This is a genomic window from Halomonas daqiaonensis (assembly GCF_900109725.1).
Taxonomy (GTDB): domain Bacteria; phylum Pseudomonadota; class Gammaproteobacteria; order Pseudomonadales; family Halomonadaceae; genus Halomonas; species Halomonas daqiaonensis.
On sequence record NZ_FOBC01000009.1, the window covers coordinates 1 to 115,343 of the forward strand.

Consider the following 115,343-nt stretch of genomic DNA (forward strand, 5'->3'; position numbering starts at 1 on the left):
GGCTATGTTGGTATCTGTTGTTGGCGTGCTTTAAAAATACTGTATAAACTACTGTATATCCAGTTTTCCTCTGGGGCACGCCATGAATCAATCAGACCTCAAAGCCCTCGAACAGACACTGACTCGCCTCCCTGACCATCTCAAGAAATACCTGGCAGATCAGATTCTTGGGCAAATAAGCTCCCAAGCGAACACCTTGCTCGACACCGCGAGACCTCACCTTCCCTGCCCACACTGTGGCGCTGAATACCCTGCAAAGTGGGGGCGCAGCGGTGGCCTGCAGCGGTATCGCTGCCGGAATCCCGATTGTCGCAAGACCTTCAATGCCCTCACAGGTACGCCCCTGGCCAAACTGCAGCACCGCGACAAGTGGTTTGATTACCTGCGCTGCATGCGAGACAGTCTGACGTTACGTGTCTCGGCGGCCCGAGTGGGCATCGATTTGAAGACGGCCTTCCGCTGGCGACATCGCTTCCTGAAAACGAGCGCTCAAGACAACGCCAACCCACTATCCGGCATCATCGAGGTAGACGAAACCTTCTTCCTGGAGTCCTGCAAAGGAAAGCGTAATCTCACGCACCGCAAACCTCGAAGGCGCGGCGGGCAAGGCGATATGAAGAAAAAAGGGCAAAAGATTCAGGTTCTTATTGCGCGAGACCGTAACGGAAAGATCAGTGACTTGGTCGATCCGGCGCTCAAGAAATCCACTGTTCATGAATTCTTGGCACCGATCATCGATCGTGACTCGATTTTATGTTCGGACGGGCACAGCTGGTATAAAACCTTCTCTGCCGACCATGGCATTGCTCATCATCGACTGATCACACTCGACAATCAGCGAGTGCTTGGCAAGGAATACCACATTCAGAACGTAAACAGCTATATGAGCCGTTTGAAGGGCTGGATGACGCGCTTTCATGGGGTGGGGACCGAGTACTTACCCAATTACCTGGCATGGCGACGGTTGTTTGAAACCGCGAAGCCAGCAGAGGAAGCGTGGTTTCGCAAGGCGATAGGCGCAGACCAACAACAGATACCAACATAGCCATGTATCGACAGTTTTCGATAACCGGGAGACATCGCATGCCCAACGTCACACCGCAGTACCTGGAGCGCCGTCCCAACCTCCCGCTGACCGAGGCCTGGGCGGCCATCGAGGCTGACAACCTGACCGAGATCCCGCTGCTCGGTCACGTCTCGGCGGGAATGCCCATCGAGGCCTGCCCCGAAATAGGCAGCATCCAGGTACCCACGTGCATGGTCCGTCGCAACACCTACGCCCTGCGAGTACGCGGCGACTCCATGATCGATTGCAACATCTTCGACGGGGATGTGATCATCATCGAGCGTCGCGAAAGTGCCGAGAACGGCGAGACCGCCGTGGTGATGATCAACGACCAGGAGGTCACCCTGAAGAAGCTCTACATCGAGAAGTCGGGTGTGCGCCTGCAGCCAGCCAACGAGCGCATGGCCCCCATCTACCTGCGCAACGACGATATCCAGGTGATCGGCCTAGTGATGGGCGTGGTGCGCCAGACGGAGCTGGCCGCCTGATGCGCTTTGCCGCCCCCGACGTCCCTGCGGGACGCTGGCAGGAGAGCGAACTGGAAGTGGAGAAGAGCCGCTTCATCACCTGGCTCTGCCATGCACCGGACTCGGCGGCCTTCGAGGCGATGCTGGCCGAGGCGCGCCGCATCCACCCCAATGCCAGCCACCACTGCAGTGCCTTCATCGCCGGCCCGCCCGGCGAGCAGGTCGCCATCGGCTTCTCCGACGACGGCGAGCCCGGCGGCACCGCCGGGCGCCCCATGTTCCAGGTGCTCGAGGGGGCCGGCCTCGGCCAGGTGGGCTGCGTGGTCACGCGCTACTTCGGCGGCACCAAGCTCGGCACCGGCGGCCTGGCGCGCGCCTACTCTCGCGCCGTGACCGAGGGCCTGGAGGCCCTACCGCGCCGCACCGTGGTCGAGCGCGCCCCGCTACACCTGCGGGTCGACTTCGCCGGCGAAGCCGAGGCCCGCGCCTGGCTGGCCGAACAGAAGATCCCGATCGAGCAGGCCGACTACGGCGCCGACGGCGTGCGGCTAAAGGTGGGCTGGCCAAGTGACACCCCCGCCGACCTGACCACCCTCGAGACACGCCTGCGGGGCCGGCTGACAATGCTGGACGATTAACCCTTCTCCATGGCGAGCGGCGCCCGGAGGCGCCTCACCCCAGATACTTGATCATCACCCCGGCGGCCACCGCCGAGCCGATCACCCCGGCCACGTTGGGCCCCATGGCGTGCATCAGCAGGAAGTTGTGGGGGTTGGACTCCAGCCCCACCTTGTTGGCCACTCGCGCTGCCATGGGCACTGCCGAGACCCCGGCGGCACCGATCAACGGATTGATCGGCATCTTGCTCATCAGGTTCATCAGCTTGGCCATCAACACCCCCGCAGCGGTGCCGATCCCGAAGGCGACGATGCCCAGGCCGAGAATCCCCAGGGTCTCCATGGCCAGGAAACTGTCGGCCATCAGCTTTGAGCCCACCGAGAGGCCCAGGAAGATGGTCACGATGTTGATCAGCGAATTCTGGGCGGTGTCGGAAAGCCGCTCCACCACCCCGCACTCACGCATCAGGTTGCCGAAGCAGAACATCCCCAGCAACGGCGCGGCGTCCGGCAGGAAGAAGGCCACCAGCAGCAGGATCGCGACCGGAAAGACGACCTTCTCGAGCTTCGACACCGGGCGCAACTGGGTCATGGTGATCTCGCGTTCCCGCTTCGAGGTCAGCAGCTTCATGATCGGCGGCTGGATCAGCGGGACCAGCGCCATGTAGGCATAGGCGGCCACGGCGATGGCGCCCAGCAGCTCAGGGGCCAGCACGCTCGACACATAGATCGAGGTGGGGCCGTCGGCACCGCCGATGATGCCGATGGCGGCGGCCTGGTTGAGCGAGAAATCCATCACACCCAGCGCCGAGAGGCCTACCGCGCCGAACAGGGTGGCAAAGATGCCGAACTGCGCCGCCGCCCCCAGGAAGAGGGTACGCGGGTTGGCCAGCAGCGGGCCGAAGTCGGTCATCGCCCCCACGCCCATGAAGATCACCAGCGGGGCGATGCCCGAGGCGATGGCCACCTTGTAGAAGCTGTAGAGCATGCCGTCGCCGTAGCCGACGCCGACCGCCACATCGCGGGCGGCACGCAGCGCCTCCGGTGCGACACCGTCCTTGACCAGGCCCTTGAGGGTCTCGCGCCACGCCTCGGCACCGGCCAGCGGGTCCAGGCTCGTACCCAGGGCGGTGGCGAGTTGCTGGAGCACGGCAGGCCTGGCCACCTCGATGGCCTGTTCCAGCGCCGACAGCGCCAGACCCGCCTCGGGGATGTTGGCCAGGATGCCACCGAAGCCGATCGGCACCAGCAGCAACGGCTCGAACTTCTTGCGGATTGCCAGGTAGAGCAGCACCAGCCCCACCAGGATCATCGCCGCCTGGCCCACATTCAGGTTGTAGAGCCCCGAGCCGTGCCAGAGTGTCAGTAGTTTCTCCATGAGGGGGCCCTTAGAGCTCGATCAGGACGTCACCGACGGCGACGCTGTCGCCCTCGCTGACCTTGACGGCGGAGACGCTGCCGGCGCTGCTGGCGCGTACCTCGGTCTCCATCTTCATGGCCTCGAGAATGATCACGACATCCCCAGACTCGACGCTATCGCCTTCACGCACATTGACCTTGAAGATATTGCCGGCCAGCGGCGCGGTGATCGCCTCGCCGGACGATTCGGCGGGCTCGCTCGCGTCGGACGCTTTCTTGGCGTCAGTGGTCTTCTGCTCCTGGACATCGCCGATATCGCCGCCTTCGGCAATCTCGACCACGTACTGCTTGCCGTTGACCTTGACGGTATAGGTCTCGGGGCCGCCCGGTGCCGTGTCCTGGGTCGCCGGGGCCTTGGCCTCGGCTCCTTTATTCTGGGCCCCACCCTTCTGTGAAGAAGCCGACAGGTTGGCGCTGGCACCGGGGGTCTCATTCCCGAGAGCCTGGGGCGCGGGCTCGAAGGCATCGGGATTGTCGCGGTTCTTGAGGAACTTCAAGCCGATCTGCGGGAAGAGCGCATAGGTCAGGACGTCATCGATCTCGCGCTCGCCCTCAGCCAGGCGAATATCCTCGGCCTTGGCCTTCTCCTTGAGTTCCTTGGTGAGCCGGTCCATCTCGGGACTGAGGTTATCGGCCGGGCGGCAGGTGATCGGCTCGCCACCCTCCAGCACGCGGGCCTGAAGTTCCTCGTTGAACGGTGCCGGCGCGGCGCCGTATTCGCCCTTGAGCAGCGCCTGAACCTCCTTGGAGATGGACTTGTAGCGCTCGCCCATCATCACGTTCATCACCGCCTGGGTGCCGACGATCTGCGAGGTGGGGGTGACCAGCGGGATGAAGCCCAGGTCCTCGCGCACGCGCGGGATCTCCTTGAGCACGTCGTCAAGCTTGTCGCCGGCGCCCTGCTCCTTGAGCTGGCCTTCCATGTTGGTGAGCATGCCGCCCGGCACCTGGGCGATCAGGATGCGCGAGTCGATGCCCTTGAGCGAGCCTTCGAAGGCGGCGTACTTCTTGCGCACCTCGCGGAAGTAGGCGGCGATCTCCTCGAGCAGCTCGAGGTCCAGGCCGGTGTCGCGCTCGGTGCCCGTCAGGATGGCCACCACCGACTCGGTGGGGCTGTGCCCATAAGTCATGGACATCGAGGAGATGGCGGTATCGACGTTGTCGATGCCGGCCTCGGCGGCCTTGAGGGCGGTGGCGGTGGACATGCCGGTGGTGGCATGGCACTGCATGTGGATGGGGATATCCACAGCAGCCTTGAGCTTGGTGACCAGCTCGTAGGCGTCGTAGGGCTTGAGCAGGCCGGCCATGTCCTTGATGGCCAGGGAGTCGGCACCCATCGAGGCGATGGTCTTGCCCAGCTCGACCCAGCCGTCCAGGGTATGCACCGGGCTCACGGTATAGGAGAGCGTGCCCTGGGCATGGCCCTCTACCTTGCGCACCGCCTGGATGGCGCGCTCGAGGTTGCGCGGATCGTTCATCGCATCGAAGACCCGAAAGACATCGACGCCGTTGGTCCTGGCCCGCTCGACGAACTTATCCACCACGTCATCGGCGTAGTGACGGTAACCGAGCAGGTTCTGGCCGCGCAGCAGCATCTGCTGGGGCGTATTGGGCATGGCCGCCTTCAACGCCCGTATCCGCTCCCACGGGTCCTCGCCGAGATAGCGGATACAGGCGTCGAAGGTGGCCCCGCCCCAGGACTCCAGCGACCAGAAGCCGACGCGGTCGAGCTTCTCGGCAATAGGCAGCATGTCATCGAGGCGCATGCGGGTGGCGAACAGCGACTGGTGGGCATCGCGCAGGACGACATCGGTGATGCCAAGCGGGCGTGTCTTGTCAGTCATGGTCGTGACCTTGTCGTTATGAATGGAAGGGAGGGGGAAGCGAGAACGGTTGCCTCAGCGGCGGTGGCGACGGCGATAGCGGTGCACCGCGGCGCTGATGGCGACCATGACGTAATCGTCCTGACTCGCCGGAGCGCCGCCTCGCCCGCGTGCCGGCACCGGGGGCGCGACGGGCTCGGGGAAAAAACGACCGATGACCTTGGACATCAGGGTGGTGACGATCACCAGCACGGTAAGAAAAACAAAGACAAAGCCCATGCCCACGCCCATCAGGGCTAGGCCCTCGTTGAGCAGCTGCGTATCCTGCATGCGAATTCTCCTGCTTCTTGCGCATAACTGGCCTCGATATCACGAGGAAAACCCGGCTTGCGCATTTTTTAGGATGCTATAACCTGCCACGTTCTCGACAGTTTGCAATGGCGTCATGGTGGAAGTCAGCGTTGTTAATTTACTACATGGCGGGCGAACCGGCCTAGCGCCCATGGAAGGGGTCATCGACGCGGTGACCCGTGACCTCCTGACCCGCACTCCCGGTTTCGACTGGGCGGTGACCGAGTTCGTGCGCGTGGTGGACGCCCGCCTGCCGCCCCGCGTCTTCCTCCGGCACTGCCCGGAACTGGCCCGCCCGGGCGTCACCACACCGAGCGGCGTCCCCGTGCAGCTGCAATTACTGGGCTCCGATCCCGATACCCTCGCGGCCAATGCCCGCCAGGCCCTGCGTCTTGGTGCCACCGGCCTGGATCTCAATTTCGGCTGTCCGGCCAAACTGGTCAACCGACACGATGGCGGCGCTTCGCTGCTGCGCGATCCGCGAAGAGTCCACGCCGCCGTGTCGGCAGTCTCCCGGGCCGTGGGCGACACGATCCCGGTGACGGCCAAGATCCGACTGGGCTTCTCCGATCGCCGCCTGGCCCTGGCCTGCGCCTTGGCCACCCAGGATGCCGGCGCACGGCAGCTGGTGGTCCATGGCCGCACCCGCGACGAAGGCTACCGCCCACCTGCCCACTGGGAGTGGATCGGTCGCATCCACCAGCGCCTCTCCATTCCGGTGGTCGCCAATGGCGACATCTGGACCCTGGAGGACTACTGGAAGGCCCGCACACTCTCCGGGTGTCGCGACGTGATGCTCGGCCGCGGCGCCTTGGCGGACCCCTGGCTGGCCTCGCGCATCCGCCACTGGCAGGCGACGGGTGAACGCTTGACCGAGACGCCCTGGCGGGTCCGGGCAGGGATCCTTGCCGACTTTGCTGCGTTGCAGCGTACCACACTTCCGGAACGTGTCGTCACTGCCCTGATGAAGCAGTGGCTCAACCACATGCGCCAGCGTGACGAAGAGGCAGCCCGTCGCTTCCAGGCCGTGAAGCGACTGCGCGACCTGGACGCCCTGCTGGCGGGCCTCGCGCCCTCCGCCATCTCCCCCGGCACCGGCCAGCAGGCCGAAACGGCCTGACAACGAATCATCGCCAGGAGAACGTCACGCACAAAAAAGAGGCGCGCGTCGCATCGCGACGGCGCCTCAAACGATCGCAGGGCCGGCACGCGAGGAACGCCGACCCGGCTAGCAGAACGCTGGCCCCGACACACCGGTAAAAAGCTCGGCACAGCGGGCCTGGAAAACAGAAGACCCGCCCTCGCAGTGAGGACGGGTCGATATCTGGCGCGCCCGGGAGGATTCGAACCTCCGACCACCTGATTCGTAGTCAGGTACTCTATCCAGCTGAGCTACGGGCGCGTAAGACAACAAACAGGATCATTGTCGGGATGAACTGGACGGCATGCCGCCGATCACATCCACTGTGAAGATGGCGCGCCCGGGAGGATTCGAACCTCCGACCACCTGATTCGTAGTCAGGTACTCTATCCAGCTGAGCTACGGGCGCTTGACCTTCGCGTGACGACAATGGCGGAGAGGGAGGGATTCGAACCCTCGAAGAGGCTATAAACCCCTTACTCCCTTAGCAGGGGAGCGCCTTCAGCCACTCGGCCACCTCTCCCTCATCGACACGGTGCGCATCCTACCGTTTTAGAAGGCCATTGTCCAGCGACCCCGGTCGAATTTTCGCCATGACCCCGTGATGGCTCTCCGCGTCGATCGCCCGCGCACTAGTCATCGCTCTCGAGACCGGAGTCGGCCTTCTCGCGCTGTATGCGCTGGTAGATCTCCTCGCGATGCACGGCGACATCCTTGGGGGCATTGACGCCGATGCGGACCTGATTGCCCTTGACGCCAAGGACGGTCACGGTGATGTCATCACCGATCATCAGGGTTTCGCCGACACGGCGGGTCAGGATGAGCATGACTGATCTCCTTCTCAGACTTATGGCTACGGGATGCTCGCCGGCAGGAACGACGAAGTTGCATTGTGCGACAACTCGTCGTCCCTGACCAATGGCACCGACCCATGACACGCCCGCACCCCGCTGAAAGGACGTCCTGTAGTACGGGTGTCGCGGACTTCCCTACAAGCGTAGAAGGTGTCGTCGACCCGAGGGAGTCTTATTCGGCCTCGATATCGCTCTTGTCGAGGCCGAAGGCCTTGTGCAGCGACTTGACCGCCAGCTCCATGTGCTTCTCGTCGATGACAACCGAGATCTTGATCTCGGAGGTGGAGACCATGCGGATATTGATGTTCTCGTCGGCCAGTACCCGGAAGAACTTGGCAGCAACACCGGCATGGGAACGCATACCCACCCCCACCAGCGAAACCTTGGCGATGTTGTCGTCACCGCGCAGATCACCGCCACCCAGGTCGGGGATGACCTGATCCTTGAGGATCTTCATGGTCTGCTTGTAATCGCCCTTGGCCACGGTAAAGGTGAAATCCGTGTAGTCCCCCGCCGGCGCCACGTTCTGGACGATCATGTCGATCTCGATGTTGGCATCGGCGATCGGCCCCAGGATACGTGATGCCACACCCGGTACGTCGGGCGTATTGAGCAGGGTCAGCTTGGCTTCGTTGGCGGTGAAGGCGATACCGGAAATCAGCGGTTCTTCCATGGAATCCTCGTCTTGGTCGGAGTCTGCAACGATCAGGGTGCCGGGGCCATCCTCGAAGCTGGACAGCACGCGCAGCGGGACATTGTACTTGCCGGCGAATTCGACGGCGCGGATCTGCAGGACCTTGGAGCCCAGACTCGCCAGTTCCAGCATCTCCTCGACGGTGATTGTATCGAGGCGCTGGGCCTTGGAGACGACCCGCGGGTCGGTGGTATAGACACCATCGACGTCGGTATAGATCTGACACTCGTCCGCCTTCAGCGCCGCCGCCAGCGCCACACCGGTGGTATCCGAGCCGCCGCGGCCGAGGGTTGTGATATTGCCCTCCTCGTCGACGCCCTGGAAGCCGGCAACCACGACCACCTGACCGTCATCGAGGTCCTCGCGCATCTCATCGGTCTCGATGCGCTGGATGCGCGCCTTGGTATGGGCACTGTCGGTATGGATTCCCACCTGTGAGCCGGTATAGGAGGTCGCCGGCACACCGATCTTCTGCAATGCCATGGCCAGCAGCGAGATGGTGACCTGCTCGCCGGTGGAGACCAGCATGTCCATCTCGCGTGGCGTCGGCTCGTCGTTGATCTCGTTGGCCATGCCGATCAGGCGGTTGGTCTCGCCGCTCATGGCGGAAACCACGACGACGATCTGGTGACCGTTGTCGCGAAAACCCTTGACCTTCTCGGCCACGGCCTTGATGCGCTCGACAGAGCCCACCGAGGTACCGCCGAATTTCTGTACGTATAGTGCCATCTGCCGATTTTCCTCGTGATTCGAGTGCGTTTAACGCTCGGATGAGTGATTCATTTACTGGAGCCGATCCTCGACCCATGCCGGGACGCTTTCCAGCGCGCCGGGCAACGCCTTGACGTCGCTGCCGCCGGCCTGGGCCATGTCGGCCCGGCCGCCGCCCTTGCCGCCGACCTGGGCCGCTACATGGTTGACCAGCTCACCGGCCTTGACCCGGCCGGTAAGATCATCGGTGACGCCAGCGATCAGGCTGACCTTGCCGGCGTCTGCATCGTCCACGCCCAGCACCACGATGCCGGATCCCAACTTGTTCTTGAGCTGGTCGAGCACCCCACGCAGCTCCTTGCCGGTTACGCCCTCGAGGCGCTTGGCCAGCACCTTGACGCCCTTGACCTCACGGGCCTCATCGATCATCTCGCTGCCGGCGGCGCTGGCCAGCTTGGCCTTGAGGCGCTCGAGCTCCTTCTCCAGGGTGCGGTTGCGCTCGAGCAGCGATTCGACCCGTTCCTCGGCCTGCTCCGGCTTGGCCTTGAGGCGTTCGCCGATGCGATGGAGGCGAGCTTCCTGCTCGCGGAACCAGTCCAGGGCCCCCTCACCGGTGATTGCCTCGATACGGCGCACGCCGGAGGCGACGCCCGCTTCGCTGACGATATGAAAGCAGCCGATGTCGCCGCTTCGCGCCACATGGGTTCCGCCGCACAGCTCGATGGAGAAGTCGTCGGCGCCGATGGTCAGTACGCGGACATTATCGGCGTACTTGGCCTCGAACAGCGCCGCGGCGCCCTTGGCCTTGGCCTCGTCGAGGCTCATCTGCTCGATATGTGTCGGCGCGTTGGCCAGGATCTGCTCGTTGACCAGGCGCTCCACCTCGTCCAGTTGCTCCGAGGTCATGGGCTCGAAGTGGCTGAAGTCGAAGCGCAGCCGCTCGGGGGTGACCAGCGAGCCCTTCTGCGCCACGTGGTCCCCCAGGACCATTCGCAACGCCTTGTGCATCAGGTGCGTCGCTGAATGGTTGCGCACCGTTGCCGCACGCAGGCGGGCGTCGACCCGCGGCTGCACCTCGGCGCCCACCGCCAGCGTTCCCTCGAGCAGCACGCCATGGTGCAGGTGGTGACCGCCCTGCTTCTGGGTGTCGGTGACCAGGAAGCGGCCTCCCTCCAGCTCCAGGTAACCGGTATCGCCCACCTGACCACCGGACTCGCCATAGAAGGGCGTGCGGTCCAGCACCACGACGCCGCGCTGCTCCGGTTCGAGCCGCGCCAAGGGATTGCCTTCCTGATCGACCAGAGCGGTGACGGTGGCGCGATCCTCCAGCAGGTCATGACCGGTGAAAGCGGTCTCGCCCTCGAGGTCCAGGGCGGCGGCGTAGTCGGCGCCGAACTGACTGGCCGCGCGGGCGCGTTCGCGCTGGGCCTCGAGCTCGCGCTCGAAACCGGCCTCGTCGAGGCTCACGCCGCGCTCGCGGCAGACGTCGGCGGTCAGATCGAAGGGGAAGCCGTAGGTATCATAGAGCTTGAAGACCGTCTCGCCGGGCAGAGTGTCGCCCTCAAGGCCGCCCAGGGCCTCTTCGAGCAGGCCCATGCCGTGCTCCAGGGTACGGGCGAACTGCTCTTCTTCCTTGAGCAGGACGCGCTCGATCTGGTGGCGTGCCTCGCGCAGCTCGGGAAACGCCTCGCCCATCTCCACATCCAGTGCTTCCACCAACTGGTGGAAGAAGTTGCCGCGCGCGCCAAGCTTGTGGCCATGGCGGATGGCGCGACGGATGATCCGGCGCAGCACATAGCCGCGCCCCTCGTTGGAGGGCAGCACGCCGTCGGCTATTAGGAAGGCGCAGGAACGGATATGGTCGGCGATTACTCGCAGCGATGGGGTAGACGTGTCGGCATGGCCGGTGGCGTGGGCCGCGGCCTCGAGCAGGTTCTGGAAGAGATCGATCTCGTAGTTGGAGTGCACGCCTTGCATCACCGCGGCGATGCGCTCCAGGCCCATGCCGGTATCGATGGAGGGCTTGGGCAGGGGATTGAGGGTGCCGGCCGCATCGCGGTCGAACTGCATGAACACCAGGTTCCAGATCTCGATGTAGCGGTCGCCGTCCTCTTCCGGGCTGCCGGGCGGGCCGCCCCATACCTCGGGACCATGGTCGAAGAAGATCTCGGAGCTCGGCCCGCAGGGGCCGGTATCGCCCATCTGCCAGAAGTTGTCCTCGTCCAGCTTCGAGAAGCGCTCGGGGTCGATGCCCATCTCCTCCTTCCAGATCCCCTCGGCCTCATCGTCGCTGACGTGCACCGTGACCCACAGCTGTTCCTTCGGCAGGCCTAGCGTCTCGGTGAGAAAGGTCCAGGCGAAGCGGATGGCTTCCCGCTTGAAGTAGTCGCCGAAGCTGAAGTTGCCCAGCATCTCGAAGAAGGTGTGGTGGCGAGCGGTATAACCGACGTTGTCCAGGTCATTGTGCTTGCCGCCGGCGCGCACGCAGCGCTGGGAGGAGGTGGCACGCACATAGGGGCGCGGGTCGCGGCCCAGAAAGACGTCCTTGAACGGCACCATGCCGGCATTGGTGAACAGCAGGGTCGGGTCATTGCCCGGCACCAGGGAGCTGGAGGGCACGACGGTATGGCCATGCTCCTCGAAATAACTCAGGAAGGCCTGTCTGATATCTGCGCTTTTCATGGGGTATCCGTGGCGATGGGCGAGGTGGCCGTCCGCAACGAGACCACCCGGGGCTTTCGCAAAACCGCCATTATAGCGCAGTTGGCAATGGACTAAAGGGGCGCCAGCTAGCACAGGCGCTCATAGCGAGGGGCGCCGGGGACAGGTCGAAGAGGAGGACCTTTGCCAGGGGTGAGGAGCACCGCTCCGAACGGGCTGGCCATGGATGGCCAGCACCGGTCCTGCAAGCGGAGCGGTACGCGAGAGCGAAGCAGGGCATCGGTAGCGTCCAGGGAAGGGTTCACAGCGCCTCCTCGATGGTCCGATACTTCGGGAGCCTGTCGCCGGATCAGCCCCGAGTGACAGTACGAAACGTCAAACATCATCCCACGCATGTTCTAGGGCATGGCGCACCTGGTCGAACTCGAAGCCGCGTTGGGCGAGGAAACGCTCGCGGCGGGCGCGCTCGCGAGGGGTGTCACCGGGCCCCGTGAAGCGCCGCGAAAGCGCCGCGGCGGCGAGGGCGAACCAGTCGACCTCGCCAGCCTGCTCGGCTTCATTGAAGGCGTGATGGATTTCCTCCCGGCCGAGACCGCGCCGTTCCAGCTCCACCCTGATCTTCAGTGGCCCCTGGCCGCGCAGGATGCGTGAACGCAGGAAACTCTCGGCGAAGCGGGCGTCAGACTGCAGCCCCTGCTCGGCCAGGTCGTCAAGACACTCGGCGATGCCGTCGGGTGCGTGACCCTTGGCCGCCAGGCGCTCGGCCAGTTCCTGGCGCGAATGCTCCCGGCGAGCCAGCAGACGGATGGCATCGTCCCGCGGCGACGCTTCGCCGCCGGAAGGTCGCCCGAGCATGACTTACAGCTGGTCGTCGTCGCGGCCGGCCTCGGCAGTGACCGCCTCGTCGACGGCCTCCTCCTTCTTGGGCTCCACCGGCGCGAGCAGCTGGCCGCGGATCTGGCTCTCGATCTCCTCCATCACCGCCGGGTTGTCCTCGAGGAACTGGGCGGCATTGGCCTTGCCCTGGCCGATCTTGTTGCCCTGATAGCTGTACCAGGCGCCCGCCTTGTCGACCAGCTTGCACTGCACACCCAGGTCGACCACCTCTCCGGCATGGTAGATCCCCTTGCCGTAGAGGATCTGGAACTCCGCCTGGCGAAACGGCGGCGCGACCTTGTTCTTGACCACCTTGACCCGAGTCTCGTTGCCGGTGACCTCGTCACCCTGCTTGACCGAGCCGGTACGACGGATGTCCAGGCGCACGCTGGAGTAGAACTTGAGCGCGTTGCCGCCGGTGGTGGTCTCGGGGCTGCCGAACATCACGCCGATCTTCATGCGGATCTGGTTGATGAAGACCACCATGCAGTTGGCGTTCTTGATGTTGCCGGTGATCTTGCGCAGCGCCTGGGACATCAGGCGCGCCTGCAGGCCGACGTGGGAGTCGCCCATCTCGCCCTCGATCTCGGCCCGCGGGGTCAGCGCCGCCACCGAGTCGATGATGATCACGTCGACGCCACCGGAACGCACCAGCATGTCGCAGATTTCGAGGGCCTGCTCGCCGGTGTCCGGCTGGGAAACCAGCAGGTCATCGAGATTGACGCCAAGCTTCTCGGCGTAGCTCGGGTCCAGGGCATGCTCGGCATCGATGAAGGCGCAGGTCTTTCCCTGCTTCTGGGCCTGGGCGATCACCGACAGGGTCAGGGTGGTCTTGCCCGAGGATTCGGGCCCGAAGATCTCGACCACCCGACCCAGCGGCAAGCCGCCGATGCCCAGGGCGATGTCCAGGCCCAGCGAACCGGTGGAGACGGAGGGCATCACCACGCGCGGGGCATCACCCAGGCGCATCACGGTGCCCTTGCCGAACTGGCGATCGATCTGGGAAAGCGCGGCTTCCAGCGCCTTGCTGCGGTTTTCGTCCTGAGCCATGGGGAACTCCTGAGAGATAGCGAATGAAGATGACGATGGCCGGTAACCACTGTATGACTGAACAGTAGTATGGCGAAAAAAACCCGGCGCGACCAGCTCTGCGATCGCGCCAATGCGACCCGAGAGGGATCAGTCTGGATCCAGCCGCCGCACCAGGCCGATCAGCGCCTCGCGCACCGCCTGCTCGCGAACGGCCTTACGGTCGCCGCCGAAATGGTGGCACTCCGACTCGGCTCGCTCGGCATCGCCCCAGGCTAGCCAGACGGTGCCCACGGGCTTGTCGGCACTACCGCCGCCAGGGCCGGCCACACCGCTTATCGCCACGCCGAGCTCGGCGCCACTGTCGCGGCAGGCGCCGACCACCATCGCCTCGACGACCTCGCGGCTCACCGCCCCCTGCTCGGCTAGCAGCGCCTGCGGCACGCCCAGCAGGCGGGTCTTGGCACCATTGGCATAGGTCACGTAGCCGGTCTCGAACCAGTCGGAACTGCCGGCCACGGCGGTGATGGCGCTGGCCACCCCGCCCCCGGTACAGGACTCCGCCGCGGTAACCGTGATGCCCTGCTCACGGCAGCGATGTCCCAGCCGCTCGGTCAGGGCCTCGAGGTCGAGATCGGCCAGGCGGGACACATGGGTGGGCATGGCATGACTCCTGAGAATTCGAACCGGCCGAGCCAACGTCGACCGCGCGTGAACGGTGACTTTTCCGTACAATAACGGCTTTGTCAGCGACATGCATGGCGCATTCGACGCCAACCATCCGTCATCCGCCAGAGCAGGAACCCGATGTCACAGGCCAGCGCCCAGCATACTCCGATGATGAGCCAGTACCTGAAGATCAAGCGCGAGCATCCCGACGTGCTGCTCTTCTATCGCATGGGCGATTTCTACGAGCTGTTCTATGACGATGCCCGGCGTGCCGCCGCCCTGCTCGACATCACCCTGACCCAGCGCGGCCAGTCCGCGGGCCAGCCGATTCCCATGGCCGGCGTGCCCTATCACAGCGCCGAGGGGTACCTGGCCCGCCTGGTGGCCGCCGGCGAGTCGGTGGCGATCTGCGAGCAGATCGGCGACCCGGCCACCAGCAAGGGACCGGTGGAGCGCCGCGTGGTGCGCATCGTCACCCCCGGCACCCTCTACGACGAGGCGCTACTGGATGCCCGCCGCGACAACCTGCTGGTCGCCGCGGCCCCCCTCGGCGAGCGCTGGGGGCTGGCCTGGCTGGAACTCTCCAGCGGTCGCTTCAACGTGCTGGAGGTCGAGGGCGAGAGCGAGATGCTCGCCGAACTACAGCGTCTCGATCCCGCCGAGCTGCTGGTGGCCGAGAGCCTGGCACTGCCTGCCGCCCTGGAGGGGCGTCGCGGCCTGCGTCGCCAGAGCGACTGGCTGTTCGACCTCGAGAGTGCGAGGCGCACCCTGTGCGACCAGTTCCAGGTTCAGGACCTGCGCGGCTTCGGCTGCGCCCACCTGGAGGCCGCCATCACTGCCGCCGGCGTACTGGTCGACTATGCCCGGGACACCCAGCGCACGGCCCTGCCCCACGTCACCGCCATCGGCGTGGAGAGCCGCGACGATGCCGTGGTGATCGATGCCGCCAGCCGTCGCAACCTGGAGATTGACGTGAACCTCGGCGGCAGCACCGACAACACCCTGGCCAGCGTGCTCGACACCACCGCCACCGCCATGGGCTCGCGGCTGCTCAAGCGCTGGCTCAATCGTCCGCTGCGCGACCGCGCTCAGGTCGAAGGCCGCCAGGCGGCGGTGGCGCTGCTCCTCGACGACGAGGGCTTCATCCCGCTGCGCGAGTCGCTCAAGGCGATCGGCGACGTGGAACGCATCCTGGCCCGGGTGGCCCTGTACAGTGCGCGGCCACGCGACCTGGCCCGGCTGCGCGACGCCCTGGTCGCCCTGCCCGAGCTCGAGGCCGAGCTCGAAGCCTACGGCGAGGGCAGCACGCTGGACGAGCTCCGGCGCCATATCCATCCCTTCCCGACACTCGCCGACACCCTGACCCGCGCCCTGGTGGAGAACCCACCGGTGGTGATCCGCGAGGGCGGGGTGATCGCCGAGGGCTTCGACGCCGAGCTCGACGAGCACCGCGGGCTCGCCGAGCACGCCGGCGACTACCTGATTCGCCTGGAGACCCGGGAGCGCGAGCGCACCGGGCTGCCCGGCCTCAAGGTCGGCTACAACCGAGTCCACGGCTACTACATCGAGATTCCTCGAGCCCAGGCCCGGGACGCTCCCGCTGACTATATCCGTCGCCAGACCCTGAAGAACGCCGAGCGCTTCATCATTCCTGAACTCAAGGAGTTCGAGGACAAGGCCCTTTCGGCGAAGTCCCGCGCCCTGGCCCGCGAGAAGCTGCTCTACGATGGCCTGCTCGACACCCTGAACGCCCAGCTCGCCGCGCTGCAGGGCACCGGGCGGGCGCTGGCGGCACTCGACGTACTGTGCGCCTTCGCCGAGCGTGCCCGGGCCCTGGACTTCGTGCGTCCGGCGCTGCCCGAGTCGCCGGGCATCGACATCCGCGGCGGCCGCCACCCGGTGGTCGAACAGGTCAGCGAGACGCCCTTCGTGCCCAACGACCTGGTACTGGACGACGCGCGCCGCATGCTGGTCATCACCGGCCCCAACATGGGCGGCAAGTCCACCTACATGCGCCAGGCGGCGCTTATCGTGCTGCTCGCCCATACCGGTAGTTTCGTGCCGGCGGATGCGGCCGTCATCGGGCCGGTGGATCGCATCTTCACGCGTATCGGCTCCTCGGACGACCTGGCCGGCGGGCGTTCCACCTTCATGGTGGAGATGACCGAGACCGCCAGCATCCTGCACAACGCCACCGACGAAAGCCTGGTGCTGATGGACGAGATCGGCCGCGGCACCAGCACCTTCGATGGCCTCTCGCTGGCCTGGGCCAGCGCCGAGCACCTGACCCGCACCCGCGCCTTCACGCTGTTCGCCACCCACTACTTCGAGATGACGGCGCTGGCCGAGCAGGCCGAGGGGGCAGCCAACGTGCACCTGACGGCTGCGGAGCATCGCGACGGGATCGTCTTCATGCACCGCGTGGAGGACGGCCCGGCCAGCCAGAGCTATGGACTGCAGGTCGCCCAACTCGCCGGCGTTCCCCAGGGCGTGATTGCCCGTGCCAAGGAGAAGCTCGCCACCCTGGAGCAGCAGGAGATCGACCAGGGCAGCCGGCTGCCGGGCGGCACGGCGGACGACGAACAGCGCTCGGCGACTCCCCGGCAGGCCGACCTCTTCGCCAGCACGCCCCATCCGCTGGTCGAGCAGCTGGGCGGCCTGGATCCCGATGAGCTATCGCCCCGTCAGGCCCTGGAACTGCTCTACCGCTGGAAGGAAGCCCTGTGAATGGCCGACAATGGCGCCGAGATCCGCTTGCGAGGCTACCCTCGCCACGACTAGAATGGCCCGATCAAATTTTTGGCATTATAAGAAAATGCTTTCTTATAACTGCATTTGAATCATCGACTAGCGGCCGCGCCCTGCCACGGCCAGAGAATGGGAGACTGGCATGACATTCGTCGTCACCGAGAACTGCATCAAATGCAAGTACACCGACTGTGTCGAGGTCTGCCCGGTGGACTGCTTCTACGAAGGCCCCAACTTCCTGGTGATCCACCCCGACGAATGCATCGACTGCGCCCTGTGCGAGCCGGAGTGCCCCGCCGAGGCGATCTTCTCGGAGGATGAGATACCCGCGGGGCAGGAGCAGTTTCTCGAGATCAATGCCGAGTTGGCCGAAGAATGGCCCAATATCAGCGAGAAGCAGGATCCGCCTGAAGATGCCGAGGAGTGGGACGGCAAGCCGGGCAAGCTTGAACTGCTCGAACGCTGAGCGCTGCCACAGCCAAAGACGACGCCGCCGGATGTCTTGTGACATCCGGCGGCGTCGTCTCTGCCCTGAGCGAAGAAGGAGAACACTCGGCAAAAGAGGCGACCCGCAGGCCGCCGGCTCCCAGCCAATCCTCGAGCGGCTCCTTCCACCCGACTCCCGTGATGTCGTCCCTGCCCGGGAGCGGCCTCCTGCCGCACCGAGCGCATCACTTCACGCATCCCGTTGCATCCTGCCGGAAGAGCATCCTTGCTCATCCACATCCCGAAACCAGTGTGACCATGGCCGAATTGCAGTACAACCCCGCCCAAGATGCCTCGAGCAAGGTCCCAGCGGCCATCTTATGCTCGAAACAGTAAACAAAGTCTCTTTAAAATCATATAGATAAAAAAGGCCGACCCGTGAAGGGTCGGCCCTGTCCGACGCTGTCATGGTGGATCTCTCCACCATCTTGTAGGCGATCTCCTACAAAAGATCACGCACAAGGCAACACCGTTCGCTTACTGACCCTTGATCACGGCGCGTCCCGGATAGGCCACCTGCCCCTCCAGCGCTTGCTCGATCACCAGCAGGCGGTTGTACTTGGCAACGCGGTCCGAGCGGCTCAATGAGCCGGTCTTGATCTGGCCGGCGCAGGTGCCCACGGCGAGGTCGGCGATCGTGGTGTCCTCGGTCTCACCAGAGCGATGGGAAATCACCGCGGTGAAGCCGGCATCCTGGGCCATGCGAATCGCCTCCAGGGTCTCGGAAAGCGAGCCAATCTGGTTGAACTTGATCAGGATGGAGTTGCCGATCTGCTCGTCGATGCCGCGCTTGAGAATCTTCGTGTTGGTGACGAAAAGGTCATCGCCGACCAGCTGAACCTTGTCGCCCAGCCGTTCGGTCAGCGCCTTCCAGCCGTCCCAGTCGGACTCGTCCATGCCGTCCTCGATGGAGACGATGGGGAACTGGTCGCACAGCTCGGCCAGGTAGTCGACGAAGCCGGCGGCGTCGAACGCCTTGCCCTCACCGGAGAGGTCATACTGGCCATTGCGGTAGAACTCGGAGGAGGCGCAGTCGAGTGCCAGGGTCACGTCGTCGCCCAGCCGGTAGCCGGCGTCTGCCACGGCCTGCTGGATCACCGCCAGGGCCTCGGCATTGGAGTCGAGGTTCGGCGCGAAGCCGCCCTCGTCGCCCACCGAGGTAGACATGCCCTTGGCGGCGAGCACCTTCTTCAGGGCATGGAAGATCTCGGCGCCCATGCGCAGGGCCTCACGGAAGGTCGGTGCCCCCACCGGCTGGATCATGAACTCCTGGATGTCGACGTTGTTGTCGGCATGCTCGCCGCCGTTGAGGATGTTCATCATCGGCACCGGCATCAGGTACTTCCCCGGCTGGCCGTAGAGCTCGGCGATATGGGCGTAGAGCGGCATGCCCTTGGCGTTGGCCGCGGCCTTGGCTGCCGCCAGCGACACCGCCAGGATGGCGTTGGCGCCAAGCGATGCCTTGTTGTCGGTACCGTCCAGCACCAGCATGGCGTCGTCCAGCCCACGCTGATCGCGGGCATCCATGCCCACCAGGCGATCACGGATGGTCGTATTGACGGCCTCAACGGCCTTCAGTACGCCCTTGCCCAGATAGCGCGCCTTGTCGCCGTCACGCAGCTCGAGCGCCTCACGAGAGCCGGTGGAAGCCCCACTGGGCGCACAGGCCACGCCCACGGCTCCACTTTCCAGACGTACCTCGGCCTGCACGGTGGGATTGCCGCGTGAATCGAGCACCTCGAGGGCGTGAATGTCGACGATCTTGGTCATCTTGTGAGTCCTTGTCGTGTCAGCGTTGAGAAAATCAGGAAATCTCGAGCGGGGCAAGGCCCTTCACCAGCTCATCGACGGCCTTCAGCTGGGCCAGGAAGGGCTCGAGGCGGTCCAGCGGCAGCGCGCAGGGACCGTCGCACTTGGCGTTGTCGGGATCGGGATGAGCCTCCAGGAAGAGACCCGCCAGGCCGACCGCCACCCCGGCACGAGCCAGCTCGGCCACCTGCTGTCGCCGCCCACCGGCGCTGTCGGCCCGGCCACCCGGACGTTGCAGGGAGTGCGTGACATCGAAGAAGACCGGGTAGCCGGTCTGCTTCATGTCACCGAAACCGAGCATGTCGACGACCAGGTTGTTATAGCCGAAGCTGGAGCCGCGCTCGCAAAGCAACAGCTTGTCATTGCCGGCCTCTTCGCACTTGCGAATGATGTGGCGTACCTCATGGGGCGCCAGGAACTGCGGCTTCTTGATGTTGATCACCGCCCCGGTCTCGGCCATGGCGACGACGAGGTCGGTCTGGCGCGCCAGGAAGGCCGGCAGTTGGATGATGTCGGCGACCTCGGCCGCAGGCCCGGCCTGCCAGGGCTCGTGGACGTCGGTGATGATCGGCACCCCGAAGCGCGCCTTCACCTCGGCCAGTATCTCCAGCCCCTTTTCCAGGCCAGGGCCGCGAAAGGAGTGGATGGAGCTGCGATTGGCCTTGTCGAAGCTCGCCTTGAAGACGTAGGGCATGCCGAGACGACCCGTCACCGCCGCGTAGGTCTCGGCGACCTCGAGGGCCAGCTCGCGGGACTCCAGCACGTTCATGCCGCCCAGCAGCATCAGCGGCAATGAATTGCCGGCCTTGAGGCCGGCAAAGTCGATATGACGTTCGGGGACGGACTTGGTCGTGACAGACATGGGCCTCACTCCTGGTGAGAGGACTGGGCGCGGGTGCGTGCCGCCTTGTGCTCCAGCGCTGCATTGACGAAACCGGTGAACAGCGGATGGCCGTCACGCGGCGTGGAGGTAAACTCCGGGTGGAACTGGCAGGCGACATACCAGGGGTGATCCGGTAGCTCGACCATCTCCACCAGGGAGTTGTCGACGCTCTTGCCGGAGACCACCAGGCCGGCCTGCTCGAGTTCATCGATAAACTGGTTGTTCACTTCGAAGCGGTGGCGATGCCGCTCGACGATCTCATCGCTTCCATAGGCCTTGCGCGCCCTGCTGCCGGCCTTGAGCTGGCAGACCTGGCCGCCAAGGCGCATGGTGCCACCGAGGTCCGAGGCTGCATCACGCAGTTCAACCTTGCCCTCGGGACTGAGCCACTCGGTGATCAGGCCGACCACCGGATGCAGGGTGTCGTGGGTGAATTCGGTGGAGTTGGCATCTTCCCAGCCGGCCACGTGTCGTGCGAACTCGATGACCGCCACCTGCATGCCCAGGCAAATGCCCAGGTAGGGAATGCCGTTCTCGCGGGCAAAGCGGGCCGTGGCGATCTTGCCTTCCACACCGCGCTCGCCGAAACCGCCAGGCACCAGGATGGCATCCTTGCCGGCCAGGCGCTCGGCGCCGTGGCGCTCGATATCCTCGGAGTCGATGTAGTCGACGTTGACCTTGACGCGGGTCTGGATACCGGCATGGATCAGCGCCTCGTTGAGGGACTTGTAGGCGTCGAGCAGTTCCATGTACTTGCCGACCATCGCGATGTTGATCGACTTCAGCGGATTGAGCTTGGCATCGAGCACATGAACCCACTCGCCCAGATCGGCTTCGTCGGCCTCCAGGCGCAGCTTGTCGCAGGCGATATCGGCGAGGCCTTGCTCGTGGAGCATCAACGGGATGCGGTAGATGGTATCGGCGTCCTGCAGCGGGATGACGGCACGCTCTTCCACGTTGGTGAACAGCGCGATCTTGCGCCGTTCGGTTTCTTCCAGCTCCACCTCGCTGCGGCAGATCAGGATATCGGGCTGGATGCCGATGGAGCGCAGCTCCTTGACGCTGTGCTGGGTCGGCTTGGTCTTGGTCTCGCCAGCGGTCTTGATATAAGGCACCAACGTAAGGTGCATGAAGATCGCCCGACTCGCCCCCAGTTCGCTTCTGATCTGGCGGATCGACTCCAGGAAGGGCAACGACTCGATGTCACCCACGGTACCGCCGATCTCGACCAGCGCCACGTCGAAGCCCTCGCCGCCGGCATAGACGCGGCGCTTGATCTCGTCGGTGATGTGCGGGATCACCTGCACGGTGCCACCCAGGTAGTCGCCGCGGCGCTCCTTGCGCAGCACGTGCTCGTAGACGCGACCGGTGGTGAAGTTGTTGGCCTGGGTCATCTTGGTGCGAATGAAGCGCTCGTAGTGGCCGAGGTCCAGGTCGGTCTCGGCGCCATCCTCGGTGACGAACACCTCGCCGTGCTGGAAGGGGCTCATGGTGCCCGGATCCACGTTGATGTAGGGATCGAGCTTGAGCATGGTGACCTTGAGGCCGCGCGCCTCGAGAATCGCCGCCAGCGAGGCCGACGCGATGCCCTTGCCGAGAGAGGACACAACGCCGCCGGTCACGAAGATATATCGTGTCATGGAGAACCTGTCGAAACGTGATCATGAGGCACGGCAGAAAGCCGCGCCAGGATGGGACGACAGACTAGCAGAATGCGACCAACGGCTCAATTTCAGCGCCGAGCAGGATGGCGCATCCGCTGCAGATATCCATCAAGCGGGGCCAATTTGGGTGAGCGGCGCCGGAACAGCCTCGCGTCATGCCGCTCATTGCGATAGCAATACCGGAAGGACGCCATCATGGCCACCAGCGTGCCAGTTCACCTCCCAATGGGTCGCGCGCGGGGCGCGATACCCGCTCAATGCGCGCCACCGCCGCGTCATGCTCGGTGGGGTCGTCGCGAATCAGGTCGAGCTCGCGCTGATCCTCGGGATAGCCGGCAAGCAGCAGGAAATCGTCGCTGGCCTGGATATGACAATGCCCGGTGCCCGCCGGCAGCACCAGGACATCACCGGCGCGGACGTCGACGTCCTCACCCTGCTCGCCTCCCAGGCGCAGCCGGCCCCATCCCGACAGCACGCCGAAGGCCTCGTGGGCGATGGAGTGATAGTGGTGATAGGGAAAGACGCCGCCGCGCCAACTCGAGCGCCATCCGTTGGTGGTAAAGACCCGCTCGAAGCAGTGTGCCACGGCCTCCCGGTCAAGCTGTGTATCGAGCCCTCGGGAACGAAACAACAGCGTGGCCAACCGGGTATTGGGAATGCGCCCGTCATCGGCGAACGTCATCCGCTCGGGTACGAGCGAGCCATTTTCCACCGGTTCAAGCCCCAAAGTTGCCAGCGTCGCTTCCATGATCGCCTCCTGTGAAAGTGGCTATCGGGTGAGTCGTGATGAAACCTCACGCAACGAAGAAATCACCCCGGCGTTGGACGAGGCGAAGCATGGACAGTGGCTCGCCGTCACACCCCCAGATAGTCGAGGATACCCTCACCGGCCTGCCGGCCTTCATAGATGGCGGTGACCACTAGGTCGGAGCCGCGCACCATATCGCCGCCGGCAAAGATCTTCTCGTTGGTGGTCTGGAAGGCATGGGTGCCGCCCTCTTCCGGCGCCATGACCCGGCCCCGCTCGTCGACCTCGATACCCACGGTCTCGAACCAGGGCGCCGGGTTCGGCTGGAAGCCGAAGGCCACGACGACGGCATCTGCGGGGATAATCTCCTCGGAACCGGGTACCACTTCCGGGCGCTGCCGACCGTTCTCATCCGGCTCGCCCAGGCGGGTGCGCACCACCTTGACACCCTCGACCTTGCCTTCACCGACCACCGCCACCGGCTGGCGGTTGAACAGGAACTCCACCCCCTCCTCGCGGGCGTTGGCCACCTCGCGCTTGGAGCCGGGCATATTCTCCTCGTCACGGCGGTAGGCGCAGGTCACGCTGGTGGCGCCCTGGCGGATGGCCGTGCGGTTGCAGTCCATGGCGGTATCGCCGCCGCCCAGCACCACCACGCGCTGCTCCTTCAAGGAAGTGAAATCATCAGGATCCTTCTCGAAACCCAGGCAGTGGTTGACGTTGGCGATCAGGTAGTCGAGGGCCTTGTAAACACCGGGCAGGTCTTCGCCGGGGAAGCCGCCCTCCATGTACTTGTAAGTGCCCATGCCCAGGAAGACGGCATCGTACTCCTCGAGCAGGCTGTCGAACTCGACATCCTTGCCTACCTCGATGCCGAGGCGGAACTCCATGCCCATCTCCTCGAAGACGGCACGCCGGCGTTCCATCACTGACTTGTCGAGCTTGAATTCGGGAATGCCGAAGGTCAGCAGCCCACCGATCTCCGGATACTTGTCGAATATCACCGGCTTGACGCCATTGCGGATCAGGATATCGGCGCAGCCCAGCCCCGCGGGGCCGGCGCCGATCACCGCGACCTTGCGGCCGGTCTGGGTGACACGGGAGAGATCCGGACGCCAACCCATGGCGAAGGCGGTGTCGGTGATGTACTTCTCCACCGAGCCGATGGTCACTGCCCCGAAGCCGTCGTTAAGCGTGCAATCTCCCTCACAGAGGCGGTCCTGGGGGCAGACCCGTCCGCATACCTCGGGCAGCGAATTGGTGCGGTGACACAGTTCCACTGCCTCGAGGATGTTGCCCTCACTGACCAGCTGCAGCCAGTTGGGGATGTAGTTGTGGACCGGGCACTTCCACTCGCAGTAGGGGTTGCCGCAATGCAGGCAGCGGTGTGCCTGGCTGGCCGCCTCCTGAGGCTTATAGGGCTCGTAGATCTCGGCGAACTCCCTCGCCCGGGTACGCGCCTCCTTCTTCTGCGGGTCCTGACGACCCACATCGATGAACTGGAAATCGTTGTTCAAGCGGTTAGCCATGGTCTCTGCTCCTGGTGTCTGCGTGGCGATGACGTCGTCTCGGCGGCTTATTCAGGTCGGCGCCGTGATTCAGCAAGCAGGCTACCCAGGCTCGCGGCCTTGGGCTTCACCAGCCAGAAGTGACGGACGAAGTCGCTGAAATCCTCGAGGATCTCGTGGCCCCGCGCGGAGCCGGTCTCGGCCACGTACTCCTCGATGACCTCACGCAGATGACGCCGATAGGCTTCCATGACCTCGGTGTTCACCCGGTGGATCTCCACCAGTTCATGGTTGTACTTGTCGACGAAGGTGCGGTGCTCGTCGAGCACGTAGGCGAAGCCGCCGGTCATGCCCGCACCGAAGTTGACGCCCACCTCGCCGAGTACGCAGATCATACCGCCGGTCATGTACTCGCAACAGTGGTCACCGGAGCCCTCGATCACGGCATGGGCGCCGGAGTTGCGCACGCCGAAACGCTCGCCGGCGGTTCCGGCGGCAAACAGCTTGCCGCCGGTGGCGCCATACAGGCAGGTATTGCCGATGATGGCGGTCCGATGGCTCTCGAAGGCGCTGCCGGCCGGTGGCACGATCACCACCTTGCCGCCATTCATGCTCTTGCCGACATAGTCGTTGGCATCGCCCTCCAGATAGAGGTTGAGGCCACGGGCGTTCCAGACGCCAAAGCTTTGCCCGGCCACGCCGGTGAAACGGGCGGTGACGGGCGCATCCTCGAGCCCAGCTTCGCCGTAGCGTTTGGCGATGGCCCCGGAGGTCAGCGCCCCGACGCTGCGGTCGCAGTTGGTGATGTTAAAGGCGAACTCGCCGCCGGACTTCGCCGCGATGGCACTGCGCAGCGCCTCGAGCACCTCCTGGTTCTTGGCCCCCGGGTCGTGGGGGACGTTGCGGCTGACCTCGCAGAACTGCGGTGCGTCCGCCGGCACGAAGTCGTTGCCCAGCAGACCCGACAGGTCGAGCTTGCGCTGGGAGGGGGTAACCCCCTCCAGCACCTCAAGCAGGTCGGTGCGGCCGATCAGGTCGGTGAGCTGACGCACACCCAGCAGCGCCATCAGCTCGCGCACCTCTTCGGCGATGAAGAGGAAGTAGTGCTTGACCATGTCCACGGTGCCGCGGAAATGCTCGTCGCGCAGGTACTGCATCTGGGTGGCCACGCCGGTGGCGCAGTTGTTGAGGTGGCAGATGCGCAGGTACTTGCAGCCCAGCGCCACCATCGGCGCGGTGCCGAAGCCGAAGCTCTCGGCGCCGAGGATCGCCGCCTTGACCACGTCCAGTCCGGTCTTCAGGCCGCCGTCGGTCTGCAGGCGGATCTTGTCGCGCAGGCCGTTGATGCGCAGCGCCTGATGCACCTCGGGCAGGCCCAGCTCCCAGGGACTGCCGGCGTGCTTGATGGAGGTCAGCGGGCTCGCCGCGGTTCCGCCGTCGTAGCCGGAGACGGTGATCAGGTCGGCATAGGCCTTGGCCACGCCGGTGGCGATGGTGCCGATGCCGGGCTCGGAGACCAGCTTCACCGAGACCTGGGCCTCGGGATTGACCTGCTTCAAGTCGAAGATCAGCTGGGCCAGGTCCTCGATGGAGTAGATGTCGTGGTGCGGCGGCGGCGAGATCAAGGTCACGCCGGGCACCGAGTAACGCAGCCGGGCGATCAGCTCGTTGACCTTGCCGCCGGGCAACTGGCCGCCCTCGCCGGGCTTGGCGCCCTGGGCCACCTTGATCTGCAGCACCTCGGCATTGACCAGGTAGGCCGGCGTCACGCCGAAGCGTCCGGAAGCGATCTGCTTGATCTTCGAGGAGCGGATGGTGCCGTAGCGGGACGGATCCTCGCCCCCTTCGCCGGAGTTCGAGCGACCGCCGGCCTCGTTCATGGCCTGGGCCAGGGCCTCGTGGGCCTCAGGCGACAGCGCGCCCAGCGACATGCCGGCGCTATCGAAGCGCGGCAGCAGGTCCTCGACCGCTTCGATCTCCTCCATCGGCAGCGGCTCGGCGGCAGGTTTGAGTTTCAGCAGGTCACGCAGGGTGGCCGGGGAGCGCTCATTGACCAGCCGGGCAAACTTCTTCCACTTGGCGTAGTCGCCCTGCTGGACCGCCTCCTGCAGTGCCATGACCACATCGGGGTTGTAGGCATGGTACTCATGGCCGTGGACATACTTCATCAGGCCGCCCTGGGGGACGCCCTTGCGTGGCGTCCAGGCCTCGCGTCCCAGCAGCTCCTGCTGCAGCTGCAGTTCGCTGAAGCCGGTGCCCTCGATGCGCGAGGCCATGCCGGTGAAGCACAGCTCCATCACCTCGGAATGCAGGCCCACCGCTTCGAACAGCTGGGAGCCTCGATAGGAGGCGAGCGTCGAGATGCCCATCTTGGAGAGAATCTTGAACAACCCCTTCTGCAGGCCCTTGCGGTAGTTCTCGCGGGCATCGGCCGGGTTGCCGACCAGCTCGCCGGTGTGGTGCATGTCGGCCATGACCTGATAGGCCAGCCAGGGGAAGACCGCCGTGGCACCGACGCCGAACAACACCGCCATCTGGTGGGCATCGCGGGCGTAGCCGGTTTCCACCACGATGTTACAGCGCGGGCGCAGGGCCAGGCCGCCCAGGTGGTGGTGCACCGCACCTACGGCCAGTGCCGCATGGATGGGTACCAGCCCCTTGCCGAGCTCGGCATCGCTGAGCACCAGGATCACCCTGCCGTCGTTGACCGCCTGTTCGGCCTGCCGGCACAGCTCATGAATCGCACCCTTGAGGCCGATCTCCTGGGGATCATATCCCAGCGACAGGGTATGGCTGGTAAAGGCAGGGTCCTCCTGGTTGACCAGGGCGGCGAACTTGCGGGGCGAGAGGATCGGCGTCGTCAGGATGATGCGATGAGCGTGTTCCGGGGTCGCCTTGAAGACGTTGAGCTCGGCGCCGATGCAGGTCTCCAGCGACATCACGATCGCCTCGCGCAGCGGATCGATGGCCGGGTTGGTGACCTGGGCGAATTTCTGGCGGAAGTAATCGGTGAGCAGCCGCTGCTTGCCCGAGAGCACCGCCATGGGGGTGTCGTCGCCCATGGAGCCTACCGCCTCCTGGCCGCTCTCGGCCAACGGCCTCAGCACCTGGTCGCGCTCCTCGAAGCTGACCTGGAACATCTTCTGCTGGGTGCGCAGGGCCTCGGGATCCATGTTGTGGAAGCTGGCGAGCTCGGTCAGCGCCGACTCCAGGTACTGTGCTTCCTGCTTCAGCCAGCGCTTGTAGGGAAAGGCAGACTTGAGGCGTTCGTCGATGTCCGAGGTATGCAGCACCTCGCCGGTCTCGGTGTCCACGGCCAGTATCTGGCCCGGACCGACACGTCCCTTGGCCACCACGTCCTCGGGCTTGTAGCCGTAGGTACCGATTTCCGAGGCCAGGGTAATGTAGCCGTTGCGGGTAATCACCCAGCGGGCCGGGCGCAGCCCGTTACGGTCGAGCATGCAGACGGCCTGGCGACCGTCGGTCATCACCACCCCGGCGGGGCCATCCCAAGGCTCCATGTGCATGGAGTTGTATTCGTAGAAGGCGCGCAGGTCGCCGTCCATCAGCTCCACGTTCTGCCAGGCCGGCGGCACCATCAGGCGCACCGCACGATGTAGTTCCATGCCACCGGTGAGCAGTACCTCGAGCATGTTGTCCATGCTCGAGGAGTCCGACCCGGTAGTGTTGACGATCTCGTCAAGCTCGGCGATCTCGGGCAGCCGCTCGTTGACGAAATTCTCCTTGCGCGAGTTGGCCCAGCCGCGGTTGGCCTCCACGGTATTGATCTCGCCGTTGTGGGCGAGAAGGCGAAACGGCTGGGCCAGCGGCCAGCGTGGCGCGGTGTTGGTGGAAAAGCGCTGGTGGAAGACGCAGATCGCCGTCTCCAGGCGCTCGTCTCCAAGATCGGGGTAGAAGGCCGGCAGGTCCACCGGCATCATCAGCCCCTTGTAGGAGATCACCTCGCGGGAGAGCGAGCAGACATAGAAGTCTTCGTCGTCGCGCAGCGTCTCCTCGGCGCGGCGACGCGCCATGAACAGATCCACATCGAAGTGACCGGCATCGTCGTCCCCCGGCTCGACGAACAGCTGGCGGATCCGCGGCAGGCAGTCCAGGGCCATGGGGCCGCAGACGCTGGCATCCACTGGCACGTCGCGCCAGCCGGCCACCCGCAGGCCACGGGCCTCGAGCTCGGCAACCAGGGTCTCGCGACCGCGCGCCTCGCGGGCGTCGTCGTCGGGCAGGAAAACCACGCCGACGGCGTAGTGCTCGCCCAACGCCACACCGAGAGACTCCGTGGCGACGTCGCGCATGAAGGCGTCCGGCATCTGCAGCAACAGGCCACAGCCATCGCCGGTCTTGCCGTCTGCGGCGATACCGCCACGGTGGGTCATGCAGGTCAGGGACTCGATGGCGGTCTTGAGCAGGTCGTGACTGGCCTGGCCCTCCATATGGGCGATCAGGCCGAACCCGCAGTTGTCGCGGAACTCGCCGGGCTGATGGAGACCTCTGTTCATGGGCGTGCCTCGAGTTGAAGAGTTTCTTTAGCAGTCAGGGCATGGTATTTTTACGGATTTTTCTTTTTTCATGCTCAATCCGAAACGGCCCACGACTGCTCGGCAAAAGGCCGACCAGCATAGCCAGAGCCGCACCCACCGCGCAATATCACATCCCGGGCACACCCCGAAAAACCATCGACAAATCCGCTACTTGCACCGTCAGCTAGACAAAAAAACCCACTAACTCAATGGCTTGCAAGACCCAACGGCAGCCCTTCCATGCGCCGGAAAAAATAGTAGACTTTAGTCTAAAGTCCCGCTATTTCTCCATGCCGATTGTGCATACGCCATGCAGATGCCTGCCCAGATACGACAACGCCCGCACTGGGGCGGGCGTCAGCTCGGCAGGCACGGAGGCCAGCGGAAGCGCGGGCTGGCATCAGCGGCGAGGAAAATTCTCGAGCAGGTCGATCAGGGTCTCGGTCGGCGTCGCGTCATGGATGCAGGCCTCACCCAGCGTGCGTAGCAGGATCAGGCGAAGGCGGCTGTCGAGGTTCTTCTTGTCCAGGCGCATGATGGCGAGGAAGTCGTCCACCCCCATGTCGGCCGGGGCCGTCAGGGGCAGTCCGGCAGCTTCGATGATCTCCCGGATACGCGCCACTTCCTCGGCGCCCAGCCAGCCCAGGCGGCAGGAGAGTTCTGCCGCCATCAACATGCCGGCACCCACTGCCTCACCATGCAGCCAGTTGCCGTAACCCTGGTGGGCCTCGATGGCGTGCCCGAAGGTGTGCCCCAGATTAAGCAAGGCGCGCACGCCCTGCTCGGTCTCGTCCTCGGCGACGATTTCCGCCTTGAGCGCACAGCTGCGCTCGATGGCCTGGGCCACGGCGAAGGCATCGAGGCCACGCAGCGCCTCCATCTCGGCTTCCAGCCAGGCCAGGAAGCCAGCATCGCGGATCAGGCCGTACTTGATGACCTCGGCGAGCCCCGCGGAGAGCTCCCGCGGCGGCAGCGTCGCCAGTGTGTCGGTATCGACCAGCACCGCCCGTGGCTGCCAGAAGGCGCCGATCATGTTCTTGCCGCGCGGGTGGTTCACCCCGGTCTTGCCGCCCACCGAGGAGTCGACCTGGGCGAGCAGCGTGGTCGGCACCTGCACGAAGGCCACCCCGCGCTGGTAGCAGGCCGCAGCGAAGCCAACCATGTCGCCGATCACCCCGCCGCCCAGGGCGATGAGCGTACAGCGACGATTGAAGCCGGCCGCCAGCAGGGCATCCCAGATCCGCTCGACGCTGGCCAGGGTCTTGGTGGTCTCACCGTCGGGCAGGACCAACTCGCGGACCTCGAGATCGGCGGCGAGCCCCTGCCTGAGGCGCTCTAGATACAACGGCGCTACCGTCTCGTTGGTGACCACCATGACCTGGCGCCCGGCCAGGTGCGGCGCGAGCCAGCGGGGGTCGCCGAGCAAGCCGGGGCCGATGTGGATGGGATAGCTACGCTCGCCCAGCGCCACCTCGAGGGTGCACGGAGCATTGCGAGGATCGTTCATGGCATCAGGCCTTGCATTGCAGGGGATCGACCAGGCGCGTGACGCGCCGCACGATCTCGTTGACCACGGCCCGCGGGCCACGCCGATCGGTGCGCACCACCACATCGGCGGTGGCACGATAGAGGGGGTCGCGCAGCGCGAACATCTCGCGCAGCAGCTGTTCGCGGTCGCCGCGCTGCAACAGCGGCCGGTTGCGGTCCTTGGCGGTGCGCCTGAGCTGCTGCTCCACGGTGGTGAGCAGGTAGATGACGGTACCGCTCTCGCGCAGCACCCGGCGATTCTCCTCGCGCAGCACCGCACCGCCCCCGGTGGCGATGACCACGCCTTCATGGCGGGTCAGCTCACGGATCATCTGGGTCTCGCGGTCGCGGAAGCCCGCTTCGCCCTCAACGTCGAAGATCCACGGAATGTCGGCACCACAGCGCGCCTGGATCTGGTGGTCGCTGTCGTAGAACGCGCGTGACAGTTCGGCCGCCAGAAGGCGGCCGATGGTGCTCTTGCCGGCCCCCATGGGGCCGATCAGTATCAGATTGGGAAGTGCCTGCATCAGCGAATGGCCAGGTTGTCGTCCAGTATTCGGGGCGTGATGAATACCAGCAACTCTACCTTATCATTGGTGTTCTCGGTATAGCGGAAAAGGTTCCCCAGTACCGGCAGGTCACCCAGGAAGGGGGTCTTTAGCAGGCTCTCGACTTCCTCGGTGGTGAGGATCCCGCCCAGTACCACGGTCTCGCCGTTGTCCACCAGCACCTGGGTCTCGATTTCGTTGGTATCGATGGAGGGGACACCGCCAAACAGCTCGCCCACGGTATCGTTGTTGATCACCAGGTCCATGATGATGCGGTTGTCCGGAGTGATCTGGGGGGTCACCTCCAGCGATAGCACGGCCTCCTCGAACTGGACGTTGGTGGCGCCGCTTGACGCGGACTCCTGATAGGGAATCTCGGTGCCCTGCTTAATCACCGCGGTGCGCTGGTTGGCGGTGATCACCCGCGGCTGGGAGATGGTCTGGCTACGCCCCTCGCTCTCCAGCGCACGCAGTTCCAGGTCGAGCAGGATATCCCCGGAGAGATAACCGAAGGAGAAGCCGGTTCCTGAACTACCGGTGCCCCCCATATCCACAGCCAGGCCGCCACTTGAGGTAAGCCCGTCAGACGCCCCCCCCAGCAGCAACGCATCACGACCACTATCTAGGACCCCTGTTACTGGCTCACTAGCTGATAGACCCCAGTTCACCCCCAGTTCACGGGTGGCGCTGTCCCGGGCGATGACGATACGCGCTTCGATCTGGACCTGGCGTACCGCCACATCAAGCTGATCGAGAGTCTCGATAATCTCGTCAATCTGGTCGGCGGTGTCCTGTACCAGCAGGGTGTTGGTGCGTGGGTCCACTGCGACCCGACCACGCTCGGAGAGCAGGCCGAAGCCGCCCTCGCTGCGCAGCAGGGACGCCAGGTCGCTGGCCTTGGCGTACTTGACCTGGATGAACTCCGACGTCAGCGGCGCCAGGGTCTCGAGCTGCTCGCGGGCCTCCAACTCCCGAAGCTCCATGCCGGCCAGCTCGCTGGCCGGCGCCACCACGATGACGTTGCCCTGCTGGCGACTGGCCAGGCCGTGACTCTTAAGCACCAGGTCCAGGGCCTGGTCCCAGGGCACATCCTCGAGGTTGAGGGTGACGCTGCCGGTCACGCTGTCGCTGGCCACCAGGTTGAGGCCGGTGAAGTCGGCGATGATCGCCAGCACCGACCGAACCTCGATGTCCTGAAAGTTCAGGGTGATGCGCTCACCGGTATAGGGAAACTGCTCGCGGACGCGCTCCTCCCGCTCCTCCTGAGTGACCGGCTGGGCTTCGACGATCAGTTGGCGGCCGCTCTGGGTGGAGAGCATAGCGAAGTCGCCGCTGCCCTCTATCTCCAGGGTGACGCCATCGCGCCCCACTCGGGGGGTGATACGCCGCAGCGGCGTACCGAAGTCGCTGACGTCGTAGACCTGGTCCAGGGAGGCTGGCAGCTCGACCCCGCGAAGCTCGGCGACGATGCGGTTGCGGCCACTTTCACGCACCCGGGCATCCACGCCGGTGCGATCAAAGGTCACGACCAGCCGCCCGGCCCCATCTTCGCCGCGACGAAAGTCGATGTCCTGGATGCTCGGCTCGTCGTATGTCGATGACGTGTCCCGGCTCGGGCTGGCCGAGACGGCAGTGGTGGAAGATGGTGACATCGAGGATGTCGCCGTCGGGGCGGTCGCGGCAGCCGGCTGGACAGCCCCGCCACCGATGGAGAGGTGCAGGCGATCGCCCTGTTGGCGGGTGTTGTAGGGCAGCGGCCCTTCGAGCTCGAAGACCAGGCGCGTGCGCGAGCCGGCCTCCAGGGCCGTGACCCGCTCGACCCCGCCGATGCCGAGCTCCTCGAGACGGCGCTCCAGGACGCTGTCGGTGTCCATCAGGTCGATGGTCAGCCGGGCCGGGTCGTCGAGGCGATAGCCGCGCACCTCGGGGACCGGACCACGGAAGTCGAGATCCACTTCCAGCGCCCCGTCACTGCCCTGGCGGAAATTCAGATCGGTGAGAGTGGAAGCCGCTGCGGCGGCCGTGGAGACCGCCAACAGTGCCACGAGTGCCAGACCACGAATCATCGATTGCATTGTTCCCTTTCCCCCCTGCAGACCTCTACCGCCTCCTGCTTGGCGGCATGGCATCATGTTGTCTAGTCGTCGAGTGTCAGCCGGGTGCCGCGTTCGGTCCAGCCGCCCCGCCCGGTGGGTACAATCTCCACCAGCTGTACCGAGGTGTCGGTGATGCCGATGATGCGCCCGAAATCGGACCCCATGTGGTTGCCTATGCGCAGGCGGTGCACCTTACCGTCCGGCGCCTGGATGAGGGCCGAAGGCTGCCCATCCACCGTGAGGGTGCCCACCAGCTCGAGCTGACTCAGATCATAGGCCTCCAGCGGCTCCTTTGGACGCGATTCGTCCGGCGAAAGGTCACTGTCGGCACCGCCTCCGGGGAGCTCCTCGGGCTCGGGCAGGCGCGCCTGGAAGGGGCTGCGCTCGTCGGCATAGTCGTAGCTCACCGAGGTGTATGTCGGCATGGGCGGTACCGGCTCCAGGTCCACTTGTCCGGGGTCGACCCGCATCGCCTCGAGCTCCCGCTCTAGCTCGGGCAGATTCGCATCGCTGCAGGCCCCCAAGGTGAGCAGCAGTGGCACCAGGGCGGCTCTCGTCAGCCAGTGAGTCATTGCGCGCCCTCCTCGGCATTGGCGGGCGGGCGATAGCTGTAAGTCTTGGCCAGCATCGACAGCTGCAGGCGGTTGCCGTCACCGGCGGGCTCAAGGCTGAAGTCATGTTGAGTGACGATGCGTGGCAGATCGGCGACGCCGGCGATGAAGGAGGCAATGCGGTGGTAGTCGCCCTGAACCCGAATATCGAAGGGCCGCTCGGTATAGAATTCCTGCGTAGCGGGACTGCGCAGGCGGATGAAGTCGATGGACAGCTGGTTATCGAGGGCCGTCTCGCTGATGTCATCGATCAGCGAAGGAATCTCTGGGCCACCCGGGAGCATGGCCACCAGCCCCGACAGCCGATTATCGAGCTCCTCGACCTGTTCGCGCAGCGCCGGCAGGTTGGCAGCCTGAGCCGCCTTGCTACGGTAGTCGTTCAGCAGGCGCTGCTCCTCTCGCTGGGCCTGCTCGAGCTCCTCGACCTTGGGCCCGGCCAGGTACCAGTACATGCCGGCGAGGGTCAGGCCCAGTACCAGCACGCAGCAGATCAACTGAAGCAGGAAGGGCCAGCCGCCGGACTCCTTGATGTCCAGCTCGCCCCAGTCCATGTCGCGTAGTCGACGAAGTTCCGTGGACAGATTCATGGCGCCTCCGTGCCTTCCCCATCGGGCATCTGCTGATTCACGCTAAGGTTGAAGCGACGCATCTCGTTGTCGGCAGTTTCCACCTCGGAGAGCACCGGCACGTCGAAGACCGGGGAAGCCTCCAACTGGCGCAACTGATCCGAGACGCGACTGTTATCCTCGGCCAAACCGGTGAGACGCAGTTGGCTGCCCTGGCGGTTGAGCCCCGTGTAGTAAACGCCCTCCTCCAGGGTCGCTGCCAGGGCATTGAAGACGTGAACCGTCTGCGGGCGCCCCATCTGCAGCTGCTGGAAGACATCGATCTGACGCTTCAGCGAATTGAGCTGCTCCTGATACTGACTCACTGCGCGGAGATCGCGATCCAGTTCGGCAGTTCGGGCACTGATCAGTTGGTGACGCTGTTGCTGATCGGCCAGCCGCTGTTCGTAATACCAGGTCATGCCATAACCGCCGCCGAGACCGATCAGCGCCATCAGCCCCAGCGCCAGGAAGAACTGCTTGCTGCGTCGGGCACGCTCTTCCTCCCGCCAGGGGAGCAGGTTGATCTCGATGGTCATTTGCCTACCCTCATCGCCAGGCCGCAGGCCGTGAGCATGGCCGGCGCATCACCGGCCAGGGTCGGGACGTCGATGCGGGGATTCACCTTCATGCGCCGGAAGGGATTGGCGATCACCACTTCCATGCCGCTCTCCTCGGCCAGGCGTTCCGCCAGCCCCGGCAGCACGCTGGTGCCGCCGGCCAGGATCATCCGCCGCACCTCCTGCTTGCGACCGGCGGTATAGTAGAGCTGCAGCGAGCGTCCCACCTGTTGAACCAGGGTATCCAGGAAGGGGTCGAGCACGCTGCGCTGGTAGTCATCAGGCAGGCCTCCACGCTTCTTGGCCAGGCCTGCTTCCTCGAGCGTCAGCCCGTAGCGATTGCGGATCTCGTCGGTCAACTGGCGTCCACCGAATACCGTATCGCGGCTGTAGGTGATGCGACCCTCGCGCAGCACATGGAAGGCGTTCATGGTGGCGCCGATGTCCACCAGAGCCACGCACTCCTGATCCGCCTCGGTCGGGGGCAACTGGTGGCGAAGTTCCTGGAAAGCACGCTCCATGGCGAAGGTCTCGACATCCACGGCCGCCGGGGTGAGCCCAGCCTGCAGCACGGCCTCGGTCAGCTGGTTGACATCCTGTTGGCGGCAGGCGACCAGCAGGACGTCCTGCTGGTCGCCATAGCGCGAGTTGAGGCCCAGCCGCTGAAAATCGAAGGCGACCTCGCTGAACGGAAAGGGGATATGCTTGTCAGATTCGAGCTGGATGCGTGCCTCGATCTCTTCGTCATCGAGCGAGGCGGGCAGGGTGAGGGTCTTGGTGATGGCGGCACTGGCCGGAACGGCGACCGCGGCGTTGCGCGATCCTGGCCGGGCATGATCTACGGCGCGCTTGAGAGCGTCCACCACGGCCGACATGTCGCGAATCCGTCGCTCGATCACGGCGCCTTCCCGCAGGGGCCGTACGGCGTAGCTTTCAACCTGGTAGTGACTACCAGCGCGCTTGAGCTCGATTACCTTGACGGTGGCCGAGGTGATATCGACACCGACCAGTCCCTTGCCGGATGCTCTCAGTCGCATCTTGAGTCATGCCCCTGCCTGATCCATGCGGCGTGCCGCTCATTATATTTATCCACTCCGAACCGGGGCGGAACACATGAAAAGCATCATACCCGACCCGCAATCGAAGATTACATGATATTTCTGGATCTAACACGAATGATGTTGTCGCCACTCGTCAACGCTGGTGACTACCCTCTCGGCTTCCTATAATGGCGACCGCAAGGGAAGCTCATGCCATCGTCACCACTCCGCCCCCGTTCCCAGCATGGATATCGCGTTTTCATGAAGTTACTCAGAACCCTCGTTGTCTCCGTCCTCTGGCTGCTGGTCTCGCTCTCCGCCGCCGGGATACTGGGCGTGGTGGGTGCCGCTCTCTATTTCGCCCCCGGCCTGCCCGATGTGCGTCAGTTGCAGGACTTCGAGCTGCAGACACCACTGCGCATCTTCACGCGAGAGGGCAAGCTGATCGGCGAGTTCGGCGAGGAGCGTCGCACCCCGGTGGAGTATGAGGAAATTCCCGAAGAACTCATCGGCGCCCTGCTGGCCGCCGAGGATGCCACCTTCTTTGAGCACCATGGCGTCGATCCCAAGGCCCTGGCACGCGCCGCAACAGAGCTCGTGGCAAGCGGTGGCGACATCCAGTCCGGGGGCTCGACCATCACCATGCAGGTGGCACGCAACTATCTGCTCACCCTCGACCAGACCTTCACCCGCAAGATTCGTGAGATCCTGCTGGCACTGCAGATGGAACAGATACTCTCCAAGGAGGAGATCCTCGAGCTCTACGTCAACAAGATCTATCTCGGCAACCGCGCATACGGTATCGCCGCCGCCGCGGAGGTCTACTATGACCGTCCACTGGACGAATTGACCCTCGCGGAGACGGCGATGATCGCCGGCCTGCCCAAGGCGCCCTCCGCCTTCAACCCGCTGGCTAACGCCGAACGAGCCCTGATCCGACGCAACTGGATCCTGTTCCGCATGCGCAAGCTGGGGATCATCGACCAGACGACCTACGACGACGCCGTTCAGGCGCCGGTCACCGCGCAGCGTCATTTCGTCCAGCTCGAGGTGGAGGCCGACTACGTCGCCGAGATGGCTCGACAGTTCGCCGTGGAACGCTACGGCGACCAGGCCTATACCGGCGGGTATCGTATCCATACCACCCTGGACAGCGAGCTGCAGCCGCTGGCTGGCCAGACCCTGGCTCGCGGCCTGATCGAGTATGACACCCGGCACGGCTGGCGCGGCCCCGAGCAGACCGACATCCCGCCCAGCCTGGCAGAGGCTCAAGAACGCACCGACCGCGAGGGTCTCGAGGAGGAACTCGCCGAGTCACCCGAGATCATGCAGACCGCCCGGCGTGCCGCCGAGCGCAGCCAGACCGAGGTCGAGGGAATCGAGGGCGATGTCAGCAACTGGCTTCAGGTGCTCGAGCGCACGCCCGCCTATGGCCCCTTGCAACCGGCCATCGTGGTGGAAAGCGAAGGCCGCGAGATGCGCGTACTGGCCCCCGGCGGCGAACTGCATACCCTCGACTGGAGCGGCCTGGAGTGGGCACGCCCCTATCGCAGCGCCAATAGCCGGGGTGCTGCACCGGCAGCGGCGAGCGAGATCGCCAGCCGTGGCGACCTGGTGCGCATCCTGCAGCAGGAGGACGGCAGCTGGCGCCTCTCCCAGCGCCCCGATGCCGAGGGTTCGCTGGTGGCGATGGACCCTGATACCGGGGCCATCCTGGCCCTTCAGGGCGGCTTCGACTTCGATGCCAGCAAGTTCAACCGCGCCACCCAGGCTCGCCGACAGTCCGGGTCGATCTTCAAGCCTTTCATCTACCTCGCAGCGCTGGACAGCGGCGAAATGAACCCGGCCAGTGTGGTCAACGACGCCCCGGTGGTGATACAGGACGGCAGCAACGAACTATGGCGCCCGGTGAACTCCAGCGGTGACTTTCTCGGCCCTATCCGGCTGCGGGATGCCCTGGCACGGTCACGCAACCTGGTGACCATCCGCGTGCTGCAATCCCTCGGATTGGATCGCACCATCGAGTTCCTGCAGGGCTTCGGCTTCGCCGGTGACCAGTTGCCGCACGGCCTTTCCCTGGCGCTGGGCAGCGCCAGCCTGACCCCGCTGGAAATGACCAACGCCTATGCGGTGCTGGCCAACGGCGGCTTCAAGGTCTCGCCCTGGTTCATCGAGCGAGTGACTCGTGGCGACGACACTACCGTCGTCGACGACGCCAGCCCGCGCGTCGCTTGCCGTGACTGCCGCGAGGGCCAGGAAACCGTCGAGCTCGACGGCGAGACCTACGAGGTCGCCCCCCGGGTTGCCGACCCCGCCGCCGTCTACATCCTGCGCGACATGCTGCGCGACGTGGTCGAACGCGGCACGGCACGCAAGGCCCTGGAACTGAACCGCGGCGACATCGTGGGCAAGACCGGCACCACCAACGATCAACGCGATGCCTGGTTCGCCGGCTTCAACAGTGAACTGGTAACAACCGCCTGGGTGGGCAAGGACGACAACACCCCCACCGCCGAGTACGGCGCCCAGGCCGCCTTGCCGATCTGGATGGATTTCATGGGCCAGGCCCTGGAGGGGCAGCCGGAGCGCTGGCCCGAGCGGCCGGCGGGCGTGGTCACCGAGCGGGTCGATCCCGACACCGGGCGCCTTTTGCGCGATGGCCAGGGCGGCGGCATCGAGGAGCTGTTCATGGCCGGCCACCTGCCTGGTTTCCAGCCCCGTCGAGTCGAGCGGGAGGTCGAGCGCGAAAGCGGCTCTCAGGGCACCGGCGCCTACGAGGCCATCTTCTAGGCCGACCCTGCACAGAACGGCAGGAGGCCGCCCGGCCTTCGCCCGCCGCAAACGACGCCGCCGGCCTTCTGGCCGGCGGCGTCATTGAAGACGGGGAAGATGTCGGAGCTCAGCCGCCGTAGACGTCATCCACGGTCTTCAGCGGATAGTGAGAGGGGTAGGGCTTGCGCGCCACCCCGGAATCCACCGCGGCCTGGGCCACCGCCGAGGAGATCCGCTCGAGCAGACGGATGTCCACGGGAGTGGGAATGATGTACTCCGGCCCGAAGCGCATCTCGTCCATCTCGTAGGCCTCGAGCACCTCTTTCGGCACCGGCTCACGGGCGAGATCCTTGAGGGCGTGGACGGCGGCGACCTTCATCTCCTCATTGATGCGGGTAGCACGCACGTCGAGCGCCCCGCGGAAGATGAAGGGAAAGCCCAGCACGTTGTTGACCTGATTAGGATAGTCGGAGCGGCCGGTAGCCATGATCACGTCCGGACGCGCCTCCCGGGCCAAGTCGGGGTGGATCTCGGGATCGGGATTGGTACAGGCGAAGACCACCGGGTTTGCGGCCATGCTGCGGATGTGGTCGGCGCTCATCAGTCCAGGGCCGGAGAGGCCGACGAAGGCATCGGCCCCCTCGATGGCGTCGGTCAGCGTTCGCTTGTCGGTCTCCACGGCGAACATCGCCTTGTACTGGTTCAGATCCTCGCGACCGCTGTGGATCACTCCTTTGCGGTCGAGCATAACGATATTCTCGGGACGCGCGCCGCAGGAAACCAGCAGCTTCATGCAGGCGATAGCCGCGGCACCGGCCCCCAGGCAGACGATGCGGGCACTGTCCAGCGACTTGCCGGCGATGTCCAGGGCGTTGAGCATACCCGCGGCAGTGACGATGGCCGTGCCGTGCTGATCGTCATGGAACACCGGGATGCTGCACTGCTCGATCAGCGCCTGCTCGATCTCGAAGCACTCCGGGGCCTTGATGTCCTCGAGATTGATGCCGCCCCAGGTGTCGGCAATGCGCGCCACGGTGTCGATGAAGGCCTGCGGGCTCTCGGCGTTGACCTCGATATCCACCGAATTGATACCGGCGAAGCGCTTGAACAGTACGCCCTTGCCTTCCATCACCGGCTTGCTGGCCAGCGGCCCCAGATTGCCGAGTCCCAGGATGGCGCTGCCGTCGGAGATCACTGCGACCAGATTGCCCTTGCCGGTATAGAGGTAGGCGTTCTCCGGATCACTGGCAATCTCGCGAACCGGCTCCGCCACGCCCGGGCTGTAGGCCAGGGAGAGGTCACGTGCAGTGGCGGTGGGCTTGGTGAGCTCCACCGACAGCTTCCCGGGGATGGGGTTCGCGTGATAATCCAGCGCCGCCTGCTTCTTCGCGTCAGTCATGCTGAAAGGGTCCGGTAAAACAGTGAGGGGTCGGCTAGCGTATACAAAAAGCTCATTGCTCTCAACTCGGCAGACATCCCTCCCTGTTGTACGCTTGTTTGAAGACGTTGCCGACCATTTGCCAACACTTAAGCCCTACTCCGGCCTGCCATGGCGCTTTGCTTGTCCTCGTAGCTGACCGCGCATCAACAGGGCCGCCGGCAGTAGGGCATAAAAAACCCGCCTCGGTGGGCGGGTTTCTCAATGGTGCGGTGTGCCGGCTGGCTCAGCGCTTGATGGCGGCACCGAAGCGCTTGTTGAAGCGCTCGACGCGACCACCGGTGGTCGCCTGCTTCTGCTTGCCGGTGTAGAAGGGGTGGCACTGAGAGCAGACGTCCAGGGAGAAGTCGTGATCGGCGGTGGTACCGACCTCGAAGGTGGCGCCACAGGAACAGGTCGCGTTGACCTTCTTGTAATCCGGATGGATAGCTTGTTTCATCTTGAGCCTCATGAAGCTGTATGCCGCCACCTGATCTTCTGCCAGGCACCGCATACGGGTTGTCTGTAGATGCGAACCGGTTGCCGCCACGCACTCGGAGTGTCTGCAGCGGCGAAGTATTCTAGCAGAGCCGACGCCGGAGGCCAATTGCCCGAGCCCCCCTGCCAGCCCGTGCCATGCGTACTGGGCGTTGCCGTGCCCTCTCCGCTGCGCCGGCTGTTCGACTACCGCCCCTGCCGCGAGTCGCCCTCGGGCGGCTGGCAGCCCGGCCTGCGGGTGCAGGTGCCCTTCGGTCGCCGAGAGGTCGTCGGCGTGGTGGTAGAGTGTCGCGACGCCAGCGAGCTGCCTCTTTCGAGTCTCAGGCCGGTGTCGGGCTGCCTCGACGATGCACCGCTGCCGGCCGACTGGCTTTGGCTATGCCGCTTCGCCGCCCGTTACTACCAACATGCCCTCGGCGACACCCTGCATCAGGCGATGCCGGGGCTGCTTCGCCAGGGTCGGGCGCTTGAGGCCCGCACCCGCGAGCGCTGGAGCGTGACCGCGACCGGCCGTCAGGACACCCCGCCGGGCCTAGCCCGGGCACCCCGTCAGACCGAGCTGCTGACCATGCTGCGTCAGCATCCCCACGGGCTGGTTAGCCAGGCAATCCTCGCCCAGTCGTTCAGCCGCGACCAGCTGCGCGCCCTGGCCGACAAGGGCCTGGTGGCCCGTCACGATGAACCCCTGACGGCCTCGCCGACCGCCGAAGGCGATGCCGGGCTGGCCGAACCCGCCCTGCCCCTCAACCGCGAGCAGGCGGTGGCACTAGCCGCCATCCACGAGAGGCTCGACGGCTTCCACCCCTGCCTGCTGCATGGCGTCACCGGCAGCGGCAAGACCGAGGTCTACCTGCAGCTCATCGAAGCAGTCATCGGCCGCCACCGCCAGGCGCTGGTGCTGGTCCCCGAGATCGGCCTGACGCCCCAGACCCTCGCCCGCTTCCGCCGCCGCTTCCGGGCGCCGGTGGTGGCCCTGCATTCGGGACTCACCGACCATGAGCGCCTCGATGCCTGGGAAGCCGCCGCCAGCGGCCGGGCACCCATCGTACTGGGTACCCGCTCGGCCATCTTCACTCCCCTGGCCCGCCCCGGGGTTATCATCGTCGACGAGGAGCATGACGGCTCCTACAAGCAACAGGACGGCCTGCGCTACCATGCCCGCGACCTGGCGGTGGCCCGCGCCCACCACCACCGCATCCCGCTACTGCTGGGTAGTGCCACCCCGTCGCTTGAGTCCCTGCAGCGGGCGCTGCACGGCGACTACCGCCACCTGCACCTGACCCGCCGCGCCAGCCGCCATGCTCCGGCGCGCCTCGAGCTCGTCGACCTGCGTGGCCGCCGGCGCCAGGGCGGGCTGATCCCCCCGGTGATCGAGACGGTCCGCGAGACCCTGGCCGCCGGCCATCAGGTGCTGGTCTTCATTAACCGCCGCGGCTTCGCCCCTACCCTGGCCTGCCACGCCTGCGGCTGGATGGCCGAGTGCGACCACTGTGACGCGCGCATGACCCTGCACCGGCAGCCGCCGCTGCTGGCCTGCCACCATTGCGATCGTCGCCGCGCCCTCCCCGACACCTGTCCCGAGTGCGCCAGCGTCGACCTGCGCCCTTTGGGCAGCGGCACCGAGCGCACCGAAGAAACCCTGGCGTCGCTGTTCCCCGAGGTGCCGGTGCACCGCATCGACCGTGACAGCACCCGTCGTCGCGACGCCCTCGAGCAGATGCTGGCCGAGGTACGCCGCGGCGAACCCTGTCTGCTGGTGGGGACCCAGATGCTGGCCAAGGGCCACCACCTGCCCCATGTCACCCTGGTGGTAGTGGTCAATGCCGATGCCGGGCTCTATGCCAGCGATTTCCGGGCGCTGGAGCACAGCGCCCAACTGCTCGAGCAGGTGGCGGGACGCGCCGGCCGGGCCGCTCACCCCGGCCGGGTACTGGTCCAGACCCTGCACACCGACGACCCCCACCTGCGCCTGCTGGCCGAGCGGGGCTACGACGCCCTCGCCAGCCAGCTACTCGAGGAGCGCCAGGCCGCCCGGCTGCCACCCTTCCGCTTCCTCGCCCTGCTGCGCCTGGAGGCGCCCCGCGAGCCGGCCGTGGTCGCCCTGGGCGGCCTGGCCGCCGAGGCACTGCGCCAGCGGATCGGCGAGCGCGGCCTCGCGGTCGACTGCCTGGGGCCGGTGCCGGCCCCCATGGAACGCCGCCAGAACCGCTATCACCTGCAGCTGATGCTGGCCGCCGACCGCCGCAGCCAGTTACACGAGGCCGGCGCCTGGCTGGTCGCCTGGCTCGAGGGCCGCCCTGAGGCGCGACGGGTGCGTTGGTCACTGGACATCGACCCGCAGACCCTGGCCTGACCACACACCTTTAAAGCCCGGCGCCGATTGCCGATAATGGCACCCCAGACTCGCCCGGCGGTCGCCTCGCACCGCCCACGCCACAGGACACCGGACACATCCATGAAAGAGACCATCATCGCGCTGCTCGAGGGCGCCCTGGACAACCTCCGGCAGCAGGGCGTGCTGCCCGCCGATATCGCGCCGACGATCAAGGTCGACCCGACACGCGACAAGGCCCACGGCGACTACGCCACCAACCTGGCGCTGATGCTGGCCAAACCCGCCGGCCGCAAGCCTCGCGAGCTGGCGGAGGTGCTGGTCGCCGCCCTGCCGGCGAGCGATGCGGTACAGAAGGTGGAAATCGCCGGCCCCGGCTTCGTCAACTTCTTCGCCGCGACCGACGCCGCTGCCCAGGTGGTGCGCCAGGTGCTCGAGGCCGGGGATGCGTATGGCCGCAACCTCACCGGCCGGGGCCGCCAGGTTCAGGTGGAGTTCGTCTCCGCCAACCCCACCGGGCCACTGCATGTCGGCCATGGCCGCGGCGCGGCAATCGGCGACTGCATCTGCCGTCTGCTCGAGGCCACCGGTCATGAAGTGACCCGTGAGTTCTACTACAACGACGCCGGCGTCCAGATCAGCAACCTGGCGCGCTCGGTGCAGGCACGGGTCAAGGGCATCGACCCCGGAGACCCGGGCTGGCCGGAGGACGGCTACCGCGGCGGCTACATCATCGACGTGGCCAACGCCTACCTAGCCGGCGAGACGGTGCATGCCGATGACCGTCACGTCACGGCGGCAGTCGACCCGGACAACCTCGACGCCATCCGCGACTTCGCTGTGGCCTACCTGCGCCGCGAGCAGGACCTCGACCTCAAGGCCTTCGGCGTGTCGTTCGACGTCTATTTCCTGGAGTCCTCCCTCTACGAGCAGGGCAAGGTCGAGGCCACCGCTGCGCGGCTGGTCGAGAAGGGCCATACCTTCGAACAGGACGGCGCCCTGTGGCTGCGCACCACCAACTTCGGCGACGACAAGGACCGGGTGATGCGCAAGTCCGACGGCCACTACACCTACTTCCTGCCCGACGTCGCCTACCACCTGGACAAGTGGCAGCGCGGCTTCGAGACGGTGATCAACGAGCAGGGGGCCGACCACCATTCCACCGTGACCCGGGTGCGCGCCGGCCTGCAGGCGCTAGAGGCCGGCATCCCCAAGGGCTGGCCCGATTACGTGCTGCACCAGATGGTGATGGTCACCCGCTCCGGGGTCGAGGTGAAGCTCTCCAAGCGCGCCGGCAGCTACGTCACCGTGCGTGATCTGATCGACGAGGTGGGCCGCGACGCTACCCGCTTCTTCCTCGCCGCTCGGAGAGCGGACTCCCAGCTCACCTTCGATATCGACCTGGCCCGCTCCCAGTCCAACGACAACCCGGTCTACTACGTCCAGTATGCCCACGCCCGGGTATGCAGCATGCTACGCAAAGCCGACGCCGAAGACAGGCCCTTCGACCACGCCCTGGCCGTGGAGCAGCTCGCCCTGCTGGAAACCGACCAGGAAAAGGCACTGCTCAACCGCCTGGCCCGCTATCCCGAGGTGGTCCAGCACGCCGCCGCCGCCCATGAGCCACAGCAGATCGCCCAGTACCTGCTCGATCTCGCCGCCGACTTCCACACCTGCTACAACGCGGTGAAGGTGATGGTCGACGACGACGCACTTCGGAACGTCCGGCTGGCGCTGGGCCTGGCCACTCGCCAGGTGCTGCGCAACGGCCTCGAGTTGATGGGTGTCGGCGCGCCCGAGGAGATGTAAACCATGGCCAGCAGCAGCAAACCGGCCCCCCGCAAGCGTGGCGCCACCAGCAGCCCACGGCGTCGCACCGCCCCGCCTCCGCGCCGTGGCATTCCGGGCTGGCTATGGGGCCTGGTCGGCCTGGTGGCAGGCTTCCTGCTGGCCCAGCACCAGCAGGGCATCGCCCCCTGGCAGGAGGGCAGCGACTCGCCACTGGCCACGGTGCTGACCAAGCCCGGAGACCGTCAGGAATCCCGGGAAGGCGAACCGACCGCCGCCCCCGAGGAACCACCGATGCCGACCTTCGAATTCTATACCCTGCTCCCGGAGTCCGAAGTGATCGCCCCGGGGGGCAAGGTGCCCGCCTCCACGGCCACCCCGCCGGAGCGCCCCGAGACGCCTGAAGCGACAACCAGCGACGACCCCATCGCCCAGGTGATCGCCGCCAACCTCGACGACGACGCCGCGACTCGGGACAACCGCCCGGACGCGCAGGCGACGGACGAGCCGAAGGCCGATGCCCGCTTCATGCTGCAGGCCGCCTCCTTCCGCGAGTCTGGCGATGCCAGCAAGCTGGCGGGCCGGTTGCGTGACTTCGGCCTGCTCGCCAAGATCAGCGAGGTCAAGGCAGGGGGCGGCGACACCTGGCACCGGGTCCAGGTCGGCCCCTACAGCGACCGACGGGAGCTCAACCGTGCCCAGGACCTGATGGTCACCCAAGGCATCGAGCCGCTGCTGATCCAGTTGCAGAACTGATCTAACCGGGCGAGGAAGCCGCGACCAAGGTTGAATTCCTCGTCCTCCGCCCGCACTACACTCCTTAATTACCCACGGCGCCCGGCCCGCTCGCGGCGCCGCCAGTCATCGGGAGCCCTCCGCTCCCCCAAGGAGTCCCCTCCATGACCACGATCGTTTCCGTGCGCCGCGGCGACCAGGTGGCGCTGGCCGGTGACGGCCAGGTCTCGCTGGGCAACACCGTGATGAAGGGCAACGCCAGCAAGGTACGCCGCCTCTATCGTGGCGAGGTCCTGGCCGGCTTCGCCGGCGGCACCGCCGATGCCTTCACCCTCTTCGAACGCTTCGAGGCACAACTGGAGAAGTATCAGGGCAACCTGGTCAAGGCCGCCGTAGAGCTGGCCAAGGACTGGCGCACCGACCGCGCCCTGCGTCGTCTCGAGGCACTGCTCGCCGTGGCCAACAAGGACGCCTCGTTGATCATCACCGGCAACGGCGACGTGGTAGAGCCCGAGGGCGGCATCATCGCCATCGGCTCCGGTGGCAACTACGCCCTGGCCGCCGCCCGCGCCCTGCTCGAGAACACCGACCTCGGGGCCCGCGAGATCACCGAGAAGTCCCTGACCATCGCCGGTGACATCTGCGTGTTCACCAACCATAACGTCACCCTGGAAGAGCTCTGATCATGACCCGGATGACCCCCCGCGAGATCGTCCATGCCCTGGACCAGTACATCGTCGGCCAGCAGGACGCCAAGCGCGCCGTGGCCGTCGCCCTGCGCAACCGCTGGCGTCGCATGCAGCTCGACGGCGAACTGCGCCAGGAGGTGACGCCCAAGAACATCCTGATGATCGGCCCCACCGGCGTGGGCAAGACCGAGATCGCGCGCCGCCTGGCCAAGCTGGCCGGCGCACCCTTCATCAAGGTCGAGGCCACCAAGTTTACCGAAGTGGGCTATGTGGGCCGCGACGTCGAGTCGATCATCCGCGACCTGACCGAGGCCGCCATCAAGCTGGTGCGTGAGCAGGCCAAGGAAGAGGTGAGCCACCGCGCCGAGGACGCCGCCGAGGAACGCATCCTCGACGCCCTGCTGCCACCGCCGCGCGGCCAGGAGGACGAACCTCGCCAGGACAGCTCGACCCGCCAGATCTTCCGCAAGAAGCTGCGCGAGGGACAGCTCGACGACAAGGAGATCGACATCGAGATCTCCCAACAAGGCCCCAACGTCGACATCATGTCCCCGCCGGGCATGGAGGAGATGACCAGTCAGTTGCAGAACCTGTTTGCCGGTATGGGCAAGCAGAAGACCGAGACGCGCCGAGTGGCGGTGAAGGACGCCTTCGCCCTGCTGCGCGACGAGGAGGCAAGCAAGCTGGTCAACGAGGAGGACATCAAGAGCCGCGCCATCGAGGCAGTGGAACAGAATGGCATCGTCTTCCTCGACGAGATCGACAAGGTCTGCAAGGGCAGCGGCCAGTCCAGTGGAGGCGAGGTCTCCCGCGAGGGCGTGCAGCGCGATCTGCTGCCGCTGATCGAGGGCTCCACGGTCTCCACCAAGTACGGCATGGTGCGCAGCGACCACATCCTGTTCATCGCCTCCGGCGCCTTCCACCTGTCGCGCCCTTCGGACCTGATTCCCGAGCTGCAAGGCCGCCTGCCGATCCGCGTCGAGCTCAACGCCCTGACGCCGGAGGACTTCAAGCGCATCCTCACCGAACCCTCCGCCGCACTGACCAAGCAGTACCAGGCGCTGCTCGCCACCGAGGGGCTCGAGATTGGCTTCACCGAGGATGGCATCGCACGTATCGCCGAGATCGCCTGGAAGGTCAACGAAGGCACCGAGAATATCGGCGCCCGCCGCCTGCACACCGTGATGGAGCGCCTGCTCGAGGAGGCCTCTTACCTGGGAGGCGACTTCGGCGGCCCGCTGTCGATCGATGCCGCCTACGTCGACTCCCAGCTCGGCGAGCTGGCGATGGACGAGGACCTGTCGCGGTATATTCTCTAGGAGCCGGCCCATGACAGCCCCGATCCCCACCAAGGTGCATTACCACAAGAAGGACCGTGAGCTCGAGCTCACCTACGAGGGCGGCGAGAGCTACCGACTCCCTGTGGAGTACCTGCGGGTCTTCTCGCCCTCCGCCGAGGTGCGCGGCCATGGCCCCGATACCGCCACCCTGCAGGTGGGCAAGAAGCACGTCGGCCTGAAGGACATCACCCAGGCCGGTCGCTATGCCCTCAAGCTGCACTTCGACGATGGCCACGACAGCGGGCTCTTCAGTTGGGACTACCTCTACGACCTTATCCAGAGGCGCGAGGTCAACTGGGACGATTATATGCGCCGTTTGGAAGAGGCCGGCGCCTCCCGAGAACCCCTGGGCATAGAAATCAAGCAGCTGTAGGGCGGCGTCAAGACAATCGCTATCGGGGGAGGCTACAATGGCGGCCATTCAGAGGCCGCCAGGCCTCCCCCCATCGCAGCGATTCGGGAGCCCCACGGCATGAGCGCCAGTGACAAGCACACCACCCACTTCGGCTATCAGGAAGTCCCGGTCGAGGAGAAGGCATCTCGCGTGGCCCATGTCTTCGACTCGGTGGCGGCGCGCTACGACCTGATGAACGACCTGATGTCGATGGGCATCCATCGCCTGTGGAAACGCCTGGCCATTGAACGCTCCGGCGTGCGCCCGGGCCACAGCGTGCTCGACATCGCCGGTGGCACCGGCGACCTGACGGGAAAGTTCTCGCGCATGGTGGGCCCCCGCGGGCGTGTGGTGCTGGCCGACATCAACGAATCCATGTTGCGGGTCGGCCGCGACAAGCTGCTCGACAGCGGCATCGGCGGCAACGTCGAGTATGTCCAGGCCAACGCCGAGTGTCTGCCCTTTCCCGACAACAGCTTCGATTGCATCACCATCGCCTTCGGCCTGCGCAACGTCACCGACAAGGATGCCGCGCTGCGCTCCATGGCCCGGGTGCTCAAGCCGGGCGGCCGCCTGCTGGTGCTGGAGTTCTCCACGCCGGGCAACCCGCTGTTCTCCAAGGCCTACGACGAGTACTCCTTCCGCCTGCTGCCGAAGATCGGCGAACTGGTGGCGGGCGACGCCGACAGCTACCGCTATCTGGCCGAATCGATCCGCATGCACCCCGACCAGGAGACCCTCAAGGCGATGATGGAGGCCGCCGGACTGGAACGCGTCGAGTACACCAACCTGACCGGGGGCATCGTCGCCCTGCACCGGGGCATCAAGCTGTGAGGGCATGATGGAGCTGTCTTCCACCCTGCTGCTGGCCGGCCTGGAGCGCACCCTGAACGCCCTGCTCGCCAGAGATCCGGCGGCGCCGTCGCGCCTTGCCCGGCTGGCCGGCCAGCGCATCCTGTTGCGTCTGGAGCAGCCCGCCCTGGCGCTGGCCATCCACTTCCATCCGGCCGGCCTCGACCTGCTGCGTACCGACGACACTGCCGAGGAAGGCTTCGACGCGGTGGTCGAGGTGGACGCCGAGACGCTCGGCGAACTGCTGGGTGGGGCCTCGGTCGAGCGCCTGATGTTCCAGGGCAAGCTCGCCGTGCGGGGGCGCACCCACCTGTTGGAAGCAACCCGCGACCTGCTGCTCGACCTCGACCTGGACTGGGAGGCGGAACTCGCCCGTTGGCTCGGTGACATTCCGGCCCATAGCCTGGCCGAAGGACTGCGCAGCCTCTCCCGCTGGGGCCTTCGCACCCGCCAGGAGTTCTGCGCCGACGTGAGCGAATATGTCTTCGAGGAGGCACGGCTGCTGCCGGGGCGTCATCAGCTCGAAACGTTACGCGACCAGATGACCGAGATGGAGATCGCCACTGACCGACTCGAGGCGCGCCTGGCCAGGCTGCGACGCCGCCTGTCCGAGCCAGGGATGCCCCCATGATCCTGCGGCTCACGCGCATCGTCTGGGTGGTCACCCGCTACCGGCTCGACACTCTGCTGCCGCTGGAGCGGATGCCCTGGTGGCTGCGCGGACTGTTCATGCTCTCCCCGCTGCGCCTGGTGCCGATCGGCGAACGCCCTCGAGGCCTGCGCCTGCGCTTGGCGCTGGAATCGCTGGGGCCGATCTTTGTCAAGTTCGGTCAGATGCTCTCGACCCGCCGCGACCTGCTGCCCGAGGACATCGCCGACGAGCTGCAGCGACTGCAGGATCAGGTGCCGCCCTTTCCCGGCCACCAGGCCATGGCCCTGGTGGAGGAGGAACTGGCGATGTCGCTGGAAGATGCCTTCGCCAGCTTCGAGCCCGACCCCCTGGCCTCGGCCTCCGTCGCCCAGGTGCATGCCGCCCGTCTCCACGGCGGCGAGACAGTGGTGGTCAAGATCATCCGCCCCGGGATCGAGCGGGTGATGCGCCAGGACATGGCACTGATGTATCGCTTCGCCAGCGTGCTGGCCCGGGTTCCCGAGGCTCGCCGGCTGCGTCCGGTGGAGGTCGTCCGCGACTACGAGGCGACGCTGTTCGATGAGCTCGACCTGACCAAGGAGGCCGCCAACACTTCCCAGCTCAAGCGCAATTTCAAGGGCTCGCCGTTGCTCTACGTGCCGGCCATCCACTGGGGGCTGACCCGCCGTCGGGTGATGGTGCAGGAGCGCATCTACGGGGTGCCGGTTGCCGACACCGCGGCTCTTCTCGCCCAGGGCACCAACCTCAAGAAGCTGGCCGAGCGTGGCGTGGAGATCTTCTTCACCCAGGTGTTCCGCGACAACTTCTTCCACGCCGACATGCATCCCGGCAATATCTTCGTCTCCTTCGAACATCCCCACGACCCGCAGTACATCGCCATCGACTGCGGCATCGTCGGCAGCCTGACCCGCGAGGACCAGGATTACCTGGCGCGCAACCTGCTGGCCTTCTTCCACCAGGACTACTACGAGGTGGCGGCGCTGCACATCGAATCGGGATGGGTGGGCGAGGATACCCGGGCAAACGAGTTCGCCGCAGCAATCCGCACCGTATGCGAGCCAATCCTCGAGAAGCCGCTCAAGGACATCTCCTTCGGCCAGGTCCTATTGGGTCTGTTCCAGACCGCTCGACGCTTCAACATGGAGGTGCAGCCACAGCTAGTGCTGCTGCAGAAGACGCTGCTCAACATCGAGGGGCTGGGCCGCCAGCTCTACCCGGACCTGGATCTGTGGAGCACCGCCAAGCCCTTCCTTGAGCGCTGGATGAAGGAGCGCGCCGGCATCGGCGGTCTCTGGGAATCGCTCAAACGCCAGGCACCGGAACTCTCTCGCCAGCTGCCCGAGCTGCCGGTGCTCGCTCACCAGGTCCTGAACCGTGCTGAGCTTGAGCACCGCCAGCGGCGCCATCAGGCTGATGCCATGGGCAACATCTCACGACAGCTGAACCAGCGGGGCAGGAGCCAACGACGGCTGCGACTGGGGCTGCTGCTGCTGGTTGCAGCACTCGCCTGGCAGCCCGTGACCGAGTGGGCCGCAGGTCAGCCCTGGCCGGCCCTGGCCGCCGCCGCCCTCGGCGCGCTGCTGCTGGCATGGCACTGATAGTGCGCCCCGCCCTTCCATCCACTGCAACGGAGCCTTCACCCATGAGCGATATCCTCGACCGCCTTCACCTTGTGCTCGAAGAACGCCGCCGGGCGGAGCCACAGGATTCCTATGTGGCGGCCTTGCATCACAAAGGACTGAACAAGATACTCGAGAAGGTCGGCGAGGAAGCCACCGAGACCCTGCTGGCCGCCAAGGACGCCGAGCAGGGCGACGAGCCGGCACGCCAAGCGTTGATCGCCGAAACGGCCGACCTGTGGTTTCATAGCCTGGTAATGCTCTCGCACCTGGGCCTCGACCACCGCATGGTCCTGGATGAGCTGGCCCGCCGCTTCGGCGTCTCCGGACACGACGAAAAGGCCGCACGGCAACCATAGCGTCAACTGGCCCTTCCGGGTCCTCCCGGAGCCCCAACCTGAGGAAGCAACTATGTTAGGTGGTATCAGTATCTGGCAGCTGCTGATCGTTCTCGGCATCATCATCCTGATCTTCGGTACCAAGAAGCTGCGCAACGTCGGCGGTGACCTGGGCGGCGCCGTGAAGGGCTTCAAGAAAGCCATGCACGAAGATGAGAAGGAAAAGGACGAGGCCGAGAAGACGGACGACCCTCACGCCCGCGTCAGCCATGACGAGGAGCTCAACACCTACGACGTCAAGGCCGAACAGAAGGCCCAGGACCAGGAAGAGCGCCAGGAAGAGCGCAAGTAACCCGCCATGTTCGATATGGGTTTTCTCGAACTGATGCTCATCGGCGTGGTGGGCCTGCTGGTGCTGGGCCCCGAGCGCCTGCCCAAGGCGGCGCGCACCCTGGGACTATGGATCGGCAAGATCAAGCGCACGGTGTCCGGCATGCAGCGCGAGATCAGCGCCCAGCTCGAGGCGGAGGAGCTGCGCCAGAAGCTCAACGATCAGCAGAAGAAGCTCGACGAGGGCGTCCAGCAGGTCAAGCGCGGCGTGGAGAGCATCGCAGAGGAGGACAGCGACAAGCGCTCGTCGTCCTCGGCGGATGACGATCCCGGTGAGAAGCCGCCGGCCGCCCCACCCGAGAAGCGGCTCGACGACGCCCTCGCCAGGGCTCGTACGGGCTCCGAGGGGGATGATCGCCAACGCCCCACCGATGCCTCCACCGCCGACAAGGATTCTGCCCCCCGATGAGCGACACCGGTGATTCCCAGGAGCAGAACCAGGCCCCGCTGATCGAGCACCTCATCGAGCTGCGCTCGCGACTGATGCGCGCGGTGATCGCGATCCTAGTGATCTTCCTGGGCCTCTATGCCTTCGCCAACGACATCTACTCCTTCGTCGCCCAGCCGCTGATGGCGCTGCTGCCGGAAGGCTCACAGATGATCGCCACCGAGGTGGCCTCGCCCTTCCTCGCGCCCTTCAAGCTGACCCTGGTGGTGGCGGTGTTCGCCGCCATTCCCTATGTGCTGCACCAGGCCTGGGCCTTCGTGGCCCCGGGGCTCTACGACAACGAGAAGGCGCTAGCGCTGCCGATCCTGGCCTCCAGCGTGGCGCTATTCTATGGCGGCGCCGCCTTCGCCTACTATGTGGTCTTCCCGCTGCTGTTCCAGTTCTTTACCCAGACCGGGCCTGAGGACGTCGCGGTAATGACCGACATCAACCAGTACCTGAACTTCGTCCTCAAGCTGTTCTTTGCCTTCGGGGTGGCCTTCGAGATCCCCATCGCCACCTTCCTGCTGATCCTCTCGGGTGCCACCACGGTGGAGAGCCTGTCGAAGAAGCGTCCCTATGTGGTGCTGGGCTGCTTCGTCATCGGCATGTTGCTCACCCCGCCGGACGTCGTCTCCCAGAGCCTGCTGGCGGTACCCATGTACCTGCTCTACGAGGTCGGCCTGCTGTTCGGTCGCCTGGTCCGCCGCAAGCGTGAGCAGGATGAGCAGGACGAGGAATAGCGGCCAAGCAGCCAGCAGAATGAGACCCGCATCAGCACGAGCAAGCTCCCGAGGTCATTGCCTCGGGGGCTTGCTCGTAGCTCGGCGCTTATAGCTTATAAATCCATCAGCTCATCGACACGGTCTACCAGCTTGAAGATGCCGGTGGCAGCCTCGCTGATGCGGGTGGCCAGCATGTAGGCCGGAGTGGTCACCACGCGGTTCTCGAAATCCACCACGATATCCTCGACGCCGCAACTGCGGTGCAGGCCACCCATGGCACTGATCAAACCGGTGACACCCGGGTCATATCCCACGGTCACGGCGATGCCAGGAGGGAGCAGGCGCGGCACCAGCACCGGGCTGATGCACATCAGGCCGATCGGCTTGCGCGCCTCATGGAAGCCGGACAGCGCCTCGGTAAGCGCGTCGAGCACCCGCATGCCATCTCCCGCTTCGGCAAAGTTCGAGAGGTTCTTGGCGACACCGAAGCCGCCGGGGAGGATGACCGCATCGAAGTCGTCGGCATCGAGCTCGTCGAGGGACGAGATCTCGCCGCGAGCCAGGCGCGCCGACTCGGTCAGCACGTTGCGACGCTCACCCTCGACCACTACGCCGCGACGATGATCGACGACATGATGCTGCTCGATGTCAGGGGCGAAGCAGCGATAACCCAGACCCAGTTGGTCGAGGCGCAGCAGGGTCAGGGTGGTCTCGTAGATATCGGCTCCGTCCTGCACCCCGCACCCCGAGAGGATGACCGCCACCTGTTTGCTCATGCCTTTCTCCTTGAAGGTAAGCGCCTGCCGAAGCCAGGCCCTGAAATCCGCGAGCCTTAACTTTAGAGAGTCGGCCCGGGTGCGACAAGGCGCAGCTTTCGACGTCGGGCGACACTGATATACTCGAAGCACTCGAGCTTCGCTGTCATCAATCTGTCACCCTGCATCGCCACACTGTCGGGACGGCGATCCTGACCCCCATATCCGGAGAGACGCCTTGAGTTTCATGACCACACGCCAGTTTCCCACCTCACGCCTGCGCCGCATGCGCCGCGACGATTTCTCGCGCCGACTGATGCGCGAGCACACCCTGACCGCTGCCGACCTGATCTGGCCGGTATTCGTGCTCGAGGGCGAGGAGCAGCGCGAGGCGGTGCCCTCCATGCCGGGCGTGGAGCGGCTATCGATCGACCTGTTGATCGAGGAAGCCCGCGAGGCCTTTGCGCTCGGCATCCCGGCCATCGCCCTCTTTCCGGTAGTAGGCACGGCGCTAAAGAGCGAACTGGCCGAAGAGGCCTACAACGCCTCCGGCCTCGTCCAGCGCAGCGTGCGCGCCCTCAAGGAGGCGATACCCGGGCTTGGCATCATCACCGACGTGGCACTGGATCCCTACACCAGCCACGGCCAGGACGGCATCCTCGACGAAGCGGGCTACGTCCACAATGACCGTACCGTGGAGACCCTCCTCAAGCAGGCCCTCTCCCACGCCGAGGCCGGCGCCGATGTGGTGGCTCCCTCGGACATGATGGACGGGCGCATCGGCTCGATCCGCCAGGTGCTGGAGCAGGAGCGGCTGGTCAATACGCGGATCATGGCCTACAGCGCCAAGTACGCCTCGCGCTACTACGGCCCCTTCCGCGACGCTGTGGGCTCCGCCGGCAACCTGGGCAAGGCCGACAAGACCACCTACCAGATGGATCCGGGCAACGGCGACGAGGCGCTCCACGAGGTGGCCCTGGACCTGGCCGAGGGTGCCGACATGGTGATGATCAAGCCCGGCATGCCCTATCTGGACGTGGTCCGCCGAGTGAAGGATGAGCTCAAGGTGCCCACCTTCGCCTACCAGGTGAGCGGCGAGTACGCCATGCACATGGCCGCCTTCGAGAACGGCTGGCTGGAGGCGGACGCAGTCATCCTCGAGTCACTGCTGTGCTTCAAGCGCGCCGGCGCCGACGGTGTGCTGACCTATTTCGCCAAGCGGGCGGCCAAACTGCTCGCGACGACATAGCCGCCGGGAGGGACAGCACCTTCCGCCCGACGACAGGGAAATGCCATGGAAGAGACACGCGGTCCCGACCGGCAGGCCGACTTGCCAACGCCTTCGCGGGGCGGCGAGCCACCCGAGCCCCCCGCCCCGCGGCTGAACCAGACCCGTACCGGGATCAAGCCCAAGGCGCTGCCGGACCCGGAGGCGGATTTAGCCGACCCCGGGCTCTATTTCAATCGCGAGCTATCCCACTTGCAGTTCAACGTCCGGGTGCTGGAACAGGCCCTGGACGAGGCCCATCCGCTGCTCAACCGACTGATGTTCTTGTTGATATTCTCGTCCAACATGGACGAGTTCTTCGAGATCCGCGTGGCCGGCCTCAAGAACCAGCTCCTGCTCGGCGACGACTCCACCGGCGCCGATGGTCGCTCGCCTCGCTCGGTCCTAGCCGAGATCGCTCAGATTGCCCACGCCCAGGTGGCGCGCCAGTACCAGATCCTCAACGAGGTGCTGATCCCCGCCCTGGAGGCCCAGCGGCTGCGCTTCCGCCGCCGCGGAGACTGGTCCAAGGCCCAGGCCGCCTGGGTGCGCGACTACTTCGAGACCGAGATCATGCCGGTGATCAGTCCCATCGGCCTGGACCCTTCGCACCCCTTCCCGCGCCTGGTCAACAAGAGCCTCAACTTCATCGTCCAGCTGGAGGGCAAGGATGCCTTCGGCCGCGAGGGGGGACTGGCCATCCTGCCGGCACCGCGCTCGCTGCCTAGAGTGATCGCTCTGCCCGAAGCGCTCTGTGAGGCGGGCTTCAGCGAGTACATCTTCCTCTCCTCGATGATCCATGCCCATGCCGAGGAGGTCTTTCCCGGCATGGCAGTGCTCGGCTGCTACCAGTTCCGGTTGACTCGTAACGCCGACCTTTCCGTGGATCCCGAGGAGGTCTCCGACCTCGCCTCGGCGCTACGCGGCGAGCTGCTGTCGCGACGCTACGGCAGCGGGGTCCGGCTGGAGGTGGCCGACAACTGTCCCGACGAGCTGGCCGAGTTCCTGCTCAGGCAGTTCCAGCTCGAAGAGGCGGACCTCTTTCGGGTCAACGGTCCGGTGAACCTGACTCGCATGATGTCGGTCCTCGGCGACGTGGAGCGTCCCGAACTGCTCTACCGCTCCTTCATTCCCGGCCTGCCCAAAGTTCTACGCAAGGCCGACAGCGTGCTGGCCGCGATCGCCGATGGCGATATCCTGCTCCACCACCCCTTCCAGTCCTTCTCCCCGGTGGAGGAAATGCTCGGGGAAGCCGCCCGTGACCCGGACGTGCTGGCCATCAAGCAGACTCTCTACCGTACAGGCGCCGATTCGCCCATCGTCAACGCCCTGGTCGAGGCGGCCGGCAACGGCAAGGAGGTCACGGTGGTGATCGAGCTGCGGGCACGCTTCGACGAGGCCGACAACCTGGCCTTGGCCTCGCGCCTGCAGGAAGCCGGAGCCATCGTCATCTACGGGGTGATGGCCTACAAGACCCACGCCAAGATGATGCACATCGTGCGTCGCGAACGGGGCAAGCTGCGCCACTATGCCCACTTGGGCACCGGCAACTACCACTCGCGGACCGCCAAGCTGTACACCGACTACAGCCTGCTCACCGCCGACCCGGTGCTGTGCGCCGACGTTCACAAGGTCTTCCAGCAGCTCTCGGGCATGGGCCGGGCCCGGCATATCGAGCAGCTGCTGCACGCCCCCTTCACCCTCCACGAGCAGATGGTGGCCAGGATCGACCGGGAGACTGAACATGCATGCAAGGGCAAGCACGCCCACCTGATCATCAAGTGCAATTCGCTGACCGAACCGAAGCTGATCCAGGCGCTCTATCGAGCCTCACGGGCCGGAGTGGAGTGCGACCTGATCATCCGCGGCATGTGTTGTCTGCGGCCGGGCATTCCCGGCATCTCGGAGAACATCCGGGTACGCTCGATCATCGGTCGTTTCCTGGAACACGCCCGGGTATTCCATTTCCACAACGACGGCAAGCCGGAGACCTGGGGCTCCAGTGCCGACTTCATGGCACGCAACATGTTCCATCGGGTGGAGACCTGCTTCCCGCTGCTGGACAGGAAGCTGGCCGCCCGGGTCCGCAAGGACCTCGAGACCTATCTGGTGGACAACTGCCAGAGTTGGCTACTGCGCAGCGACGGCCTATACGTCAAGCAGCAGCCCGGCGGCGCAGCCCCGATCAGCGCCCAGGAGACCCTGCTCTTCGCCTATGCCGCCAGGGCGTGACTCAGCCCTTGCGGAATGCATCGAGGTCGTGGGGGTCAAGCCCTTGCACGCGCTCGGGAAGGCCGCGCTCGCGCCGGGCGGCACGTACCACCTCACGCTCGGCAAGCAGTTCAGCATCATCATCCAGGGTGCGGCCGTTGAGCTCGGCGAGCTGGGCCATGCCCTGGTGGTAAAAGGCAAGCACCGCCAGCGCCGTATCGTTGCCCTCGGCCATACCCCGGCGCAGCGCCGGCAGGTAGCCGCTGACCCGCGACAGATGGTGCTTGAGCTGCCAGACATAGCGCACTTCGGCCATCCAGGGACGCTCGCGCAGCACCGCGAAGACCAGGCTGGTCGCGACCAACCCCAGCAGCACGCCCAACACGTTGAGCCAGAAGCCGCCATCAAAGGCGGCCTGCAGCAGTTGGACGAACACCAGACCGAAGACGATCAGTTGGCCGGCCATGGCCAGGCTGATGAAGCGGCCCTTGCGGCGATAGGTTTCGGGGTCGTGGTCTTCGAACTTGAAGGGCATGTGGCCTCCGGGCGGCGAGTCGGGAATCGATGGCATTATCCCGACATCCTCACCCGGGGTATAGCGTGGACAACCTGCTCCAAGGCTAGCGTTGCACCAGGTTAGAGGCGCCGGGGACAGGGAGGAGAGGGGGTCCTACGCCAAGGATGGCGTCGGTAGCGTATACGGATGTATTCACAGCGCCCCCTCGGAAGCCTGTCGCCGGATCAGCCTCGAGCTTCAACGTAGGCGCTCTGCGGCGCCAAGCAGCAGATGCTCGGTGGTCTCCCAGCCGATGCAGGCGTCGGTGACCGAGACGCCATGGCGCAGCCGGCCCGGCGCCAGCGGCTGCTTGCCCTCGTGGAGATGGCTCTCCAGCATCAGCCCCACCAGCGCCGTCTCGCCGTCCAGCCGTTGGGCCAGCACATCGAGCAGCACCTCGCTCTGGCGACGGTGATCCTTGCGGGCATTGGCGTGGCTGCAGTCGACCATCAGCCGCGGCGACAACCCGGCCTCTTCCAGGGCGTGACGCGCCGCCTGGACGTGGGAGCGCTGGTAGTTCGGCTCGCCATGTCCACCGCGCAGCACCAACTGGGTATGGCGATTGCCATCGGTCTCCGCCACTACAGGGCGCCCCTCGAGATCAAGGCCGAAGTGGCGATGGGGATACGCCGCGGCGCGCATGGCGTCGAGCGCCACACCGATGTCGCCACCGGTGGCGTTCTTGAAGCCCACTGACGCATCGAGGCCGCTGGCCAGCTCGCGGTGCAGCTGCGACTCGGTCGTGCGCGCACCGATTGCTACCCAGGAGAGCAGATCCTCCAGATAGGGCGCCAGCATCGGCTGCAGCAGCTCGGTGGCCACCGGTAGCCCCAGCTCGGCCACCTCGCGCATCAGCTGCCGTGACACCTCGAGGCCGCGAGGCATATCGCCGCTGCCGTCGAGGGCGGGATCGTAGGCCAGCCCCTTCCAGCCCACGGTGGTGCGCGGCTTCTCCACGTAGACGCGCATCACCAACAACAGCCTGTCCTGGACCTTCGGTGCGAGCGCGGCCAGGCGGCGTGCGTACTCCAGGGCCGCCTCGGGGTCGTGGATGGAACAGGGGCCCACCACCACCAGCAGGCGGTCGTCGTGGCCGGCGAGGATATCGCGCACGGCCTGGCGCTGGGCCTCGATGCGATGCGCCAGAGCTGGAGAGACGGGCAATTCACGGCGCAGTTCACCAGGGGTGGACAGCGGCCGGGGCGGATTGGCAGCAGAGCTCACAGTCTCGCTCAGGGGAGCGGCGGCAAGGGAAGCATTCATGGCGTCATCAACTCCGGATAGCGATCATACATCGTGTGTGTCGGTTGCCACCGATCTCGCTACGGCCGGACGTGGCGCAATGATCCGACCGCAGCTCGCTAAATCGCCAGTAGCCGTAATGGCCCGCGAAGCCCCGGGTCAGACGGATGGCGATGGATGCGGTCATGATCTCTCTCCTGGGTGTCATCTTTGTGGTCAGCTGGGGTGAAACGCAGAACCCCCGGGCGGGGCTGCCGTCCGGGGGTTCTGTCGGAGACGGCCCTGGTGGGAGTGCCTCCGGCGATGTCGCGTCTTGCGCTCAGGACATGGCCACCGGCACTCCGGGGATAAACCAGTAGCCGCGCACGCCGATATGTCCGGCACCAATGCTGGCGTCGCAGGAAGAGGGCTGTGCACGGTGGGTCATGCTCATGGGTCGCTCCGAAGGTCTGGCTTCATCCTGCCGCATTGCGGCATGGCTGGCAAGGGCCGTCCGCTCAGCCGGCGAACAGCTGGTACCAGCCGATGGTGGCCGGCAAGGCACTCATGGCCACCACCACTACCAGGCCCAGCACCACGGACAGCAAGCCGCTGTCGTCCTTGAAGTTCGTGTCGTGTCCCGCCATGTATCACTCCTCTGGATCGTGTCAGGGTATGGCCGCATTCTAGCGAAGATGGCGCCACACGGCACGGCTCCTATGGCCGCTGGCTCAACGCAGGTGGCGCCCACCGTCCACCGGCAGGGTCACACCGGTGACATAACGGTTGTCGAGCAGGTAGCGCAGGCTCTGATAGATCACCCCGGGGCCGGGAATCATCTCCATCGCCGACTTGGCGCGGGCCTTCTCTGCGTAGGCCTCATCGTCACCCTCGTTGAGCATGATCATCGCCGGAGCGATGGCGTTGACCTGGATGGCCGGGGCGTACATGGCAGCGAACGACAGGGTCAGGTTGTCCAGTCCCGCCTTGGTGGCGGCGTAGGCGGCGTGTTTCCTCGAGCCCTTCTGAACCACGTAGTCAGTCAAGTGAACGATGTCGCGCTGGGGCTCGCTACATGCCTCGAGTAGCTCCCGGGCATGCAGGTTGATCAGGTAGGGAGCCAACATATGGATACGAAACAGCCGCTCGAAGGTGGCTCCTGCCTCCGGGCCGCTCGAATCCGGCGCCCAGTCGCTGGCGTTGTGCACGATGGCTCGCAGTGACCTCGTCTCGGCCTTGAGCCGCTCGAAGAAATCCAGGATGCCCGCTTCCGTCGCGAAATCGGCCGGCAGGGTGACGATGCCTCGCTCACGCAGCGTGGCCAGTTCTGGGCGCTCACGACGATAGCTGATGATCACCGGGTGGCCATCGTCGACCAGGCGCTCGGCACAGTGCCGGCCCAGGCGCTGGGCACCGCCGGTGATCAGGATCGGCGAGGCGCTCAAGACCGCTCCTCCCTCACCAGGCTCCCTGCCGTAGGCACGATGGGGTTCCGCGGTGCGTAGGCAAAGACATCAGAGAAGACCCGAGAGGCCACCAGGCCCAGCGAGGCGAGCACGTCGACGCAGGCATAGACCATGCCCGGTGAGCCGGAGATGTAGACATCATGCCCAGAGACATCCTCCAGGGTCGTTGCCAGGGCCTGGTCGATGCGGCCGCGGTGGGCGATGACCTGCTCCCCTGCCACCGCTTGCTCGGGCGCGACCTCGGTCACGGCGTGGAAGCGGACATTGGCATGCTCTTCCGCCCACGCCCGGGGCAGTCGTTCCAGGTAAAGGTCGCGACGCTCTCGGGCCGCCCACCAGAGCTCGATCTCGCGTGTCGGATCATCATGTAGCGCCGCCTCGACGATCGCCTTCATCTGCGCAAAGCCGGTGCCGGCGGCGATCAGCAGCAAGGGACGCGAGCTGTCCGGGTCGAGCAGGCAGTCGCCGCCGGGCAGGCGCAGGGTCAGTCTCTCGGCCACCTGCATCAGTTCGCGCAGCCGGGCGGAGTTCTCTCGCTCCGGCCAGTGCTGAATGTGCAGCTCGATAACGCCATCGCCGGAATAGGCGTTGGCGACGGAGAATGGCACCCAGAGGTCCTCCTCCAGCTTCAGTTCCAGGTACTGGCCGGGCTCATGGGCCACGGCCTCGGGCCGGCCCTCCAACTGGACGCGGAAGACGTCCGGGGTGAGGTCCTCGACCTCGGTGACCAGGCAGGTCAGGGTCCTTGGCGTCATGAAAGCCTCATGCAGTTGTCAAAATGTCGTGTTATCGGGAAATTCGATACCCAGCTCATTCCAGCGCTCGCTGACGCGGGCCTTGACGGCCTCGTCCATGACGATGGGCGTGCCCCACTCGCGATCGGTCTCGCCGGGCCACTTGCTGGTGGCATCCAGCCCCATCTTGGAACCCAGCCCGGCCACAGGAGAAGCGAAGTCCAGATAGTCGATGGGTGTGTTCTCTACCATCACGGTATCCCGGGCCGGGTCCATGCGCGTAGTGATGGCCCAGATCACGTCCTTCCAGTCACGGGCATCGACGTCGTCGTCGAGCACCACCACGAACTTGGTGTACATGAACTGGCGCAGGAAACTCCACACCCCCATCATTACCCGCTTGGCGTGGCCCGGGTACTGCTTCTTCATGGTCACCACCGCCATGCGGTAGGAACAGCCCTCCGGGGGCAGGTAGAAGTCGACAATCTCGGGAAACTGGCGGCGCAGGATGGGCACGAAGACCTCATTGAGCGCGAGCCCCAGGATCGCCGGCTCATCGGGCGGCCGGCCGGTGTAGGTGGAGTGGTAGATGGCGTTCTCGCGCATGGTCATGCGCGTCACCGTGAACACCGGGAACTGCTCGACCTCGTTGTAGTAGCCGGTATGGTCGCCGTAGGGGCCCTCGGGCGACGTGTCATCCGGATAGATGAAGCCTTCCAGAATGATTTCAGCAGACGCTGGGACTTCAAGATCGGCATGGCCGCACTTGACCAGCTCAGTGCGCGAGCCGCGCAAGAGGCCGGCGAAGGCGTACTCGGAGAGCGAATCGGGTACAGGCGTCACGGCGCCGAGGATGGTGGCCGGGTCAGCGCCCAGCGCCACCGCCACCGGGAAGGGCTCGCCGGGATGCTGCTGCTGAAACTCCTGGAAGTCCAGGGCGCCACCGCGGTGGGAGAGCCAACGCATGATCAGGCGATTGCGTCCAAGCTTCTGCTGGCGATAGATCCCCAGGTTCTGGCGAGTCTTGTGGGGGCCACGGGTTATTACCAGCGGCCAGGTGACCAGCGGCGCGGCGTCGCCTGGCCAGCAGTGCTGGATCGGCAGGCGGTCGAGATCGACCTCGTCGCCCTCGTAAACAAGCGCCTGTGCCGGCGCCGAGCGCACCGTCCTGGGGTTCATGCTCATCACCTGCCGGAAGATCGGCAGCTTGCTCCAGGCATCGCGGAACCCCTTGGGAGGCTCCGGCTCCTTTAGGAAGGCCAGCAGTTCGCCCACCTCGCGCAGGGCGGCGACCGAATCCTGGCCCATGCCCATGGCCACCCGCTTCGGCGTGCCAAAGAGGTTGCCGAGCAGCGGCATCTTGTGGCCCTTGACGTTCTCGAACAGCAACGCAGGGCCGCCGGCGCGCAAGGTGCGGTCGCAGATCTCGGTGATCTCGAGATAGGGGTCCACCTCGGCGGTGATGCGCTTGAGCTCTCCCTGGGCCTCCAAGGCGGCGATGAATTCGCGTAGATCCTTGTACTTCATAGGGTGACGTTCCCGTTATCCCGAACGACGAAAGGGGCAGAATAGCATCTGCCCCTTTGCGGTGCCGCGACGCCGGACTTACCGACGCTTCATCGCCTCGAAGAACTCGATATTCGTCTTGGTATCCTTGAGGCGGTCGATCAGGAACTCGGTGGCAGCGGTGTCTTCCATGGGGTTGAGCAGCTTGCGCAGGATCCACATGCGCTGCATCTCCTCCTCGGAGGCCAGCAGGTCCTCGCGGCGGGTGCCGGAGCGACGGATGTTCATCGCCGGATAGACACGCTTCTCGGCCAGCTTGCGGTCCAGATGCGCCTCCATGTTACCGGTACCCTTGAACTCCTCGAAGATCACCTCGTCCATCTTCGAGCCGGTGTCGACCAGGGCCGTGGCGATGATGGTCAGGCTGCCGCCTTCCTCGATGTTGCGCGCCGCACCGAAGAAGCGCTTGGGCTTCTCCAGGGCATGGGCGTCGACACCACCGGTCAGCACCTTACCGGAGCTCGGCACCACGGTGTTGTAGGCACGGGCCAGGCGGGTAATGGAGTCGAGCAGGATTACCACATCCTTCTTGTGCTCGACCAGGCGCTTGGCCTTCTCGATCACCATCTCGGCGACCTGCACGTGGCGTGCCGGCGGCTCATCGAAGGTCGAGGCCACCACCTCGCCGCGCACGGTGCGCGACATCTCGGTCACTTCTTCCGGACGCTCGTCGATCAGCAGCACGATCAGATGGCAATCCGGGTCGTTGCGGGTAATGGACGTCGCGATGTTCTGCAGCATCAAGGTCTTGCCCGCCTTGGGCGGGGAGACCAGCAGGCCACGCTGGCCCTTGCCGATGGGCGCCACCAGGTCGATGATCCGCGAGGTCAGGTCCTCGGTGGAGCCGTTGCCGATCTCCATGCGCAGGCGCTCGTCGGGGAACAGCGGCGTGAGGTTCTCGAACAGAATCTTCGACTTGGCATTCTCCGGCTTGTCGAAGTTGATCTCGCTGACCTTGAGCAGCGCGAAGTAGCGCTCCCCTTCCTTCGGCGGGCGAATCTTGCCGGAGATGGAGTCGCCCTTGCGCAGGTTGAACCGGCGGATCTGGGAGGGCGAGACATAGATGTCATCGGGACCGGCCAGGTAGGAGCTGTCGGCGCTGCGCAGGAAGCCGAATCCATCCTGCAGGATCTCCAGCACGCCATCGCCGAAGATCGGCTCGCCGCTCTTGGCATGCTTCTTGAGGATGGCGAAGATGATGTCCTGCTTGCGGGAACGTGCCAGGTTGTCGATGCCCATCTCGCGGGCGATCTCCAGAAGCTCCGGCACTGGCTTTTGCTTGAGTTCGGTAAGATTCATCGGTGTGTTCAGAATTCGCTCGTGGAAGCCGGGCGGCAGTGCGCCGTGGGAAAGACAGGAGGCGAGACGATGACGCCCTGTGGATGCGTTCAGAGCCCGGACAGGCTACCTCTCGTCATGCTGCATCGTATGGCCAAGGGCGGGCGACCACACTCTGGGGTTGCCGGGCCGATATCGGAAGCGAGGAAGCAGGTTCGTTTTCGCCTGACCTGCGGGTCCGGGCCAAATGGCCGGAATCGCGGGCTGAAGCAGTGGGCTGTCTGACGACTTGGAAACTGACCGCGACGGGATCGCCGTGAAACGGTCGGGAAGCATTCGGAACAGGCGAACGCCTCGATACTAGTCAAGGCGCGGGGGGAACGCAAGCCCCTCTGTCCGCGACAATTGACACGACCGGGAGTGCCGCGCACCCTTGCCCCTGACCGCTCTGAAGGAACTGCCATGACCTCGCCACAGGACCCGGCGCCCTCCGCTGCCACCCCACTTACGGCTGACGTGACCGGCACCCCCACCCGGCTCGCCGCCATCGACATCGGCTCCAACAGCTTCCACCTTCTGGTGGCCAACTATCAGGACGACCGCCTCCAGGTAGTGGCCCGCCTCGGCGAGAAAGTGCAACTGGCCGCCGGGCTCGATGAGGAGGGCCGGCTCAGCGAGGCAGCGATGCAGCGCGCCCTGGACTGCCTGGCACGCTTCGCCCCCTTCCTCGAGGACATCACCCCGGGACACCTGCGAGTGGTAGGCACCAACGCATTGCGCGATGCCACCAACAGCCAGACGCTGATCGAGCGGGCCGAGGCCCTGCTCGGCCACCGCATCGAGATCATCGCCGGGCGCGAAGAGGCCCGCCTCATCTATCTGGGAGCGGCCCACGCCCTGGCCGAGGACGGCCGCCGGCTGATCGTGGACATCGGCGGCGGCTCCACGGAGTTCATCATCGGCGAGCGCTTCGAGCCCCTGGCACTGGAGAGCCTGCGCATGGGCTGCGTGACCTTTACCCGCCGCTTCTTCGATGGGGGCGAGATCAACGAGAAACGCATGCGTAAGGCAGAGCTGGCCACCCTCTCGGAATTGGCCAACATTCAGCGCCCCTACCAGCGACTGGGCTGGACTGACCCGGTGGGGTCCAGCGGCACCATCAAGGCGGCGGCCGCCGTGATCGCGGCCGCCGGGGATGCCCCCGAGGGCATGATCACCCGCACCGGCCTGGCGGCCCTGCGCAAGCGCCTGATCGAGTGCCGAAAACTCGACAAGGTGGCCATGGAGGGGCTGAAGGCCGATCGTTCGCAGATCTTCCCGGCCGGAGTGGCGATCCTCTGCGCCATCTTCGAGGCCTTCGACCTGGAGCGGATGCGCTACGCCGACGGCGCCCTGCGCGAGGGAGTCCTCTACGACATGGTGGGGCGTAACAGCCCCGAAGACTCGCGCCTCAAGACCCTGGACAGCCTGGCCCGGAGCTATCAGGTGGATGGACGCCAGGCCGACAACGTGGCAGCCAGCGCCGGCGCCCTGTTCGACCAGGTCCGCGGGGCCTGGAGCCTCGACAACGACCAGGCGCGCTACCTCGACTGGGGCAGCCGACTGCACGAGATCGGCCTGGCCATCTCGCATAGCCAGTTCCATCGCCACGGCGCCTACCTGCTGGAGTACTCCGACCTTGCCGGCTTCTCGCGACCGGAACAGCGACTGCTGGCCTTCCTGGTGCGTGCCCACCGCCGCAAGTTCCCAGTCAAGGAGTGGCAGGCCCTGCCCGAGTCGGAACGACGCTCTCACGCCCGGCTGGCCCGACTGCTGCGCCTGGCAGTGATCCTCAACCACTCCCGTCCCGAGCAGCCCCCCGCCGTGCCGCGGCTAGAGGCCGAGGGCGAAACGCTGACGCTGACCCTCACCGGCGAGGAGATCCCGGCGCTGCTGCTCAACGACCTGGAACAGGAGGCGGCCTACCAACAGGCCGCCGGTTTACCGCTGGTGCTTCGCCGCGGCTGACCCACCCCTCGGCCAGCACCAGCCACGCCTCATCCTCAGTATCGAGCACCGCGACCGGCGTTTCTCCTTCCCGGATCACCAGCAGCCGCCCGCGCTGCCAGGGCGGCACGCCGAGCTCTTGAAGGAGCCGCTTGAGATCGCGCCGGCCACGGTCGGGCAACGTTAGTCGCTCGCCTCCCCGCCGCGGCGCCACTCGAAGATGGAGCGGCGCCCCATCGGCTCGATCCAGCGAGACCCGCACCTCCCCCAGCGGAGTCACCAGTGGGATACGGCCATCCCATTCGGCCCACCACGTCGACGGCAACTCTACCGGCGGCGTCTGCAGGTAAAGCGTGCCGCGCCATACCCGCGCCTCTGCGCCGGGCCAGGTTACCCGCACCTCGGCATCTTGCCCGGCACCGAACTGGACCAGCAAGGTCTCCAATCGCCGCGCCGGCGGCAGCGGCAGGCACATCCGCTCGCAGCAGTGGCGCACCAGCAGACGTCGGCGAGCATTCGACAGCCCGGCCAGTCCGTCGAGCATCAGCCGCGCCGGGTCGCCACCCAATCGCTCGAGATCCAGCCCGGCCAGCTCCGCTAGCAGGGCGTCGGTCTCGCCAGCCAGCGCCGCGCTGCGTGATAGGGAGGCGTCCACTTGGGGCCAGCGGGAGGCCAGCATCGGCAGCACCGCGTGGCGAAGGAAGTTGCGATCCAGGGTCTCGTCGTCGTTGGACGGGTCCTCCACCCAGGCCAAGCCCCGGCGCCCCGCCTCGACCTCAAGGGTCGAGCGCGCGATATCGAGAAGCGGGCGTTCCAGCCGTCGGTTCTGCCAGTCGCGGCTCTTCATCATCCCTGCAAGACCGCGCACCCCGCTACCGCGCAGGGCAGCAAGCAGGAAGGTCTCGGCTTGGTCGTCGCGATGCTGTGCCAGCCAGAGGGTCTCGCCCGGCGCCACTCGTCCGGCGAAGGCGGCGTAGCGCGCTTCCCGGGCGGCTCCCTCGAGCCCCTGACCTGCGGCACGATCGACGGCCACAGGGTCCACGAACAACGGCACGCCGAGGCGCGAACAGAGCCGACGGCAATGACGTTCGAAGCTGTCGGCGGCGGGCTGCAGGCCATGGTGGACATGCAGAGCACGCAGGGGGCGGGGGTAGCGCCGGCAGGCATCGGCGGTAAGTGTCAACAACAACGAGGAGTCCAGGCCACCGGAAAGACCCACCCAGACGCAGCGCCCCGGCGGGGTCTGGGCCAGGGCGAGATCGATCAGACGTTGAAGGGGCATGGCCAAGTGCAGAGAGGCCCTTAGACAGGTGCTCCATAGCTCATCAGTCGCTCATAGCGACGTTCCAGCATGCCGTCCGTGTCCATCGACTCCAGGCGGTCGAGGCTCGCCAGCAGCGATGCCTTGACGCGCTCGGCGGTCGTCACCGGATGGCGATGGGCACCCCCCAGGGGCTCGGGAATCAGGGTATCGACCAGCCCCAGCTCCTTGAGACGCTCGGCGGTGATGCCCATGGCCTGGGCGGCATCCGAGGCCTTCTCGGCACTCTTCCAGAGGATGGAGGCGCAACCCTCGGGGGAGATGACCGAGTAGGTGGAGTACTGCAGCATGGCCAGCTCGTCGCAGACACCGATAGCCAGTGCGCCACCGGAGCCGCCCTCACCGACCACAGTGGCAACGATCGGCGTGCGCAGGCGCGACATCACTGCCAGATTGTGGGCGATGGCCTCGGACTGGCCGCGCTCTTCGGCGTCGATACCGGGGTAGGCACCCGGCGTGTCGATGAAGGTCAGCACCGGCATCTTGAAGCGCTCGGCCATCTCCATCAGGCGGCATGCCTTGCGGTAGCCCTCGGGACGCGGCATGCCGAAGTTGCGGCGCACCTTCTCGTGGACGTCACGGCCCTTCTGGTGGCCGATCACCATCACCGGCCGGTCATCCAGGCGCGCCACGCCGCCGACGATAGCGGCATCGTCAGCGAACTTGCGATCGCCATGGAGCTCGTCGAAGTCACTGAATACGTGCCGCAGGTAATCCAGGGTATAGGGGCGCTGGGGATGGCGTGAAAGCTGGGAAACCTGCCAGGGGCTCAGGTCCTTGAAGATTGACTCGGTGAGCTTGCGGCTCTTTTCCTCGAGCCGGCCGATCTCGTCGTTGAGGTTGACCTGGCTATCGTTGCCGACCAGCCGCAGCTCCTCGATCTTGGCTTGGAGCTCGGCGATGGGCTGTTCGAAGTCGAGATAGTTGGGGTTCATTGGCTGGACGCCTTATCGTGTTTCACCGCCCTGCCCCTCGAGGTCAGGCGCGGCGCGAAATAAAGAAGTGGCTGGCATTATCGCACCCTTGACGCACGGCGCAAGGCGACGCCTACCAAGGGCCAGGCACTGAGGGGCGCCGGGGACAGGCCTGAAGGGGGTCCTACGCCAGGGGTGAGGAGGATTCCTCCGAACGAGCCTGTCGACGGATAATCCCCGACGCCTCTCACTTTGTTGATTTCAATTGCCCTGAGATTCGCAGCCCGCAGCATAATTATCGATACTTCAGCCGCACGCCGTCCTGGCCCTGCACCTCGCGCAGGCCGGTGAGCAGCTCGTCGCTGGGCGTGACCCACCACTCCTCCGAGAGCTCCAGCCAGCCCGTGGCCTCGGCGTTGCGGTAGCGCAGCCGCACCGGCAAGCCCTCCCCGTCGCAGAAGGGCGCGAGGCTCGCGCGCAGGCTGTCCACCAGGCGCCCGTTGAGGCGACCGGCGTCCAGGGAGAGCTCCACCGCCTGGCCGAAGCGGCTGCGTGCCTCGACCATCGGCGTGACCTCCTTGCCACGCAGGCGCAGGCCACCGGAGTAGTCATCGCTGGAAACCTCGCCCTCGACGATCATCACCTGGTCGGCCTCTAGGCGGCCGCGCAACTGGTCATAGAGCTCGCCGAACAGCGACGCCTCGATGCGCCCAGTGCGGTCGTCCAGAGTGATGAAAGCCATGGTATCGCCACGCTTGGACTTCATGGTCCGCACGCCGACCACCAGGCCCGCCACCCGCTGGGGCTCCCGGGAGGGCTTGAGGTCGCTGATACGGGTGGAGACGAAGCGGGCGAGTTCGCCCTCGTACTCGTCGATGGGATGCCCGGTGAGGTAGAGCCCCAAGGTATCCTTCTCGCCAGCTAGGCGCTCCTTGTCGCTCCACTCACGTACCCGCCGGTATTCGGCGTAGACGTCGTCCTCCTCCGGAGCGTCGGCAAAGGCCTCGCCGAACATGTCCATCATCCCGGCATTCTGGTTCTGATGGTTCTGGGCTGCTGCGCGCAAGGCGTCTTCCAGCGCTGCCGCCAGCACCGCTCGATTCGGCCCCAGGTTGTCCAGGGCACCGGAGCGGATCAGCGCCTCCAGAGTACGCTTGTTCATGCGTTTGGGATCGACCCGGCGACAGAAGTCGAAGAGGTCCTCGAAAGGCCCGTCCGCCTGGCGAGCCTCGACGATTGCGCCGATGGGCCCCTCGCCGACCCCGCGGATCGCCCCCAGGCCATAGACGACCCTTGCCTGGTCATCGACGGTGAACTTGTAGCCGCCGACGTTGACGTCAGGAGGGGTCACCGTGAGTGAGAGATGACGGCACTCCTCGATCAGCGGCACCACCTTGTCCAGATTGTCCATCTCGGTGGACATCACCGCCGCCATGAAGGGCCCGGGGTAGTGGGCCTTCAACCAGGCCGTCTGGTAGGAGACCAGCGCATAGGCCGCCGAGTGGGACTTGTTGAAGCCGTAGCCGGCAAACTTCTCCACCAGGTCGAAGATGTTGCCGGCAAGCTCCGCATCGATGCCGTTGGCCTCGCAGCCCTCCAGGAAGCCGGCCCGCTGCTTGGCCATCTCCTCGGGCTTCTTCTTGCCCATGGCGCGGCGCAGCATGTCGGCCTGGCCCAGCGAGTAGCCCGCCATCACCTGGGCGATCTGCATCACCTGTTCCTGGTAGAGGATGATGCCGTAGGTAGGAGCGAGCACCGACTCGAGCAACTCGTGCTGGTAGTCCGGATGCGGGTAGGAGATCTCCGCCCGGCCGTGCTTGCGGTTGATGAAGTCGTCGACCATGCCCGATTGCAGGGGGCCCGGGCGGAACAGCGCCACCAGGGCGATCATGTCTTCTAGGGAGTCGGGCAGCAGGCGCTTGATCAGCTCCTTCATACCGCGCGACTCGAGCTGGAACACCGCGGTGGTCTCGGCCTTCTTGAGCATCTCGAAGGTCGGCACGTCATCCAGCGGGATGGTGTCGATGTCCAGTGGCGCCTGGTCCTGGGTGGCGCGCACCTTGTCGACCATCTCCAGCGCCCAGTCGATGATCGTCAGGGTGCGCAGGCCGAGGAAGTCGAACTTTACCAGTCCCGCCTCCTCGATGTCGTTCTTGTCGAACTGCACCATCAGGCCCGAGCCATCCTCGTCGCAAAGCAGCGGCGAGAAATCGGTGAGCTTGGTGGGGGCGATCACCACACCGCCGGCGTGCTTGCCGGTGCCCCGGGTGATGCCCTCGAGCTTCAGGGCCATCTCCCAGATCTCGGCGGCCTCCTCGTCGGCCTCGAGGAATTCCTTGAGCGCCGGCTCGGCCTCGAGGGCCTTGGCGAGTGTCATGCCCACCTCGAAGGGGATCAGCTTGGAGAGCTTGTCACCCAGCGAGTAGGGCTTGCCCTGGGCGCGGGCCACGTCGCGCACCACCGCCTTGGCGGCCATCGTGCCGAAGGTGACGATCTGGGAGACCGCGTCGCGGCCGTAGCGATCGGCGACGTAGTCGATCACCCGATCGCGCTTCTCCATGCAGAAGTCGACATCGAAGTCGGGCATCGAGACCCGCTCGGGGTTGAGGAAACGCTCGAACAGCAGGTCATAGCCGATGGGGTCGAGATCGGTGATCTTCTGGGCGTAGGCCACCAGTGAGCCGGCACCCGAGCCGCGCCCCGGCCCCACCGGGACGTCGTTGTCCTTGGCCCACTGGATGAAGTCCATCACGATCAGGAAGTAGCCGGGGAAGCCCATCTGGATGATGATCTCGAGCTCGAAGTCGAGCCGCTCGCGGTAGCGGGCGTCGATCTCGGCGTACTCCGCCCCGTCGCGCGGAAAGCGCTGAGCGGGAAAAAGGAAGCCCAGGCGTTCGGTGAGGCCGTCGTGAGAGATCTTGCGGAAGTACTCGTCCTGGGTCATGCCCTCGGGAATCGCGAACTCCGGCAGAAAGATCTCACCCAGGCGAACCTCCACATTGCAGCGCGCGGCGATCATCACGCTGTTTTCCAGCGCCTCGGGAATGTCCGAGAAGAGCTCGGCCATCTCCTCAGGGCTCTTGAGATACTGCTCCTCGGTGTAGCGCCGCTCGCGACGCTTGTCGTCCAGCGCCTTGCCCTCGCCGATGGCCACCCGGGTCTCATGGGCCCAGAAGTCGTCTCGCTCCAGGAAGCGCACGTCATTGGTGGCCACCACCGGGGTGCCGGTCTCCACGGCGAGATCCACCGAGAGGTGCACGCACTCTTCCTCCAGCGGTCGGCCGGTGCGGATCAGCTCCAGGTAGAAGCGTCCCGGGAAGGCGGCGCTCCACTCCTCGAGCTGGGCGCGGGCCTCGTCGTGATGGTCACTGAGCAGGTGGCGGCCGACCTCGCCTTCCCGACCACCGGACAAGGCGATCAGCCCCGCGCTCTGCTCGAGTACCCAGGCCTTGTCCAGCAGCGCCTGGCCCTGGCGCTGGCCGTGCATCCAGCCCCGCGAGATCAGCTCGGTGAGGTTGCGGTAGCCGGTCTCATCCATGGCCAGCAGCGTGAGGCGATAGGGATGTGCCTCGTCCTGGGGGTTGGCCAGCCAGAGGTCGCTGCCGATGATCGGCTTGAGACCCGCACCCTGGGCGCCCTTATAGAACTTGACCAGGCCGAAGAGGTTGGCCTCGTCGGTCAGCGTCAGGGCCGGCAGGTCCTGAGCCACGGCGGCCTGGACCAGTGGCTTGAGCCGAACCAGGCCGTCGACCAGGGAGAACTCGCTGTGGACGCGAAGATGAACGAAGGGCGTGGTCATGGTGGACTCGGGTTTGGCAGTGAATATTCAGCACGAATGCAGGCCGTGAATTCCGATGCAGTAAACTCGAGGCTATCCCGGGAGCAGCTCTACGAGGAGGCGCTGTAAACCCATCCCTGGGCGCTACCGATGCCATCCATGGCATAGGACCTCCTCTACGAGCTGCTCCCGGCGCCTCTCGTGGCAGAGGCTTGCGAAACCTCAGAACAGCGCCAGTTGGCGTTTAACCGGGCCGAAGGAGCGACGATGGTCGGACAGCGGGCCCAGGCGTTCCAGGGCGGCCAGGTGCTCGCGGGTCGGGTAGCCCTTGTGGCGGGCGAAACCGTAGTCGGGATACCGGGCATCGAGGGCCACCATGCCCGCGTCACGGGCGACCTTGGCGAGTATCGAGGCGGCGGCGATGGCCGGATGGCGGGCATCGCCCTTGACCACCGCCTGGCCGGGAACATGATGCCCGGGCAGCCGATTGCCGTCTACCAGCAGGTACTCCGCCGTCGGCACGAGGGCATCGATGGCGCGGCGCATGGCCAGATGCGTGGCGTGGTAGATATTGAGCGCATCCACCTCGGCGGCTGACGCCTCGGCCACGGCACAGGCCAGCGCCCGCTCGCGAATCTCGAGCGCCAGGGCCTCGCGACGCCGCGCGGTGAGCGCCTTAGAGTCGGCTAGTCCCACAATAGGGCATGCCGGATCGAGGATCACCGCGGCGGCGACTACGGGACCGATCAGGGGACCACGACCCACCTCGTCGACCCCGGCCAGGCGGTCGCCCGCATAATCGATCACCAGCGGTACCAGCTCGCTGGCCCCTTTCCGTCTTGCGAGCTCCTTGACCGTCATGATGCCACCTCGTCGGCCAGCTCGGGGGCCACGCTCGGCGGCAGGGGGTCACCCGCCACCAGCGCCTCGATAGCCTCCGCGGCCCGGCGGCTGGCATCGCGCTGCAGGACGGCGTGCATCCCGGCGAAGCGTGCCTCCAGGGCCGCCCGCCCCACGTCATCGTCGAGCATGGCGCCCAGATGCTCGGCAATAGCCTCCGGCGTAACCGCATCCTGGATCAGTTCCGGCACCAGGGCCTCGCGGGCGATCAGGTTGGGCAACGAGATCCACTCGGTCTTCACCAACCGCTTGGCCAGCCAGTGGGTCATGGGCGCCATCCTGTAGGCAACCAGCATCGCACGATGACAGAACATCGCTTCCAGGGCTGCGGTGCCCGAGGCGAGCAGCACGGCATCGCTTGCCACCATGGCCTCGCGGGCCTGGCCGTCGAGCAGGGTCAGACGTCCTTGCAGGGCGGGATGCTCGGCGAGCAGCGCTTCCAGCTCGGCCCTGCGTGCCGGGGTGGCCGCCGGAACCACCACCCGCAGGCCCGGCCGTGCGGCGCAGAGTCGCTCGACGGCAGCGAGGAAGGTCGCCCCCAGGAAGCGAATCTCGTTAGCCCGGGAACCGGGGAGCACGGCCAGCAGCGGACCACTCGGCCCGTCACCCTGCCCGATCAGCCCCAGTTCCTGCCGTGCCGCCTCGCGATCGTTCGCCAGCGGCAACTCGTCGGCCAGGGGATGGCCGACGAAAGCCACCGGCACCCGGTGGCGAACATAGAAAGCGGCTTCGAAGGGAAGGAAGGTGAGCATGGCGTCGACAGAGCGGGCGATACCCTTGACCCGCCCCTGGCGCCAGGCCCAGACGGAGGGACTGACATAGTGAGCGGTGGTCAGGCCTGCCTCGCGCAGCTGTCGCTCCAGCCCAAGATTGAAGTCTGGGGCATCGATGCCGAGCATGATATCGGGCCGCCAGTCGAGCGCATCCTGCCGAAGGGTACGCCTGACACGGATCAGCCCGGGCAGGTGCTTTACCACCTCGACCAGGCCCATCACCGACAAGGTTTCCAGAGGAAAGAGGCTATCGATGCCCTCGGCGATCATGCGCGGGCCGCCAACCCCGCGGAACTCGATTCCCGGATGGCGAGCCTTCAGCGCCCGCATCAGGCCGGCCCCGAGGAGATCGCCGGAGAGCTCACCCGCGACCAGATAAACGCGACGGACCGTCATGACGCCGCCATTCTCAGCGGATGATGCCGCGGGTTGAGACCTCAATGGAGGCGGCAAAGGCCTCGGTCTCGGGCAGCGCGAAGCGCTCCCGGATCTGGGCCAGTGCCTGCTCGGTGGTCAGCCCCTGACGATAGACCAGCTTGTAGGCTTCGCCCAGCGCACGGATGGCCTCCTTGGAGAAGCCGCGGCGCTTGAGTCCTACCAGATTGAGGCCGTGGACCTGGGCCGGGTTGCCGTTGATCATCACATAGGCTGGGGTGTCCTTGGTGATGATCGAGCCGCCGCCGGCCATGGCGTAGTCGCCGAAGTGACAGAACTGGTGGATGGCCGAGAGTCCACCGAGGATGACGAAGTCGCCCAGGTGCACATGACCGGCGAGCGTCACCTGGTTGGCCAGGATGCAGTCATTGCCGATCACGCAGTCGTGGCCGACATGCACGTAGGCCATGAAGAGGTTGCGCGAGCCGATGGTGGTCTCTCCACGGTCCTGGGCGGTGCCGCGGTGCAGGGTAGCGCCCTCGCGGATGACGTTGTCATCGCCCATCATCAGGCGGGTCGGCTCCCCCGCGTACTTCTTGTCCTGGCAGTCCTCGCCCACCGAGGCGAACTGGAAGATTCGCGTGCGCGCGCCCAGCACGCTGGGCCCCTTGAGCACGACATGAGGACCGATGCGGCTGCCGGGCCCGATCTCGACATCGGGCCCGATCACCGTGAAGGGCCCGACCTCGACATCGTCGGCCAAGCGTGCCGCAGGGTCGATGAGGGCGGTGGGGTGTATCAAGCGACCTTCCTCTCGGCACAGATGACGGTAGCTTCGCAGGCCAGTTCACCCGCCACGGTGGCACGACAGGCGAATTTCCAGATACCCCGCTTCTCACGCTCCACCTTGGCTTCCAGCACCAACTGGTCACCGGGCATCACCGGACGCTTGAAACGCACGTCATCGCTGCCGACCAGATAGTAGACATAGCCGTCGGCGGGCAGCTTGTTGACGGTCTTGAAACCGAGGATGCCGCAGATCTGGGCCAGTGCCTCCAGCACCAGCACACCCGGCATGATCGGGTGATGCGGAAAATGGCCATTGAAGAAGGGCTCGTTGATGCTGACATTCTTGTAGCCGACGATGGAGGTACCCAAGGACAGCTCCGTTATCCTGTCCACCAGCAGGAAAGGGTAGCGATGCGGCAGATATTCACGAATCTCATTGATGTCCATTACCATCGTAGCGACCTCTGAAATGACATGATGCCCTTCCGCGAGGGGCATGGCGGCAGCAGCGGCCGGCGGAAACAGGCAATGGATTATACCGCCCTGCGACACGGCCTCAACCGCTGCGGCCGGCCTTCTCGAGTCGCGCCAGCCGCTTGGCGATGTCGTCGAGCTGCTTGAAGCGCACCGCGTTGCGACGCCACTGAGCATTATCCATGGCACCGGTGCCCGAGGAGTAGATCCCCGGCTCGAGGATCGAGTTGGTCACCAGGCTCATTCCGGTGACCTGTACGCCATCGGCGATGGTCAGGTGGCCGGAGAGCCCCACGCCGCCGCCCAGCATGCAATGTCGGCCTACCCGAGTGGAACCGGCGATGCCCACGCAACCGGCAAGGGCGCTGTGATCGCCGATCTGCACGTTATGGGCGATCTGCACCTGACTGTCGATCTTCACGTCATCGCCGATCAGGGTATCACCGAGCGCCCCGCGATCGATGCTCGAGCAGCTACCCACCTCGACATCGTCACCCATCACCACGCCGCCCAGCTGGGCGATCTTGTGCCAGCGAGCCCCATCGTGGGCGAAACCGAAGCCGTCACCGCCGATCACGCAGCCGCTGTGCAGGATGGCACGGGCCCCGATTACCACGCCATGGCAGACGGTGACATTGGCGTGCAGGCGCGACCCGGGACCGATGCGTGTATCAGCACCCACCACACAGCCCGGACCGATGACCACCTCGTCGCCCAGTTCGACCCCCGACTCGATCACCGCCTGAGGACCGATGGCCACCTCCACGCCAAGGCGAACGTCATCGGCGACCACCGCCGTGGGATGGATGCCGGCCGGGGTACGCCCGGAGAGGGGATCGAAGAGCCTCGACAGCCCGGCATAGCCGAGGTAGGGATTGTCCATCTCCAGGCGTGCCACCCGACAGCTCTCGGCATGACCCGGTGCCAGTAACACCGCCGCAGCCCGGGTTCCCGGCAGGTCCTTGAGGTAGGCGCGATTGGCGAGGAAGGCGACCTGGTCCGGCTCGGCATCCCTGAGCGTGGCCAGGCCACTCACCCGCCTTGTACCATCACCCTCCAGGCGGGCTCCCAGGCGCTCGGCAATCTCGTCCAGTGTGAGGGTTCGGGCGTCTTGGTTCATGGGGACTCGTTATGGTGGAGCGGGCGCCTCAGTAGAGGGTGTTGAGGATCTCGGTGACTTCTGCCGTCAGGTTCTGCAGCTCCCGTTCGGAATGCAACACGCCGTTTGGCTCTACCAGCACCTCGACACCGTGGCGGTCGATGACCTGCTGGACAGCCTGATCAAGCTTGGGCTCGGCCTCCTGGAGGAACTGCTGCTCGGACTGCTGACGCGCCTGGCCGATCTCCTGACGCAGCTGCTCGAAGCGCTGCCCCTTCTGCTGGAACTCCTGCATGGTCGTGCGCCGCTCGGTCTCGGTCATGCTCTCGCCCTGCTGCTGGAGGCGCTGCTGCATCCGCTGAAGCTCCTGGCCCAGGGACTCGGCTTCCTGCTGCTGGCTGGCCAGGCGGTTGCGCAACTGGTTCATGGAACGCTGAGCGACGTCGGTCTCCATCAGCGCGGCGCGCCAATCGAGCACGGCGACTTCGTCGGCCTGGGCCGGCAGAGCGACGGTGGCCAGTAGGCCGAAACAGAGAGCGGCGGACAACTTGCGCATGGCGTGGTCTCCTCGATAGAGGCCGAATCAGAAGGTCTGACCCAGCGAGAACTGGAAGAACTGGGTGTCGTCACCGTCCTTGTCATTGAGCGGCTCGGCGACGCTGAAGGTCAGCGGCCCCACCGGGGTCAGCCAGGCGACGCCGACCCCCGCACTGTAGCGCAGCTCGCCCAGATCCACGCCGGACTCACATTGCTGACGGCCAGCATCCTCTTCAAGAACTTCGTAACATTCGGTCAGGAAGGTATTGCCGGCATCCAGGAACAGCGAGGCCTGCAGGGAGCGCTGGTCCTCGACGAAGGGCATCGGGAAGAGCATCTCGGCGCTGCCCTCCACCAGAACGTTGCCGCCCAAGGTACGGTCGTCACCACCGAAACGATCAGTTGTCGCCGGCCCCAGGGTGTTGCCGGTGAAGCCACGCACCGACCCCAGGCCGCCGGAAAAGAAGTTCTCGTAGAACGGATAGGGATCGTTGCCGACGCTGTCCGCATATCCCACTTCACCGCTGAATTTCAGGCCCCAGGTCTGCTCCTCGTTGAAGGGAAGTAACTGGCGGGCCTGAGCGCGTAGCTTGTAATACTCGGCATCACTGCCCGGCACGGCAGTCTCCAGCGACAGGCGCTGGTAGTTGCCGGCGGTAGGCATGATGCCGCGGTTGAGGTTGTTGCGGGTCCAACTGGCCGTCAGCTTCAGGCTCTGAGCATCGCTGCCCTCGTCTTCCACATAGCGCTGGATCTCGGAGGGCGTGTCGCGGTAGGTCTTGATCGACAGGTCCTCGGCGCTGGCGCCAAAGTTCAGGCGAGTCAGCTCGTTGATCGGATAGCCGAAATTGATGCCCCCGCCGTAGGCATCGGTGGAGTAGGTCGAGATATCGGAGTCCTCGTAGTCGGTCTCGCGATAGAAGAGGTTATAGCCGCGCGAGATGCCGCCCAGGGTCCAGTAGGGGTCGGTGAAACCGAAGTTGAGGCTGGTGAAGGTGTCGCTGCGCTGGGCACCGAGGTTGACCCGGTTGCCGGTACCCAGGAAGTTGTTCTGTGACAGCGAGGCACCGTAGATCACCCCGGCGCTCTGGGAGAAACCGATGCTCGCCGAGATCGAGCCCGAGGGTTGCTCCTCCACGGTGTAGGTGACGTCCAACTGGTCGGGCTCGCCAGCCACCGGCCGCGTTTCCACGTCGACCTGCTTGAAGAAGCCCAGGCGCTCAAGGCGTTGGCGCGACTGGCTGATCGACTCGGTGGAGGCCGGCGCCCCCTCCATCTGGATCATCTCGCGCCGCAGCACCTCATCCTGGGTGGTGGTATTGCCGGCGAACTCGATACGCCGTACGTAGGCTCGGCGCCCCGGCTCGACGCGGAAGGTCAGGTCCACGGTGTCCCCGTCGGTGGCGACCACGGGAATGCCGTCCACGTTGGCGAAGGCAAACCCCTCGGCACCCAGTCGCGAGCGCAGGGCCTCCGAAGAGGCGGTGACATCGCTGCGCGAGAAGATCTCGCCGCTTTGCACCTCCAGCAGCTCGCGGGCCTCGCGCTCGGCGATCCTCAGGTCGCCGGCGAAACGGATGTCACCCAGGCGGTACTGTCGGCCTTCATCGATGTTCACGGTGACGAAGATCCGCGAATTGTCGGGGCTGATCGAGACCTGGGAAGACTCGATATTGAAATTCACGTAGCCGCGGTCCAGATAGAAGGAGCGAAGCCGTTCCAGATCACCGGCCAGGGCCTCCCGAGAATACTCGTCGCTGGAAAACCAACCAAAGAACCAGCCCGGCTTGTCTTCGAGCTCGAAGACATCGCGCAGTGTCTCGTCATCGAAGGCACGGTTGCCGACGATATTGATCTGGCGGATCTTGGCCACCGACCCCTCGTCGATATCGATGTTGACCTGGACCTGGCCTTCGCCGACCTCCTCGACGGAGGTGTCGATCCGGGCACTGTAACGACCCTGGGACTGGTAGACGCCTTCCAGTTCGCGCTGGATCTCCTCGAGGGTGGAGAGCTGCAGCACCTGCCCCTCGTCCAGCCCGGCCTGCCTGAGGCCGTTGCGCAGGTCCTCATCAGAGATCTGCTCATTGCCCTCGATGTCGAGTCGCGCGATGGTCGGGCGCTCGACCACCTGGATGATCAGGATGTCGCCCTCGCGGGCCAGGCTGACATCCTCAAACAGGCCGGTGGCGAAGAGTTCTCGGGCCGCCTCGGCCAGCTCGCGCTCGTTGACTCGGTCGCGGGCGCTGACAGGAAAGGCATTGAACACGGAGGCGGGGGAGACACGCTGCAGCCCCTCGACCCTGATGTCTGAAAAGTCGAATGATTGTGCTTGTGCCGCCTGGGCACCTACGAGCAGCAGCGCCGCCAGTCCGATGGTCTTGATTTTCATGCAGTCGATTCGCTCGCGTTGATCTGCCGTCCTGTCCAGACAGGCACCTTATACATTTGTACTGGCCACTGACAAGCCAGCGCCCGGCTACCATAGCCTCATCAAGTCGAAATAGAGCGCCATCAGCATCAAGGTGCCGACCAGCGCCAGGCCGATACGCAGACCCACGGCCTGGGCCTGTTCGGATACCGGGCGACCGCGTACCACCTCGACCAGATAATAGAGCAGATGACCGCCGTCGAGCACCGGTATCGGCAACAGGTTGAGCACCCCCAGGCTGATCGAGAGGTAGGCCAGGAAGCTGATGAAGCTCTCGAGGCCGCTGCGCGCCGATTCGCCGGCAATCCGGGCGATGGTGATGGGACCTGAGAGATTGCTCGGCGAGATCAGTCCCACCACCATCTTGCGAATGGCTCCCAGGGTCAGCACCGTCATCTCGCCGGTGCGCGACAACGACTCACCCACCGCCGCCAGTGGGCCGTAACGGATCTCGCGACGATACTCGTCCGGCCAGTTGACAGACTCTACGCCGGCGCCGATATAGCCGATGGTCACGCCCTCCTCCAGCTCATTGCGACCGGGGGTAAGGGTGATCGAGAGGCGCTCGCCGTCGCGCAGTACCTCGAGGTCGAGGGGCTCCCCGGGGCTGGCGCGAACCCGGTCGACGAACGCCATCCAGTCCGCCACCGGCTCGCCGTCAACCGCGACGATCTCGTCTCCCACCTGCAGGCCGGCCTCGGCAGCCACCTCACCCTCGATCACCTGGCCCAGCACCGCAGGAATCTCGGGCTGCCAGGGGGTCAGTCCCAAGCTCCGCAACGGCCGGGGAGGATCCTGGCGTACCAGCCACTCCTCCACCGGAAGGCGATAGGTCCGCGGGTCGGTGGTGGCCTCATCACGGGCCTGCACCTCGAGCTCGCCGCTGACACCGATGGCCGCAATCAGCTTGAGATTGATCTCGTCCCAGGAACGCACCGACTCACCGCGCACCGCGGTGATCTCCTGGCCGGCCTCGAGCCCCCCGCGACTGGCCGGCGAGTCCGGTGCCACGCTGCCGATGACCGGTGCCACCGTGGTGGTACCGGCCACGAAGAGTGCCCAGTAGGCGACGATGGCCAGCAGGAAGTTCGCCAGGGGTCCGGCTGCGACGACAGCGATGCGCTGCCAGACCGTCTTGTTGTTGAAAGCCTGCTGCCGCTCGTCGGGGTCGACAGGACCCTCGCGCTCATCGAGCATCTTCACGTAGCCGCCCAGCGGGATGGCGGCCACCACGAACTCGGTGCCGTGACGATCGCGGCGCGACCATAGCGGCTTGCCGAAGCCCACCGAGAAGCGCAGCACCTTCACGCCACAGCGCCGGGCGACCCAGAAGTGGCCGAACTCATGGAAGGTGATCAAGAGGCCGAGCACCACGATAACGGCCAGCACATTCTGGATCAGGCCCAAGGCAATCTCCTTGCAGTCAACAACGTCGAGTCGCGCGCATCAGTGCCGCGCCAGCCAGTCGTACGCCGCCCGCCGGGCGAGCACATCGGCCTCGAGAATGGTCTCGAGGTCCCCGGCTGGCGCCACCGGGCGTTCATCGCGCACCCGGGCCACCAGATTGTCGATGTCGGTGAAACCGAGGTGGCCGGCCAGGAAGGCGTCCACCGCCACTTCGTTGGCGGCATTGAGCACCGCCGGCGCCGTACCACCCGTGGCCATGGCCTCCCGGGCCAGGCGCAGGCAGGGAAAAGCCATTTCGTCGGCAGGCTCGAAGTCGAGCCGCGCAATCTGAAAAAGGTCCAGCGTCTCCACCCCGGCGTCGATGCGCTCCGGCCAGGCCAACCCGTAGGCGATGGGGGTACGCATGTCGGGGTTGCCGAGCTGGGCGATCACCGAGCCATCACTGTAGGATGCCATGGAGTGAATCACGCTCTGGGGGTGCACCACCACCTGGATCTGATCAGGACGGGCATCGAAGAGCCAACATGCCTCGATCAGCTCGAGCCCCTTGTTCATCAGGGTGGCGCTATCCACCGAGATCTTGCGCCCCATGGACCAGTTGGGATGGGCACAGGCCTGATCCGGGGTCACGCTGACCAGCTCTTTTCGCGACCAGCCGCGGAAGGGGCCGCCCGAGGCGGTCAGCAGTAGCTGCGTCACCCCGTGGCGTCCCAGGCCACCACGGTGATCGGCGGGTAGGCACTGATAGATGGCATTATGTTCGGAATCGATGGGCAGCAGGGTCGCCCCATAACGCTCCACTGCCTCCATGAACAGCGCCCCGGACATCACCAGGGCCTCCTTGTTGGCCAGCAGGACCCGCTTGCCGGCCTTTACCGCGGCCAGCGTCGGCAGCAGACCGGCGGCACCGACGATGGCCGACATCACGGTATCCACTTCGCGCGCCTCGGCCACCTCGACCAACGCCGCACGGCCGGTCCGCACTTCGGTGACGAGTCCCGCCTCGGCCAACTGCCCGCGTAGCCAGGCAGCGTCCTCCTCGACATCGAGCACGGCCACCGCCGGCCGGTGGCGTCGGCACTGGGTTAGCAGCGCCTCCCGGGAGTGGTGGGCGGTCAAGGCATGCACCCGGTAGCGTTCCGGATGACGACCAAGCACGTCCAGGGTGCTGGTGCCGATGGAGCCGGTTGCACCCAGCACGGTCACGTGACGAAGGGTCACAACAGCCCCCCGTGCAACAAGGCGAACAGCGGCACCGCGGCAGTAAGGCTGTCGACCCGATCGAGCACCCCACCGTGGCCGGGTAATAACTGGCTGGAGTCCTTGATGCCGCGATGGCGCTTGAGCATGCTCTCGAGCAGGTCACCCAATACCGAAGCCTGGGTCACCACCGCTGTCGCCAGCAGCAGCATCAGGCCACCGGCGACGCCGAGGCCCTGCCAGGTGGCGAAGCCGATCGCCAGCAGCGCGGTGACCGCCAGCCCCCCGGCCACCCCTTCCCATGTCTTCCCGGGGCTGACGCTCGGAGCCAGCTTGTGGCGGCCGAGAGCCCGGCCGACGAAGTAGGCGCCGATGTCGGCGCCCCACACCAGCAACAGTACGAAGAGCAACCAGACGGCACCGCCCTCGCGCAACACGCTGAACCCCACCCAGGTCGGCAGCAATACCCAGAGCCCCATTGCCAGGCGCATAGCGGTCGACTGCCACTGCGCTAGTCGCGCGGGATAGCCGGTCACCCAGTAGAGATTGACCAGCCAGCCCAGCGCGCCCAGCCACAGCGGCCAGGTCGCACTCACGACACCTGTCACCCAGCAAACTGCCATCAGCACGGCGAGACCCGCCACCGGAAGCAGGCGACGACCCGGCGAGGCAATGCCGGCAAGGTTGGCCCACTCCCAGGCGGCGAGCAGCACGATGGCCGCGGTGAACAGCCTGAACCCCTCGCCTTCAAGACCGAACAGGCCGAACAGGGCCAGAGGAATCAGCCAGGCCGCGGTGATGATCCGTTGTCTAAGCACCCTGCGCCTCGATCTGTTCGTCGGTCATGCCGAAGCGCCGCTGACGGCCCTGAAAATCGGCCAGCGCACGGTCGAAGGCAGTGCCATCGAAATCGGGCCACAGCACCGAAGTGAAATGGAGCTCGGCATAGGCCATCTGCCAGAGCAGGAAGTTGGAGATGCGCCACTCGCCACTGGTGCGGATGCACAGATCAACCGGCGCATCGCCGGACAGGCTTACCTCCTCGTCGAGGGCCCGCTCGTCGATGTTCTCGGCCTCTAACTCGCCTTTGGCGACACGCTCGGCGAGCCGCCGGGCGGCACCGGCGATGTCCCAGCGCCCCCCGTAGTTGGCGGCGATCACCAGATGCAGGCCGGTGTTGTCCCGGGTCAGCGCCTCGGCGCTGGCGATATGCTTCTGGATGGAGGCGGAGAAGCCGCTGCGGTCACCGATTACTGACAGGCGAATGCCGTGCCGGTGAAGCTTCTTGACCTCGCGCCTAAGCGCCAGGAGGAAGAGCTCCATCAGCGCGTTGACCTCGCTGGCGGGCCGCTTCCAGTTCTCACTGGAGAAGGCGAACAGCGTAAGGGTCTCGATGCCACGCTCAGCGGCACGGCGGATCACGGCACGCACTGCCTCGACGCCGGCATGATGGCCACGCACGCCGGACAGGCCGCGTGCCTTCGCCCAGCGATTGTTGCCGTCCATGATGATAGCCACATGGCGCGGCATGGGGGATTCGCCGGTAGTAGGCCCGTCTCCGGGGGTGGCCTTGGAACGGGGAGACTGCGGTGACGTCATGATATCTCGCATGGCGGGTATGAGCACGAAGGCCGTCGAACCACGGACCCTGCACCCGGGGTTCGACGAAGGGCGGTCCGTCGCCGCCCTCAGACCTGCATCAGGTCGTTTTCCTTGGACTCCAGCGCCTTGTCGATCTCGGCAACGATGCTGTCGGTGAGCTTCTGGATAGCTTCCTCGGCCTGGTGCTGCTCGTCCTCGGTGATCTCCTTCTCCTTGAGCAATGACTTGAGATCACCGTTGGCATCGCGACGCACGCTGCGCACCGCGACCCGGGCATGCTCGGCCTCCTGGCGGGCCTGCTTGATATAGCCCTTGCGCGTTTCCTCGGTGAGCATCGGCATCGGCACGCGGATCACGTTACCTGCGCTCGCCGGATTGAGGCCGAGATCGGAGGTCATGATGGCCTTCTCGATCTTGGGCACCATCTGCTGCTCCCAGGGCACCACGCTCAGGGTCCTTGCGTCCTCGGTGTTGATCGAGGCCACCTGGTTGAGCGGCACCTGGCTACCGTAGTACTCCACGGTCACCGCATCCAGAATGCTGGAGTGCGCCCGACCGGTGCGGATCTTGTTGAAGTTCTGGTGAAGGGCCTCGAGGCTCTTCTTCATGCGACTCTGCGCATCCTTCTTGATGTCGTCGATCACTTTCTCACCCTCTGTCAATCAGCGTGCCTTCCTTGCCACCCACCACCAGGTTCAGCAGGGCACCCGGCTTGTTCATGTTGAAGACTCGCACTGGCATATCATGGTCCCGCACCAGACAGATGGCGGTCAAATCCATCACCCCGAGCTTCTGGTCGAGCGCATCATCATAGGACAACTGCTCGTACTTGACCGCTTCGGGGTGCTTGACCGGATCCTTGTCATAGACCCCGTCGACCTTGGTGGCCTTGACCACCACGTCGGCATCGATCTCGATGCCGCGCAGGCAGGCAGCGGAGTCCGTGGTGAAGAACGGATTGCCGGTACCGGCCGAGAACAGTACCACGTCGCCGGATGTCAGGTAGCGGATGGCGGTTCGGCGGTCGTAATGCTCCACCACGCCACTCATCGGAATCGCCGACATCACTCGCGAGCGGATGTTGGCGCGTTCCAGGGCATCGCGCATGGCCAGGGCGTTCATCACCGTGGCCAGCATCCCCATGTGATCACCGGTGACCCGATCCATGCCCGCCTCGTGCAGGGCCGCCCCGCGAAACAGGTTGCCACCACCGACGACGATGCCGACCTGGACACCGATCCCCACCAGCTGTCCGATCTCCAGCGCCAGGCGGTCCAGCACCTTGGGGTCGATGCCGAACTCGGCATCCCCGGTCAAGGCCTCGCCGGAGAGCTTGAGCAGGATACGCTTGTACTTGGACACCTCGGCACGGGTCTTCTCGGACTTGCTGGGGGCGGGGTGATCGGCGCTGGTCATGGGGTGTCTCCCGGTTTTAGACGCATGGGAACTGATGGGCAGCCGGATTCACCGGCCGGATACACGAAGGCGTGCGCTCGCGCGCACGCCATCTTTACACTGGAGCCTCAGACCTCAGCTGCGCTTGGCCTGTTCCATCACTTCCTTGGCGAAGTCGACCTCTTCCTTCTCGATGCCCTCACCCACCTCGAAGCGAGTGAAACCGACCACTTCGCCACCGGCCGCCTTGACGAAATCGGCCACGGACTGGTCCGGATTCTTGACGAACGGCTGCTCGGTCAGGCTGTTCTCGGCCAGGTATTTCTTGAGGCGACCCTGGACCATCTTCTCGGCGATCTGCTCAGGTTTGCCGGCCATGTCGGGCTGGGCCAGGATGATCGCCTTCTCGGCGTCCAACTGCTCCTGGGGCATATCCTCGGGACGCGCTACGGCCGGGTTGATGGCCGCTACGTGCATGGCGACATCCTTGGCCACCTCGGCGCTGCCACCCTCGAGCACGGTGAGAACGCCGATGCGGCCGCCATGGACGTATTCGCCCACCACGCCGCCTTCCGGTGCTTCGACCACGGCGCAGCGACGCACGCCGATGTTCTCGCCGATTTTCTGCACCAGCTGCTCACGGGCCGTCTCCAGCGCACCCTCCATCACCGCGGCCACATCTTCGCTCTTGGCGGCGAAGAAAGCATCGGCGATCTTGTCGGCAAAGGCCGTGAAGTTCTCATCGCGGGCGACGAAGTCGGTCTCGGAATTGATCTCGACCAGGACACCGAAGGAGCTGTCGTCGGCGACGCGAGTTACCACGGCGCCCTCGGCGGCCGTGCGGCCGGCCTTCTTGGCGGCCTTGAGTCCGGAGCTCTTGCGCAGGTTCTCGATGGCGACTTCGATATCACCACCGGTTTCGGTGAGTGCCTTCTTGCACTCCATCATGCCGAGCCCGGTACGCTCGCGCAGTTCCTTCACCTGGGAGGCGCTGATCGCTGCCATGGGTGTCACCTCTGAATATCTCGGGAAGTAGGCCGGACCCTCGCAGCGGAGAATCCGGTGAATTCTTAGAAGAAAGGGGCCCGCGGCCCCCTTCTCGTCCAACCGGCATCGATGGCAACGGCATGACAGGCCGCCCACAGCCGCCGATCAGACGGACCGCACTCATTCAGCGGCGCTGTCGCTCTCCTGAGCAGCGGCCTCTTCGGTCACCTCGACGAACTCGTCGGGACGACCTTCCTTGGCACGGGCACAGGCGTCGGCGATGGCCTTGATGTAGATCTGGAGGGCACGGATGGAGTCATCGTTGCCCGGGATCACATAGTCGACGCCGTCGGGATCGGAGTTGGTGTCCACTACGCCGATGACCGGAATGCCCAGCTTGTTCGCCTCGTTGATGGCGATGCGTTCATGGTCGACGTCGATCACGAACAGGGCATCGGGCAGGCCGCCCATTTCCTTGATACCACCTACGGACCGCTCGAGCTTGTCCTGCTCGCGCGTGGCCATCAGCACTTCCTTCTTGGTCAGCTTCTCGAAGGTGCCGTCCTCGTGCATGGCCTCGAGTTCACGCAGACGCTTGATGGAGACGCGGATGGTCTTGTAGTTGGTCAGCATGCCGCCGAGCCAGCGGTGGTTGACGAACGGCTGACCGACGCGATTGGCCTCTTCCTTGATGATCTTGCTCGCGCTGCGCTTGGTGCCGACGAACAGGATCTTGTTGTTGGCCGCGGCCATCTTCTCGACCACATCGACGGCCTCGTTGAGGGCCGGCAGGGTGTGCTCGAGGTTGATGATGTGGATCTTGTTGCGGGCGCCGAAGATGAACTTGCTCATCTTCGGGTTCCAGTACTTGGTCTGGTGACCGAAGTGAGCGCCTGCCTTCAGCAGGTCACGCATATTGACGTGTGCCATGGATGACTCCTGGAAAATCGGGTTAGGCCTCCACGCACCCCATGGATCCGACCGCCGGAGCAACCCGACAGCACCCGGGACCATGTGACGGTGCATGTGTGATTTCAAGGCGTTGCATTGATTGAACGCATTTCACAGTCCTCGCCGAGACGCCGACGGGTCGGCAGGGCTCCGCGATTGCAGGAAAGCGCGCAGCTTTATACCATGGATGGCTTCCGATATGAAGTCGTCCGATGCTCGAGCCCGCCGCTGTCCGGGCGACATTACCCCTGATTCGAGATTCCATGAACGTACCCATCAAGACGCCCGACGAGATCGGCAAGATGCGCGAAGCGGGCCGCCAGGCCGCCAGCGTGTTCGAGATGCTCATCCCCCATGTGACGGCCGGCGTGAGCACCGGCGAGCTGGACCGGCTCTGCCACGACTATATCGTCAACGAACTTGGCTCCACCCCGGCCCCCCTCGATTACCACGGCTTCCCCAAGTCAATCTGCACCTCGATCAACCACGTGGTCTGCCACGGCATCCCGGATGACGCCAAGAAGCTCAAGAAGGGCGACATCATGAACATCGACATCACCGTGAAGACCGCCGACGGCTATCACGGCGACTCGAGCATGATGTTCATCATCGGCGAAACCATCCAGGGCGAGCGCCTCTGCCGCGTCACCCAGGAGTGCCTGTACCACAGCATCGAACTGGTGCGTCCGGGCGTGCACCTCTCCGAACTGGCCCGCGCCATCCAATCCCATGCCGAGGCCAACGGCTATTCGGTGGTGCGCGACTTCTGCGGGCACGGCATCGGCAGCGGCTTCCACGAGGATCCGCAGGTCCTGCACTACGACGGCTACGCCCAGGGGGCCGACATCGCCCTTCAGGAGGGCATGTGCTTCACCATCGAGCCGATGATCAACGTCGGCGATCATCGCACCAAGGTGCTGCGCGACGGCTGGACCGCCGTGACCAAGGACAGGAGCCTGACCGCCCAGTGGGAACATACCCTGCTGGTCACTGCCTCGGGAGTGGAGGTGCTCACCGCGCGCAGCGACGAAGACCTCTCCTTCCTCGACCGCTGAGTCGACTGCCATGCTCCTGCACCACTACCGCTTCGTCCCCGATGACACTCTCTTCGATATCGAGGCCTTTCGTACCGAGCTCGCCGGCGAGCGCTCGCCAATTGCCCCCTTCAAGGCCGCGCTACGCGGCATCCAGGCTCGCCTCGACGAGCGCTTCCACGCCGGCGCCGACATCCGCGATCTGGTGCATGGGCGCGCCTGGTGCCTGGACCGCCTGCTGGCCATCGCCTGGGAACAGCACGACTGGCCCGACGAGGGCGTCGGGTTGCTGGCGGTGGGGGGGTATGGACGTGGCGAACTGCATCCCCACTCTGACATCGACCTGCTGCTGCTGCTTGAGGAAGACGACGACACCCCCTATCGCGAACCGTTGACGGCCTTCATCACCTTCCTCTGGGATATCGGCCTGGAGATCGGCCACAGCGTTCGCTCGCTCGCCGACTGCGAGCGCGAGGCCGAGGCCGATGTGACGGTGATCACCAATCTGCTCGAGACCCGTACCCTGGCCGGGCCCGAACGGCTGCGCGAGGCGATGAAGACGCGCCTTTCTACCGACCGGCTGTGGCCGGCGGATCGCTTCTTCGAAGCCAAATGGCAAGAGCAGATCAGCCGCCACTACCGCTACAACAACTCCGAGTACCACCTCGAACCCAACATCAAGAGCTCACCGGGCGGGCTGCGCGACATCCAGATGATCGGCTGGGTGGCCAAACGCCACTTCGGCACCCAGCGCTACGAGGACCTCGTCGCCGGTGGCTTCATGAACGATCCCGAGCTGCGCATCCTCAGCCAGGGCCAGGCCTTCCTGTGGCAGGTGCGCTACGCCCTGCACATGCTCACCGACCGAGCGGAGGACCGCCTGCTGTTCGACCACCAGCGCACCATCGCCGAGCTGTTCGGCTATCGCGACACGCCGGAGCGCCTGGCCGTGGAGCAGTTCATGAAGCGCTACTATCGCCATGTCACGGCGCTTGCCGGACTCAACGACATGCTGCTGCAGCACTTCGACGAGGCGATCCTGCATGCCGGCGAGGCGCTCACCACCACCCCCCTCAACGAGCGCTTCGAGATCAAGGGGGGCTATATCCAGGCGCGTTCCCGCCATGTCTTCCGCCGGCGCCCCTCGGCGCTGCTCGAGCTCTTCCTGCTAATGGCCGAGCACCCGGAGATCGAAGGGGTGCGCGCCGATACCATCCGGCTGATCCGCGACCATCGCCACCTGATCGACGACCTCTATCGCGACGATCTGCGTCACCAGAGCCTGTTCATGGCCCTGCTGCGATCCGGCGGCAACGTGGCACGCCAGCTACGACGCATGAACCGCTACGGCGTGCTCGGCAAATACCTGCCCGAATTTGGCCAAGCGGTGGGACTGATGCAGCATGACCTCTTCCACATCTATACCGTGGATGCCCATACGCTGCGCCTGCTCAAGTGCATCCACAGCTTCCGCAAGCCCGAGGCGAAGGAAGAGTTCCCGGTCGCCGCCAACCTGATTCACCAGTTGCCCAAGCTGGAGCTGCTGTGGATCGCCGGCCTCTACCACGACATCGGCAAGGGCCGCGGCGGCGACCACTCGACCCTCGGCGCCCGGGATGCCGAGGCCTTCTGCGAGCGCCATGGACTCTCCAGCCGCGACACTCGCCTGGTCAGTTGGCTGGTGGAACACCACCTGATGATGTCCATGGTGGCCCAGAAGCGCGACATCACCGACCCCGACGTGATCGCCGACTTCGCGCGCCTGGTCGGCGACGAGACCCGGCTGGACTATCTCTATGTGCTGACGGTGGCCGACATCAACGCCACCAATCCGACCCTGTGGAACGGCTGGCGGGCCTCGCTGCTGCGCCAACTGCACGGCGAGACCAAACGCGCCCTGCGACGCGGGCTCGAGAATCCCTTGGAACGCGACGACTGGGTGCAGGAAACGCGCAGCGAGGCCCACTCCCTGCTGGCCACGGTGGGTGCCGACATGGCGCGGGTCGACCGGCTCTGGGAGTCGCTGGGCGAGGACTACTTCCTGCAGTACGCCCCCAGCGAGATCGTCTGGCAGACCCAGGGCATCCTGAACCACGGCGACAGCCAGCTGCCGCTGATCCTGATCAACGCCCCCACCGATGACATGGCCGAGGGCGGCACCAAAGTCTTCATCCACACCCGATCGGTGGACGACCTCTTCGCCGCCACCGCCGCCGCCATGGACCAGTTGGGACTGTCGATCCACGATGCGCGCATCGCCACCTCCAGCAACGACTGGACGCTGAATACCTTCATCGTGCTCGACGACCATGGCCAGGCGATCTGCGATCGCGAGCGCATCGAGGAGATCCGCCGTCACCTGGTGGAGGAGCTCGACGACCCGGACGACTACCCTCAGATCGTCACCCGGCACACCCCACGCCAGCTCAAGCACTTCCGCGTGCCCACCGAGGTCAGCATCGAGCAGGACCCGGCCAACGAGCGCACCCTGCTCGAGCTCGTGGCGCCCGACCGCCCCGGCCTGCTGGCTCGGGTGGGGCGCATCTTCATGGAGCAGGACATCGCACTCTCGGCGGCCAAGATCGCCACCCTGGGCGAGCGGGTCGAGGACGTCTTCTTCATCACCGACAAGGCGGGGGCACCGCTCACCGACCCGGAACGCCAGCAGCGGCTGCGCGAGCGCCTCATCGAGGTCCTCGCCATCCCTGGCTAACGCCACCGTCGAGAAAGGGAACGGTAGGCGTTTGAGGCCTCCCCCGGGCTTCCCTATAATCGACGCCCTGTACGCCCGCGCACCGCCGACGGCACGCAGGCCACCACCGACAACGACGCCCAAGGCCATGGCTGGCGAGGCGCACCTGGACACCCATGAACCCCGACCTCGACGCCCTCAAGCCCTACCCCTTCGAGAAGCTCGCCGCCCTCAAGGCCGGCGTGACGCCACCCGAGGGGCTGGCGCATATCCCGTTGACCATCGGCGAGCCGCAGCATGCGCCCTTTGCGGCGTCGCTCGAGGCGCTCACGGCCCACCGCCAGGACTTCGCCCGCTACCCGGCCACCGCCGGAACGGCCGACCTGCGCACGACGATCGCCGGCTGGGCGGTTCGCCGCTTCGGGCTGGCCGGGCTCGACGCCGACCACCAGGTGCTGCCGGTGAACGGCACCCGGGAGGCGATCTTCGCCTTCGCCCAAGCCGCACTCGACCGCACTCGACCGGCGAAGGTGGCGATGCCGAACCCCTTCTACCAGATCTACGAAGGCGCCACCCTGCTCGCCGGCGGCGAGCCACTCTATTTGGATGGCACCGCCGAGAGCGGCTTCCGGCCGGACCTGGACAGTGTGCCCGCCGAGACCTGGCGCGATGTTCAGCTAGTGTTCCTCTGCTCCCCGGGCAACCCCAGCGGGTCGGTGACGCCGCTGGCCGAGTTCGAGAAGCTCATCGCCCTGGCGGATGAATACGACTTCCTGATCGCCTCGGACGAGTGTTACTCCGAGCTCTACCTGGACGAGGCCGCCCCGCCGCCGGGACTGCTCGAGGCCTGTGCGCGCCTCGGCCGCCACGACTACCGGCGTTGCCTGGTATTCCATTCGCTCTCCAAGCGCTCCAACCTGCCAGGGCTGCGCTCCGGCTTCGTAGCCGGCGACGCCGAGCTGATCGCCCCTTTCAAGCGCTATCGCACCTATCATGGCTGTGCCATGTCGCTGCCCGTGCAGCAGGCCTCGGTCACCGCCTGGCAAGATGAAACGCATGTACGCGCTAACCGCGATGCCTACCGTGAGACATTCACCGCGGTCACCGAGGTCCTTGCCCCGGTGCTGGACTTCCCCACCCCCGAGGCGAGCTTCTACCTGTGGCCGGCGGTACCCGGCGGAGATGACGAGACCTTCACCCGCGTGCTCCATGCCGAAGCGAATGTCAGCGTGCTGCCCGGCAGCTACATGGGCCGAGTCGGCAGCAGCGGCACCAACCCCGGCAGCGGCCGGCTGCGCCTGGCACTGGTTGCCGAGGTCGAAACCACGGTGGAGGCCGCCTGGCGAATCCGACACTTCATCGAGAGGAGTTTCCTATGCTGACACTCTTCGTGATCAAGAACTGCGACACCTGCCGCAAGGCCCGCAAGGCTCTGGAGAGCAAGGGCACCCCCTTCCAGGTCCATGATCTACGCGAGGATGGTCTCTCCGCCCCGCTACTCGAGCATATCCTCGACAAGGTGCCGGTAATGTCGCTGCTCAACCGGCGCAGTACCACCTGGCGCCAGCTCGATGACGAGGAGAAGGCCGACATCGACGCCAACAAGGCCCGTGAGCTGATGCTGGCCCACCCCACACTGCTCAAGCGCCCGCTACTCGATACCGGCGACGATATCCTCGTCGGCTACCGCGAAGGCGACTACGACTCACGCTAGGGCCTCTCCCGACCCTCCTCCACACTTCCAGAGGACACCACCCCCATGCTGAGCTTTGCACTCGGAATCGGCACCCAGAATACCCAGGGCGACTGGCTGGAAATCTATTATCCGGCCCCACTGCTCAAGCCCGACGCCAGTCTGGTGGCCGCCGCCGCCAAGATACTCGACGCCCCCGACGGCAATGCCGCCGTCAGCTTCCTGCCCGAGCATTGCAGCGAGCTGGCCGGTGCGCTGAAGGCCGCCGGCCACGAGGAGCAGGCCGAACTGGCCGAGTCCCTGGCCGCGAGCCGTCGACCGCTGGTGGCCATGTTCCTGGACGTGGACACCCCGCCCCAAAGTGCCCCGGAGGTCTATCTCAAGCTACACCTGCTCTCCCACCGCCTGGTGAAACCCCACGGGCTCGACCTCACCGGCATGTTCGGCCTGTTGCGCAACATCGCCTGGACCAGTGAAGGGGCGATCGACATCGAGGAGCTACCGGCCCGCCGCCTCAAGGCTCGCCTGGAGGGCCGCCCGCTCTCCGTGGACTGCGTCGACAAGTTCCCCAAGATGACCGATTACGTGGTGCCCGGCGGCGTGCGCATCGGCGACACCGCCCGAGTGCGCCTGGGTGCCTACCTGGGGGAAGGCACCACGGTGATGCATGAAGGCTTCGTCAACTTCAATGCCGGCACCGAGGGGCCGGGCATGATCGAGGGCCGCATTTCCGCCGGGGTGATGGTCGGCAAAGGCTCGGACCTCGGCGGCGGCTGCTCCACCATGGGTACCCTCTCCGGCGGCGGCAACATCGTCATCAAGGTGGGCGAGGGCTGCCTGATCGGTGCCAATGCCGGCATCGGCATCCCGCTGGGCGATCGCTGCACCGTGGAAGCCGGCCTCTACCTCACCGCCGGCGCCAAGGTCACCCTGCTTGACGATCAGGGCCAGGAGGTCGAGACGGTGGCCGCCCGCGAGCTGGCCGGCCAGGACGACCTGCTGCTGCGTCGCAATTCGCAGAACGGCCGCATCGAGTGCCTCACCAACAAGAGCGCCATCGCGCTCAACGAGGCGCTGCATGCCAACAATTGAGCCGCCGGCGCTCTCCCCGACCCTGGCTCTCGCCTTCGAGCTGATCCGGCGCCCCTCGGTGACGCCGGACGATCTGGGCTGCCAGGACCTGATGATCGAGCGCCTCGAGGCGCTCGGCTTCCGGATCGAGCGCCTGCCGTTCGGCGATGTGGAAAACTTCTGGGCGACCCGTGGCCACCATGGGCCGCTGCTGGCCTTCGCCGGCCACACCGACGTGGTCCCCAGCGGCCCCCATACCCACTGGGACTTCCCGCCCTTCGAGCCGTGCATCGATGAGTCGGGCATGCTGCGGGGGAGAGGTGCCGCCGACATGAAGGGTAGCCTGGCGGCAATGGTCATCGCGGTGGAGCGCTTCGTGACGGCCCATCCGGACCACCATGGGCGAATCGGCTTTCTCATCACCTCCGACGAGGAGGGGCCGGCTATCGACGGCACCCGGGCCGTGGTAGAGCACCTGCGCGAGACACATGACCGTCTCGACTACTGTATCGTCGGCGAGCCCTCCTCCACTGACCGGCTCGGCGACGTGATCAAGAACGGTCGACGCGGGTCGCTGGGCGGAGTGCTGCGTGTCCGGGGCATTCAGGGCCATGTGGCCTATCCGCACCTGGCGCGCAATCCCGTCCACCAGGCGCTACCGGCGCTGGACGCCCTGGCACGGGAGCACTGGGACGCCGGCAATGCCTTCTTCCCCGCCACCAGTTTCCAGATCTCCAATATCCGCTCGGGGACCGGCGCCACCAATGTGATCCCGGGTGATGTCGAGGTGGTGTTCAACCTGCGTTTCTCCACCGAGGTGACCCACGAGCAGCTCATGCAGCGCACTGAGGCATTGCTGGATGCCCATGGCCTCGACTATCACCTGGACTGGACTCTCAACGGCGAGCCCTTCCTCACCGCCGAGGGCGAACTGGTAGAGGCCGCCGTGTCCGGCGTCGAGGATGCCCTAGGACACCGACCTGCGCTCTCCACCGCCGGCGGCACGTCCGACGGGCGCTTCATCGCCACCCTGGGCAGCCAGGTGGTCGAGCTCGGCCCCAGCAATGCCACCATTCACCAGGTCAACGAGCGGGTCCGGGCCACGGATCTCGATGACCTCAGCCGGGTCTACCAGGCGATCCTCGCCAGACTCTTCGTCAACGGCACGGCACGGCCCTGAGGCGCCCATGCAATCCTATCCCGATATCGAGATCTACCTGGCGCACTGTGACATCGCGCGCCTGGATGCCTGGCTCCAGCAGGCCATCGCCGCCGAGCCGTTGTCGCCCGCGGGCAAGGGCAAGTGGCGCACCCTCGGCCTAGCTGCCGCCGGAGAGGTACCGGTACTTGTGGTGGAGAAGGCCGCCGACGGCTTTGCCAGCCTATGGTTCGACAGCGCCAGGACGCCCTGGACCACCGACACGGAGTGCGCCCGGGAGGCCGCCGCCCGGCTGGGCTGCGAGGTGCGCTGCTCGCTGGGGGGCTGGCAGCCCGGTGACGACCCGGACCGCTTCGTGCAGGTGCTGCCCGACGGGAAGGAGCAGGCAATCGACTGGCCCGACTCCGGCCAGTGACCCCGCCCCATGCCAGACGCGACAACGCCCCGCCGAGGCGGGGCGTTGTCATGAAAGGCTGGAAACCAGCGGTGTTTACAAGCTAGAAGCCGCCGAGCGATGGCCAAGCGCTTCGATTCAAGTAATCACGGTGACGTCGTCGGCCTGCAGCCCCCGCTCATTCTGGATGATGTGGTAACGCACCTTCTGGCCCTCGGCCAGGGTACGATGCCCTCGCCCGCGGATGGCACGGAAATGTACGAAGACATCCTCGCCATCGTCACGGGTGATGAAGCCGTACCCCTTGTTGACGTTGAACCACTTGACCTCGCCGATCTCGCGATCATCGTCCTCGACCTCGGCCAGGTTGACCAGTTGGGGCGTCAGGGCATTGACCGCCAGGGTGGCGACCAGCAGCACCAGGAAGACGGCGGCGACGGCGGCGAAATAGACCACGGCCACGCCACCCACCTGGAGGCTGGAAAACAGCTCACGGGACAGTACGCCGCCGGTGAGATGGACGAATAGGGCAATCAGCAGCGGGGCCGGCGCGGCCAGCAGCAGGCTGATGAGACTACAACGAAACACGACCTTTCGATTCATGGACCTGTAAAACTCTCTTGTCGGGGTGAAAGGAAGGAACAAACCATCATGGAGGTGCCACGATGAACGGCGACACCCAGCGCGAGAATTCTACCATGGGCACCGATTCAACGCCCGCCGAGCTAACGCGGCGGCTCGAGGCCCTGGAGAGCCGTATCGCCTACCAGGAGCACTGGCTCGACACCCTCGACGAGGCCGTGGCCGGACAGGAACAGCGGATGTCACGCCTCGAGCGACTCAATGCGCTGATGCAGGAGCGACTGCGCGACAAGCAGCGGGCACTACAGGAGGGAGATGCGACGGCACCCGAACCCATGGACGAGGTGCCGCCGCATTATTGACCCAAGCTTCAAGTAGCAAGGCATGTTGGCGGCGCCATCTGGGCAAGCGGCGCCGGGGACAGGTCTGGAGGGGGTCCTACGCCAGGGATGGCGTCGGTAGCGCCCATGGACGGGTTCACAGCGCCCCCGAACAGGCCTGTCGACGGATGAGCCGCGCATTCATGCGCCAACAGCCGCTATAGGACCAGCGTTGTCAAAGCTCGTCCAGATAGCGCTCGGCATCCAGCGCGGCCATGCAGCCAGTGCCGGCGGAAGTGACGGCCTGGCGGTAGACATGATCCATCACATCGCCGGCGGCGAACACGCCCGGTACGCTGGTCGCCGTGGCATTACCGCCGAGGCCCGACTTGACCTTGATATAGCCGCCGGCCATGTCGAGCTGGCCCTCGAAGATGCCGGTATTGGGGCTATGGCCGATGGCGATAAACAGCCCGGGAGCCTGGATTTCCTTTGTCTCGCCGGTCTCGGTGGACGTGAGGCGCACCCCGGTCACGCCGCTGTTGTCGCCCAGCACCTCATCCAGGGTCTGATTCCACTCCAGCACCACGTTGCCGTTCTCGGCCTTCTCGAACAGCTTGTTCTGGAGGATCTTCTCGGCACGCAGGCTCTCGCGACGGTGCACCAGGGTCACCTTGGAGGCGATGTTGGAGAGGTAGAGCGCCTCCTCGACGGCGGTATTGCCGCCGCCCACCACGACCACTTCCTGCTTGCGATAGAAAAAGCCGTCGCAGGTCGCGCAGGCCGAGACCCCCTGCCCCATGAACTTCTGCTCCGACTCGAGCCCCAGATAGCGAGCACTGGCGCCGGTAGCAATGATCAGGGCATCACAGGTGTAGGTGCCGTTGTCGCCCTTCAGCGTGAAAGGGCGCTCACGCAAGTCCACTTCCTGCACATGGTCGAAGAGCACCTCGGTGTCGAAGCGCTCGGCGTGGCGCTTCATGCGCTCCATCAGCTCGGGGCCCTGGACGCCGGCATCATCTCCCGGCCAGTTGTCCACGTCGGTGGTGGTCGTCAACTGGCCACCGGCCTGGATGCCGGTGATCAGCAGCGGCTTCAGATTGGCCCGGGCCGCGTAGACGGCCGCGGTATAGCCGGCGGGGCCGGAGCCCAGGATGATCAAGCGTTCGTGACGCGCATCGCTCATGGAGGACCTCGTAATGGATCGGGATGAATCGGTCGGATAACGCCCGGCGGGAGAGCCTACAGCACTTCGTCGTCACGCCCCAGCGTGACCTGAAAGGTGCTCTCGTCCTCCAGGTCGACATCGATGCGAACCTGGATCGGCGCACAGCAGATGTGGCAGTCCTCCCAGGTGACCTGACTGCCCTGGGTGGTATCGACCAGCAGATCGAAGGGCGCATCGCAGTAAGGACAATGCACACGACGCGACGCCAGCTGTTCCTCGTGCATCTGGCCTCCTGGAAGCCTCATGCCGTATTGCAGCAATATGAGGGGGTGTGGCCGGCATTTCAAGGGAGCCCGAACGGCATCCGCTCCAGGCGACGCTTGAAAAGGCCATCTATCATGACCATGTAACCACGATGGTGCCAGGATGGTGCCCTCACTCCCTGCGATGCGAAAGGAGGACAGACAGCATGAGCAACGAGTCCACACCGGATACCCTGCAGACGCTGGACGCCGGCGGCACGACCTATCACTTTCACAGCCTGGAGAAGGCCGCAGACGCCCTGGGCAACATCGACCGCCTGCCCAAGACCCTGAAGATCCTGCTGGAAAACCAGTTGCGCTTCGCCGATGACGAGAGCGTTGCCCGCGAAGACATGCAGGCACTGGTCGACTGGCAGCAGCAGGGCCACTCCGACCGCGAGATCGGCTATCGCCCGGCGCGTGTGCTGATGCAGGACTTCACTGGCGTGCCCGGGGTCGTCGACCTGGCCTCCATGCGCGCCGCGGTGGAATCCCTCGGCGAGGATCCTGCCCGCATCAACCCGCTGTCGCCGGTAGATCTGGTCATCGACCACTCGGTGATGGTCGACAAGTTCGGCAACCCCGCGGCATTCAAGGACAACGTGGCCATCGAGATGGAGCGCAACCGCGAGCGCTACGAATTCCTGCGCTGGGGTCAGGATGCCTTCGACAACTTCCGTGTGGTACCGCCGGGTACTGGTATCTGCCACCAGGTCAACCTCGAGTACCTGGGCAGGACCGTCTGGACGAAAGAACAGGACGGCAAGACGCTGGCCTATCCAGACACCCTGGTGGGTACCGACTCCCACACCACCATGATCAACGGCCTGGGCGTGCTCGGCTGGGGCGTGGGCGGTATCGAGGCCGAGGCCGCCATGCTCGGCCAGCCGGTCTCCATGCTGATTCCCGAGGTGGTGGGCTTCAAGCTTACCGGCAAGCTGCGCGAGGGCATCACCGCCACCGACCTGGTACTGACAGTCACCGAGATGCTGCGCAAGAAGGGCGTGGTGGGCAAGTTCGTCGAGTTCTACGGCGATGGCCTCAAGGACCTGCCGGTGGCCGACCGCGCCACCATTGCCAACATGGCCCCGGAGTACGGCGCCACCTGCGGCTTCTTCCCGGTAGACGAGGAGACGCTGACTTACCTCCGCCTGACCGGCCGCGAGGACGCCCAGATCGCCCTGGTAGAGGCCTACAGCAAGGCCCAGGGCCTGTGGCGCGAGCCCGCCGACGAGCCGATCTTCAGCGACACCCTGGCGCTGGACATGACCGAGGTCGAGGCCAGCCTGGCCGGGCCCAAGCGGCCTCAGGATCGCGTTGCCCTCCAGGACATGAAGGCGACCTTCGTCAAACTGATGGGCGAAAACGGTGACACGCTTCCCGACACCGACAAGGGGAGCCTGCTTTCCGAAGGCGGCCAGACTGCCGTGGGTGTGGAGGAGAGCTACGAGCACCACGACAGCCAGGAGGTGGAGTTCGAGGGCGAGGCCTTCAAGCTCAACCCGGGAGCGGTAGTGATCGCCGCCATCACCTCCTGCACCAACACCTCTAACCCCAGCGTGATGATGGCCGCCGGGCTACTGGCACGTAATGCCCTGGCCAAGGGCCTCAAGTCCAAGCCCTGGGTGAAGACCTCACTGGCGCCCGGTTCCAAAGTAGTGACGGATTATCTCGAAGCTGGCGGCGTCAACGACGACCTCGACGCCCTGGGCTTCAACCTGGTGGGCTATGGCTGCACCACCTGCATCGGCAACTCCGGACCGCTGCCGGAGCCCATCGAGAAAGCCATAGAGGAGGGTGACCTTACCGTGGCCTCGGTGCTATCGGGTAACCGCAACTTCGAAGGGCGCATACACCCGCTGGTCAAGACCAATTGGCTTGCCTCGCCGCCGCTGGTGGTGGCCTATGCCCTGGCCGGCAACGTCCAGCTCGACCTGACCCGCGACCCGCTGGGCACGGATAACGACGGCAACCCGGTCACCCTCAAGGACATCTGGCCCAGCCAGGCGGAGATTGCCGAGGCGGTGGAAAACGTCAACACCGAGATGTTCCGCAAGGAGTATGCTGAGGTATTCGACGGCGACGAAACCTGGAAGTCGCTCGATGTGCCCGAAAGCCAGGTCTACCAGTGGTCGAAGGATTCCACCTACATCCAGCACCCACCCTTCTTCGAAGGCATGGGCCGTGAGCCGGCAGAGGTGGAAGATGTCAAGGACGCCCGGGTTCTAGCCATGCTCGGCGACTCGGTGACCACCGACCATATCTCGCCGGCCGGTGCCATCAAGCCCGACAGCCCCGCAGGGCGCTACCTGCAGGAGCGAGGTATCAAACCGGTTGACTTCAACTCCTATGGTTCGCGGCGTGGCAATCATGAGGTGATGATGCGCGGCACCTTCGCCAACGTGCGTATCAAGAACGAGATGCTCGATGGCGTGATCGGCGGCGAGACCCGCCACGTACCCTCCGGCGAGCAGATGGCGATCTATGACGCCGCCATGAAGTACCAGCAGGAGGGCACGCCGCTGGTGGTGATCGCCGGCAAGGAGTACGGCACGGGTTCCAGCCGCGACTGGGCCGCCAAGGGCACCCGCCTGCTCGGTGTGCGCGCGGTTCTGGCCGAGTCCTACGAGCGCATCCACCGTTCTAACCTGATCGGCATGGGCGTGGTCCCGCTGCAGTTCCCGGACGGCGAGAGCCGTACAAGCCTGGGCCTGACCGGCGACGAGACGGTCTCCATCGAGGGGCTCTCCGACCTCACCCCGGGCGGCAAGGTCAAGGTGACCATCGCCTCCGACAAGGGCGAGAAGAAGCTCGAGGCCCTGTGCCGCATCGATACCGGCAACGAGCTGGAGTACTACCGCCACGGCGGTATCCTCCACTACGTGCTGCGCAAGATGATCGGTTCAGCCTGACCAAGACTGCCAAGCGCGAACGGCCCCGCCGGGTTACCCGGCGGGGCCGTGTTCATTCCAGGCGAAGCCTCAGAAGGAGCGGCGGCGGTAACGCCGATACATCGGCGACCAGCTACTGCGCTCGATGGCCTCGCGCAGCTTGATGCCGTTGGTCTTCAGCGCCACACCCTCGCCCTGGGCCTGGGCAGCCACATCGAAGGCGATCACCTTGGAGAGCTCACGGATATGGGAGAGCGGCGGCAGCAGCGCCCCCTCCCCGTGCTTGACCAGCGGTGCCTCGCGGGCCAGCGCCCGTGACGAGGCCATCAGCATGGCGTCGGTGACGCGCTTAGCCCCGGCGGCCACCACACCCAGGCCGATCCCCGGAAAGATGTAGGCGTTGTTGCACTGGGCGATGGGAATGCTGCGACCATCGTGCTCCACCGGCGGGAAGGGGCTGCCGGTGGCCACCAGGGCCGCACCGTCCGTCCAGCGAATGACATCCTCCGGCACCGCCTCAGCCCGGGAGGTAGGGTTGGAGAGCGGCATGATCACCGGCATCTCACAGCCGGCATGCATGGCCCGGACCACTTCCTCGGTGAAGATGCCCGGCATGCCGCACACGCCGATCAGTACCGTGGGCTCAACACGATGTACCACCTCGAGCAGCGCCTGGCCATCCCAGTCAGCCACCATCTCTGGGTCATGGGCCAGCCGACCCTGGAAGTCGCGAAGCCAGACCTGATTGGAAGTGACCAGGCCCTCGCGGTCGACCATGTAGATACGCGAGCGCGCCTCTCTCTCGGTCAGGCCCTCGGCCTGCATGGCCACCACCACCTGCTCGGCGATGCCGCAGCCAGCGGATCCCGCGCCGACGAACACCACCCGCTGCTGGCTGATGCCCTGCTCACGGGCCTGACAGGCAGCCATCAGGGTGCCCACCACCACCGAGGCAGTTCCCTGAACGTCGTCGTTGAAGCAGCAGAGTTCGTTCCGATAGCGGTCCAGCAGTGGCAGGGCATTGGCCTGGGCAAAGTCCTCGAACTGCAGCAACACATTCGGCCAGCGTCGCTTCACCGCAGTGATGAACTGCGCCATGAAGGCATCGTACTCCTCCTGAGAGACCCGCCGGTGGCGCCACCCCATGTACATGGGATCGTCGAGCAATGCCTGGTTGTTGGTGCCCACATCGAGCATGATCGGTTGGGTGTAGGCCGGGCTGATGCCGCCACAGGCGGTGTAGAGCGCCAGCTTGCCGATAGGGATGCCCATGCCGCCGATGCCCTGGTCGCCCAGCCCCAGGATGCGTTCGCCGTCGGTGACCACGATCACCTTGACCTTGTCCTTGGTGGAGCTGTGCAGGATGTCATCCATGTGGTCGCGGTCGGGGTAGGCAATGAACAGCCCCCGGTGATTACGGTAGATATTGGAGAATTCCTCGCACGCCTTGCCGACCGTGGGGGTGTAGATGATCGGCAGCATCTCCTCGAGGTGCTCCGTGACCAGTCGGTAGTAGAGCGTCTCGTTGTCGTCCTGGATGGCGCGCAGGTAGACGTGCTTGTCCAGATCGTTCTGGCACTGACTGTACTGGCGATAGGCCCGTTCTACCTGCTCCTCGATGCTCTCGACGTTCTCCGGCAGCAAGCCGATCAAGTTGAACTCCAGGCGCTCTTCGCGGGTGAAGGCACTGCCCTTGTTGAGCAGCGGCATCTCGAGCAGCGGCGGGCCGGCATAGGGGATGTAGAGGGAACGCTTCTGGTCGATGGTCATCTCTCGCCTCGATACGGTGACTGGAACGGGCCATTGACGCTCTGCGGCGCCTTCTCATCAACTCTAGCACGCCGACAACGACGACAGTCCCGGGCTGGAGCCGGGGCGTCAACGCTGAGGGCGGGCTAGTGGCTCAGTGACTCTACGCTACAGGACGGCGGGCACCCGAGAGCACCCGCAATATCGACTTGTGCGATCGCAAATCAGACAAAGCGCCCGAGTCCCGCCGACTGGCGCAGGCGATCCATGAAGGGCGCTGCCTCGGCACGTGCCCGCTCGGCGCCCTTGATCAGCACCTGCTCGATGTGACCGGGGTCCTCCATCAACGCCTGGTAGCGCTCGCGGGGTTCGCGCAGCTGCTCGTTGAGCAGTTCAAAGACGCGGTTCTTGGCCTCACCCCAACCGATGCCATTGGCATACTCGGTGCGCATGGCCTCGGCCTCGTCGCCCGTGGCAAAGGCCGAGTAGATCTGGAACAGGGTGCAGGTCGCGGGGTCCTTGGGCTCGCCGGGCTCCAGAGAGTTGGTCTTGATCTTGCGCACCAGTTTCAGCAGTTTCTTCTCGGAGACGAACAGCGGGATGGTGTTGTTGTAGCTCTTGGACATCTTGCGGCCATCCAGGCCGCCCAGGACCTCCACGCGCTCGTCCACCACGGCATCGGGCAAGGTGAAGTACTGCCCCTTGTAGAGGTGGTTGAAGCGTCCGGCGATATCGCGGGCCATCTCGATGTGCTGGATCTGGTCGCGACCCACCGGCACCTTGTTGGCGTTGAACATCAGGATATCGGCGGCCATCAGTACCGGGTAGCCGAACAGCCCCATGGTGATGCCCTTGTCCGGGTCCTGGTTGCCGGCGGCCTCGTTCTCTGCCACTGCTGCCTTGTAGGCGTGGGCGCGATTCATCAGCCCCTTGGCGCAGACGCAGGAGAGCAGCCAAGTCAGCTCGGGGATCTCGGGCACGTCCGACTGGCGATAGAAGATGGCGTTGTCGGTATCCAGGCCCAGCGCCAGCCAGGTGGCGGCGATTTCCAGGCGCGATTCCTGCACCCGGCGTGGGTCCTGGCACTTGATCAGTGCGTGTAGGTCGGCGAGGAAGTAGTAGGACTGGACGTTCGGGTCCTGGCTCGCTGCGATGGCAGGCTTGATCGCCCCCACGTAGTTGCCCAGATGGGGGGTGCCGGTGGTGGTGATGCCGGTGAGAACGCGGGTCTTCTCGGAAGCTGCATTCATGAGGTAAGCGGACTCTGCTGTCGGAAATGGCCGCTATGGTAACGCGAGGCCCCGACCAAGGCGACCGAGCAAGTTAGTGAACTATATGTCGAGTCAACCCGGAGAAGCGGCGCCGAGGATAGGCCGAAGCGGAGGTCCTAAGCCTGGGGTGAGGAGCACTGCTCCGAACGGGCTGGCCAATGATGACCAGCACCGGCCCTGCAAGTGGAGCGGAACGCGAGAGCGCAGCAGGGCATCGGTAGCGCCCACGGAAGGGTTCACAGCGCCTCCTCGCAGAGCTGTCGCCGGGATAGCCGCGGATTCAGGCCCTGACGGTGGAGCGCCAGGAAGCTCTCCACCTACGTCCTTGCCTACTTTAGCAACTCTCCCGGATCGACATATTGAAGTCCAAGGGCCTCGGCCACCGCCTTGTAGGTCACCTGGCCATCGTGGACGTTGAGGCCAGCGGCGAAGTGGGCGTCGTCGGCCAGCGCCTGTTGCCAGCCCTTGTCGGCGAGTGCAATGACGAACGGCAGGGTGGCATTGGTCAGTGCCTGGGTGGAGGTGCGTGCCACGGCGCCAGGCATATTGGCCACACAGTAGTGCACGATCCCGTCTACGATGTAGGTCGGGTCGGTGTGGGTGGTGGCCCGGCTTGTCTCGAAGCAACCGCCCTGGTCGATGGCCACGTCTACCAGCACGCTGCCGGGCTGCATCTCGGCAAGCATCTCGCGGGTGATCAGCTTGGGCGCAGCAGCCCCCGGGATCAGCACGGCACCGACGATCAGGTCGCACTCGTGCACTGCTTCGTCGATGGTGTCGGCCGTGGAAAACACCGTCTTCATGCGGCCCTGATAGCGATCGTCCAGGGTCTCGAGACGCGGGATCGACTTGTCGAGCACCGTGACCTCGGCACCCAGGCCAAGCGCCATGCGCGCGGCGTTCTCGCCTACCACACCGCCGCCGATCACGGCCACCCTGGCCGGCGCCACGCCGGGCACCCCTGGCAGCAGAACGCCCGAGCCGCCCTGGGCCTTCTCCAGGCTGTGGGCACCGGCCTGGATGGCCATGCGCCCTGCCACGGTGCTCATCGGCGCCAGCAATGGAAGACCGCCCTGGCGGTCGGTGATGGTCTCGTAGGCGATGCAGGTGGCACCGCTCTCCATCAGGCCGCGGGTGAGCTTTTCCTCGGCGGCCAGGTGCAGGTAGGTGAAGAGTGTCTGGCCGGCCTTGAGACGTGCGACCTCCTCGGCCTGCGGCTCCTTGACCTTGAGGATCAGCTCGGCACCGTCCCAGACCTTGGCCACATCGGTCTCGAGGCACGCACCGGCAGCCTCATAGGCGGCATCCGGAAAGCCAGCACCCTCGCCGGCACCGGCCTGGACGGTAACCCTATGGTCGCGGGCAACGAGTTCCCGGGCCCCGGTGGGGGTCAGGGCGACACGATACTCGTGGTTCTTGATCTCCTTGGGCACGGCGATCTGCATGGCTTTCTCCTGCTCGCTGTTGTTGGGTAGCTTTCCTCCCTATTACAGCACAGGTAGTCCATACACGATGAGCTCGCGCGGAAGAACGGAAAATGTCGACAAGAGAAGGCTTCTTAACCAGATATCTTTCTTCCCGCCAACGCCTCTACAGGAAACCCTTCCACACCGCTCCGAGGTCGCCTGGAGGCGTCTCGCCCAGGGGAGAGTCAGACAGGCCACAGGCTGTCTCAGGACTCTCGGTGGGTGCCACAGCTCCAGCAGGTATCGAAGACGCCTTCGAGGTGCTCCCCGCATCCCGGACAGGTCCATGCCGGACGGTCATTCGCCCCTTCCAGTGTCTGCTGGATCAGGGCCTCGGCCCGTTCGCGGTTATGGGGCGCCACCCAGACTTCAGGTTCGCACTCCCCCAGCGGCAGCTCACCGGCGCCGCCACCCAGGCTCATGTTGCGCAGCTCTGCGGGAATGCCGGCTGCGGTCAGCACGTTGTGCACGTGACTGACCAGCAGCGCATTGGAATGCGCAAAGGCGCGAACGTAGCCGAGAAGCATCGCGAACTAGTCCCGGAAGACGCGCATGCCCAGGGCCTTGAGATAGGACGTTTCGGGAATGGCCGGATGGACCGGGTGATCCGGCCCCTGGTGGCCCTGGAACAGGATCTGTCCCTGGCGATCCTGGTGACGCACTGCCCCGCGCACCACATCCACCAGGCGCTCCGGGGTCAGGTGCATGGAACAGGAGGCGGAGAGCAGAAGGCCGTCGCGTCCCAGCAGTCGCATCGCCTCGCGGTTGAGCTTGCCATAGGCACGCTCGCCATTGGGAATATCCTTGCGCTTGCGAATGAAGGCGGGCGGGTCGAGGATCACCACGTCGAACTCCTCGCCCTCGGCCTTGAGGGCCGCTAGGACCTCGAAGGCATCGCCCTCGCCTACCGCCACCTGCTCGTGAAGCCCGTTCAGGGCGGCATTCTCGGCGACATGCTCGAGTGCCGGACCCGAGGCATCCACGCAGAGCACCTCCCGGGCACCGTTGGCCGCGGCCTGAATGCCCCAGCCACCCACATAGCTGAACAGATCGAGCACCCGCTTGCCGGCCACCAGGCCATTGAGCCAGGCACGGTTGACCCGGTGATCGAAGAACCAGCCGGTCTTCTGGCCGTCGAGCACCGGGGCAACGAACTGCACGCCGTTCTCCTCCAGCAGCACTCGGTCGGGCAACTCACCCTTGACGACCTCGACGCCGGCCTCCAGGCCCTCCTGGCGGCGCCCGCTGGTATCGTTGCGCAGCACCACCGAGGACGGCGACAACACCTTGTCCAGGGCGTCGAGGAGCTCGGGCAGTACTGCCTGCATGCCGGCAGTATTGAGCTGCACGACCAGCACGTCGCCGAAGCGGTCGATCACCAGCCCCGGCAGCAGGTCGCCCTCGCCGTGCACCAGGCGATAGAAGGGCTTGTCGAAGAGGCGTTGGCGCAGCGCCAGTGCCTGGTTGAGGCGGTGGACCAGCAGCGAGCGATCGAGCCCCTGCGACGGGTCGCGGGAGACCATGCGCGCGCAGATCAGCGAGTGCGGATTGACATAGGCGACCCCCATGGCCTTGCCATTGGCGGCCTCGATCACCACCTGCGCGCCGGGCTCGATCTCCTTGATCGGCGTGGCCTGGGTGTCGATCTCGTTGGAATAGAGCCAAAGATGGCCGGCCTTGAGGCGACGGTCGGCGTTCTTCTTCAGGCGCAGTGAGGGGAGTGCGGTCATGGGGGTGTCTCGTGAAAGGGTGGAGGGGCGTCGGCGGGGCCGCGCCGCCATCAGGTCTGGCAGTGGCCGCAGAACACGCTGGCCCGCTGGCCCAGGGTCACCAGGCGCAGTTCGGCGCCACAGCGCCGGCAGGGCTGGCCATCGCGCCCGTAGACATTGAGTCGCTGCTTGAAGTAGCCCGGCTCGCCGGTGCCGCTGACGAAGTCGCGCAGGGTGGTGCCGCCCTGAGTGATGGCGGCGGCCAGCACCTCGCGCACCGCCGCCGCGAGCCGCGCGTAACGCTCCCGGGAGATGCGCCCGGCCTCGCGGCGCGGGTCGATGCCGGCCAAGAATAGGGCCTCGGCGGCATAGATATTGCCTACCCCAACCACGACGGCGTTATCCATGAGGAAAGGCTTCACCGCCAGGCGGCGCCCGCGGGAGAGCCAGTAGAGGCGCTCGCCATCGAAGGCCTCCGAGAGGGGTTCCGGCCCCAGCCGCGCCAGGCGAGTGTCCTGCTCCTCGCTGCCGGCCAGCCAATCAACGAAGCCAAAGCGACGCGGGTCGTGATAGCGCAGGATGGCGCCATCGTCGAGCACCAGGTCGAGATGGTCATGCTTCTTGGGCAATTCGCCCAGGCGGGCGATACGCAGGCTGCCGGACATACCCAGGTGCCAGAGCAAGGTGCCGCCCTTCTCGTCCTGCCCCGGCCGGGAGAGCGGCAGCAGCAGGTACTTGGCACGCCGGGCGAGCTTGCCGATGCTCGCCCCGACCAGCCGCTCGACGAGGTCCGCCGGCACTGGCACGCGCAGGTGAGCCTGGCGCACGATCACTTCGACGATCTCGCGGCCTTCCACATGAGGAGCGATACCACAGCGAGTGGTCTCGACTTCGGGCAGCTCGGGCATGGTCTCGTCCGGAGGGGCGGCAATACGCAAGAACCCGACCATGGGGCCGGGTTCAAGCTGACAGGCTTGTACCTGCGGTGGAAGCGACCAAGAACTACTTGATCTTACCTTCCTTGTACATCACATGCTTGCGGACGACCGGGTCGAACTTCTTCATTTCGAGCTTATCCGGGGTATTCCGCTTGTTCTTGTCGGTGGTGTAGAAGTGACCGGTACCGGCACTGGAAATCATTCTGATCTTGTCGCGCATGACGGTTGTCTCCCGTGGTAAATCGCTTAGACGGCTTCGCCGCGCTTGCGGATATCGCCGAGCACCGCCTCGATGCCCTTCTTGTCGATGATGCGCATGCCCTTAGAGGATACGCGCAGCTTGACGAAGCGCTTCTCGGCCTCCACCCAGAAACGGTGGGAATGCAGGTTCGGCACGAAACGACGGCGCGTCTTGCGCTGGGAGTGTGAAACGTTGTTACCAGTCACCGGGCGCTTGCCGGTAACCTGACATACTTTGGACATGAGAGCCTCCAACCGCTTGGCCAGGTGGTTAGACCTGAGTGTTCAAAACCTGTCGGGCAAACCGGGACGAGCCCGTCGTCATTTGACCCAAGGGAATTCAAAGGGTGCACTTTATACCAGATGCCTCCGCATTCGGCAAGCGACGCGGCGTATCATAACCACCCCCGCTCCGCGAAGGAGACGACTTCCCCATCCCCCACCACGAAATGGTCCAGCACGCGGACCTCGAACAGCCCGAGCGCCTCGCGTAGCCGCTCGGTGATGCGCCGGTCGGCATCAGAGGGCTCGGCCACGCCGGAAGGGTGGTTGTGGGCGAAGATGATGGGGCCGGCGCCCAGCTCCAGGGCGCGGCGGGCCACCTCGCGAGGGTAGACCGAGGCGCTGTCCAGGGTGCCACAGAACAGCGATTCGTAGCGGATCACGCGATGCTGGCTGTCGAGGAAGAGCGCGGCAAACTCCTCGTGGCCGAGATGACGCAACCGAGCTGCGAGGTAGGCACGCACCAGCGTTGGCGAGGTCAGCACATCGCCCCGGCTCAGTTGGCTGGCGAGATGCCGTCGCGACAGCTCAAGAGTGGCCTGGAGCTGGGCATACTTGGCCATGCCCATGCCGCGTTCGGCGCAGAAGCGCGCCTGGTCGGCCTCCAGCAGCTGGCGCAGCCCGCCAAAGGCGGACAGCAGGTCGCGAGCCAAGTCCACCGCCGAGCGCCCCTCCACGCCGACACGCAGAAAGATCGCCAACAGTTCCGCATCGGAGAGCGCCTCCGCCCCCAAGGCTAGCAACTTTTCCCGGGGACGCTCCCCCTCCGGCCAGTCCCGAATCGACATCCCCGCCTCCCTGCCTGACGCCATTGATTCTCAGTGTAGTCGGCCCGGCGGCTACGCAAGGTGCAACGCCGATGGTAAGGTAGGCGCCTGTTCATCTTCCCGGGGTCACGCCCATGTCTTCGCTTTCCGGACGGCGTTTGCTGCTCGGTATCAGTGCTGGCATCGCCGCCTACAAGAGCGCCCAGCTCGCCCGCCTGCTCACGCAGGCAGGGGCCGAAGTGCGCGTGGTGATGACCGAGGGCGCCCAGGCCTTCATCACGCCACTGACGCTCCAGGCGCTGACCGGAGAAGCGGTGCGCACCTCGCTGCTCGACCCCGAGGCCGAGGCCGGCATGGGGCATATCGAGCTGGCCCGCTGGGCCGACACCATCCTGATCGCCCCAGCCACTGCCGACCTGATGGCGCGCCTCGCCCAGGGCCTGGCAGACGACCTGCTGACCACCCTGTGCCTGGCAAGCGAAGCCGAGAAAGTGATGGCCCCGGCCATGAACCAGGCCATGTGGCGTCATCCTGCCACCCAGCGCAACGCGGGCCAGTTGGCCGAGGACGGCTGGCAGCTGCTTGGGCCGGACAGCGGTGGCCAGGCCTGCGGCGATGTGGGGCCAGGCCGCATGCTCGAGCCAGAGGCGATCCTGGTAGCGCTGCTTTCCACGGCGACCGACGCCGCGACCTCCATGGCGCCCTCAGGGGCATCTCACGAAATGTCGGCCAGGCCGGAAGCGTCACGGGAGGCAGAGGGCCTGACCGTCACCATCACTGCTGGCCCCACCCGGGAGCCGCTGGATCCGGTGCGCTACCTCTCCAACCACAGCTCCGGCAAGATGGGCTTCGCCCTGGCTGGCGCCGCCGCCTCGCTGGGGGCCCGAGTACGGCTGATCAGCGGCCCGGTCGCCCTGCCGACACCAGACGGCGTCGAGCGCACCGACGTGGAGTCGGCCCGGGAGATGCACGAGGCCGCCCAGCGGTTGGCCGCCGACAGCGATATCTTCATCGGCTGCGCCGCCGTCGCCGACTATCGGGCCGAGTCGGCCGCCGAGCACAAGATCAAGAAGGTCGAGGGCGAGGAGGGCCTCACCCTGCGGCTGGTCAAGAATCCCGACATCATCGCCTCCGTGGCCGCCCTGCCCCAGGCACAGCGCCCACTGGTAGTGGGGTTCGCCGCCGAGACCCGCGACCTGGAGGCCTACGCCCGGGACAAGCTGACCCGCAAGGGGCTCGACATGATCGTTGCCAACGATGTCTCCCGGGCCGGGCTCGGCTTCGGCAGCGACGACAACGCCGCCCTCCTGCTGTGGCGTGAAGGTGATGGCGAAGGCGGCGAGAGCCTCGCGCCCCAGCCCAAGTCGCAGCTCGCCCTGGCGGTGATGCGCCGTGCCCTGGCCTGCCTGGCGCAATATCACGCCCCCTGACACCGAATGCCCGAGGATTTCCGATGTCCAGCCTCAGCGATCGCCCTCGCCTCGCCGTCCGGTTACTCGACGAGCGCCTGCGTGACTTCATGCCCCACTACTCCACCCAAGGCTCGGCCGGCATGGACCTGCGCGCCCTGCTGGATGCACCCCTGACCCTGGCACCCGGGCAGTGCGAACTGGTGCGCACGGGGCTTGCCATCCACATTGCCGACCCGGGCCTCGCCGGGATGATCCTGCCCCGCTCGGGGCTGGGTCACAAGCATGGGATCGTGCTCGGCAACCTGGTGGGGCTGATCGATTCCGACTACCAGGGCGAGCTGATGATCTCCACCTGGAACCGTGGCAATGCACCCTTCACCATCGAGCCCCTCGAGAGGCTGGCACAGTACGTGCTCGTTCCCGTGGTGCATGCCGAGCTGGAGGTCGTCGATGCCTTCGACACCAGCCACCGGGGGGCCGACCCGCGTGGCACCGGCCAACGTGGCACCGGAGGATTCGGCAGCTCCGGTCGTCACTGACACAACCCACAGGGACGATACCCAGCCACACGATACCCATACAGGACGGACCCCATGACCCAGGAAGCGCACCAGGCAGTCCCCGCCTCCATCTTTCGTGCCTACGATATTCGCGGCATTGTCGACGAGACCCTGACCGAGACGAGCGTCGCGCTGATCGGTCGAGCCATCGGAAGCGAGGCCCGGTCTCGCGGTGAGTCCACCGTGGTCGTCGCCAGGGACGGGCGCCTCTCCGGCCCGCGACTGCTGGCGGCCCTGACCCACGGCCTGATGGCGTCGGGTTGCGACGTCGTCGACATCGGCATGGTTCCCACCCCGGTGCTCTACTTCGCCACCCATGTGATCGAGGGAACGGCCTCTGGCGTGATGGTCACCGGCAGCCACAACCCGCCGGACTACAACGGTTTCAAGATCGTACTGGGCGGCGAGACGCTCTCCGGCGACGCCATTACCGCGCTGCACACCCGTATCACGGAGGGCGAGCTGGTCTCGGGCCAGGGCAGCGTGAGTGAACAGGATCTGCGCGAGGCCTACTTGGAACGTATCCTCGGCGACGTCACCCTCGACCGCCCGCTCAAGGCGGTGGTGGACTGCGGAAACGGCGTCGCCGGCGAGCTGGGCCCACAACTGGTAGAGAGACTCGGCGCCGAGACACTCCCGCTGTTTGCAGAAATCGACGGCACCTTCCCCAACCACCACCCGGATCCGGGCAAGCCCGAGAACCTCCAGGACCTGATTCGCACTGTGCAGGAGACCGGCGCGGACATCGGCCTCGCCTTCGACGGCGACGGCGACCGCCTGGGCGTGATCACGCCGAGCGGCACGCTGATCTACCCCGATCACCTGCTGATGGCCTTCGCCGAGGACATGCTGTCGCGCAACGCCGGCGCCCGCGTGATCTTCGACGTCAAGTGCACCGGCAACCTGACGCGGGTGATCGAGGAAGCCGGCGGAACACCGGAGATGTGGCGCACCGGTCACTCGCTGATCAAGGCGCGCATGAAGGAGACCGGTGCCCTGCTGGCCGGCGAGATGAGCGGCCACATCTTCTTTCAGGAGCGCTGGTATGGCTTCGACGACGGCCTCTACGCCGCCGCACGCCTGCTGGAGATCCTGTCGAAGCAGGCTGACGACGCCGACACCTTCTTCGCCCGCTACCCCCAAGATGTGGGCACCCCGGAGATCAACATCACGGTGACCGACGAGACCAAATTCGATCTGGTGGCCAGGCTAGCTCGTGAGGGCGACTTCGGCGAGGACGGTATCAAGACGACTCTGGACGGCATTCGTGTCGACTACCCGGACGGCTGGGGCCTGTGCCGCGCCTCCAATACCACGCCGGTGCTGGTGCTGCGCTTCGAGGGTAAGGACGACGCCGCCCTGGCACGCATCCGCAGCCGCTTCGCCGACGCCCTCGCCCAGGTGTCGCCCGACCTCACACTGCCCCTCTGAAGGGCATTCGCCACATACAGGACAGGATCCCGACAGATGACCGAGCAGACCCGCGACCCCCAGCTGGTGGTGGAGATACTTTCCGAGGCGCTGCCCTATATCCAGCGCTTCTCCGGCAAGACCGTGGTCGTGAAGTACGGCGGCAACGCCATGACCGAGGACACCCTGATCGACTCCTTCGCGCGCAACGTCGTGCTGATGAAGGAGGTGGGCATCAATCCGGTCGTCGTGCATGGCGGAGGGCCGCAGATCGGCGAGCTCCTCAAGAAGCTGAATATCGAGTCGCGGTTCATCAACGGCATGCGGGTGACCGACGCCGAGACCATGGACGTGGTGGAGATGGTGCTGGGCGGCCTGGTCAACAAGGGTATCGTCAACCTGATCAATCAGTGCGGCGGCAAGGCCATCGGCCTGACCGGCAAGGATGGCGCGCAGATCCGCGCCCGCCAGCTCCAGGTGGAGCACCAGAGCCCCGAGATGAAAGCGCCGGAAATCATCGACATCGGCCACGTGGGCGAGGTGGAACACATCTCCACCGACCTCATCGAGATGCTCGCCGCCCGCGACTTCATCCCGGTGATCGCCCCCATCGGCGTGGATGCAAAGGGCCGTAGCTACAACATCAATGCCGACCTGGTGGCCGGCAAGGTAGCCGAGGCCCTGGATGCCGAGAAGCTGATGCTGCTGACCAACGTGGCCGGCCTGATGAATGCCGAGGGTGAGGTGCTCACCGGACTGACCACCGGCCAGGTGGATGCCCTGATCGCCGATGGCACCATCCATGGCGGCATGCTGCCGAAGATCCGCTGCGCCCTGGACGCCGTAAAGGGCGGCGTCAGGAGCGCCCATATCATCGACGGCAGGGTGCCCCATGCCACCCTACTGGAGATCTTCACCAACGCCGGGGTGGGCACCCTGATCACCGATGTCCCCCAGGACCCGAATGTCGACTGAGCCCTCCGGCCCGATCCACCCACCGACAAGAACATGATGCCATGACGCAGGAAACACCCATCCCCAGTCGCCGCGAGCAGATCCTGCAGGGCCTGGCGCTGATGCTGGAGGAAGACAGTGGCAAGCGCATCACCGTGGCTGCCCTGGCCCGCCAGGTCGGCGTCTCTGAGGCAGCGCTCTATCGCCACTTCCCCAGCAAGGCGCGAATGTTCGAGGGGCTGATCGAATTCATCGAAGAGACACTCTTCGAGCGCATCGGCCGCATCCTCGACGAGGTGCCGGAGGCGGTGCCGCGCTGTGGCCAGATCCTTACCCTGGTGCTGGCCTTCGCCGAGAAGAACCCCGGCCTCTCGCGCCTGCTGGGCGGCGACGCCCTGACCGGCGAGACGGCACGGCTGCGCCTTCGCATCCACCAGCTCTTCGAACGCCTCGAGACCCAGCTCAAGCAGGTGCTGCGCGAGGCGGAACTGCGCGAGGGACGGCGCCCCTCACTGCCCGTCTCGGCGGCCGCCAACCTGCTGCTCGCCCATCTCGAAGGGCAGATCTCTCGCTATGTGCGCAGTGATTTTCGCCACCGCCCCACCGAACACTGGGACGACCAGTGGGCGCTGCTTTCGGCCCAACTATTGCGGGAGAGCTCGCAGCCGGCGTAAAGCGAGCGCCGAGCGCCGCAGGATGATAATGCCGTCGTGACCGGTATCAACAAGAAACCCCGCCGAATCGAGTATCCGGCGGGGTTTCTTGTTCGTTACCTCAACACTTACCGCCCGTCACTGAGCAGCTTGGCGGCTCGGTGCTTGGCAGCTTGACGCTGCCCGAAGGGCGCTCGACGCTATCATGCCGCCAGGGCATCGCCGATCTGCTGGCGGATCTTCTTCATGGCATTCTTCTCGAGCTGGCGGATGCGCTCGGCAGAAACGCCGTAGACATCGGCCAGCTCGTGCAGGGTGGCCTTGTTATCCCCTAGCCAGCGACGCTGAAGGATGTCCCGCGAGCGCTCGTCAAGGGCCTCAAGGGCCTGCTGCAGACGGTGCGTGGCATCCTGCTCCCAGTCGCTGTCCTCGAGCTGAGTGGCCGGATCACCACTGGCATCATCGAGGAAGTGCACCGGTGCCTGATAGGCGGACTCGTCGTCCTCGCCCGGCGAGGCATCGAAACCGGCATCGTGGGCCGACAGGCGTCCTTCCATCTCGCGCACCACTTCGGGCTTGACGTCGAGGTCCTTGGCAATGGCATCGACCTCGTCGCTGTTCAACCAGGCCAGTCGCTTCTTCGCGCCCCGCAGGTTGAAGAACAGTTTGCGCTGGGCCTTGGTGGTGGCGATCTTGACGATGCGCCAGTTGCGCAGCACGAACTCGTGTATCTCGGCCTTGATCCAGTGCACGGCGAAGGAGACCAGCCGCACGCCCTGGTTGGGGTCGAAGCGCTTGACAGCCTTCATCAGGCCGACGTTGCCTTCCTGGATAAGGTCGGCCTGGGGCAGGCCATAGCCGGAATAGCTGCGAGCGATATAGACGACGAAACGCAGGTGCGACAGCACCAGACGGCGCGCCGCCTCGAGATCACCCTCGTCGTGCAGGCGAAAGGCCAGCTCGCGCTCTTCGTCGACGGTCAGCATGGGGATGCCGTTGACCGCCTGGATGTAACCGTTCAGGTCATGACCCGGGGAGAGTTGACCCACCGGTAGAAGACTGGTGCTCATGTGCAGGTTGTCTCCTTCGAAACCCATAAGGCTGTACGTGGTTGCCGCGTGAGACGGTGAAGACCGACGAAAGTTCCGGCTGGTGCCCGATATCCCGTGGATTCGGCCGGCGCTCGCCTCAGCGAGGCCGGATTTCCGCCAGATGCCGATTCACGGCGATCCAGGCTCCCAGCCAGCCAAGCAGTGTACTACAACCGAGTAATATTGTAGACCCCTCGGGGCCCAGCCGCGGCAGATGGAAGCTGGCCCCGTAGCTCGCCGCCAGGGACGAGACAGGGGCCGAGAGCCAGTCGCTGCCCAGCGTCAGCAGGCCCCAGGCCAGCAGACCACCGCCCAGTCCAAACCAGGCCCCGCTGTAGAGGAAGGGACGACGCACGAAGGCATGAGTGGCGCCGATCAGGGTCACCACCTCGATCTCCTTGCGGCGATTCTCCACGGCGAGCCGGATGGTGTTGCCCACCACCAGCAACACCCCCAGCCCGAACAGCACACCCAGTGCCAGGGTGACCCGCTGACCCAGTTCAGCGAGGTGGCGCAGGCGCTCGAGCCAGGCGAGGTCCAGGCGCACCTCGTCGACACCGGGGACCGCCCCGAGGGCCTCGGCAAGCTTGCGCACGGCCTCGGGGCCAGGGTCTTCGGGGCGCACCACCACGCTGGCCGGCAGGGGATTGTCCTCGAGCCGCGTCAGGGCATCGCGGAGTCCCAACGCCTGCTGGAACTCGGCCATGCCCTCGGCAGCAGTGATCAACCGGGTGCCGGCCACCCCCGCCTGAGCGGCCAGCGCTTCCTGGATACGCGCAGCCTCGCCCTCCCCGACGCCGGTCTCCAGGTAGACAGTGAGGGTCGCGCTCTGCTCCAGTTCGGCG

General features: G+C 65.5%; 101 protein-coding genes and 3 tRNA genes (1 of these 104 running past the window's edge). 37 read left to right on the forward strand and 67 right to left on the reverse strand.

The window, feature by feature from the left end:
* The first annotated feature begins 82 nt into the window (after positions 1-82).
* From BMY30_RS08730 to BMY30_RS08740, 3 genes are read left to right on the forward strand one after another with little or no spacing between them, the layout of a single operon-like run.
* Positions 83-1,045 carry an IS1595-like element ISHda1 family transposase gene (locus BMY30_RS08730; protein ID WP_086558114.1) on the forward strand — a complete coding sequence of 321 codons (963 nt, stop codon included), beginning with the start codon at positions 83-85 and terminating at the stop codon, positions 1,043-1,045.
* 38 nt (positions 1,046-1,083) lie between these two features.
* The gene (gene lexA, locus BMY30_RS08735) at positions 1,084-1,554 is read left to right on the forward strand and encodes a transcriptional repressor LexA (RefSeq protein ID WP_089712652.1); all 471 of its coding nucleotides are present in this window, start codon (positions 1,084-1,086) and stop codon (positions 1,552-1,554) included.
* The gene (locus BMY30_RS08740) at positions 1,554-2,171 is read left to right on the forward strand and encodes an IMPACT family protein (protein ID WP_089712654.1); all 618 of its coding nucleotides are present in this window, start codon (positions 1,554-1,556) and stop codon (positions 2,169-2,171) included. The genes lexA and BMY30_RS08740 overlap by 1 nt, the downstream gene beginning before the upstream one ends.
* Positions 2,172-2,205: 34 nt before the next feature.
* Here the strand turns inward: BMY30_RS08740 and BMY30_RS08745 are convergent, their stop codons facing one another.
* From BMY30_RS08745 to BMY30_RS08755, 3 genes are read right to left on the reverse strand one after another with little or no spacing between them, the layout of a single operon-like run.
* Complete coding sequence (locus tag BMY30_RS08745) at positions 2,206-3,528, reverse strand: sodium ion-translocating decarboxylase subunit beta (RefSeq protein WP_089712656.1); 1,323 nt, start codon at positions 3,526-3,528, stop codon at positions 2,206-2,208.
* Positions 3,529-3,538: 10 nt separating this feature from the next.
* On the reverse strand, positions 3,539-5,413 hold the full coding sequence (gene oadA, locus BMY30_RS08750; protein WP_089712657.1) for a sodium-extruding oxaloacetate decarboxylase subunit alpha: 1,875 nt from the start codon (positions 5,411-5,413) through the stop codon (positions 3,539-3,541).
* Positions 5,414-5,467: 54 nt separating this feature from the next.
* On the reverse strand, positions 5,468-5,722 hold the full coding sequence (locus BMY30_RS08755; RefSeq protein ID WP_089712660.1) for an OadG family protein: 255 nt from the start codon (positions 5,720-5,722) through the stop codon (positions 5,468-5,470).
* 172 nt (positions 5,723-5,894) lie between these two features.
* Here BMY30_RS08755 and BMY30_RS08760 point away from each other — a divergent pair, with 172 nt between their 5' ends.
* Positions 5,895-6,863 carry a tRNA dihydrouridine synthase gene (locus tag BMY30_RS08760; protein ID WP_089712662.1) on the forward strand — a complete coding sequence of 323 codons (969 nt, stop codon included), beginning with the start codon at positions 5,895-5,897 and terminating at the stop codon, positions 6,861-6,863.
* 205 nt (positions 6,864-7,068) lie between these two features.
* Here the strand turns inward: BMY30_RS08760 and BMY30_RS08765 are convergent.
* The 9 genes from BMY30_RS08765 to BMY30_RS08805 form a co-directional block, all read right to left on the reverse strand.
* Positions 7,069-7,145 (reverse strand) — tRNA-Arg (locus tag BMY30_RS08765).
* A gap of 71 nt (positions 7,146-7,216) precedes the next feature.
* Positions 7,217-7,293, reverse strand: a tRNA-Arg gene (locus BMY30_RS08770).
* Between the two features lie 21 nt (positions 7,294-7,314).
* Positions 7,315-7,407, reverse strand: a tRNA-Ser gene (locus tag BMY30_RS08775).
* A gap of 109 nt (positions 7,408-7,516) precedes the next feature.
* Positions 7,517-7,711 carry a carbon storage regulator CsrA gene (gene csrA / locus BMY30_RS08780; protein ID WP_089712664.1) on the reverse strand — a complete coding sequence of 65 codons (195 nt, stop codon included), beginning with the start codon at positions 7,709-7,711 and terminating at the stop codon, positions 7,517-7,519.
* Positions 7,712-7,910: 199 nt separating this feature from the next.
* The gene (locus BMY30_RS08785) at positions 7,911-9,161 is read right to left on the reverse strand and encodes an aspartate kinase (protein WP_089712666.1); all 1,251 of its coding nucleotides are present in this window, start codon (positions 9,159-9,161) and stop codon (positions 7,911-7,913) included.
* Positions 9,162-9,215: 54 nt separating this feature from the next.
* Positions 9,216-11,825, reverse strand: coding sequence for an alanine--tRNA ligase (alaS, locus tag BMY30_RS08790; protein ID WP_089712667.1), 2,610 nt, complete (start codon positions 11,823-11,825; stop codon positions 9,216-9,218).
* A gap of 354 nt (positions 11,826-12,179) precedes the next feature.
* Complete coding sequence (locus BMY30_RS08795) at positions 12,180-12,659, reverse strand: regulatory protein RecX (RefSeq protein WP_089712669.1); 480 nt, start codon at positions 12,657-12,659, stop codon at positions 12,180-12,182.
* Between the two features lie 3 nt (positions 12,660-12,662).
* Positions 12,663-13,730 (reverse strand): recombinase RecA, encoded by a 1,068-nt coding sequence (gene recA / locus BMY30_RS08800; protein WP_089712671.1) that lies wholly within the window; start codon positions 13,728-13,730, stop codon positions 12,663-12,665.
* A gap of 129 nt (positions 13,731-13,859) precedes the next feature.
* Positions 13,860-14,372 carry a CinA family protein gene (locus BMY30_RS08805; RefSeq protein WP_089712673.1) on the reverse strand — a complete coding sequence of 171 codons (513 nt, stop codon included), beginning with the start codon at positions 14,370-14,372 and terminating at the stop codon, positions 13,860-13,862.
* Between the two features lie 144 nt (positions 14,373-14,516).
* Between BMY30_RS08805 and mutS the strand changes: the two genes are divergently transcribed.
* Both mutS and fdxA read left to right on the forward strand, forming a co-directional pair.
* A complete protein-coding gene (gene mutS, locus BMY30_RS08810; RefSeq protein ID WP_089712675.1) occupies positions 14,517-17,105 on the forward strand; it encodes a DNA mismatch repair protein MutS in 2,589 nt (862 codons plus the stop codon).
* 163 nt (positions 17,106-17,268) lie between these two features.
* Positions 17,269-17,592 (forward strand): ferredoxin FdxA, encoded by a 324-nt coding sequence (gene fdxA / locus BMY30_RS08815; RefSeq protein ID WP_089712677.1) that lies wholly within the window; start codon positions 17,269-17,271, stop codon positions 17,590-17,592.
* Between the two features lie 497 nt (positions 17,593-18,089).
* Here the strand turns inward: fdxA and eno are convergent, their stop codons facing one another.
* The 13 genes from eno to pilM form a co-directional block, all read right to left on the reverse strand.
* Positions 18,090-19,382 carry a phosphopyruvate hydratase gene (gene eno / locus BMY30_RS08820; RefSeq protein ID WP_089712679.1) on the reverse strand — a complete coding sequence of 431 codons (1,293 nt, stop codon included), beginning with the start codon at positions 19,380-19,382 and terminating at the stop codon, positions 18,090-18,092.
* 34 nt (positions 19,383-19,416) lie between these two features.
* On the reverse strand, positions 19,417-20,283 hold the full coding sequence (gene kdsA, locus BMY30_RS08825) for a 3-deoxy-8-phosphooctulonate synthase (protein WP_089712681.1): 867 nt from the start codon (positions 20,281-20,283) through the stop codon (positions 19,417-19,419).
* Positions 20,284-20,288: 5 nt separating this feature from the next.
* The gene (locus BMY30_RS08830; protein ID WP_089712683.1) at positions 20,289-21,944 is read right to left on the reverse strand and encodes a CTP synthase; all 1,656 of its coding nucleotides are present in this window, start codon (positions 21,942-21,944) and stop codon (positions 20,289-20,291) included.
* A 217-nt stretch (positions 21,945-22,161) separates the two neighbouring features.
* On the reverse strand, positions 22,162-22,716 hold the full coding sequence (locus BMY30_RS08835) for a cupin domain-containing protein (RefSeq protein ID WP_089712685.1): 555 nt from the start codon (positions 22,714-22,716) through the stop codon (positions 22,162-22,164).
* 107 nt (positions 22,717-22,823) lie between these two features.
* Positions 22,824-24,245 (reverse strand): FAD-dependent oxidoreductase, encoded by a 1,422-nt coding sequence (locus tag BMY30_RS08840; protein WP_089712687.1) that lies wholly within the window; start codon positions 24,243-24,245, stop codon positions 22,824-22,826.
* A 47-nt stretch (positions 24,246-24,292) separates the two neighbouring features.
* Positions 24,293-28,741 carry a glutamate synthase large subunit gene (gene gltB / locus BMY30_RS08845; RefSeq protein ID WP_089712689.1) on the reverse strand — a complete coding sequence of 1,483 codons (4,449 nt, stop codon included), beginning with the start codon at positions 28,739-28,741 and terminating at the stop codon, positions 24,293-24,295.
* A 421-nt stretch (positions 28,742-29,162) separates the two neighbouring features.
* Entirely contained in the window at positions 29,163-30,269 is a 1,107-nt protein-coding gene (gene aroB / locus BMY30_RS08850; RefSeq protein WP_089712691.1) for a 3-dehydroquinate synthase, read from the reverse strand.
* A 4-nt stretch (positions 30,270-30,273) separates the two neighbouring features.
* Positions 30,274-30,816, reverse strand: a complete 543-nt coding sequence (gene aroK / locus BMY30_RS08855) for a shikimate kinase AroK (RefSeq protein WP_089712692.1) — start codon at positions 30,814-30,816, stop codon at positions 30,274-30,276.
* Positions 30,816-32,912 (reverse strand): type IV pilus secretin PilQ, encoded by a 2,097-nt coding sequence (locus BMY30_RS08860; RefSeq protein ID WP_089712694.1) that lies wholly within the window; start codon positions 32,910-32,912, stop codon positions 30,816-30,818. Before BMY30_RS08860 ends, aroK begins: the two co-directional genes overlap by 1 nt.
* A 62-nt stretch (positions 32,913-32,974) precedes the next feature.
* Positions 32,975-33,505, reverse strand: coding sequence for a pilus assembly protein PilP (locus BMY30_RS08865; protein WP_089712696.1), 531 nt, complete (start codon positions 33,503-33,505; stop codon positions 32,975-32,977).
* A complete protein-coding gene (locus BMY30_RS08870; RefSeq protein ID WP_089712699.1) occupies positions 33,502-34,131 on the reverse strand; it encodes a type IV pilus inner membrane component PilO in 630 nt (209 codons plus the stop codon). Before BMY30_RS08870 ends, BMY30_RS08865 begins: the two co-directional genes overlap by 4 nt.
* Positions 34,128-34,688 (reverse strand): PilN domain-containing protein, encoded by a 561-nt coding sequence (locus BMY30_RS08875; protein WP_089712701.1) that lies wholly within the window; start codon positions 34,686-34,688, stop codon positions 34,128-34,130. The genes BMY30_RS08870 and BMY30_RS08875 overlap by 4 nt, the downstream gene beginning before the upstream one ends.
* Positions 34,685-35,746 carry a type IV pilus assembly protein PilM gene (gene pilM / locus BMY30_RS08880; RefSeq protein WP_089712703.1) on the reverse strand — a complete coding sequence of 354 codons (1,062 nt, stop codon included), beginning with the start codon at positions 35,744-35,746 and terminating at the stop codon, positions 34,685-34,687. Before pilM ends, BMY30_RS08875 begins: the two co-directional genes overlap by 4 nt.
* 264 nt (positions 35,747-36,010) lie before the next feature.
* Between pilM and BMY30_RS08885 the strand changes: the two genes are divergently transcribed.
* Positions 36,011-38,539, forward strand: coding sequence for a penicillin-binding protein 1A (locus tag BMY30_RS08885; protein WP_089712705.1), 2,529 nt, complete (start codon positions 36,011-36,013; stop codon positions 38,537-38,539).
* 109 nt (positions 38,540-38,648) lie between these two features.
* Here the strand turns inward: BMY30_RS08885 and BMY30_RS08890 are convergent, their stop codons facing one another.
* Positions 38,649-39,920 (reverse strand): malic enzyme-like NAD(P)-binding protein, encoded by a 1,272-nt coding sequence (locus BMY30_RS08890; RefSeq protein WP_089712707.1) that lies wholly within the window; start codon positions 39,918-39,920, stop codon positions 38,649-38,651.
* Between the two features lie 265 nt (positions 39,921-40,185).
* Positions 40,186-40,398 carry a 50S ribosomal protein L31 gene (gene rpmE / locus BMY30_RS08895; RefSeq protein WP_089712709.1) on the reverse strand — a complete coding sequence of 71 codons (213 nt, stop codon included), beginning with the start codon at positions 40,396-40,398 and terminating at the stop codon, positions 40,186-40,188.
* 147 nt (positions 40,399-40,545) lie between these two features.
* Between rpmE and BMY30_RS08900 the strand changes: the two genes are divergently transcribed.
* The 13 genes from BMY30_RS08900 (at position 40,546) to tatC (ending at position 52,735) form a co-directional block, all read left to right on the forward strand.
* Positions 40,546-42,789: a primosomal protein N' gene (locus tag BMY30_RS08900; protein ID WP_244516162.1), complete on the forward strand. Its 2,244-nt coding sequence runs from the start codon at positions 40,546-40,548 to the stop codon at positions 42,787-42,789.
* A 102-nt stretch (positions 42,790-42,891) separates the two neighbouring features.
* Complete coding sequence (gene argS / locus BMY30_RS08905) at positions 42,892-44,577, forward strand: arginine--tRNA ligase (protein WP_089712711.1); 1,686 nt, start codon at positions 42,892-42,894, stop codon at positions 44,575-44,577.
* A gap of 3 nt (positions 44,578-44,580) precedes the next feature.
* Positions 44,581-45,312: an SPOR domain-containing protein gene (locus BMY30_RS08910; protein WP_089712713.1), complete on the forward strand. Its 732-nt coding sequence runs from the start codon at positions 44,581-44,583 to the stop codon at positions 45,310-45,312.
* A gap of 143 nt (positions 45,313-45,455) precedes the next feature.
* On the forward strand, positions 45,456-45,974 hold the full coding sequence (hslV, locus tag BMY30_RS08915; RefSeq protein WP_089712715.1) for an ATP-dependent protease subunit HslV: 519 nt from the start codon (positions 45,456-45,458) through the stop codon (positions 45,972-45,974).
* Positions 45,975-45,976: 2 nt separating this feature from the next.
* Positions 45,977-47,299, forward strand: a complete 1,323-nt coding sequence (hslU, locus tag BMY30_RS08920; RefSeq protein WP_089712717.1) for an ATP-dependent protease ATPase subunit HslU — start codon at positions 45,977-45,979, stop codon at positions 47,297-47,299.
* Positions 47,300-47,309: 10 nt separating this feature from the next.
* The gene (locus tag BMY30_RS08925; protein WP_089712719.1) at positions 47,310-47,693 is read left to right on the forward strand and encodes a gamma-butyrobetaine hydroxylase family protein; all 384 of its coding nucleotides are present in this window, start codon (positions 47,310-47,312) and stop codon (positions 47,691-47,693) included.
* A 99-nt stretch (positions 47,694-47,792) separates the two neighbouring features.
* Complete coding sequence (gene ubiE / locus BMY30_RS08930; RefSeq protein WP_089712721.1) at positions 47,793-48,548, forward strand: bifunctional demethylmenaquinone methyltransferase/2-methoxy-6-polyprenyl-1,4-benzoquinol methylase UbiE; 756 nt, start codon at positions 47,793-47,795, stop codon at positions 48,546-48,548.
* Positions 48,549-48,555: 7 nt separating this feature from the next.
* Entirely contained in the window at positions 48,556-49,197 is a 642-nt protein-coding gene (locus tag BMY30_RS08935) for a ubiquinone biosynthesis accessory factor UbiJ (RefSeq protein ID WP_089712723.1), read from the forward strand.
* A complete protein-coding gene (gene ubiB, locus BMY30_RS08940) occupies positions 49,194-50,816 on the forward strand; it encodes a ubiquinone biosynthesis regulatory protein kinase UbiB (protein ID WP_089712725.1) in 1,623 nt (540 codons plus the stop codon). Before BMY30_RS08935 ends, ubiB begins: the two co-directional genes overlap by 4 nt.
* Before the next feature lie 44 nt (positions 50,817-50,860).
* Positions 50,861-51,196 (forward strand): phosphoribosyl-ATP diphosphatase, encoded by a 336-nt coding sequence (locus BMY30_RS08945; RefSeq protein ID WP_089712727.1) that lies wholly within the window; start codon positions 50,861-50,863, stop codon positions 51,194-51,196.
* A 52-nt stretch (positions 51,197-51,248) separates the two neighbouring features.
* Positions 51,249-51,527, forward strand: a complete 279-nt coding sequence (gene tatA / locus BMY30_RS08950) for a Sec-independent protein translocase subunit TatA (RefSeq protein WP_089712729.1) — start codon at positions 51,249-51,251, stop codon at positions 51,525-51,527.
* 6 nt (positions 51,528-51,533) lie between these two features.
* On the forward strand, positions 51,534-51,974 hold the full coding sequence (tatB, locus tag BMY30_RS08955; RefSeq protein ID WP_089712731.1) for a Sec-independent protein translocase protein TatB: 441 nt from the start codon (positions 51,534-51,536) through the stop codon (positions 51,972-51,974).
* Positions 51,971-52,735 (forward strand): twin-arginine translocase subunit TatC, encoded by a 765-nt coding sequence (gene tatC, locus BMY30_RS08960; protein WP_089712733.1) that lies wholly within the window; start codon positions 51,971-51,973, stop codon positions 52,733-52,735. Before tatB ends, tatC begins: the two co-directional genes overlap by 4 nt.
* 95 nt (positions 52,736-52,830) lie before the next feature.
* On the opposite strand, the gene elbB is transcribed toward tatC, so the two are convergent.
* Positions 52,831-53,493, reverse strand: coding sequence for an isoprenoid biosynthesis glyoxalase ElbB (gene elbB, locus BMY30_RS08965; RefSeq protein ID WP_089712734.1), 663 nt, complete (start codon positions 53,491-53,493; stop codon positions 52,831-52,833).
* A 226-nt stretch (positions 53,494-53,719) separates the two neighbouring features.
* Here elbB and hemB point away from each other — a divergent pair, with 226 nt between their 5' ends.
* Together hemB and ppk1 are read left to right on the forward strand one after the other, a co-directional pair.
* Positions 53,720-54,721, forward strand: a complete 1,002-nt coding sequence (gene hemB / locus BMY30_RS08970) for a porphobilinogen synthase (protein WP_425283432.1) — start codon at positions 53,720-53,722, stop codon at positions 54,719-54,721.
* Between the two features lie 45 nt (positions 54,722-54,766).
* The gene (gene ppk1, locus BMY30_RS08975; RefSeq protein WP_089712738.1) at positions 54,767-56,971 is read left to right on the forward strand and encodes a polyphosphate kinase 1; all 2,205 of its coding nucleotides are present in this window, start codon (positions 54,767-54,769) and stop codon (positions 56,969-56,971) included.
* Position 56,972: 1 nt separating this feature from the next.
* Here ppk1 and BMY30_RS08980 read toward each other — a convergent pair whose 3' ends face one another.
* The 7 genes from BMY30_RS08980 to rho all read right to left on the reverse strand — a co-directional run bounded on the left by BMY30_RS08980 (position 56,973) and on the right by rho (position 63,792).
* On the reverse strand, positions 56,973-57,485 hold the full coding sequence (locus BMY30_RS08980) for a DUF3087 family protein (RefSeq protein WP_089712741.1): 513 nt from the start codon (positions 57,483-57,485) through the stop codon (positions 56,973-56,975).
* A 219-nt stretch (positions 57,486-57,704) separates the two neighbouring features.
* Entirely contained in the window at positions 57,705-58,769 is a 1,065-nt protein-coding gene (locus BMY30_RS08985; protein WP_089712743.1) for a 3-deoxy-7-phosphoheptulonate synthase, read from the reverse strand.
* A 476-nt stretch (positions 58,770-59,245) separates the two neighbouring features.
* Entirely contained in the window at positions 59,246-59,374 is a 129-nt protein-coding gene (locus tag BMY30_RS18285) for a hypothetical protein (RefSeq protein WP_280140885.1), read from the reverse strand.
* A gap of 84 nt (positions 59,375-59,458) precedes the next feature.
* Positions 59,459-60,172, reverse strand: coding sequence for a dihydromonapterin reductase (gene folM, locus BMY30_RS08990; RefSeq protein WP_089712745.1), 714 nt, complete (start codon positions 60,170-60,172; stop codon positions 59,459-59,461).
* On the reverse strand, positions 60,169-60,948 hold the full coding sequence (locus BMY30_RS08995) for an NAD(P)H-flavin reductase (RefSeq protein WP_089712747.1): 780 nt from the start codon (positions 60,946-60,948) through the stop codon (positions 60,169-60,171). Before BMY30_RS08995 ends, folM begins: the two co-directional genes overlap by 4 nt.
* Before the next feature lie 18 nt (positions 60,949-60,966).
* Entirely contained in the window at positions 60,967-62,454 is a 1,488-nt protein-coding gene (gene ubiD, locus BMY30_RS09000) for a 4-hydroxy-3-polyprenylbenzoate decarboxylase (RefSeq protein ID WP_089712749.1), read from the reverse strand.
* Between the two features lie 78 nt (positions 62,455-62,532).
* Complete coding sequence (rho, locus tag BMY30_RS09005) at positions 62,533-63,792, reverse strand: transcription termination factor Rho (RefSeq protein WP_089712751.1); 1,260 nt, start codon at positions 63,790-63,792, stop codon at positions 62,533-62,535.
* Positions 63,793-64,233: 441 nt separating this feature from the next.
* Here rho and ppx point away from each other — a divergent pair, with 441 nt between their 5' ends.
* Positions 64,234-65,778, forward strand: coding sequence for an exopolyphosphatase (gene ppx / locus BMY30_RS09010; RefSeq protein WP_089712753.1), 1,545 nt, complete (start codon positions 64,234-64,236; stop codon positions 65,776-65,778).
* Here the strand turns inward: ppx and tilS are convergent.
* The 18 genes from tilS to rpsB form a co-directional block, all read right to left on the reverse strand.
* Complete coding sequence (tilS, locus tag BMY30_RS09015; RefSeq protein ID WP_089712755.1) at positions 65,708-67,039, reverse strand: tRNA lysidine(34) synthetase TilS; 1,332 nt, start codon at positions 67,037-67,039, stop codon at positions 65,708-65,710. The genes ppx and tilS overlap by 71 nt on opposite strands.
* A gap of 20 nt (positions 67,040-67,059) precedes the next feature.
* Positions 67,060-68,013: an acetyl-CoA carboxylase carboxyl transferase subunit alpha gene (gene accA / locus BMY30_RS09020; RefSeq protein ID WP_089712758.1), complete on the reverse strand. Its 954-nt coding sequence runs from the start codon at positions 68,011-68,013 to the stop codon at positions 67,060-67,062.
* Between the two features lie 274 nt (positions 68,014-68,287).
* Entirely contained in the window at positions 68,288-71,791 is a 3,504-nt protein-coding gene (gene dnaE, locus BMY30_RS09025) for a DNA polymerase III subunit alpha (protein WP_089712760.1), read from the reverse strand.
* A gap of 201 nt (positions 71,792-71,992) precedes the next feature.
* The gene (rnhB, locus tag BMY30_RS09030; RefSeq protein ID WP_089712762.1) at positions 71,993-72,631 is read right to left on the reverse strand and encodes a ribonuclease HII; all 639 of its coding nucleotides are present in this window, start codon (positions 72,629-72,631) and stop codon (positions 71,993-71,995) included.
* Positions 72,628-73,839: a lipid-A-disaccharide synthase gene (gene lpxB / locus BMY30_RS09035; RefSeq protein WP_089712764.1), complete on the reverse strand. Its 1,212-nt coding sequence runs from the start codon at positions 73,837-73,839 to the stop codon at positions 72,628-72,630. The genes rnhB and lpxB overlap by 4 nt, the downstream gene beginning before the upstream one ends.
* A gap of 13 nt (positions 73,840-73,852) precedes the next feature.
* The gene (gene lpxA / locus BMY30_RS09040; RefSeq protein ID WP_089712766.1) at positions 73,853-74,620 is read right to left on the reverse strand and encodes an acyl-ACP--UDP-N-acetylglucosamine O-acyltransferase; all 768 of its coding nucleotides are present in this window, start codon (positions 74,618-74,620) and stop codon (positions 73,853-73,855) included.
* Positions 74,617-75,060 carry a 3-hydroxyacyl-ACP dehydratase FabZ gene (gene fabZ / locus BMY30_RS09045; protein ID WP_089712768.1) on the reverse strand — a complete coding sequence of 148 codons (444 nt, stop codon included), beginning with the start codon at positions 75,058-75,060 and terminating at the stop codon, positions 74,617-74,619. The genes lpxA and fabZ overlap by 4 nt, the downstream gene beginning before the upstream one ends.
* Positions 75,061-75,163: 103 nt before the next feature.
* Positions 75,164-76,201, reverse strand: coding sequence for a UDP-3-O-(3-hydroxymyristoyl)glucosamine N-acyltransferase (gene lpxD, locus BMY30_RS09050; protein WP_089712770.1), 1,038 nt, complete (start codon positions 76,199-76,201; stop codon positions 75,164-75,166).
* Between the two features lie 28 nt (positions 76,202-76,229).
* Complete coding sequence (locus BMY30_RS09055; protein ID WP_089712772.1) at positions 76,230-76,736, reverse strand: OmpH/Skp family outer membrane protein; 507 nt, start codon at positions 76,734-76,736, stop codon at positions 76,230-76,232.
* 27 nt (positions 76,737-76,763) lie between these two features.
* Positions 76,764-79,109 (reverse strand): outer membrane protein assembly factor BamA, encoded by a 2,346-nt coding sequence (bamA, locus tag BMY30_RS09060; protein ID WP_244516163.1) that lies wholly within the window; start codon positions 79,107-79,109, stop codon positions 76,764-76,766.
* Positions 79,110-79,196: 87 nt separating this feature from the next.
* Positions 79,197-80,555 (reverse strand): sigma E protease regulator RseP, encoded by a 1,359-nt coding sequence (rseP, locus tag BMY30_RS09065; protein WP_089712774.1) that lies wholly within the window; start codon positions 80,553-80,555, stop codon positions 79,197-79,199.
* A 39-nt stretch (positions 80,556-80,594) separates the two neighbouring features.
* A complete protein-coding gene (ispC, locus tag BMY30_RS09070) occupies positions 80,595-81,776 on the reverse strand; it encodes a 1-deoxy-D-xylulose-5-phosphate reductoisomerase (protein WP_244516164.1) in 1,182 nt (393 codons plus the stop codon).
* The gene (locus tag BMY30_RS09075) at positions 81,773-82,573 is read right to left on the reverse strand and encodes a phosphatidate cytidylyltransferase (RefSeq protein WP_089712776.1); all 801 of its coding nucleotides are present in this window, start codon (positions 82,571-82,573) and stop codon (positions 81,773-81,775) included. The genes ispC and BMY30_RS09075 overlap by 4 nt, the downstream gene beginning before the upstream one ends.
* Positions 82,566-83,354 carry a polyprenyl diphosphate synthase gene (gene uppS, locus BMY30_RS09080; RefSeq protein ID WP_089712778.1) on the reverse strand — a complete coding sequence of 263 codons (789 nt, stop codon included), beginning with the start codon at positions 83,352-83,354 and terminating at the stop codon, positions 82,566-82,568. The genes BMY30_RS09075 and uppS overlap by 8 nt, the downstream gene beginning before the upstream one ends.
* A gap of 89 nt (positions 83,355-83,443) precedes the next feature.
* Complete coding sequence (gene frr, locus BMY30_RS09085; protein WP_089712941.1) at positions 83,444-84,001, reverse strand: ribosome recycling factor; 558 nt, start codon at positions 83,999-84,001, stop codon at positions 83,444-83,446.
* 4 nt (positions 84,002-84,005) lie between these two features.
* The gene (gene pyrH / locus BMY30_RS09090) at positions 84,006-84,773 is read right to left on the reverse strand and encodes a UMP kinase (RefSeq protein WP_089712780.1); all 768 of its coding nucleotides are present in this window, start codon (positions 84,771-84,773) and stop codon (positions 84,006-84,008) included.
* A gap of 114 nt (positions 84,774-84,887) precedes the next feature.
* Positions 84,888-85,757 (reverse strand): translation elongation factor Ts, encoded by an 870-nt coding sequence (gene tsf, locus BMY30_RS09095; RefSeq protein WP_089712781.1) that lies wholly within the window; start codon positions 85,755-85,757, stop codon positions 84,888-84,890.
* 162 nt (positions 85,758-85,919) lie between these two features.
* Positions 85,920-86,669: a 30S ribosomal protein S2 gene (gene rpsB / locus BMY30_RS09100; RefSeq protein ID WP_089712784.1), complete on the reverse strand. Its 750-nt coding sequence runs from the start codon at positions 86,667-86,669 to the stop codon at positions 85,920-85,922.
* Between the two features lie 284 nt (positions 86,670-86,953).
* Here rpsB and map point away from each other — a divergent pair, with 284 nt between their 5' ends.
* From map to BMY30_RS09135, 7 genes are all read left to right on the forward strand, one after another.
* Positions 86,954-87,745 carry a type I methionyl aminopeptidase gene (gene map / locus BMY30_RS09105; RefSeq protein ID WP_089712786.1) on the forward strand — a complete coding sequence of 264 codons (792 nt, stop codon included), beginning with the start codon at positions 86,954-86,956 and terminating at the stop codon, positions 87,743-87,745.
* 10 nt (positions 87,746-87,755) lie between these two features.
* Positions 87,756-90,437, forward strand: coding sequence for a [protein-PII] uridylyltransferase (locus BMY30_RS09110; protein WP_089712788.1), 2,682 nt, complete (start codon positions 87,756-87,758; stop codon positions 90,435-90,437).
* 155 nt (positions 90,438-90,592) lie between these two features.
* Entirely contained in the window at positions 90,593-91,798 is a 1,206-nt protein-coding gene (gene dapC / locus BMY30_RS09115) for a succinyldiaminopimelate transaminase (protein ID WP_089712790.1), read from the forward strand.
* Positions 91,792-92,130 carry an arsenate reductase gene (locus BMY30_RS09120; RefSeq protein WP_089712792.1) on the forward strand — a complete coding sequence of 113 codons (339 nt, stop codon included), beginning with the start codon at positions 91,792-91,794 and terminating at the stop codon, positions 92,128-92,130. The genes dapC and BMY30_RS09120 overlap by 7 nt, the downstream gene beginning before the upstream one ends.
* A 45-nt stretch (positions 92,131-92,175) precedes the next feature.
* Positions 92,176-93,201, forward strand: coding sequence for a 2,3,4,5-tetrahydropyridine-2,6-dicarboxylate N-succinyltransferase (dapD, locus tag BMY30_RS09125; protein ID WP_089712794.1), 1,026 nt, complete (start codon positions 92,176-92,178; stop codon positions 93,199-93,201).
* The gene (gene dapE, locus BMY30_RS09130; RefSeq protein ID WP_089712796.1) at positions 93,188-94,360 is read left to right on the forward strand and encodes a succinyl-diaminopimelate desuccinylase; all 1,173 of its coding nucleotides are present in this window, start codon (positions 93,188-93,190) and stop codon (positions 94,358-94,360) included. Before dapD ends, dapE begins: the two co-directional genes overlap by 14 nt.
* A 7-nt stretch (positions 94,361-94,367) precedes the next feature.
* The gene (locus tag BMY30_RS09135) at positions 94,368-94,754 is read left to right on the forward strand and encodes a hypothetical protein (RefSeq protein WP_089712798.1); all 387 of its coding nucleotides are present in this window, start codon (positions 94,368-94,370) and stop codon (positions 94,752-94,754) included.
* A gap of 117 nt (positions 94,755-94,871) precedes the next feature.
* Here the strand turns inward: BMY30_RS09135 and BMY30_RS18290 are convergent, their stop codons facing one another.
* Positions 94,872-95,336, reverse strand: coding sequence for a cold-shock protein (locus tag BMY30_RS18290; protein ID WP_089712800.1), 465 nt, complete (start codon positions 95,334-95,336; stop codon positions 94,872-94,874).
* A 95-nt stretch (positions 95,337-95,431) separates the two neighbouring features.
* Here BMY30_RS18290 and BMY30_RS09145 point away from each other — a divergent pair, with 95 nt between their 5' ends.
* Positions 95,432-95,677 (forward strand): SlyX family protein, encoded by a 246-nt coding sequence (locus BMY30_RS09145; RefSeq protein WP_089712944.1) that lies wholly within the window; start codon positions 95,432-95,434, stop codon positions 95,675-95,677.
* Between the two features lie 193 nt (positions 95,678-95,870).
* On the opposite strand, the gene trxB is transcribed toward BMY30_RS09145, so the two are convergent.
* Both trxB and BMY30_RS09155 read right to left on the reverse strand, forming a co-directional pair.
* Positions 95,871-96,821 (reverse strand): thioredoxin-disulfide reductase, encoded by a 951-nt coding sequence (gene trxB / locus BMY30_RS09150; RefSeq protein WP_089712801.1) that lies wholly within the window; start codon positions 96,819-96,821, stop codon positions 95,871-95,873.
* Positions 96,822-96,877: 56 nt separating this feature from the next.
* Positions 96,878-97,087, reverse strand: coding sequence for a zinc ribbon domain-containing protein (locus tag BMY30_RS09155; protein WP_089712803.1), 210 nt, complete (start codon positions 97,085-97,087; stop codon positions 96,878-96,880).
* A 185-nt stretch (positions 97,088-97,272) separates the two neighbouring features.
* Between BMY30_RS09155 and acnA the strand changes: the two genes are divergently transcribed.
* Positions 97,273-100,017 carry an aconitate hydratase AcnA gene (gene acnA, locus BMY30_RS09160; RefSeq protein ID WP_089712806.1) on the forward strand — a complete coding sequence of 915 codons (2,745 nt, stop codon included), beginning with the start codon at positions 97,273-97,275 and terminating at the stop codon, positions 100,015-100,017.
* A gap of 69 nt (positions 100,018-100,086) precedes the next feature.
* Here acnA and BMY30_RS09165 read toward each other — a convergent pair whose 3' ends face one another.
* The 9 genes from BMY30_RS09165 to radC form a co-directional block, all read right to left on the reverse strand.
* Entirely contained in the window at positions 100,087-101,766 is a 1,680-nt protein-coding gene (locus BMY30_RS09165) for an NAD-dependent malic enzyme (protein WP_089712808.1), read from the reverse strand.
* 203 nt (positions 101,767-101,969) lie between these two features.
* Positions 101,970-102,995, reverse strand: coding sequence for a tryptophan--tRNA ligase (gene trpS, locus BMY30_RS09170; protein WP_089712811.1), 1,026 nt, complete (start codon positions 102,993-102,995; stop codon positions 101,970-101,972).
* A 350-nt stretch (positions 102,996-103,345) separates the two neighbouring features.
* Positions 103,346-104,461, reverse strand: a complete 1,116-nt coding sequence (gene ald, locus BMY30_RS09175) for an alanine dehydrogenase (RefSeq protein WP_089712813.1) — start codon at positions 104,459-104,461, stop codon at positions 103,346-103,348.
* A 227-nt stretch (positions 104,462-104,688) separates the two neighbouring features.
* The gene (locus BMY30_RS09180) at positions 104,689-105,009 is read right to left on the reverse strand and encodes a putative signal transducing protein (protein ID WP_089712814.1); all 321 of its coding nucleotides are present in this window, start codon (positions 105,007-105,009) and stop codon (positions 104,689-104,691) included.
* 6 nt (positions 105,010-105,015) lie between these two features.
* On the reverse strand, positions 105,016-106,212 hold the full coding sequence (locus tag BMY30_RS09185) for a class I SAM-dependent rRNA methyltransferase (RefSeq protein WP_089712816.1): 1,197 nt from the start codon (positions 106,210-106,212) through the stop codon (positions 105,016-105,018).
* A gap of 50 nt (positions 106,213-106,262) precedes the next feature.
* Complete coding sequence (gene mutM / locus BMY30_RS09190; protein WP_089712947.1) at positions 106,263-107,099, reverse strand: bifunctional DNA-formamidopyrimidine glycosylase/DNA-(apurinic or apyrimidinic site) lyase; 837 nt, start codon at positions 107,097-107,099, stop codon at positions 106,263-106,265.
* A gap of 94 nt (positions 107,100-107,193) precedes the next feature.
* On the reverse strand, positions 107,194-107,349 hold the full coding sequence (gene rpmG, locus BMY30_RS09195) for a 50S ribosomal protein L33 (protein ID WP_089712818.1): 156 nt from the start codon (positions 107,347-107,349) through the stop codon (positions 107,194-107,196).
* Between the two features lie 26 nt (positions 107,350-107,375).
* Positions 107,376-107,612: a 50S ribosomal protein L28 gene (gene rpmB / locus BMY30_RS09200; protein WP_089712820.1), complete on the reverse strand. Its 237-nt coding sequence runs from the start codon at positions 107,610-107,612 to the stop codon at positions 107,376-107,378.
* Positions 107,613-107,764: 152 nt separating this feature from the next.
* Entirely contained in the window at positions 107,765-108,439 is a 675-nt protein-coding gene (gene radC / locus BMY30_RS09205) for a RadC family protein (protein ID WP_089712822.1), read from the reverse strand.
* A 113-nt stretch (positions 108,440-108,552) separates the two neighbouring features.
* On the opposite strand from radC, the gene coaBC reads away from it, so the two are divergent.
* The 5 genes from coaBC to slmA are packed head-to-tail and all read left to right on the forward strand — an operon-like array spanning position 108,553 to position 113,428.
* The gene (coaBC, locus tag BMY30_RS09210) at positions 108,553-109,848 is read left to right on the forward strand and encodes a bifunctional phosphopantothenoylcysteine decarboxylase/phosphopantothenate--cysteine ligase CoaBC (protein ID WP_089712824.1); all 1,296 of its coding nucleotides are present in this window, start codon (positions 108,553-108,555) and stop codon (positions 109,846-109,848) included.
* A 23-nt stretch (positions 109,849-109,871) separates the two neighbouring features.
* Complete coding sequence (gene dut / locus BMY30_RS09215) at positions 109,872-110,369, forward strand: dUTP diphosphatase (protein ID WP_089712825.1); 498 nt, start codon at positions 109,872-109,874, stop codon at positions 110,367-110,369.
* Between the two features lie 54 nt (positions 110,370-110,423).
* The gene (locus BMY30_RS09220; RefSeq protein ID WP_089712827.1) at positions 110,424-111,821 is read left to right on the forward strand and encodes a phosphomannomutase/phosphoglucomutase; all 1,398 of its coding nucleotides are present in this window, start codon (positions 110,424-110,426) and stop codon (positions 111,819-111,821) included.
* A 36-nt stretch (positions 111,822-111,857) separates the two neighbouring features.
* Positions 111,858-112,775 (forward strand): acetylglutamate kinase, encoded by a 918-nt coding sequence (gene argB, locus BMY30_RS09225; protein ID WP_089712829.1) that lies wholly within the window; start codon positions 111,858-111,860, stop codon positions 112,773-112,775.
* 41 nt (positions 112,776-112,816) lie between these two features.
* The gene (gene slmA, locus BMY30_RS09230; RefSeq protein WP_089712831.1) at positions 112,817-113,428 is read left to right on the forward strand and encodes a nucleoid occlusion factor SlmA; all 612 of its coding nucleotides are present in this window, start codon (positions 112,817-112,819) and stop codon (positions 113,426-113,428) included.
* A gap of 182 nt (positions 113,429-113,610) precedes the next feature.
* Here the strand turns inward: slmA and rpoH are convergent, their stop codons facing one another.
* Together rpoH and ftsX are read right to left on the reverse strand one after the other, a co-directional pair.
* Positions 113,611-114,477 carry an RNA polymerase sigma factor RpoH gene (rpoH, locus tag BMY30_RS09235; protein WP_089712833.1) on the reverse strand — a complete coding sequence of 289 codons (867 nt, stop codon included), beginning with the start codon at positions 114,475-114,477 and terminating at the stop codon, positions 113,611-113,613.
* A 118-nt stretch (positions 114,478-114,595) separates the two neighbouring features.
* Positions 114,596-115,343: the 3' portion of a permease-like cell division protein FtsX gene (ftsX, locus tag BMY30_RS09240; RefSeq protein WP_089712834.1), read on the reverse strand. 227 nt of this gene lie beyond the right edge of the window; the window shows 748 of its 975 coding nt (coding positions 228-975); its start codon lies off the right edge, out of view; the stop codon is at positions 114,596-114,598.

Coding starts and splice junctions, on each gene's coding strand:
- BMY30_RS08730 (WP_086558114.1), top strand. CDS start 83: ATGAATCAATCAGACCTCAAAGCCCTCGAACAGACACTGACTCGCCTC.
- lexA (WP_089712652.1), top strand. CDS start 1,084: ATGCCCAACGTCACACCGCAGTACCTGGAGCGCCGTCCCAACCTCCCG.
- BMY30_RS08740 (WP_089712654.1), top strand. CDS start 1,554: ATGCGCTTTGCCGCCCCCGACGTCCCTGCGGGACGCTGGCAGGAGAGC.
- BMY30_RS08745 (WP_089712656.1), bottom strand. CDS start 3,528: ATGGAGAAACTACTGACACTCTGGCACGGCTCGGGGCTCTACAACCTG.
- oadA (WP_089712657.1), bottom strand. CDS start 5,413: ATGACTGACAAGACACGCCCGCTTGGCATCACCGATGTCGTCCTGCGC.
- BMY30_RS08755 (WP_089712660.1), bottom strand. CDS start 5,722: ATGCAGGATACGCAGCTGCTCAACGAGGGCCTAGCCCTGATGGGCGTG.
- BMY30_RS08760 (WP_089712662.1), top strand. CDS start 5,895: ATGGAAGGGGTCATCGACGCGGTGACCCGTGACCTCCTGACCCGCACT.
- csrA (WP_089712664.1), bottom strand. CDS start 7,711: ATGCTCATCCTGACCCGCCGTGTCGGCGAAACCCTGATGATCGGTGAT.
- BMY30_RS08785 (WP_089712666.1), bottom strand. CDS start 9,161: ATGGCACTATACGTACAGAAATTCGGCGGTACCTCGGTGGGCTCTGTC.
- alaS (WP_089712667.1), bottom strand. CDS start 11,825: ATGAAAAGCGCAGATATCAGACAGGCCTTCCTGAGTTATTTCGAGGAG.
- BMY30_RS08795 (WP_089712669.1), bottom strand. CDS start 12,659: ATGCTCGGGCGACCTTCCGGCGGCGAAGCGTCGCCGCGGGACGATGCC.
- recA (WP_089712671.1), bottom strand. CDS start 13,730: ATGGCTCAGGACGAAAACCGCAGCAAGGCGCTGGAAGCCGCGCTTTCC.
- BMY30_RS08805 (WP_089712673.1), bottom strand. CDS start 14,372: ATGCCCACCCATGTGTCCCGCCTGGCCGATCTCGACCTCGAGGCCCTG.
- mutS (WP_089712675.1), top strand. CDS start 14,517: ATGTCACAGGCCAGCGCCCAGCATACTCCGATGATGAGCCAGTACCTG.
- fdxA (WP_089712677.1), top strand. CDS start 17,269: ATGACATTCGTCGTCACCGAGAACTGCATCAAATGCAAGTACACCGAC.
- eno (WP_089712679.1), bottom strand. CDS start 19,382: ATGACCAAGATCGTCGACATTCACGCCCTCGAGGTGCTCGATTCACGC.
- kdsA (WP_089712681.1), bottom strand. CDS start 20,283: ATGTCTGTCACGACCAAGTCCGTCCCCGAACGTCATATCGACTTTGCC.
- BMY30_RS08830 (WP_089712683.1), bottom strand. CDS start 21,944: ATGACACGATATATCTTCGTGACCGGCGGCGTTGTGTCCTCTCTCGGC.
- BMY30_RS08835 (WP_089712685.1), bottom strand. CDS start 22,716: ATGGAAGCGACGCTGGCAACTTTGGGGCTTGAACCGGTGGAAAATGGC.
- BMY30_RS08840 (WP_089712687.1), bottom strand. CDS start 24,245: ATGGCTAACCGCTTGAACAACGATTTCCAGTTCATCGATGTGGGTCGT.
- gltB (WP_089712689.1), bottom strand. CDS start 28,741: ATGAACAGAGGTCTCCATCAGCCCGGCGAGTTCCGCGACAACTGCGGG.
- aroB (WP_089712691.1), bottom strand. CDS start 30,269: ATGAACGATCCTCGCAATGCTCCGTGCACCCTCGAGGTGGCGCTGGGC.
- aroK (WP_089712692.1), bottom strand. CDS start 30,816: ATGCAGGCACTTCCCAATCTGATACTGATCGGCCCCATGGGGGCCGGC.
- BMY30_RS08860 (WP_089712694.1), bottom strand. CDS start 32,912: ATGCAATCGATGATTCGTGGTCTGGCACTCGTGGCACTGTTGGCGGTC.
- BMY30_RS08865 (WP_089712696.1), bottom strand. CDS start 33,505: ATGACTCACTGGCTGACGAGAGCCGCCCTGGTGCCACTGCTGCTCACC.
- BMY30_RS08870 (WP_089712699.1), bottom strand. CDS start 34,131: ATGAATCTGTCCACGGAACTTCGTCGACTACGCGACATGGACTGGGGC.
- BMY30_RS08875 (WP_089712701.1), bottom strand. CDS start 34,688: ATGACCATCGAGATCAACCTGCTCCCCTGGCGGGAGGAAGAGCGTGCC.
- pilM (WP_089712703.1), bottom strand. CDS start 35,746: ATGCGACTGAGAGCATCCGGCAAGGGACTGGTCGGTGTCGATATCACC.
- BMY30_RS08885 (WP_089712705.1), top strand. CDS start 36,011: ATGAAGTTACTCAGAACCCTCGTTGTCTCCGTCCTCTGGCTGCTGGTC.
- BMY30_RS08890 (WP_089712707.1), bottom strand. CDS start 39,920: ATGACTGACGCGAAGAAGCAGGCGGCGCTGGATTATCACGCGAACCCC.
- rpmE (WP_089712709.1), bottom strand. CDS start 40,398: ATGAAACAAGCTATCCATCCGGATTACAAGAAGGTCAACGCGACCTGT.
- argS (WP_089712711.1), top strand. CDS start 42,892: ATGAAAGAGACCATCATCGCGCTGCTCGAGGGCGCCCTGGACAACCTC.
- BMY30_RS08910 (WP_089712713.1), top strand. CDS start 44,581: ATGGCCAGCAGCAGCAAACCGGCCCCCCGCAAGCGTGGCGCCACCAGC.
- hslV (WP_089712715.1), top strand. CDS start 45,456: ATGACCACGATCGTTTCCGTGCGCCGCGGCGACCAGGTGGCGCTGGCC.
- hslU (WP_089712717.1), top strand. CDS start 45,977: ATGACCCGGATGACCCCCCGCGAGATCGTCCATGCCCTGGACCAGTAC.
- BMY30_RS08925 (WP_089712719.1), top strand. CDS start 47,310: ATGACAGCCCCGATCCCCACCAAGGTGCATTACCACAAGAAGGACCGT.
- ubiE (WP_089712721.1), top strand. CDS start 47,793: ATGAGCGCCAGTGACAAGCACACCACCCACTTCGGCTATCAGGAAGTC.
- BMY30_RS08935 (WP_089712723.1), top strand. CDS start 48,556: ATGGAGCTGTCTTCCACCCTGCTGCTGGCCGGCCTGGAGCGCACCCTG.
- ubiB (WP_089712725.1), top strand. CDS start 49,194: ATGATCCTGCGGCTCACGCGCATCGTCTGGGTGGTCACCCGCTACCGG.
- BMY30_RS08945 (WP_089712727.1), top strand. CDS start 50,861: ATGAGCGATATCCTCGACCGCCTTCACCTTGTGCTCGAAGAACGCCGC.
- tatA (WP_089712729.1), top strand. CDS start 51,249: ATGTTAGGTGGTATCAGTATCTGGCAGCTGCTGATCGTTCTCGGCATC.
- tatB (WP_089712731.1), top strand. CDS start 51,534: ATGTTCGATATGGGTTTTCTCGAACTGATGCTCATCGGCGTGGTGGGC.
- tatC (WP_089712733.1), top strand. CDS start 51,971: ATGAGCGACACCGGTGATTCCCAGGAGCAGAACCAGGCCCCGCTGATC.
- elbB (WP_089712734.1), bottom strand. CDS start 53,493: ATGAGCAAACAGGTGGCGGTCATCCTCTCGGGGTGCGGGGTGCAGGAC.
- hemB (WP_425283432.1), top strand. CDS start 53,720: ATGACCACACGCCAGTTTCCCACCTCACGCCTGCGCCGCATGCGCCGC.
- ppk1 (WP_089712738.1), top strand. CDS start 54,767: ATGGAAGAGACACGCGGTCCCGACCGGCAGGCCGACTTGCCAACGCCT.
- BMY30_RS08980 (WP_089712741.1), bottom strand. CDS start 57,485: ATGCCCTTCAAGTTCGAAGACCACGACCCCGAAACCTATCGCCGCAAG.
- BMY30_RS08985 (WP_089712743.1), bottom strand. CDS start 58,769: ATGAATGCTTCCCTTGCCGCCGCTCCCCTGAGCGAGACTGTGAGCTCT.
- BMY30_RS18285 (WP_280140885.1), bottom strand. CDS start 59,374: ATGGCGGGACACGACACGAACTTCAAGGACGACAGCGGCTTGCTGTCC.
- BMY30_RS08995 (WP_089712747.1), bottom strand. CDS start 60,948: ATGACGCCAAGGACCCTGACCTGCCTGGTCACCGAGGTCGAGGACCTC.
- ubiD (WP_089712749.1), bottom strand. CDS start 62,454: ATGAAGTACAAGGATCTACGCGAATTCATCGCCGCCTTGGAGGCCCAG.
- rho (WP_089712751.1), bottom strand. CDS start 63,792: ATGAATCTTACCGAACTCAAGCAAAAGCCAGTGCCGGAGCTTCTGGAG.
- ppx (WP_089712753.1), top strand. CDS start 64,234: ATGACCTCGCCACAGGACCCGGCGCCCTCCGCTGCCACCCCACTTACG.
- tilS (WP_089712755.1), bottom strand. CDS start 67,039: ATGCCCCTTCAACGTCTGATCGATCTCGCCCTGGCCCAGACCCCGCCG.
- accA (WP_089712758.1), bottom strand. CDS start 68,013: ATGAACCCCAACTATCTCGACTTCGAACAGCCCATCGCCGAGCTCCAA.
- dnaE (WP_089712760.1), bottom strand. CDS start 71,791: ATGACCACGCCCTTCGTTCATCTTCGCGTCCACAGCGAGTTCTCCCTG.
- rnhB (WP_089712762.1), bottom strand. CDS start 72,631: ATGACGGTCAAGGAGCTCGCAAGACGGAAAGGGGCCAGCGAGCTGGTA.
- lpxB (WP_089712764.1), bottom strand. CDS start 73,839: ATGACGGTCCGTCGCGTTTATCTGGTCGCGGGTGAGCTCTCCGGCGAT.
- fabZ (WP_089712768.1), bottom strand. CDS start 75,060: ATGGTAATGGACATCAATGAGATTCGTGAATATCTGCCGCATCGCTAC.
- lpxD (WP_089712770.1), bottom strand. CDS start 76,201: ATGAACCAAGACGCCCGAACCCTCACACTGGACGAGATTGCCGAGCGC.
- BMY30_RS09055 (WP_089712772.1), bottom strand. CDS start 76,736: ATGCGCAAGTTGTCCGCCGCTCTCTGTTTCGGCCTACTGGCCACCGTC.
- bamA (WP_244516163.1), bottom strand. CDS start 79,109: ATGAAAATCAAGACCATCGGACTGGCGGCGCTGCTGCTCGTAGGTGCC.
- uppS (WP_089712778.1), bottom strand. CDS start 83,354: ATGACGTCACCGCAGTCTCCCCGTTCCAAGGCCACCCCCGGAGACGGG.
- pyrH (WP_089712780.1), bottom strand. CDS start 84,773: ATGACCAGCGCCGATCACCCCGCCCCCAGCAAGTCCGAGAAGACCCGT.
- tsf (WP_089712781.1), bottom strand. CDS start 85,757: ATGGCAGCGATCAGCGCCTCCCAGGTGAAGGAACTGCGCGAGCGTACC.
- rpsB (WP_089712784.1), bottom strand. CDS start 86,669: ATGGCACACGTCAATATGCGTGACCTGCTGAAGGCAGGCGCTCACTTC.
- map (WP_089712786.1), top strand. CDS start 86,954: ATGAACGTACCCATCAAGACGCCCGACGAGATCGGCAAGATGCGCGAA.
- BMY30_RS09110 (WP_089712788.1), top strand. CDS start 87,756: ATGCTCCTGCACCACTACCGCTTCGTCCCCGATGACACTCTCTTCGAT.
- dapC (WP_089712790.1), top strand. CDS start 90,593: ATGAACCCCGACCTCGACGCCCTCAAGCCCTACCCCTTCGAGAAGCTC.
- BMY30_RS09120 (WP_089712792.1), top strand. CDS start 91,792: ATGCTGACACTCTTCGTGATCAAGAACTGCGACACCTGCCGCAAGGCC.
- dapD (WP_089712794.1), top strand. CDS start 92,176: ATGCTGAGCTTTGCACTCGGAATCGGCACCCAGAATACCCAGGGCGAC.
- dapE (WP_089712796.1), top strand. CDS start 93,188: ATGCCAACAATTGAGCCGCCGGCGCTCTCCCCGACCCTGGCTCTCGCC.
- BMY30_RS09135 (WP_089712798.1), top strand. CDS start 94,368: ATGCAATCCTATCCCGATATCGAGATCTACCTGGCGCACTGTGACATC.
- BMY30_RS18290 (WP_089712800.1), bottom strand. CDS start 95,336: ATGAATCGAAAGGTCGTGTTTCGTTGTAGTCTCATCAGCCTGCTGCTG.
- BMY30_RS09145 (WP_089712944.1), top strand. CDS start 95,432: ATGGGCACCGATTCAACGCCCGCCGAGCTAACGCGGCGGCTCGAGGCC.
- trxB (WP_089712801.1), bottom strand. CDS start 96,821: ATGAGCGATGCGCGTCACGAACGCTTGATCATCCTGGGCTCCGGCCCC.
- BMY30_RS09155 (WP_089712803.1), bottom strand. CDS start 97,087: ATGCACGAGGAACAGCTGGCGTCGCGTCGTGTGCATTGTCCTTACTGC.
- acnA (WP_089712806.1), top strand. CDS start 97,273: ATGAGCAACGAGTCCACACCGGATACCCTGCAGACGCTGGACGCCGGC.
- BMY30_RS09165 (WP_089712808.1), bottom strand. CDS start 101,766: ATGACCATCGACCAGAAGCGTTCCCTCTACATCCCCTATGCCGGCCCG.
- trpS (WP_089712811.1), bottom strand. CDS start 102,995: ATGAATGCAGCTTCCGAGAAGACCCGCGTTCTCACCGGCATCACCACC.
- ald (WP_089712813.1), bottom strand. CDS start 104,461: ATGCAGATCGCCGTGCCCAAGGAGATCAAGAACCACGAGTATCGTGTC.
- BMY30_RS09180 (WP_089712814.1), bottom strand. CDS start 105,009: ATGCTTCTCGGCTACGTTCGCGCCTTTGCGCATTCCAATGCGCTGCTG.
- BMY30_RS09185 (WP_089712816.1), bottom strand. CDS start 106,212: ATGACCGCACTCCCCTCACTGCGCCTGAAGAAGAACGCCGACCGTCGC.
- mutM (WP_089712947.1), bottom strand. CDS start 107,099: ATGCCCGAGCTGCCCGAAGTCGAGACCACTCGCTGTGGTATCGCTCCT.
- rpmG (WP_089712818.1), bottom strand. CDS start 107,349: ATGCGCGACAAGATCAGAATGATTTCCAGTGCCGGTACCGGTCACTTC.
- rpmB (WP_089712820.1), bottom strand. CDS start 107,612: ATGTCCAAAGTATGTCAGGTTACCGGCAAGCGCCCGGTGACTGGTAAC.
- radC (WP_089712822.1), bottom strand. CDS start 108,439: ATGTCGATTCGGGACTGGCCGGAGGGGGAGCGTCCCCGGGAAAAGTTG.
- coaBC (WP_089712824.1), top strand. CDS start 108,553: ATGTCTTCGCTTTCCGGACGGCGTTTGCTGCTCGGTATCAGTGCTGGC.
- dut (WP_089712825.1), top strand. CDS start 109,872: ATGTCCAGCCTCAGCGATCGCCCTCGCCTCGCCGTCCGGTTACTCGAC.
- BMY30_RS09220 (WP_089712827.1), top strand. CDS start 110,424: ATGACCCAGGAAGCGCACCAGGCAGTCCCCGCCTCCATCTTTCGTGCC.
- argB (WP_089712829.1), top strand. CDS start 111,858: ATGACCGAGCAGACCCGCGACCCCCAGCTGGTGGTGGAGATACTTTCC.
- slmA (WP_089712831.1), top strand. CDS start 112,817: ATGACGCAGGAAACACCCATCCCCAGTCGCCGCGAGCAGATCCTGCAG.
- rpoH (WP_089712833.1), bottom strand. CDS start 114,477: ATGAGCACCAGTCTTCTACCGGTGGGTCAACTCTCCCCGGGTCATGAC.